The 114,579-nt window shown below is 54.6% G+C and carries 104 protein-coding genes and 2 pseudogenes (1 of these 106 only partly in view); 54 read left to right on the top strand and 52 right to left on the bottom strand.

The genetic code is table 11. The features are described from left to right. The 3 genes from DEU53_RS10970 to DEU53_RS10960 form a co-directional block, all read left to right on the top strand. Window positions 1-226: the 3' end of a CS1 type fimbrial major subunit gene (locus DEU53_RS10970; RefSeq protein WP_110867067.1), read on the top strand. It extends 278 nt beyond the left edge of the window; only the last 226 of its 504 coding nucleotides appear in the window; its start codon lies off the left edge, out of view; it ends in the stop codon at window positions 224-226. A gap of 77 nt (window positions 227-303) precedes the next feature. Beyond that, window positions 304-3,042, top strand: coding sequence for a TcfC E-set like domain-containing protein (locus DEU53_RS10965; RefSeq protein WP_110867066.1), 2,739 nt, complete (start codon window positions 304-306; stop codon window positions 3,040-3,042). Between the two features lie 9 nt (window positions 3,043-3,051). After that, a complete protein-coding gene (locus DEU53_RS10960; protein ID WP_110867065.1) occupies window positions 3,052-4,218 on the top strand; it encodes a CfaE/CblD family pilus tip adhesin in 1,167 nt (388 codons plus the stop codon). 151 nt (window positions 4,219-4,369) lie between these two features. On the opposite strand, the gene DEU53_RS10955 is transcribed toward DEU53_RS10960, so the two are convergent. Continuing rightward, complete coding sequence (locus DEU53_RS10955) at window positions 4,370-4,963, bottom strand: LuxR C-terminal-related transcriptional regulator (RefSeq protein WP_110867064.1); 594 nt, start codon at window positions 4,961-4,963, stop codon at window positions 4,370-4,372. A gap of 168 nt (window positions 4,964-5,131) precedes the next feature. Further along, window positions 5,132-7,228: an elongation factor G gene (gene fusA / locus DEU53_RS10950; RefSeq protein WP_110867063.1), complete on the bottom strand. Its 2,097-nt coding sequence runs from the start codon at window positions 7,226-7,228 to the stop codon at window positions 5,132-5,134. A gap of 211 nt (window positions 7,229-7,439) precedes the next feature. Here fusA and DEU53_RS10945 point away from each other — a divergent pair, with 211 nt between their 5' ends. Beyond that, complete coding sequence (locus tag DEU53_RS10945; protein WP_110867062.1) at window positions 7,440-8,351, top strand: ketopantoate reductase family protein; 912 nt, start codon at window positions 7,440-7,442, stop codon at window positions 8,349-8,351. A gap of 30 nt (window positions 8,352-8,381) precedes the next feature. On the opposite strand, the gene DEU53_RS10940 is transcribed toward DEU53_RS10945, so the two are convergent. Next, window positions 8,382-9,149: a YdcF family protein gene (locus DEU53_RS10940; RefSeq protein WP_110867061.1), complete on the bottom strand. Its 768-nt coding sequence runs from the start codon at window positions 9,147-9,149 to the stop codon at window positions 8,382-8,384. 99 nt (window positions 9,150-9,248) lie between these two features. On the opposite strand from DEU53_RS10940, the gene DEU53_RS10935 reads away from it, so the two are divergent. Beyond that, complete coding sequence (locus DEU53_RS10935) at window positions 9,249-10,316, top strand: LacI family DNA-binding transcriptional regulator (RefSeq protein ID WP_110867060.1); 1,068 nt, start codon at window positions 9,249-9,251, stop codon at window positions 10,314-10,316. Between the two features lie 38 nt (window positions 10,317-10,354). Here the strand turns inward: DEU53_RS10935 and DEU53_RS10930 are convergent, their stop codons facing one another. Next, the gene (locus DEU53_RS10930) at window positions 10,355-11,044 is read right to left on the bottom strand and encodes an aspartate/glutamate racemase family protein (protein WP_110867059.1); all 690 of its coding nucleotides are present in this window, start codon (window positions 11,042-11,044) and stop codon (window positions 10,355-10,357) included. Between the two features lie 15 nt (window positions 11,045-11,059). Further along, window positions 11,060-13,117, bottom strand: coding sequence for an FUSC family protein (locus tag DEU53_RS10925; RefSeq protein WP_110867058.1), 2,058 nt, complete (start codon window positions 13,115-13,117; stop codon window positions 11,060-11,062). A 254-nt stretch (window positions 13,118-13,371) separates the two neighbouring features. On the opposite strand from DEU53_RS10925, the gene DEU53_RS10920 reads away from it, so the two are divergent. Then, complete coding sequence (locus DEU53_RS10920) at window positions 13,372-14,319, top strand: sulfonate ABC transporter substrate-binding protein (protein WP_110867057.1); 948 nt, start codon at window positions 13,372-13,374, stop codon at window positions 14,317-14,319. A 75-nt stretch (window positions 14,320-14,394) separates the two neighbouring features. On the opposite strand, the gene DEU53_RS10915 is transcribed toward DEU53_RS10920, so the two are convergent. The 8 genes from DEU53_RS10915 to ssuD all read right to left on the bottom strand — a co-directional run bounded on the left by DEU53_RS10915 (window position 14,395) and on the right by ssuD (window position 23,862). Next, complete coding sequence (locus DEU53_RS10915) at window positions 14,395-15,609, bottom strand: acyl-CoA dehydrogenase family protein (protein ID WP_110867056.1); 1,215 nt, start codon at window positions 15,607-15,609, stop codon at window positions 14,395-14,397. Further along, on the bottom strand, window positions 15,606-17,045 hold the full coding sequence (locus DEU53_RS10910) for an MFS transporter (RefSeq protein WP_110867055.1): 1,440 nt from the start codon (window positions 17,043-17,045) through the stop codon (window positions 15,606-15,608). The genes DEU53_RS10915 and DEU53_RS10910 overlap by 4 nt, the downstream gene beginning before the upstream one ends. A gap of 177 nt (window positions 17,046-17,222) precedes the next feature. Beyond that, the gene (locus DEU53_RS10900) at window positions 17,223-18,098 is read right to left on the bottom strand and encodes a MetQ/NlpA family ABC transporter substrate-binding protein (RefSeq protein ID WP_110867053.1); all 876 of its coding nucleotides are present in this window, start codon (window positions 18,096-18,098) and stop codon (window positions 17,223-17,225) included. After that, complete coding sequence (locus DEU53_RS10895; RefSeq protein WP_110867052.1) at window positions 18,095-18,793, bottom strand: methionine ABC transporter permease; 699 nt, start codon at window positions 18,791-18,793, stop codon at window positions 18,095-18,097. The genes DEU53_RS10900 and DEU53_RS10895 overlap by 4 nt, the downstream gene beginning before the upstream one ends. Further along, window positions 18,790-19,809, bottom strand: a complete 1,020-nt coding sequence (locus DEU53_RS10890; RefSeq protein ID WP_110867051.1) for a methionine ABC transporter ATP-binding protein — start codon at window positions 19,807-19,809, stop codon at window positions 18,790-18,792. Before DEU53_RS10890 ends, DEU53_RS10895 begins: the two co-directional genes overlap by 4 nt. Beyond that, complete coding sequence (locus DEU53_RS10885; protein ID WP_110867050.1) at window positions 19,806-21,200, bottom strand: LLM class flavin-dependent oxidoreductase; 1,395 nt, start codon at window positions 21,198-21,200, stop codon at window positions 19,806-19,808. Before DEU53_RS10885 ends, DEU53_RS10890 begins: the two co-directional genes overlap by 4 nt. 74 nt (window positions 21,201-21,274) lie before the next feature. Continuing rightward, a complete protein-coding gene (locus DEU53_RS10880; RefSeq protein ID WP_370445561.1) occupies window positions 21,275-22,675 on the bottom strand; it encodes an FAD/NAD(P)-binding protein in 1,401 nt (466 codons plus the stop codon). 14 nt (window positions 22,676-22,689) lie between these two features. After that, window positions 22,690-23,862: an FMNH2-dependent alkanesulfonate monooxygenase gene (gene ssuD, locus DEU53_RS10875; RefSeq protein WP_101761167.1), complete on the bottom strand. Its 1,173-nt coding sequence runs from the start codon at window positions 23,860-23,862 to the stop codon at window positions 22,690-22,692. 273 nt (window positions 23,863-24,135) lie between these two features. Between ssuD and DEU53_RS10870 the strand changes: the two genes are divergently transcribed. Beyond that, complete coding sequence (locus tag DEU53_RS10870) at window positions 24,136-26,064, top strand: sigma-54-dependent Fis family transcriptional regulator (RefSeq protein ID WP_110867048.1); 1,929 nt, start codon at window positions 24,136-24,138, stop codon at window positions 26,062-26,064. A gap of 447 nt (window positions 26,065-26,511) precedes the next feature. Here the strand turns inward: DEU53_RS10870 and DEU53_RS10865 are convergent, their stop codons facing one another. The 3 genes from DEU53_RS10865 to DEU53_RS10855 all read right to left on the bottom strand — a co-directional run bounded on the left by DEU53_RS10865 (window position 26,512) and on the right by DEU53_RS10855 (window position 31,186). Further along, entirely contained in the window at window positions 26,512-27,483 is a 972-nt protein-coding gene (locus DEU53_RS10865) for a ParB family protein (RefSeq protein ID WP_110867047.1), read from the bottom strand. Between the two features lie 7 nt (window positions 27,484-27,490). Continuing rightward, entirely contained in the window at window positions 27,491-28,690 is a 1,200-nt protein-coding gene (locus DEU53_RS10860) for an AAA family ATPase (RefSeq protein ID WP_008109176.1), read from the bottom strand. A 1,566-nt stretch (window positions 28,691-30,256) separates the two neighbouring features. Beyond that, window positions 30,257-31,186 carry a RepB family plasmid replication initiator protein gene (locus DEU53_RS10855; RefSeq protein WP_007886110.1) on the bottom strand — a complete coding sequence of 310 codons (930 nt, stop codon included), beginning with the start codon at window positions 31,184-31,186 and terminating at the stop codon, window positions 30,257-30,259. A 481-nt stretch (window positions 31,187-31,667) separates the two neighbouring features. Between DEU53_RS10855 and DEU53_RS10850 the strand changes: the two genes are divergently transcribed. The 4 genes from DEU53_RS10850 to DEU53_RS10835 all read left to right on the top strand — a co-directional run bounded on the left by DEU53_RS10850 (window position 31,668) and on the right by DEU53_RS10835 (window position 36,509). Next, window positions 31,668-33,044 carry an aldehyde dehydrogenase family protein gene (locus tag DEU53_RS10850; RefSeq protein WP_110867046.1) on the top strand — a complete coding sequence of 459 codons (1,377 nt, stop codon included), beginning with the start codon at window positions 31,668-31,670 and terminating at the stop codon, window positions 33,042-33,044. A gap of 183 nt (window positions 33,045-33,227) precedes the next feature. Continuing rightward, window positions 33,228-34,502, top strand: a complete 1,275-nt coding sequence (locus tag DEU53_RS10845; RefSeq protein WP_110867045.1) for a nucleoside permease — start codon at window positions 33,228-33,230, stop codon at window positions 34,500-34,502. A gap of 11 nt (window positions 34,503-34,513) precedes the next feature. Beyond that, complete coding sequence (locus tag DEU53_RS10840; RefSeq protein ID WP_110867044.1) at window positions 34,514-35,542, top strand: ADP-ribosylglycohydrolase family protein; 1,029 nt, start codon at window positions 34,514-34,516, stop codon at window positions 35,540-35,542. Beyond that, the gene (locus DEU53_RS10835) at window positions 35,529-36,509 is read left to right on the top strand and encodes a PfkB family carbohydrate kinase (protein ID WP_110867043.1); all 981 of its coding nucleotides are present in this window, start codon (window positions 35,529-35,531) and stop codon (window positions 36,507-36,509) included. Before DEU53_RS10840 ends, DEU53_RS10835 begins: the two co-directional genes overlap by 14 nt. Here DEU53_RS10835 and DEU53_RS10830 read toward each other — a convergent pair. Next, window positions 36,496-37,236 (bottom strand): GntR family transcriptional regulator, encoded by a 741-nt coding sequence (locus DEU53_RS10830; protein ID WP_110867042.1) that lies wholly within the window; start codon window positions 37,234-37,236, stop codon window positions 36,496-36,498. The two genes, DEU53_RS10835 and DEU53_RS10830, sit on opposite strands and share 14 nt — an antisense overlap. Before the next feature lie 151 nt (window positions 37,237-37,387). Beyond that, on the bottom strand, window positions 37,388-37,642 hold the full coding sequence (locus DEU53_RS10825; protein ID WP_225614572.1) for a tautomerase family protein: 255 nt from the start codon (window positions 37,640-37,642) through the stop codon (window positions 37,388-37,390). A 98-nt stretch (window positions 37,643-37,740) separates the two neighbouring features. On the opposite strand from DEU53_RS10825, the gene DEU53_RS10820 reads away from it, so the two are divergent. Genes DEU53_RS10820 through DEU53_RS10805 form a run of 4 tightly spaced genes read left to right on the top strand, consistent with a single transcriptional unit; the run spans window position 37,741 to window position 42,384 of the window. Then, the gene (locus tag DEU53_RS10820; RefSeq protein ID WP_110867040.1) at window positions 37,741-39,267 is read left to right on the top strand and encodes an ABC transporter substrate-binding protein; all 1,527 of its coding nucleotides are present in this window, start codon (window positions 37,741-37,743) and stop codon (window positions 39,265-39,267) included. After that, entirely contained in the window at window positions 39,267-40,202 is a 936-nt protein-coding gene (locus DEU53_RS10815) for an ABC transporter permease (RefSeq protein WP_110867239.1), read from the top strand. The genes DEU53_RS10820 and DEU53_RS10815 overlap by 1 nt, the downstream gene beginning before the upstream one ends. After that, the gene (locus DEU53_RS10810) at window positions 40,199-40,984 is read left to right on the top strand and encodes an ABC transporter permease (RefSeq protein WP_101761154.1); all 786 of its coding nucleotides are present in this window, start codon (window positions 40,199-40,201) and stop codon (window positions 40,982-40,984) included. Before DEU53_RS10815 ends, DEU53_RS10810 begins: the two co-directional genes overlap by 4 nt. Next, window positions 40,981-42,384, top strand: coding sequence for an ABC transporter ATP-binding protein (locus tag DEU53_RS10805; protein ID WP_110867039.1), 1,404 nt, complete (start codon window positions 40,981-40,983; stop codon window positions 42,382-42,384). Before DEU53_RS10810 ends, DEU53_RS10805 begins: the two co-directional genes overlap by 4 nt. On the opposite strand, the gene DEU53_RS10800 is transcribed toward DEU53_RS10805, so the two are convergent. Both DEU53_RS10800 and DEU53_RS10795 read right to left on the bottom strand, forming a co-directional pair. Next, entirely contained in the window at window positions 42,381-42,902 is a 522-nt protein-coding gene (locus DEU53_RS10800) for a GNAT family N-acetyltransferase (RefSeq protein WP_101761152.1), read from the bottom strand. The two genes, DEU53_RS10805 and DEU53_RS10800, sit on opposite strands and share 4 nt — an antisense overlap. A 140-nt stretch (window positions 42,903-43,042) precedes the next feature. Then, window positions 43,043-43,591 (bottom strand): helix-turn-helix domain-containing protein, encoded by a 549-nt coding sequence (locus DEU53_RS10795; RefSeq protein ID WP_061719009.1) that lies wholly within the window; start codon window positions 43,589-43,591, stop codon window positions 43,043-43,045. 102 nt (window positions 43,592-43,693) lie between these two features. Here DEU53_RS10795 and DEU53_RS10790 point away from each other — a divergent pair, with 102 nt between their 5' ends. Together DEU53_RS10790 and DEU53_RS10785 are read left to right on the top strand one after the other, a co-directional pair. Next, window positions 43,694-44,368 carry an AzlC family ABC transporter permease gene (locus tag DEU53_RS10790; protein WP_110867038.1) on the top strand — a complete coding sequence of 225 codons (675 nt, stop codon included), beginning with the start codon at window positions 43,694-43,696 and terminating at the stop codon, window positions 44,366-44,368. Next, entirely contained in the window at window positions 44,358-44,678 is a 321-nt protein-coding gene (locus DEU53_RS10785) for an AzlD domain-containing protein (RefSeq protein ID WP_008109204.1), read from the top strand. Before DEU53_RS10790 ends, DEU53_RS10785 begins: the two co-directional genes overlap by 11 nt. Here DEU53_RS10785 and DEU53_RS10780 read toward each other — a convergent pair. Continuing rightward, complete coding sequence (locus tag DEU53_RS10780) at window positions 44,660-45,202, bottom strand: GNAT family N-acetyltransferase (protein WP_101761150.1); 543 nt, start codon at window positions 45,200-45,202, stop codon at window positions 44,660-44,662. The two genes, DEU53_RS10785 and DEU53_RS10780, sit on opposite strands and share 19 nt — an antisense overlap. A 93-nt stretch (window positions 45,203-45,295) precedes the next feature. Here DEU53_RS10780 and DEU53_RS10775 point away from each other — a divergent pair, with 93 nt between their 5' ends. From DEU53_RS10775 to DEU53_RS10765, 3 genes are read left to right on the top strand one after another with little or no spacing between them, the layout of a single operon-like run. Further along, the gene (locus DEU53_RS10775) at window positions 45,296-45,766 is read left to right on the top strand and encodes a GNAT family N-acetyltransferase (protein ID WP_110867037.1); all 471 of its coding nucleotides are present in this window, start codon (window positions 45,296-45,298) and stop codon (window positions 45,764-45,766) included. 43 nt (window positions 45,767-45,809) lie between these two features. Then, window positions 45,810-46,778: a magnesium/cobalt transporter CorA gene (gene corA, locus DEU53_RS10770; RefSeq protein WP_110867238.1), complete on the top strand. Its 969-nt coding sequence runs from the start codon at window positions 45,810-45,812 to the stop codon at window positions 46,776-46,778. Window positions 46,779-46,827: 49 nt separating this feature from the next. Next, window positions 46,828-47,517: a DJ-1/PfpI family protein gene (locus DEU53_RS10765; RefSeq protein ID WP_110867036.1), complete on the top strand. Its 690-nt coding sequence runs from the start codon at window positions 46,828-46,830 to the stop codon at window positions 47,515-47,517. A gap of 42 nt (window positions 47,518-47,559) precedes the next feature. Here the strand turns inward: DEU53_RS10765 and DEU53_RS10760 are convergent, their stop codons facing one another. Next, a complete protein-coding gene (locus tag DEU53_RS10760) occupies window positions 47,560-48,291 on the bottom strand; it encodes an SDR family oxidoreductase (RefSeq protein ID WP_110867035.1) in 732 nt (243 codons plus the stop codon). A gap of 159 nt (window positions 48,292-48,450) precedes the next feature. Here DEU53_RS10760 and DEU53_RS10755 point away from each other — a divergent pair, with 159 nt between their 5' ends. Beyond that, window positions 48,451-49,383, top strand: coding sequence for an AraC family transcriptional regulator (locus DEU53_RS10755; RefSeq protein ID WP_110867034.1), 933 nt, complete (start codon window positions 48,451-48,453; stop codon window positions 49,381-49,383). Between the two features lies 1 nt (window position 49,384). Here the strand turns inward: DEU53_RS10755 and DEU53_RS23270 are convergent, their stop codons facing one another. Together DEU53_RS23270 and DEU53_RS10750 are read right to left on the bottom strand one after the other, a co-directional pair. Beyond that, window positions 49,385-49,516, bottom strand: coding sequence for a hypothetical protein (locus DEU53_RS23270; RefSeq protein WP_255421535.1), 132 nt, complete (start codon window positions 49,514-49,516; stop codon window positions 49,385-49,387). A gap of 204 nt (window positions 49,517-49,720) precedes the next feature. Continuing rightward, complete coding sequence (locus DEU53_RS10750; RefSeq protein WP_110867237.1) at window positions 49,721-50,425, bottom strand: SDR family oxidoreductase; 705 nt, start codon at window positions 50,423-50,425, stop codon at window positions 49,721-49,723. Window positions 50,426-50,530: 105 nt separating this feature from the next. Between DEU53_RS10750 and DEU53_RS10745 the strand changes: the two genes are divergently transcribed. The 9 genes from DEU53_RS10745 to DEU53_RS10705 all read left to right on the top strand — a co-directional run bounded on the left by DEU53_RS10745 (window position 50,531) and on the right by DEU53_RS10705 (window position 58,706). Further along, window positions 50,531-51,421, top strand: a complete 891-nt coding sequence (locus DEU53_RS10745) for a LysR substrate-binding domain-containing protein (protein WP_110867033.1) — start codon at window positions 50,531-50,533, stop codon at window positions 51,419-51,421. Window positions 51,422-51,670: 249 nt separating this feature from the next. Next, window positions 51,671-52,861: a M20 family metallopeptidase gene (locus DEU53_RS10740; protein WP_110867032.1), complete on the top strand. Its 1,191-nt coding sequence runs from the start codon at window positions 51,671-51,673 to the stop codon at window positions 52,859-52,861. A gap of 16 nt (window positions 52,862-52,877) precedes the next feature. Beyond that, complete coding sequence (locus DEU53_RS10735) at window positions 52,878-53,726, top strand: transporter substrate-binding domain-containing protein (protein ID WP_199559703.1); 849 nt, start codon at window positions 52,878-52,880, stop codon at window positions 53,724-53,726. A gap of 12 nt (window positions 53,727-53,738) precedes the next feature. Next, window positions 53,739-54,458: an ABC transporter permease gene (locus tag DEU53_RS10730; RefSeq protein ID WP_008109228.1), complete on the top strand. Its 720-nt coding sequence runs from the start codon at window positions 53,739-53,741 to the stop codon at window positions 54,456-54,458. Window positions 54,459-54,467: 9 nt separating this feature from the next. After that, on the top strand, window positions 54,468-55,154 hold the full coding sequence (locus tag DEU53_RS10725; RefSeq protein ID WP_061719022.1) for an ABC transporter permease: 687 nt from the start codon (window positions 54,468-54,470) through the stop codon (window positions 55,152-55,154). Further along, window positions 55,151-55,927, top strand: a complete 777-nt coding sequence (locus tag DEU53_RS10720) for an ABC transporter ATP-binding protein (protein WP_064741357.1) — start codon at window positions 55,151-55,153, stop codon at window positions 55,925-55,927. Before DEU53_RS10725 ends, DEU53_RS10720 begins: the two co-directional genes overlap by 4 nt. Window positions 55,928-56,222: 295 nt before the next feature. After that, window positions 56,223-57,530 (top strand): sensor histidine kinase, encoded by a 1,308-nt coding sequence (locus DEU53_RS10715; protein WP_233501730.1) that lies wholly within the window; start codon window positions 56,223-56,225, stop codon window positions 57,528-57,530. Window positions 57,531-57,534: 4 nt separating this feature from the next. Then, a complete protein-coding gene (locus DEU53_RS10710) occupies window positions 57,535-58,146 on the top strand; it encodes a response regulator transcription factor (RefSeq protein WP_110867029.1) in 612 nt (203 codons plus the stop codon). Window positions 58,147-58,232: 86 nt separating this feature from the next. Continuing rightward, window positions 58,233-58,706, top strand: coding sequence for a heme-binding protein (locus DEU53_RS10705; RefSeq protein WP_101761138.1), 474 nt, complete (start codon window positions 58,233-58,235; stop codon window positions 58,704-58,706). Between the two features lie 232 nt (window positions 58,707-58,938). Here DEU53_RS10705 and DEU53_RS10700 read toward each other — a convergent pair whose 3' ends face one another. Next, a complete protein-coding gene (locus DEU53_RS10700; RefSeq protein ID WP_110867028.1) occupies window positions 58,939-59,499 on the bottom strand; it encodes a thioredoxin in 561 nt (186 codons plus the stop codon). 280 nt (window positions 59,500-59,779) lie between these two features. Here DEU53_RS10700 and DEU53_RS10695 point away from each other — a divergent pair, with 280 nt between their 5' ends. Together DEU53_RS10695 and DEU53_RS10690 are read left to right on the top strand one after the other, a co-directional pair. Beyond that, window positions 59,780-60,049, top strand: coding sequence for a hypothetical protein (locus DEU53_RS10695; RefSeq protein WP_101761136.1), 270 nt, complete (start codon window positions 59,780-59,782; stop codon window positions 60,047-60,049). 123 nt (window positions 60,050-60,172) lie between these two features. Beyond that, a complete protein-coding gene (locus DEU53_RS10690) occupies window positions 60,173-61,189 on the top strand; it encodes an NAD(P)-dependent alcohol dehydrogenase (protein WP_110867027.1) in 1,017 nt (338 codons plus the stop codon). A gap of 80 nt (window positions 61,190-61,269) precedes the next feature. On the opposite strand, the gene DEU53_RS10685 is transcribed toward DEU53_RS10690, so the two are convergent. Both DEU53_RS10685 and DEU53_RS10680 read right to left on the bottom strand, forming a co-directional pair. Further along, the gene (locus tag DEU53_RS10685) at window positions 61,270-63,006 is read right to left on the bottom strand and encodes a DUF2534 family protein (protein ID WP_110867026.1); all 1,737 of its coding nucleotides are present in this window, start codon (window positions 63,004-63,006) and stop codon (window positions 61,270-61,272) included. Between the two features lie 71 nt (window positions 63,007-63,077). Next, on the bottom strand, window positions 63,078-63,494 hold the full coding sequence (locus tag DEU53_RS10680) for a DUF2946 domain-containing protein (RefSeq protein WP_110867025.1): 417 nt from the start codon (window positions 63,492-63,494) through the stop codon (window positions 63,078-63,080). Between the two features lie 246 nt (window positions 63,495-63,740). On the opposite strand from DEU53_RS10680, the gene DEU53_RS10675 reads away from it, so the two are divergent. After that, complete coding sequence (locus DEU53_RS10675) at window positions 63,741-63,962, top strand: type II toxin-antitoxin system Phd/YefM family antitoxin (RefSeq protein WP_110867236.1); 222 nt, start codon at window positions 63,741-63,743, stop codon at window positions 63,960-63,962. Next, a pseudogene (locus DEU53_RS10670) lies at window positions 63,959-64,335 on the top strand (type II toxin-antitoxin system death-on-curing family toxin). Before DEU53_RS10675 ends, DEU53_RS10670 begins: the two are co-directional and overlap by 4 nt. A gap of 9 nt (window positions 64,336-64,344) precedes the next feature. Here DEU53_RS10670 and glsB read toward each other — a convergent pair. Beyond that, window positions 64,345-65,268: a glutaminase B gene (gene glsB, locus DEU53_RS10665; protein WP_110867024.1), complete on the bottom strand. Its 924-nt coding sequence runs from the start codon at window positions 65,266-65,268 to the stop codon at window positions 64,345-64,347. Window positions 65,269-65,413: 145 nt separating this feature from the next. Here glsB and DEU53_RS10660 point away from each other — a divergent pair, with 145 nt between their 5' ends. Next, window positions 65,414-65,764: a cupin domain-containing protein gene (locus tag DEU53_RS10660; RefSeq protein ID WP_110867235.1), complete on the top strand. Its 351-nt coding sequence runs from the start codon at window positions 65,414-65,416 to the stop codon at window positions 65,762-65,764. 82 nt (window positions 65,765-65,846) lie between these two features. Beyond that, on the top strand, window positions 65,847-66,311 hold the full coding sequence (locus DEU53_RS10655; RefSeq protein ID WP_110867023.1) for a heme-degrading domain-containing protein: 465 nt from the start codon (window positions 65,847-65,849) through the stop codon (window positions 66,309-66,311). A 261-nt stretch (window positions 66,312-66,572) separates the two neighbouring features. Here DEU53_RS10655 and DEU53_RS10650 read toward each other — a convergent pair whose 3' ends face one another. The 5 genes from DEU53_RS10650 to DEU53_RS10630 form a co-directional block, all read right to left on the bottom strand. Then, window positions 66,573-67,886, bottom strand: a complete 1,314-nt coding sequence (locus tag DEU53_RS10650) for a cytochrome c (protein WP_110867022.1) — start codon at window positions 67,884-67,886, stop codon at window positions 66,573-66,575. A 2-nt stretch (window positions 67,887-67,888) separates the two neighbouring features. After that, the gene (locus DEU53_RS10645) at window positions 67,889-69,658 is read right to left on the bottom strand and encodes a GMC family oxidoreductase (RefSeq protein WP_110867021.1); all 1,770 of its coding nucleotides are present in this window, start codon (window positions 69,656-69,658) and stop codon (window positions 67,889-67,891) included. A gap of 18 nt (window positions 69,659-69,676) precedes the next feature. Further along, window positions 69,677-70,405: a gluconate 2-dehydrogenase subunit 3 family protein gene (locus DEU53_RS10640; protein WP_110867020.1), complete on the bottom strand. Its 729-nt coding sequence runs from the start codon at window positions 70,403-70,405 to the stop codon at window positions 69,677-69,679. Window positions 70,406-70,613: 208 nt separating this feature from the next. Then, entirely contained in the window at window positions 70,614-71,438 is an 825-nt protein-coding gene (locus DEU53_RS10635) for a sugar phosphate isomerase/epimerase (RefSeq protein WP_101761125.1), read from the bottom strand. A 17-nt stretch (window positions 71,439-71,455) separates the two neighbouring features. Further along, window positions 71,456-72,469, bottom strand: coding sequence for a LacI family DNA-binding transcriptional regulator (locus DEU53_RS10630; protein ID WP_110867234.1), 1,014 nt, complete (start codon window positions 72,467-72,469; stop codon window positions 71,456-71,458). Between the two features lie 405 nt (window positions 72,470-72,874). Between DEU53_RS10630 and DEU53_RS10625 the strand changes: the two genes are divergently transcribed. The 3 genes from DEU53_RS10625 (at window position 72,875) to DEU53_RS10615 (ending at window position 75,444) form a co-directional block, all read left to right on the top strand. Further along, window positions 72,875-74,053 carry a Gfo/Idh/MocA family protein gene (locus tag DEU53_RS10625; protein WP_110867019.1) on the top strand — a complete coding sequence of 393 codons (1,179 nt, stop codon included), beginning with the start codon at window positions 72,875-72,877 and terminating at the stop codon, window positions 74,051-74,053. 8 nt (window positions 74,054-74,061) lie between these two features. Next, complete coding sequence (locus tag DEU53_RS10620) at window positions 74,062-75,003, top strand: sugar phosphate isomerase/epimerase (RefSeq protein ID WP_110867018.1); 942 nt, start codon at window positions 74,062-74,064, stop codon at window positions 75,001-75,003. Between the two features lie 96 nt (window positions 75,004-75,099). Beyond that, on the top strand, window positions 75,100-75,444 hold the full coding sequence (locus DEU53_RS10615) for a helix-turn-helix transcriptional regulator (RefSeq protein ID WP_110867017.1): 345 nt from the start codon (window positions 75,100-75,102) through the stop codon (window positions 75,442-75,444). Here the strand turns inward: DEU53_RS10615 and DEU53_RS10610 are convergent. Further along, the gene (locus DEU53_RS10610; protein ID WP_101761120.1) at window positions 75,437-76,627 is read right to left on the bottom strand and encodes an MFS transporter; all 1,191 of its coding nucleotides are present in this window, start codon (window positions 76,625-76,627) and stop codon (window positions 75,437-75,439) included. The two genes, DEU53_RS10615 and DEU53_RS10610, sit on opposite strands and share 8 nt — an antisense overlap. A gap of 229 nt (window positions 76,628-76,856) precedes the next feature. On the opposite strand from DEU53_RS10610, the gene DEU53_RS10605 reads away from it, so the two are divergent. Next, entirely contained in the window at window positions 76,857-77,390 is a 534-nt protein-coding gene (locus DEU53_RS10605) for a sterol desaturase family protein (RefSeq protein ID WP_101761117.1), read from the top strand. Here the strand turns inward: DEU53_RS10605 and crtB are convergent. Genes crtB through DEU53_RS10580 form a run of 5 tightly spaced genes read right to left on the bottom strand, consistent with a single transcriptional unit; the run spans window position 77,329 to window position 83,096 of the window. Beyond that, window positions 77,329-78,258, bottom strand: coding sequence for a 15-cis-phytoene synthase CrtB (gene crtB / locus DEU53_RS10600; protein ID WP_110867016.1), 930 nt, complete (start codon window positions 78,256-78,258; stop codon window positions 77,329-77,331). The two genes, DEU53_RS10605 and crtB, sit on opposite strands and share 62 nt — an antisense overlap. Then, window positions 78,255-79,736 carry a phytoene desaturase gene (locus DEU53_RS10595; protein WP_110867015.1) on the bottom strand — a complete coding sequence of 494 codons (1,482 nt, stop codon included), beginning with the start codon at window positions 79,734-79,736 and terminating at the stop codon, window positions 78,255-78,257. The genes crtB and DEU53_RS10595 overlap by 4 nt, the downstream gene beginning before the upstream one ends. Continuing rightward, window positions 79,733-80,899, bottom strand: coding sequence for a lycopene beta-cyclase CrtY (crtY, locus tag DEU53_RS10590; protein ID WP_110867014.1), 1,167 nt, complete (start codon window positions 80,897-80,899; stop codon window positions 79,733-79,735). Before crtY ends, DEU53_RS10595 begins: the two co-directional genes overlap by 4 nt. Continuing rightward, window positions 80,899-82,176, bottom strand: coding sequence for a glycosyltransferase (locus DEU53_RS10585; RefSeq protein ID WP_110867013.1), 1,278 nt, complete (start codon window positions 82,174-82,176; stop codon window positions 80,899-80,901). The genes crtY and DEU53_RS10585 overlap by 1 nt, the downstream gene beginning before the upstream one ends. A 14-nt stretch (window positions 82,177-82,190) precedes the next feature. After that, the gene (locus DEU53_RS10580; RefSeq protein ID WP_110867012.1) at window positions 82,191-83,096 is read right to left on the bottom strand and encodes a polyprenyl synthetase family protein; all 906 of its coding nucleotides are present in this window, start codon (window positions 83,094-83,096) and stop codon (window positions 82,191-82,193) included. A gap of 231 nt (window positions 83,097-83,327) precedes the next feature. Here DEU53_RS10580 and DEU53_RS10575 point away from each other — a divergent pair, with 231 nt between their 5' ends. Both DEU53_RS10575 and DEU53_RS10570 read left to right on the top strand, forming a co-directional pair. Next, window positions 83,328-84,269: a 2-hydroxyacid dehydrogenase gene (locus DEU53_RS10575; protein ID WP_110867011.1), complete on the top strand. Its 942-nt coding sequence runs from the start codon at window positions 83,328-83,330 to the stop codon at window positions 84,267-84,269. Window positions 84,270-84,387: 118 nt separating this feature from the next. Next, window positions 84,388-85,569, top strand: coding sequence for an FAD-binding oxidoreductase (locus tag DEU53_RS10570; protein WP_110867010.1), 1,182 nt, complete (start codon window positions 84,388-84,390; stop codon window positions 85,567-85,569). An 18-nt stretch (window positions 85,570-85,587) separates the two neighbouring features. On the opposite strand, the gene DEU53_RS10565 is transcribed toward DEU53_RS10570, so the two are convergent. Then, entirely contained in the window at window positions 85,588-86,922 is a 1,335-nt protein-coding gene (locus tag DEU53_RS10565) for a PLP-dependent aminotransferase family protein (RefSeq protein WP_110867009.1), read from the bottom strand. Window positions 86,923-87,065: 143 nt separating this feature from the next. On the opposite strand from DEU53_RS10565, the gene DEU53_RS10560 reads away from it, so the two are divergent. After that, a complete protein-coding gene (locus tag DEU53_RS10560) occupies window positions 87,066-87,917 on the top strand; it encodes a DMT family transporter (protein ID WP_110867008.1) in 852 nt (283 codons plus the stop codon). Window positions 87,918-87,934: 17 nt separating this feature from the next. Here DEU53_RS10560 and DEU53_RS10555 read toward each other — a convergent pair whose 3' ends face one another. After that, window positions 87,935-89,362, bottom strand: a complete 1,428-nt coding sequence (locus DEU53_RS10555) for a trehalose-6-phosphate synthase (RefSeq protein WP_110867233.1) — start codon at window positions 89,360-89,362, stop codon at window positions 87,935-87,937. 441 nt (window positions 89,363-89,803) lie between these two features. Between DEU53_RS10555 and DEU53_RS10550 the strand changes: the two genes are divergently transcribed. Further along, the gene (locus DEU53_RS10550) at window positions 89,804-90,295 is read left to right on the top strand and encodes a GNAT family N-acetyltransferase (protein ID WP_110867007.1); all 492 of its coding nucleotides are present in this window, start codon (window positions 89,804-89,806) and stop codon (window positions 90,293-90,295) included. A gap of 102 nt (window positions 90,296-90,397) precedes the next feature. On the opposite strand, the gene DEU53_RS10545 is transcribed toward DEU53_RS10550, so the two are convergent. Further along, a complete protein-coding gene (locus DEU53_RS10545) occupies window positions 90,398-91,105 on the bottom strand; it encodes a phage antirepressor KilAC domain-containing protein (protein WP_199559710.1) in 708 nt (235 codons plus the stop codon). A 337-nt stretch (window positions 91,106-91,442) separates the two neighbouring features. Between DEU53_RS10545 and DEU53_RS10540 the strand changes: the two genes are divergently transcribed. Next, a complete protein-coding gene (locus tag DEU53_RS10540; RefSeq protein WP_110867005.1) occupies window positions 91,443-92,435 on the top strand; it encodes a glycosyltransferase family 32 protein in 993 nt (330 codons plus the stop codon). Window positions 92,436-92,439: 4 nt separating this feature from the next. On the opposite strand, the gene DEU53_RS10535 is transcribed toward DEU53_RS10540, so the two are convergent. Beyond that, window positions 92,440-93,294: a helix-turn-helix transcriptional regulator gene (locus DEU53_RS10535; protein ID WP_110867004.1), complete on the bottom strand. Its 855-nt coding sequence runs from the start codon at window positions 93,292-93,294 to the stop codon at window positions 92,440-92,442. A gap of 115 nt (window positions 93,295-93,409) precedes the next feature. Here DEU53_RS10535 and DEU53_RS10530 point away from each other — a divergent pair, with 115 nt between their 5' ends. Then, on the top strand, window positions 93,410-94,819 hold the full coding sequence (locus DEU53_RS10530; protein WP_110867003.1) for an MFS transporter: 1,410 nt from the start codon (window positions 93,410-93,412) through the stop codon (window positions 94,817-94,819). Window positions 94,820-95,033: 214 nt separating this feature from the next. Continuing rightward, the gene (bamA, locus tag DEU53_RS10525; protein WP_110867002.1) at window positions 95,034-97,466 is read left to right on the top strand and encodes an outer membrane protein assembly factor BamA; all 2,433 of its coding nucleotides are present in this window, start codon (window positions 95,034-95,036) and stop codon (window positions 97,464-97,466) included. Window positions 97,467-97,671: 205 nt separating this feature from the next. On the opposite strand, the gene DEU53_RS10520 is transcribed toward bamA, so the two are convergent. The 6 genes from DEU53_RS10520 to DEU53_RS10495 all read right to left on the bottom strand — a co-directional run bounded on the left by DEU53_RS10520 (window position 97,672) and on the right by DEU53_RS10495 (window position 104,032). Then, window positions 97,672-98,748: a glycosyltransferase family 9 protein gene (locus tag DEU53_RS10520; protein WP_110867001.1), complete on the bottom strand. Its 1,077-nt coding sequence runs from the start codon at window positions 98,746-98,748 to the stop codon at window positions 97,672-97,674. Between the two features lie 256 nt (window positions 98,749-99,004). Next, window positions 99,005-100,090: an ABC transporter ATP-binding protein gene (locus DEU53_RS10515; RefSeq protein ID WP_110867000.1), complete on the bottom strand. Its 1,086-nt coding sequence runs from the start codon at window positions 100,088-100,090 to the stop codon at window positions 99,005-99,007. Window positions 100,091-100,093: 3 nt separating this feature from the next. Next, window positions 100,094-101,038 (bottom strand): carbohydrate kinase family protein, encoded by a 945-nt coding sequence (locus DEU53_RS10510; protein ID WP_110867232.1) that lies wholly within the window; start codon window positions 101,036-101,038, stop codon window positions 100,094-100,096. Continuing rightward, entirely contained in the window at window positions 101,038-101,877 is an 840-nt protein-coding gene (locus DEU53_RS10505) for a carbohydrate ABC transporter permease (protein WP_110866999.1), read from the bottom strand. The genes DEU53_RS10510 and DEU53_RS10505 overlap by 1 nt, the downstream gene beginning before the upstream one ends. Beyond that, a complete protein-coding gene (locus tag DEU53_RS10500; RefSeq protein ID WP_064739811.1) occupies window positions 101,867-102,775 on the bottom strand; it encodes a carbohydrate ABC transporter permease in 909 nt (302 codons plus the stop codon). The genes DEU53_RS10505 and DEU53_RS10500 overlap by 11 nt, the downstream gene beginning before the upstream one ends. A gap of 9 nt (window positions 102,776-102,784) precedes the next feature. Beyond that, window positions 102,785-104,032 (bottom strand): extracellular solute-binding protein, encoded by a 1,248-nt coding sequence (locus DEU53_RS10495; protein WP_110866998.1) that lies wholly within the window; start codon window positions 104,030-104,032, stop codon window positions 102,785-102,787. Window positions 104,033-104,830: 798 nt separating this feature from the next. On the opposite strand from DEU53_RS10495, the gene DEU53_RS10490 reads away from it, so the two are divergent. Continuing rightward, window positions 104,831-105,268: a VOC family protein gene (locus DEU53_RS10490; RefSeq protein WP_101761763.1), complete on the top strand. Its 438-nt coding sequence runs from the start codon at window positions 104,831-104,833 to the stop codon at window positions 105,266-105,268. Window positions 105,269-105,449: 181 nt separating this feature from the next. On the opposite strand, the pseudogene DEU53_RS10485 reads toward DEU53_RS10490, so the two are convergent. After that, window positions 105,450-106,466: pseudogene (locus DEU53_RS10485) on the bottom strand (CitMHS family transporter). A 604-nt stretch (window positions 106,467-107,070) separates the two neighbouring features. Between DEU53_RS10485 and DEU53_RS10475 the strand changes: the two are divergent. From DEU53_RS10475 to DEU53_RS10455, 5 genes are read left to right on the top strand one after another with little or no spacing between them, the layout of a single operon-like run. Continuing rightward, the gene (locus DEU53_RS10475; RefSeq protein ID WP_199559708.1) at window positions 107,071-108,312 is read left to right on the top strand and encodes an MFS transporter; all 1,242 of its coding nucleotides are present in this window, start codon (window positions 107,071-107,073) and stop codon (window positions 108,310-108,312) included. 17 nt (window positions 108,313-108,329) lie between these two features. Continuing rightward, on the top strand, window positions 108,330-109,493 hold the full coding sequence (locus tag DEU53_RS10470) for a mandelate racemase/muconate lactonizing enzyme family protein (RefSeq protein WP_110866997.1): 1,164 nt from the start codon (window positions 108,330-108,332) through the stop codon (window positions 109,491-109,493). Then, window positions 109,487-110,383, top strand: coding sequence for a dihydrodipicolinate synthase family protein (locus DEU53_RS10465; protein WP_110866996.1), 897 nt, complete (start codon window positions 109,487-109,489; stop codon window positions 110,381-110,383). Before DEU53_RS10470 ends, DEU53_RS10465 begins: the two co-directional genes overlap by 7 nt. Further along, entirely contained in the window at window positions 110,380-111,276 is an 897-nt protein-coding gene (locus DEU53_RS10460; protein WP_110866995.1) for a 2-dehydro-3-deoxygalactonokinase, read from the top strand. Before DEU53_RS10465 ends, DEU53_RS10460 begins: the two co-directional genes overlap by 4 nt. Beyond that, window positions 111,266-111,862, top strand: coding sequence for a 2-dehydro-3-deoxyphosphogluconate aldolase (locus DEU53_RS10455; protein ID WP_101761096.1), 597 nt, complete (start codon window positions 111,266-111,268; stop codon window positions 111,860-111,862). The genes DEU53_RS10460 and DEU53_RS10455 overlap by 11 nt, the downstream gene beginning before the upstream one ends. Here DEU53_RS10455 and DEU53_RS10450 read toward each other — a convergent pair. Beyond that, on the bottom strand, window positions 111,839-112,534 hold the full coding sequence (locus DEU53_RS10450) for a helix-turn-helix domain-containing protein (RefSeq protein ID WP_101761095.1): 696 nt from the start codon (window positions 112,532-112,534) through the stop codon (window positions 111,839-111,841). The two genes, DEU53_RS10455 and DEU53_RS10450, sit on opposite strands and share 24 nt — an antisense overlap. A gap of 522 nt (window positions 112,535-113,056) precedes the next feature. Next, window positions 113,057-113,713 carry a hypothetical protein gene (locus DEU53_RS10445; RefSeq protein ID WP_110866994.1) on the bottom strand — a complete coding sequence of 219 codons (657 nt, stop codon included), beginning with the start codon at window positions 113,711-113,713 and terminating at the stop codon, window positions 113,057-113,059. A gap of 298 nt (window positions 113,714-114,011) precedes the next feature. On the opposite strand from DEU53_RS10445, the gene DEU53_RS10435 reads away from it, so the two are divergent. Continuing rightward, window positions 114,012-114,452, top strand: a complete 441-nt coding sequence (locus tag DEU53_RS10435; RefSeq protein WP_101761092.1) for a GNAT family N-acetyltransferase — start codon at window positions 114,012-114,014, stop codon at window positions 114,450-114,452. Window positions 114,453-114,579 lie beyond the last annotated feature (127 nt).

Here is a 114,579-nt window from a genome sequence, read left to right as displayed (position 1 = left end):
TACCGGTACAGCGGTACCTTTGACCGTCACGCTGGGTGCGGATTTAAAACCGATCACCACCACGAACACGGCCCTGACTTACGCCTCGCTGTTCCCGGCGGGCACCGCAAACGGTTCGTCAATATTGCCACTGAAAATTTCGCAGACCACGCCGGGCGTGCTGGCAACCGGCACCTATTCCGGCGTTGTGAGCCTGTTAATTACGCAGGCCACCACGCAGAGCTAATTTGTCGGCATTGACTGATCAATTATTTCGGGGGGCCGCTCGGCCCCCTTATTATTCTTTTTCAGCAGGATGCTGTAATGAAGGTCAATATTCACGTCGCTTTAATAGCCTCTTTCATTACCCTGATCCCTTCTCTCGCTCCTCGTGCTGCCACGCAGGTTCCGCCTGGTTTCGAATCGCTGGTCACCGGCCAGACTCTGTGGGTCAACCTTTCTGTTTACGGGCAATCGCTTGGCTTGTTTGAAGCTTCTGTTTCGCTGGATAGCGTCAGGTTCTTTAAACCGCATCAGGTTGCGCGGGCGGTGATGCAGCATTATCAAAAGGATCCGCAGCAGGAAAAGCGCTTAGACCATCTCATCAGTGAACCTTTGGCACGCAACGGTAATAAGGCATGCAGCAGCAACGGCGGCGCAGCGGGCTGTGACTATCTGGAGACCGATTCCCTCGCGCTGATCTATGACGAAAATAATGCCAAAGTGGCGCTGTTTCTCGGCCCGGAATTTGTGCCGCTTGCGGCTGACAACGCATCGCCCTATTACCAGCAGACCGCCGAAACGGAAGCGGCGTTTATTCATCAGCAGAATATTAACTTCGTCACCAACCGCGATGACCAGACGTTATCGCTGCAGGGGGCGGGCGCGCTAGGATTCACTGAAAACAGCTATGCCGGAATTGACTGGGACTATCTGGCGCAAAAATACCAGCAGCAAAGTCATCAGGAAGTGCGTTTTAACAACGTGTTTCTGCGCCGCGATCTCGGCAAACGCTATTATGTGCAGGCCGGACGCATGGATTCGCGCGATATCTTCAGCAACGCCGGCGGCAACATTACCTTAAGCCAACTGCCGCTCAGCACCATCGAAGGTGCGCGCATCGGTTCGACGCTCGCCTGGATGAACCGCGCACAGGCGGCGCAAGGCACGCCGGTCACTGTCTTTATTACGCGCCCGTCGCGTATTGATGCTTATCGCGGGCAGCAACTGCTTGGCACCTTTTACCTCAATGCCGGCACGCAAAATCTTGATACCAGCGCCTTTCCCAATGGTAGCTACAGCGTGACGCTACGTATCTATGAAGATAATCAGTTGTCGCGTACCCAACAGGTTCCTTTTAGCCGCACCGGTAATGCCACCAGCCAGAACATTGAATGGTTTGTGCAAGGCGGCTCCATTCCCGATCGCGAGATGCAGGGCAACGGCGCTGCGTCGCAATCGGGTGCCGATCGCCGTGTGATGCAGGCGGGCATCAAAGTGCCTGTGATGCAAGACGTTGCGCTGACCGGCGGTGTCGCCGTGACCAACCGCAACCGCTTTATTGAAAGCGCAATCGACTGGAGCCACGGATTTGATAATCCGCTGCTCGACGGCATCCTCACTACCCGCTTTAGCTACCTGAAAGGCAGCGAAGGTTCGCGCGGCAATATCCAGCAGGTCGCTTATAACGACGGATTCTCCCTCAGTTTCTACCGCAGCGCCCTGTATGCGCAGGATTGCTACAGCAACAACGGTGGGCAATACGGTTTTAGCGGGTGTTATCAGAGCAGCAGCCTGATGTTCAGCGTGCCGGTGAAAAGCTGGTATCTGAATGCCGGTTACAGCGCCAGCAAGAACGAGGGCCGCAATGTACTTCCGGTGCAGTGGGATGATAACGGCGTCGTGCCGCAGTGGGCGCGCCGCAACATCTACAGTAAAACGCAGACCACCACCTGGCAGGCTGGCCTGGGGCGCGGCTTCAGCGTCAACGGACTCAATATTAATACCAGCGCCAATCTCTTTACCCGCACCAGCAGCAGCGGAACTCAGCGCGACAACGGTGGCTTCCTCTCCGTCTCACTCTCGCGCGTCAGCACGCCAACCATCGATTCACGTTCGAGCTACAGTTCGCTCGGCATGACCTACCAAACCGATCGCAACAACAAGGATCAGGTTGGCTATAACGTGGCGCAAAACTGGTATTTCGATGCGCAGAATCAGCAGGAGATCGGCGTGAACCTTAACGGTAATCAGGAAAATACTTTGAATGCTTCCGTTTACGGCAAAACTGCGGGTGAATACGGCAGCGGCAGCCTGGCATTCAGCTCTGCGTCGTCCGGTTCATCCGCTCAGCGCTTCAGCAGCAGCGGCAGCTACAACTCCTCATTGGCGGTAGCACGTTCCGGCCTCTATTGGGGCAAATGGGGCAACGGCCTGCCCGGGGCGGCGGTGGGCGTGCATGTGGCAAGCAGCGATGAAAGCCGCGACACACGCGTGGATGTCTCCGTTGATGGCGCGGGCAGCGCCAGCCTGCATGGCACCGGCCGCACTTTATTCAGCGTACCGGCTTACACCCAGAGCGCGATCAGCATCAACGATTCCATCGAATCCACCGACGGTATGCGCAGTGAAATCACCCAGGGTGCCGGACGACGCACGCTGTTTATCGCGCCGGGCCGCATGCTGGTGAGCAAAGTGAATATTGTTTCGCGCTACACCTGGCTTGGCAGGCTGATGATCAACCAACAGCTTCCACTGGAAGGCGCCACGCCGCTGAATGTCGCCAGCTGGTCCGGTTTAGGCCAGGGCGGATTCAGCGCTGAGACCGATCACCGCATAAAAAATCTGTACATGGTGCGCGGCATGCAGATGTACCGCTGTGAAATGAAGGTGAAAAGCACCCATGACGTAGTGCGCTATGTCGGCGACAGCGACTGCAAACCCATCGAGCTGGCTTCAGTGCCGCAGGATGTGCAGCAACGAGCAAAAATGCTGATTGTCACCCGCCAGGCGGATGAGGTTCCGCTGGCACGCACCGCGCCTTCTTCGCAGCAACAACAATAGGGATTTTGGATGAAAAGTAGATTTCTTAGCGCGCTGACGCTGTTGGCCCTCGTCGCGGGCATGCAGGTGCAGGCCGCCATGCTCACGCCTTCAGGGCGCAATACCAGCGTTGCCGTAACCTTTGACCGCATGTCAGTACCGGCGCAATTGCCGATCTGGACCAATGAAAATGGCGGTTACGATACCAATGACGCACCAAAATGGGGCCGCAATACGCTGGTTTGCCAGTCGCGCACCAGCAATCAATATGGTGCCTGCCTGACATTACCTGTCTGGCTGGAAGCGTCGCCGTCACCCTATCCCGTGCCGCTGTTGTTTACCGAAAGCAGCACCAAACAGACGTTGGTACTGAATGTCTATCTCACCAAAAGACGCTCGCTGAATAATGTGGTGGTGGCGACCAATCTGGTGCCGATGAATGCCTTTGGCGGGGCCGTCACGCCACGTGGCGATGGCACCGATTATTCGGCCTATCTTCCCTCTTCCGAGCTGAGTAAATTCCCATCGGCGGGCACCTGGAGCGCGACGCTGAAAATGTCGCTGATGCAGTGGCCAGTGACGTCCTGCACCGGAAATTCGCAAAACGTAAACGTGGGTTGTACCAATGTGACGAAAATGGGTGACTGGATCGCCAACATGACCTTTAAGGTGACAGATTACGGCAACCAGCAGATCTATCTGCCGGAGTTTGGCAATGCGGCCGCCACTGTGGATCTCGGTTTAAAAACCTTCCCCGGTGGGCGCGCCACTACCACCGTCAGCGGCAGCCGTTCGCTGGATATGTGCCTGTACGACGGCAATAATTCTGACAGCAACCGGGTTAGCCTATTGTTTCAGGACGAAGGTGCAGCCGCGCCCGGCCGGGGAACGGGGTTGTTTTCGCTATATCGCACAGGCGCGGATAAAACTCTGGCGCAAAATCGCCTCGATTATGCGATTGAAGTAATCAACCCGCTGACCAAAGCGCGTCAGGTAGTTGAGAACGGCAGTGAGATTATCTGGAGTGGCACCAACAGAGGTGTGTTGCGACGGGTTGTGTTACCGGGACAGAGCAATTCAGTGCTGTGCGTTCCTGCGCCGATGCAGCTTGTTACACCCGCCTTCACGTTATCGTCAAAAACAGCGGGCCGTTATCAGGGGACGTTGAGAATTATTTATACCCCGACGACGCAATAATGGCGCGGGCGGTGATGTTATAAAAACTGCAATTACCGAGCGCACACACTGTAGCGGCGCAATTTATTGCGCGATAAATCGCGCCGCTAAGGAATGTGCAATGATTTGATGCGATTATTATATTATCAGCATTAGGCAATCGATTGGTGGTTTAAAAGTTATTAGTAAAACGCTGGTAGAGATGCAGGCTGTTTTTCAGATTGAGTTTTTTAACGATTTTATTCTGATGGCTATAGAGCGTTTTTTTATTTATTCCGGTTATTTTCGCCACATCTTCAATCGATTCGTAAGTGAATAAGCATCGCAGAAAGTTAAACTCTTTCCTGGTTAAATGATTATTTAATCCGGGAGTCGTCATTAGCTGGTCGCTTTTGTGCTGGCACAGCATCATTGCCAGCTTAGTACTAATGGTACCGGTTGAAGATTTTTTATCGATAAAACAATCGGCTGCGATGGCATGGCTGCTGTAGTTAATCTTGTTTTTCACTGAATCCGAAAAGAAAATCAGCGTCGCGTTCAAGGTGATTTTCAGTCTGGTCAGATAATCTATCTGAGCCAGCGCCGTGCGGAAATTTTCTGGCAGATCAAAAATAATGATTGGTGAAAGAGTGGCGGTTTTTTCCCTGTCACGCATCAGCGTCTTCATTTCTCGAAGCGTATTACAGCAAGTGATACTTGAATGTTCCAGCAGCGCAATTAAGCCCTGCTGGTGGTAGCAAGACTGATCCAGATAAATGACATCCATGATTAATTTCCGATAAATATCCCTGATTCTGCGAATACTATCGGCTTCCTGGCGGAAATTAACTGTCCATTTTTGGTGCTAAATGACTCACGCGGTCGACAGGTCGATTTAAAAGTAGGCCGGGTACAAAGTGTTACCTCTGTGCCCGGTCTGATTTCATACTAAAGCTTAGGCGCGCGCGGCAATGATGCTCTCAGCCACGTTGCGGGGTGCTTCCGCATAGTGCGCAAACTCCATGCTGTAAGTGGCGCGGCCTTGCGACATCGATCGTAGCGTGGTGGCGTAGCCAAACATCTCGGACAGCGGCACTTCGGCGCGAATAATGCGCGCACCAAAGCGTTCATCCATGCCTTGCAGCGTACCGCGCCGCGCCGACAAATCGCCCATCACGCCACCGGCATACTCTTCCGGCGTTTCCACTTCCACCTGCATCAGCGGTTCGAGGATCACCGGATCGGCCAGTTTCGCGGCGGCTTTAAAGCCAAAGATCGCCGCCATACGGAATGCCATTTCCGATGAATCGACATCGTGGTACGAACCAAACGTCAGCGTGGCTTTGATGTCCACCACCGGATAACCGGCCAGCACGCCGCTGTTCAGCGCTTCACGAATCCCCTTCTCCACCGAAGGAATGAACTCGCGCGGTACTACGCCGCCTTTGGTGGCGTCTTCAAAGGCAAATCCGGCCCCCGCCTGCTGCGGTTCCAGCGTCAGCACCACATGGCCGTACTGACCTTTACCGCCCGACTGGCGCACAAACTTACCTTCCACTTCACGCACCGTTTTACGAATGGTTTCGCGATAGGTAACCTGCGGCCGACCGATGTTGGCTTCCACGCCAAACTCGCGCTTCATGCGATCCACGATAATCTCCAGATGCAGCTCGCCCATGCCGGAAATAATCGTCTGGCCCGATTCCTCATCGGTGTGCAGACGGAACGACGGATCTTCGGCCGCCAGCCGCTGCAGCGCCAGGCCCATTTTCTCCTGATCGCTCTTGGTTTTCGGCTCAATTGACAGCGAAATCACCGGATCGGGAAACTCCATGCGCTCCAGCGTGATCACCGCATGGGGATCGCACAGCGTTTCGCCGGTGGTGACCTCTTTCAAACCCACGCAGGCGGCGATATCACCGGCACGAATCTCTTCGATCTCAATACGGTCATTGGCCTGCATCTGTACGATGCGACCGATACGCTCTTTGCGTCCTTTCACCGCGTTCCACACGCTGTCGCCTTTACGCAGCACGCCGGAATAGACGCGCACAAAAGTCAGCTGGCCCACGTAAGGATCGCTCATCAGCTTGAACGCCAGCGCCGAGAACGGCTCGCTGTCATCCGCATGACGTTCATCGTGTTCGCCCTGCTCGTTGACGCCGCTCACCGCCGGTACGTCGAGCGGCGAAGGCATCAGCTCAATCACCGCGTCGAGCATGCGCTGTACGCCTTTGTTTTTGAACGCGCTGCCGCACAGCATCGGCTGGATTTCACCAAGCAAGGTGCGCTGACGCAATCCGGCAACCACCTCCTCTTCACAGAGATCGCCCTGCTCCAGATAGCGATCCATCAGTGCTTCGCTGGCTTCTGCCGCCGCTGCCACCATGTTCTCGCGCCACTCAGCAGCGAGTGCATGCAACTCAGCAGGAATCGGCGCATAGCTAAAGCTCATGCCCTGGCTGGCGTCGTCCCAGTAAATTGCGCGCATTTTATTAAGATCGACCACGCCGCTGAAGTGCTCTTCCGCGCCGATAGGAATGACAATCGGCACCGGATTGGCGTGCAGGCGATCTTTCATCATCTGCACCACGCGGAAGAAGTCTGCGCCCTGACGGTCCATTTTATTGACGAAGGCGATGCGCGGCACATGATATTTGTTGGCCTGGCGCCACACAGTTTCAGACTGCGGCTGCACGCCGCCAACCGCGTCATACACCATCACCGCGCCATCGAGTACGCGCATTGAGCGCTCAACTTCAATGGTGAAATCGACGTGTCCGGGCGTATCGATGATGTTGATACGGTGCGGCGTAAAGCTGCCGTCCATGCCCGGCCAGAAGCAGCTCACCGCCGCCGAGGTAATGGTGATCCCACGCTCCTGCTCCTGCGCCATCCAGTCAGTGGTTGCCGCGCCATCGTGCACTTCACCTAACTTATGGCTCATTCCGGTGTAAAACAGGATGCGCTCGGTGGTGGTGGTTTTACCGGCATCGATGTGCGCGGAGATGCCGATGTTGCGATAACGTTCGATGGGGAGGGTTCGGGGCATGATGCGTCCTTAGTCATTCGACTCGTTCTGCGGCGCGCACCATTGCCCGCCGCTGCGCAACAGCCTAAACCTATTGTACGAGTAAATACGAACAGTTTGAGCCTTTTTTAAACATCGTTAAAATCTTGTAGGTGATTCAGCATTTACGGGCTGGAAAGCCGTCGCCGGTCACTTTAAGGTAAGACTTTCACTCTCAACGGGAAAATTGACCATGCGTATTCTGGTAGTCGGCGCCGGCGCCACCGGCGGCTATTTTGGTGCGCGTCTGGCGCAAGCAGGACGTGATGTGACTTTTCTGGTGCGCGAGCGCCGTTTTCAACAGTTGCAGCAAACCGGTCTGGTGCTGAAAACGCCCGGCGGCAGCGAAGTGATTCAGCCGCAGCTGGCGCAGGCCGGTTCGCTTGATGGCCATTACGATCTGATTATTTTGACGGTGAAAAGCTTCGCGCTGGATCAGGCGATGAATGACATCGCGCCCGCCGTCGGTCCGGACACGCTGATCATGCCGATCCTCAACGGCATGCGGCATTTCGATACGCTGCGCGCGCGTTTTGGCGACAAGGTGATTGGCGGCTTGTGCAAAATCAACGCCACACTGGGAGAAAATGGCGAAGTGATGCAGATGACACCGCTGCATATTCTCTATTACGGCGCGCTGGACGGTCACAACGATGCGCGTTTGCAGCGCGTGGATGAAGCGCTGCGCGTGGCGCAGTTTGATACGGTGTTTGCCGACAACATCATCAGCGAGCTGTGGGAAAAATGGTTGCTGCTCAGTACGCTGGGTGCGGTGTGTTGTATCGCGCGTGGCAATACGCAACAGGTGCTGACGTCACAAGGTGGCGAAGCGCTGCTGCAAGGCGTTTTTGGCGAAGTGTTGGCGGTGCTGAGTGCGGAAGGTTATCAGCAGCGTCCGGCGGTGACGGCGAAGATTTATGAGACGCTGAACAATCCTCAAGCGGCGATGACCTCGTCGATGTACCGCGATTTAACCCAGGGCTTTGAGATTGAGGCCGATCAGGTGATTGGCGATCTGCTGGTGCGCGGCGCACGCAGCGGCGTAGTGACGCCGTTGCTGAACGCGGTGTATGTCAATTTGCAGGTGTATGTGCAGAACCGATAACGTTGGTCGCCATTCATGGCGACCGAAACATCACAACCGTGACTGCACGCCGGGCAACTGCTTCAGGCGTTGCCAGCCGGCTTCCACCGCTTCTGGCACCTCGACGTGGCCGATGAAACCTTTTCCGCGCGGCCCGTAGCCGTTTTCATCGTCGCGCAGGCGCTGGATTTCACCCATCAGCAGCGACAGAAAACGCTCCATCGACCACAATCCTTGCGGCGGCGCGCCGATGATGCGCAGCATGCCCGCGTCCATCATCACCTGCGGCACAAATACCGGCCAGCTGATAAATTCCGGTGCATCCGCACGATCGCGCCATTGATAGCGGAAGGTTTCCCAGGTGCGACGCTGCATCAGCGGATCCTGCACCAGCAGCACGCGCTGCGGCTGCCAGCTGTGCTCATCCAGTAGCTTTTGGCTGAAGGCGGCGTTTTCCCCGCAGTTGCGTGAGGCGGTTTCCAGCAGTAGCAAATCGTCCGGCAGCGCGGCAAATACGCGGGCGACATCGCCCAGCAACTCGGCTTCGCTTTTGCCTTTGCTGTCGATTTGGCGATACAGCGGATGTGCGGCAAGCATCTCCACCAGCAGCGAGGTTGAGTGACCGGTGCCGCCGCTGATCAATAACGGCAGCTGATACTTTTTCGCCACGGCAATCACCGCTTCCACGTTCGGCAGGACCGCGTGACCAGCGAGAATGGCTAAATCGATGTCGAGCGTGCCATCTTGTGGCATCTGATCCAGCGCCAGCCAGGCCGCCAGGGTGTTGATATCCTGAATCTGATGGTTATTGAGCTGCATCCGGTTCTCCTCTTTTTACCTTTGGCAGTGTAGCGGCTTAAGTGCGTGTCGGCAGGGAAAAATTTGCTACACTCGCAGCTTAATCTTCAGGAGAGATTCATGACTGCGCGCTCCGTAACCCTCGACGATGTTGCTCATCTGGCTGGGGTTTCTTATCAAACCGTTTCCCGCGTCCTCAACCATTCCGAGCAGGTTTCGCCGCGCACCCGCGCCAAAGTAGAAGCCGCGATGCAGCAGCTCAACTATGTGCCGAATCGCGTGGCGCAGCAGCTGGCGGGCAAAAACACCCGCACGCTGGGTCTCGCCACCAGCGATTTAGCCTTGATGGCGCCCGCGCAGATCGCTTCGGCGATTCAGCAACGGGCGGCGGCGCAGGGTTATCATCTGGTGATCGCCATGGCGAATCCCGATAATGCGCCGCAGGATACAGTGAATGAACTGCTGGCGCAGCGCGTGGATGCGCTACTAATCAACCTGCCGCTCGATGCGGCGCAGGCTGCGCAGATTCAGCAACAGTGCGACAACAAGCCGGTGCTGTTTCTCGATGTGGAGCGCAGCGCTGAAGTGGCGCAATGCCAGTATCAGAGCGAATCCGGTGCGCAGCAGGCGGTTGATCATCTGGTGGCGCTCGGCCATCGCCAGATTGGCGTGTTAAATGGACCGGCAAGTTCTGCCTCGGCGCGCGCGCGTTTCGCCGCGTGGCAACAGGCGCTGGCGGCGCACCAGCTCAGGCCATTCTGCGTGCTGAGCGGTGACTGGAGCGCGGCATCGGGTTATCAGGCGCTGCAGGCGCAGTTGCCCAATACTCTGCCGCAGGCGCTGCTGGTGGCTAACGATCAAATGGCGCTCGGCGCGATGCGCGCGCTGCATCAGCATGGTGTGAAGATCCCGGCGGAGATTTCGCTGATTGGCTACGACGATACCGCGGAAAGCGCGTGGTATCAGCCGCCATTAACCACCGTGCGTCAGGATTTGCAGCAGTTGGGCGCGGTAAGCGTTGATCGCTTGCTGGCGCAGCTGGAAGGCGACGATGTGGCAGAGAAGACGCTGGAAACCGAGTTAGTGTTGCGGGAAACCACCGCGACGCCGCAGCAAGATGAGGTGGATGTGGCGGAGATTGCGCAGCAGTTGCAGGTGTTGGCGCGCAAGTTAAAGCGCACCTCATAAATAAGTTTAGGTGCGCAAATTTGCGCACCTGGTCGTAATTACCCGAGTGCGAGTTTTACGGCATCTTCTGCGTGGATCAAGGTGGTATCGAACAGCGGCACGCTGGCATCTTCCGCTTTTACCAGCAAGGTGATTTCGGTGCAGCCGAGAATAATCGCTTCTACGCCCTGCTCCACCAGCTCAGCAATAATCTTGCGGTATTGCGCACGAGATTCATCGCGGATCACGCCAAGACAGAGTTCCTGATAAATGATGTCGTGCACCACTTTACGACCGGCTGCATCGGGAACCAAAACGTCGATTTCCGACTGATTAAGTCGGCCTTTGTAGAATTCCTGCTCCATGGTGAACGCCGTTGCCAGCAATCCGACTTTTTTTACGCCCGCCTGACGAATGCGCTGCGCGGTGGCATCGGCGATATGCAGCAGCGGAATGCTGACCGCATCAGTGATCTGCTGCGCGACTTTGTGCATGGTGTTGGTACAGAGCACAATAAAATCCGCGCCGCCCTTTTCCAGACTGAGCGCCGCTTCTGCCAGGATTTCGCCCGCTTTTTGCCACTCGCCAGCGGCCTGTAGCTTTTCAATTTCGTGGAAATCGACGCTGTACATCAGGCTGCGCGCGGAGTGCAACCCCCCCAGCTGCTGTTTCACCTGCTCATTGATAATTCGGTAATAGAGCGCGGTGGATTCCCAGCTCATTCCGCCAATCAAACCGATCATTTTCATCTGCTTAACTCCGTTTTAAACATGCTGCTCAGCACTGTAATGGTTTTCCGGCCAGCGCGCTGCAGGAAACAACGATAAGCGAATATTGAACAGGTGAAACATTGGCGCAAACAGCGTGTTCTCCTGCAACGCTGCCGCTTCCAGCCGCAGCAACAACGTATTCAATTCCGCTAACAATTCCGGCTGTGGCGTGGTTTGCAGCGATTTTAACCGACGCTTAAGAAACTGGCTCAGCTCATGGAACATCGCCGCGCTTTCGATGTGATGCGCCAGCAGCAGCTCACGATGACGCGTGTAATAGTCGTAGCAGTTTGCGCCCAGCCAGGCTTCGGCAATCAGATTGCCGCCGGAGACCAACTCTGGCACCGGATCGACACGCTTACGCGGCAGAATAATGTTGACCTTATCCAGCGTGCGCGAGACAAACTGCTGACGCGCGGTCAGCGTGACGCTGTTGAGCCGCACCGTGGCGATAAACTGCAGCAGCTCGCGGATACCTTTGCGCACCGCGCGTTTGGCGGTCCACGACGGGCGCTTGTTGCGGATCAGCGCCGTGATCACCACCGCGAAGGTAATGCCCACCAGCGTCGAAAGAATAGCGTTCACTATAAGCTGTAGATCGGGCTTGAAGTTGTGGCTCATGCCAATCAGCCCGGGAATCTGCGTGGCGACAATCAGGCCAATCAGGTTGGTTGACGGATTGGCGATAATCAATCCCAGCGCCAGCAAGCCCGGCGCAAGGCAAATCACCAGCGCTTCGAAGGTCACCGCCTGCGGAATCAGCAAGGTGATATATAGCAGGCTGATCACCACAGAAATCAGCACCCCTTTCAGGAACAGTTTCATCGGCGCAATCGGGCTGTCCATGCCGGCAAAGAAGGAGCACAGCACCGCCGCCATCATCGGTGCGGTGGCGCCATCTACCCAGCCGCTGCCGATCCAAAATACGCAGGTAACGAAGGTGGCAATAAACGCGGTAAACGACGACAGCAGCAACAAACCCTTATCGACGTGTTTGTGCGCGCGCGCCATTTTTCCGGCTTTAACCGCGGGCGTCCATTCACTGACGCGCTCGCTCACGCTTTGGTAGGCATCAACGATGCGCACAAAATTGAGTAAGCGCTCCAGCAATCCGCTCAGCAAAATGCTCTCTTCGCTGTTGAGTCTGCCCTGTTGCCACGCCCGTTTCAGCTGATCTTGCGCGTGGCTGAGCTGGTCGCGCACCGGCAGCTGATCTTCACCATTTAGCCATAGCAAAAATTGCTGAAACACCTCGGCGATAAAGTCGGGGAAACGGATTTGCTGCTGCGCCAGCAAATTGAGGCGCGATTCGATTGCCGTCAGCGTGGGGATGAAATAGGAGAGATGCTGATACTGCACGCTGACTAAGCGCACCAGACGCCGCGCGGCATCGCCTTCATACACGCAGTGCGTGATGAGCGTTTCGACGTTAAGCGGATAGTTGGCCATCTGAATCAGGATATCTTCGCGCTCCACCGACTTCTCAGCGGGCATCGCCGTGACCAGTTCGCTGCACAGCTTGCGCGCGTTCTGATACCACAGGTTCACGCCCTGCTCTAACAGATTGCGCATCGAGACCGGCCACAGCAGGCGATGCACCAGGCTGCTGCAGACGATGGCGACGGTGATCTCTTCAACACGCGAGATCACCGTGTAGGTGATGGCCGATGGCGACACCACATCGGGAAAACCCATGATCGCCGCGCTGTAGCCCGCCAGCATAAACACATAGCTCTTCGGCGTGCGGTCATGCAGCGAAAGATAGAGGCAAACCGCCACCCAAAGCGAAATGCACAGGCTGAACAGCAGCGGATCCTGCACCGTGGCGGGGTAGATCAGTAGCGTAAACAAGCCGCCCAGCAGGGTGCCGAAGAAACGGAAAACCGATTTCGATACCGTCGATCCCGAATAGAGCTGCGAGGCAACGTACACTGTAGTCAGTGACCAGGCCGGTTTATCGAGATTGAGTTCCAGAGCAATGTAAAAAGCCAGAAAGGCAGCAAGACAGGTTTTGGCAGAAAACAGCATTGCGCTTCGTGAAAACCACTTCATAGAACGGGTAAAACCTTATGCAGGCAGCGGAATGGCTTATCCTGACAGAAGCATTTGGCAATGGCATTTTGATTTGTTATACAAATTATTACCGTGCTAATTATATGGGCATCTATGGAAATGGCGGACGCGTTTGCTGATTACAGTGAATGATCCAGATCACATAGATAATAGTTATAAGCGATCGAAATTAGTTATTTATTGGTTATATAAGGGCTTTGCTAAGGTGGCAAAAAAACCACGTGAGAATCATCATGAAAGCAAAACTTCCTGTCCTGAGCGCTTTAGCTCTCAGCGTTGGCCTGATCTCCACGCACGCTTTCGCCGCTAACCCAGAAACCGTCACCATCGGCTATCAAAAAGCCAACATCTTTGCCCTGCTGAAATATCGCGGCACGCTGGATGAAACCTTTAAGAAGGAAGGTATCGCTATCCGCTGGGTGGAGTTCCCGGCGGGCCCGCAGATGCTGGAAGGCTTAAACGTTGGCAGCATTGATTTGGCGGCAACCGGCGATGCGCCACCGGCCTTCGCCCAGGCAGCGAAAGCCGATTTGATCTATCTCGGTCATTCACCGGCTAACCCAAAAACCGAAGCCATCGTGGTGCCAAAAGATTCTGCCATTAAGAGCGTGGCGGATTTGAAAGGTAAACGTGTCGGTCTGAACAAAGGCTCTGACGTTAACTATCTGCTGGTGAAAGCGCTGGAAGATGCGGGGCTTAACTACAAAGACGTGACGCCGGTGTATCTGCCGCCCGCCGATGCACGCGCGGCTTTCCAGAAAGGCGCGATTGATGCATGGGTGATTTGGGATCCATACCTTGCCGAAGTGGAAGCCAATGCCGGTGCGCGTGAAATCCGCAATGCGGAAGGATTAGTGCCACATTACACCTTCTATCTCGCCAGCCGTCCGTTCGCGGAAGGTCATCCTGATACTGCGAAACAGGTTGTCGATGAGTTGAGCAAACTCAGCGATTGGGCCAACAAGAACCCGGATGACGCGGCAGCGATTCTGTCGAAATCAACCGGCCTGGATAAATCCATCTGGCAAACCACCATTAAACGCCTGCCTTACGGCGCGTCACGCATGTCGCCGCAGGTGTTTGATGAGCAGCAGGCGTTAGCGGATACCTTTACGCGCGTGGGACTGTTGCCGGTGAAAGTGGATGTGCGCAGCGCGACCTGGTCGCTGGATAAGAAGTAAGTCATTACCATCAACCAGGTCGTCATGAATAGCGACCTTACATGCCCGGTGCGCATTTACGCGCACCGGGTTTTATTAGCCCTCGCCTCTGCCAATCTGCCAAATCCCCGTCGGTGCGGTGCCATTCACTTTCCAGTCGCCGATATCACGCGCTTTGTACACCACCGGATTATGTGACGACAGGGTGCGCGCGTTGCGCCAGTGTCGATCCAGCGCTTTGCTGACGCGCGTATCTGATGCGCCCAGTGCGTTAAACAGCTCGGTGGCGGCGCGTGTCACCCATTCGCTGGCAATCACTTGCGCCTGCCCCGCTTCGGCTTCGGCCAGCACATTCGCGGCGGCAATTTGCGCTTCATCGCTGCTGACGTGGGCAACATATGCTGATTGCAGTGAATGTGTCGCGCGGATCACCGTGGCTTCCACCGCAAACGCCAGGCTGGTAATTTCCCCGATCACCTGCAGAATCTGCGCATCCTGACGCGCAACACCGCCGTTGCCGTGACTGTAAACCCGATTTCGCGCCGCCACCGCCTGCGCACCGTCGCGCGCCACCGCACGGCCAATTCCCGCCAGCGTGGCCAGCAAGACATGCTGATAGAAAGCGGTTTGATAACGGAAGCGGGTGGCGAAATCGTAGACGTGTTCCTGCTCGACATGGGCGTTAGCGAAACGCGTGGTGCCGCTACCGGTTAAGCGCTGGCCAAAGCCGTCCCAGTCGTCCTCACGCGTCACTCCGGGTTGGTGAGTGTTCACCAGAGCGATAACGTCGCCCTGATTGTCATTGCGGCGCGCATAGACATCAATCCAGTCGGCGAACAGCGTGCCGGTGCTGTAAAACTTCTCACCGCTCAGCGTCCAGCCGCTTTCGTTTGGCGTAATACGCGTGATGACATCGCCGAGTTTTACCGTGCCAATTTCCGTCCAGCCGCTGCCCACCAGCTCGCCATCAATAAAACGGCCAAACCAGCGATCGCGTTCCGCGCTATCCGGCTGATTCAATCGATCTTCGACAAAAGCGAAATGCGCGCGCAGCGCCTGCGGCAGATTCGAGTCGGCTTCTGCCAGCTCGGTTAACAGCTGGAACAGCTGCGGCAGCGATGCGCCCCAACCGCCCTTCTCTTGCGGAATGCGCACCGTGCCGAATCCCGCCTCTTTCAGCCAGCTAATCGGTTGATGCGGCAAAGTACGTTCCCGCTCGCGTGCTACCGTTCCTTCAGCGATGCGCGCGAAAATCGGCCGGAAGTGCGCCGCCAGCGCCTCATAATCGGTGCCTGTTGCCAGTAAACTCATGGTGACTCCTGAGGTGAAAGATCGTCGATGTCATGCAGCGTGGGCTCGTGGCGCACCGCCAGCAGGAAGAAGATTGGGATGATCGCTGCCAGCGATACCACCCAAAACATATTGGTGCCGAGCGCGGCCTGCAGAATCGGCAGGATGAACAGCGCTAACGCGCTACCGATGCCAGAAAGTGCGCGGCTGAAGCCCACGCCGGTGGCGCGAATTGAGGTTGGATAGGAAAGCGCTGGATAGACCATCAGCTGCGCGCCCGGCCCGAAGCCTTCGGCAAACAGCCACAAGCCGAGCATCAATACTGCAAAGACGATTCCGGCGATGGCTTGCGGATGACCAATTAACGCCAGCGCGATCAGCGCAAAGAATTGCAGGGCAAAGCCAGCGATGGCGACGTGGCGCGACGGATATTTCCACGCCAGACGCATGCCAAGCAGGCCGCCGGTAAAGGCGAACAGCGCGTTGAGTCCCAGCGATGCCGAGATGGTTTCAAACACGCCCGCGCCGAGGAACTGCGCCAGAATCGACGGCAGGAAGAAGGCAATGGCGGTGTATTCAAACGAGATACAGATATTCATCACGCCCGCGACGATGGTGCGTTCGCGCCACGGCTTCTCAAACAGCACGCGGAAACTCACTTTCGGTGCCGCAGCAGCCGGTGGCGCTTCGTGTTCCGCTTCGTGGGCGTGAATGCCGTAGGAATCACGCAGGATGCGCACCGCGGATTTCAGATCGCCCTGATTCGCCGCCCACAGTGGCGATTCGTTCATGAATTTGCTGCGCACCGCGATGATCAGCAGCGCCGGTACCGCACCGAACAGCAGCGACGCGCGCCACAGCCAGTCAAGATGCTCTTTCGGCAGCAGGAAGTAGAGCGCGAAGATCAGCAGGAAGCACAGCGTTGAGGCGGCGTACCACATCGGGCACCAGGCTGCGAGTCGGGATGCCTTGTTGCCTTTACCAGCGAATTTGGAGAACTCCGCCAGATATGACATCGCCACCGGCAAATCGATGCCGACGCCCACGCCCATCAGGAAGCGCGCGCCAATCAGCACCCAGACGTTCGGCGCTAACCCCGCCGCAATCGCTGAAACCACAAAGAACAGCATGTCGGCCATGAACACCGAATAGCGGCCATATTTATCCGTCAGCCACCCGCCCACCAGATTGCCGACGATGGTGCCAACCATAATTGAGGAAGTGACTAAGCCGGTGAGCAGCGGCGAGAGCTGAAACTCGCGCACCACATCATCGATGCCGTACGACAGCGTGGTGAGATCGTAGGCGTCGAGGAACACGCCGCCGAGCGCGAGGAACACAATCATGCGCGCGTAGTTGTCATTTTTGGTGCGAGTGTTGATCAGCCTTGCCACATCACTGACCGAACGTACCGGTTCGGAAACCGGAATGGTGTTTTCTAAAGGAAGAGAACTCATAACGCCTCACGTTGTTGTTTTGTAGTGCAGGTGAGGTTGTTATAAGCGTTTTTCTGGCTGCGCCAAAACAACAATTCTTTATATAAATTTACATTAAAATCAATTAGATAAATGGTTTTTAGCCAACACAAAAACCCGGACACGCCTGACGCGTCCGGGTGTTCAAACAGCAACACTTTATTCGGCTGAGACCGGCACCAACACGCCTTTTACCAGCGGATCGTCGGTGGTCTTCAACCACTGCTGGACGCGCGGATCGGAGAAGGCTTTTTTCAGCTTCTCGATGTTTTCCTGGTCCAGATAAGGCGTGCCAATCACCAGCTGTGAGGCGAAAGTGCGCGGCGCAGGCGGGAAGAGAATGCCTTTTTCGCGCGGCACTTTACCGGCATCAAATTGCGAGACGTAACCAATCGCCGCATCCACCGAGTTGAGCGCACGCGGCATGGTCAGCAAATCGAGCTCTTTAAACACGAAACCGTGCGGATTGCCGACAATGTTCTTCAGTTTGGCCGTGCGCGGCTCGACGTTGGGATCGAGCGTGATTAAACCCTGACGCGCCAGCAACCATAATGCCTGGCCCTGATTGGCGCCATCATCCGGCACCACGATGGTCGCGCCCTGCGGCAGATCCGCTACCGATGTGTAGCGATCGGAGTAGATGCCAAACGCCCACTGGAACAGCGGCAGCGTTGAGGTGAGCGCAAAACCGTTGGCATCCACCACTTGCTTTAGCCACCACTGATGCTGATATATGGTGGCGGCATACTGCCCTTCCGCTACCGCGCGGTCGGCTTGCACCGGATCCTGCACGCCAACCGCCTCCAGCTTCAGGCCGTAATCGGGCGCGATGTGCTCGCCAACGTATTCAATCAGCTTCTGCTCGCCCGCCATCGCCGGTTCAAAATGCACCTTCAGCGTGGTGCCAAAGACCACCGCCTGCGCCTGTTGGCTGCGCCAGAACCAGCCGCCTGCTGCAAGTAAAACGACCACTATAATCAGTAGCAGCCACGGCCAGCGGCGGGTTTTACGCAGCTCGAAATCTTGTGTTGTCATAACGATGTCCCCTGAGGATGGCGTAATGCGGTGACCAAACGGTCGCCGAGAAATTGAATGGTTTGAATTAAGGCGATCAGCACCACGATGGTGGCGATCATGATGTGATTATCGAAGCGCTGATAACCGTACACCACCGCCAGATAGCCGATACCGCCCGCGCCGATGGTGCCGGCAATGGCGGAGTACTCAATCATTGAGATCAGGTTGAGCGTCACTGCCGCCACAATCGCCGGCAGCGCTTCGCTAAGTTGTGCCGAGCGGATGATCTGCCAGCGCGAACCGCCGCACACCAAGCCCACCGCCGTGACTTCACCGGGCAGCTCACGCAGCGCGTTGTCCACCAAACGGCCAAAGAACGGAATACCCGCGGCGATCATCGGCACAACGGCGGCAGGAATGCCGATGGTGGTGCCGGTTAGCCAGAAGGTGAACGGAATGATGGCCGCCATCAGCACCAGAAACGGCAGCGAACGCCCCATGTTGACAATCCAACTCAGCACCCGATTGATACCGCGATGGGGAAACAGGCCGCGCACCGAGGTGTTGAACAGCACCACGCCGACGATGCCGCCGAAGGTGACCACGAACAGCATCACGATCGCCACCATCAACGCGGTTTCGCCCAGAGCGGGCAGCATCAGCGCCGGGATGTCTGGCCACGGCGTATCCTGACTCATCACTGATACGCTCATACCGCCTCCCGCAATAGCCGCACGCTGCCGGAAACGCTGGCAACTAAGCCCAGCTGTTCCAGCTGCGATAGCAAACGCGCCAGCGGCACGCGTTCCTGTTGATAGTGAATGCCCACCTTGAGGCGGCCAGCTTGCAGACCATTCACCTGCTCAACGTGCGCGCCGAGCAGATCAATACGCAGACCAAACTGCTGGCTGAGGCGCGAAATCCAGTCGCTGGCGACTGGCACATCGGTGCGATAACTCAGCTGCAACACCAGTTCGGCATCGCCTGCCTGCGCCGCCAGCGGGAACAGGCGCTGTCCCAATAGCGAATCGGGTTGCGCCAGCAGCTCTTTCACCACCCCGTACTGCACGATTTGGCCGTCGCGAATTTCCGCTACCGCATCTGCCGCCTGACGCACCGCGTCCATTTCATGGGTGATCAGCACAATCGCCAGCTTGTAGTCATCACGCAGTTTTTTCAGCAGGTCGAGCACGGTGACGGTGGCTTCGGGATCGAGCCCTGAAGTGGCTTCATCTGCCAGCAAAACCGACGGGCGCAATGCCAGCGCACGCGCGATACCAATACGCTGCCGCTGACCACCGGAAAGTTGGCCAGGATAGGCTTTGGCTTTGTGGCTGAGGCCGACGCTATCGAGCAATTCGCCCACGCGCGCGGCGATATCGCGATCCACTACGCCAAGATAGTGCAGCGGCAAGGCGATATTCTCCCACGCGGTTTTGCGTTGCAGCAGCGCGGAAGACTGGAACACGGTACCAATTGAGCGACGCGCCTGACGCAGCGCTTCGCCATCCAGACGAGAAAGATCGTTGCCGTTAACGCGGATGCTGCCGGCGCTCGGTTGCTCTAGCAGGCTAATGCACTTCGCCAGCGTCGATTTACCCGCGCCGCTCGGCCCAACTACCGCGGTGATGTTGGCTTGTGGCACTTGCAGGCTGATGGATTTCAGCACCTCGGTGATGCGGCCGTCGGGCGCGCGATAGTGTTTGCTGAGCTGTTCTATTTCGATCATGAGACCTCCTGCGGCGTGGAGGATTTAACGCGATAGCCCGCGCCCGGATGCGGTGCTTGCAGCTGCGGGCCGGCGGAGAATAACTTCTCGCGCAACGTGCCCTGCGCGTACTCTTTTTTGTAGACGCCGCGCTTTTGCAGCTCCGGGATCAGCAGCTCCACCACATCTTCAAAGGTTTCATGGGTCAGTGCGTAGGCGAAGTTGAAGCCATCTACGTCGGTCTCTTCAACCCAGCTTTGCAACTCATCCGCGACGGTTTCCGCGCTGCCAACAATCAGCGGACCAAAACCGCCGATACCGACCCAATCCGCCAGTGCTTTTACCGTCCACTGACGATCGGGATCGGCGGTGGAGAAAGTTTCGACCGCCGATTGAATGGCATTGGTGTGGATATATTTCAGCACCTGATCCGGCTGATACTGGCCGAAGTCGATACCGGTCCAGCCTGATACCAGTGCCAGCGCGCCTTCGTAGCTGACCCAACTGGTGTACTCTTTCCATTTCGCCTGCGCCGCCAGATCGGTTTCGCCAACAATCACGGTTTGCAGATTGAAGATTTTGATGCTGTAAGGATCGCGCCCCGCTTCCGCCGCGCGGCGGCGAATATCGGCGACGGTTTTCTTCAGCAGCACTTTCGACGGCGCGGCAACAAATACGCATTCGGCATGTTCTGCGGCAAACTGTTTACCACGACTCGATGCACCCGCCTGATACAGTACCGGCGTGCGCTGCGGTGACGGTTCGCACAGGTGAATGCCCGGCACGTTGAAGAAGGTGCCCTGATGATTGATGGGATGGATTTTACGCGGGTCGCTGAAGATACGGCGTTCGCGGTCACGCAATACTGCATCCTGCTCCCAGCTGCCTTCCAGCAGCTTGTACACCACTTGCAGATACTCGTCGGCGTAATCGTAGCGGCTATCGTGATCGGTCTGGGTTTTGTGCCCAATGTTGCGCGCCCCGCTCTCCAGATACGAGGTGACGATGTTCCAGCCGATGCGGCCTTTGGTCAGGTGATCGAGCGTCGATAAGCGGCGCGCAAACGGATACGGATGTTCAAACGACAGCGACGCCGTGAGACCAAAGCCGAGGTGTTCGGTGACCAGCGCCATTGGCGTAATCAGCGCTAACGGATCGTTGACCGGCACCTGCGTCGCCTGGCGGATCGCCGCATCGCCGTTGCCGTTGAGTACGTCGTAAACGCCGAGCACGTCGGCGATAAACAGGCCGTCAAATTTGCCGCGCTCCAGCAGGCGCGCCAAATCGACCCAATACTCCAGTTCTTTATATTGCCAGGAACGGTCACGCGGATGCGCCCACAGGCCCGGCGACTGGTGTCCGACACAGTTCATATCAAATGCGTTCAAGCGAATTTCACGTTGCGATGGCATAGCAATCTCCATAGCGAGGCCGTGATCGTGTTACGACCCGGCGTTCGTCAGTTAATTTTTAGGATGTTGAGAGATTAAAGCGCTGAAGGGGGACATCGCTCGGCGGGAGCGATTTGCAGTTCTTGTAAAATATGTTTCGCCACAGCGGCGGCGTGATCTGCAACCTGCGGCAAACCCATCAGTTCACCGAAGCGCGCACGCGCAGCGGGACCGACGACAAACAGGCGCGCATTGGGCTGGCCGGTAATATTGAGCGTGTGCGACTGGCTGTCGACATCAATACCAAAACCGAGCAGGTCAGCGCGGATTAGCCCTTGCTGGCTGAGCGACTGCAGCAGCGGCTGGCTGGCGGTTAAGGCTTCATGGCCGGGACCGGTGGTGACAATCAGATGATTGAGGCGGTGGGTTTCGCTGGCGCCCTCGCGCGTGCGTAGCGTGATTTGCAGTTGGTTGCCGACATCGGAGATGTCGCTAAGGCGCGCGGCCAGCACCTTCAGACTGCCCTGCTGGCGACGTGCGCTGATCACCGCTGACACCTGCGGCGCGATGCGATAGCGATGCACATCCCACCACGAGCGCAAATGACGGACAAAGCGTTGCTGCTCGCGCAGGGGCAGCGATTGCCAGATATCCTGGCCTTGCACGCGTACCTGATCGAGCACGCGCTGCCAAGGCAAATCCTGTTCCGCGGCACGCGCGACTTCGGCACGAATATGTCGCAGCCACAGACGTGCGCTGGACGCTTGCTGCGGGGCTAGTGTCCATTCAGGCCATTCACCACTCAGGTTATCGCGTGAGAGCTGTCCACGGCGCGAGAAGGCGATTAACGGGCCACGATGCTGTCTGGTGCTCAACGAAGCCACCACGTCCGCCATGCTCAAGCCGGTACCGATAATCGCCACCGAGGATTGAGGATCGATGGCGTCTAATACGCCGTGCTGCCACGGATTGGCAATCAGCGCCGGATGCGCCGAGAACGGTTGCAGCGCACGCGGCAACGATGGTGGCGGATGACTGATCGCTAACGCCAGTACATCACCCCGCAACGTTTCGCCGTTGCTGAGCAACAGCTGCTCGCCTTCCCAGGCCACGGCGCTGGCCTGAACATGGCGCAGCGTGACGTGCGGATACGCCTGCGCAGCTTGCGCAAACTGGTCTGCCAGATAGCGACCGAACAGGCTGCGCTGCGGATAAACCGCGCCGTCTTCACAGTGCGCTACTGAGTCCAGTGAACATTCCGGCTGTTGGCGATACCAGCGGTCAAACGCGCCCTGCTCTTCACCGCTTAACTGCATGCGCGAAGCGGGTACGTTGATGCGGTGCGCAGGCTCCTGCGTGGAATAGGCAACGCCGCCGCCGAGGTTGGCGCGCGGTTCGACCACTGTAATCAGTAATCTGCTCGATGAGGTTCGTGCGAGATGAATCGCCAACGCTGTGCCGCTAAAGCCACCGCCAACAATGATTACCCGTGCCATTGCCTTCTCCTGCATTAGCTGGCGCTCGTCTGTTTTGACGGACGCTTATCGCCGCCAATAGTTTCACCAAACGGGCCGGTGTTAATGGTGCGTTCACGCTGCTGCTGTGCGTTAGCCAGCGGTAGCAGCGGCAACAGTAATTCGGCCACGCGATGCGCTTCTTCCAGATGCGGATAACCGGACAGAATGAAGTTGGTGACGCCCAGCGCCTGATATTCGCGGATACGCTCAGCCACCTGCTCCGGGCTGCCGACCAGCGCAGTGCCCGCGCCACCGCGCACCAGACCCACGCCCGCCCACAGATTCGGCGAGATATAGAGGTTGTCGCGCGAGCCGTTGTGCAACGCGCTCATTCGTGCCTGACCGGCGGAATCCATACGCGCAAAGATTTTCTGCGCCTGCGCGATGGTCTCTTCATCAAGATGACCAATCAACTTATCTGCCGCCGCTTTGGCTTCTTCTTCGGTCTCGCGCACGATCACGTGCAAACGAATGCCGTATTCCAGCTTACGTCCGCGCTGCTCTGCACGTGCACGCACCACTTCCAGCTTCTCGGCAACCTGCGCTGGTGGCTCGCCCCAGGTGAGATAGGTATCGATCTGTTCAGCTGCTACATCAATCGCCGCCTCAGATGAACCACCAAAATAGAGCGGCGGCCCCTTTTCCTGCACCGGCGGAAACAGCACTTCCGCGCCTTCGACGTGAATGTGTTTGCCTTCGTAATCCACTTTCTCACCGCGCATCAGGCGGCTGTAGACGTCGAGGAACTCTTTGGTGACTTCATAACGTTCACTGTGGTTGAGGAAAATGCCGTCGCCTTTGTTCTCAATCGGATCGCCGCCGGTCACCACGTTAATCAGTAAACGCCCTTCAGATAGACGATCAAGCGTGGTCGCCATGCGGGCTGCCAGCGTTGGCGGCTGCAGGCCAGGACGCACCGCCACTAAATAGCGCAGACGTTTGGTGATCGGCGCTAACGCCGAGGCCACCAGCCAGGAATCTTCACAGCTTTTGCCGGTAGGAATTAATACGCCGTAGAAGCCAAGATTGTCGGCGGCGAGCGCCACTTGCTGCAAGTAGGGTAAATCGACCGGGCGTCCGCCTTGCGTGGTGCCGAGATAGCGTCCATCACCGTGCGTCGGTAAAAACCAGAAGACATTAATTTTATCGTTCGCGGAATCGGCCATTATGCTTTTCCTATATAACTTTATTAAAAAATGATCATTTTGAACTGCTTATTTGGTTATATAGCTGTTAGCAGAAAGCGTGCCAGGTTGTTAACGGGCGCGAATCCCGTATTTCAGGCGGTTAGCCTTGTCGCCGTCAACCAAAACAGTTGCATTTGCGACTCTGGCGCAACAGCAATTGCTGCATATGCAACTGCTTATGCTTTTTACATGGTGTTAATAGTCAGCGTGAGCATTTAGGTTAACGATATGCTCGCTACAGGATTCAATGCCATGTTAACCACCTATAATCCCACCGATTCACCGCGCTTAGTCGATCCCGCTTCTCTGGCGTTTCAATCGCTGCTGGATAAGTTCGCGCCCACAGATGCCACCGTGCTGATTGTCGGCGAAACCGGCACAGGTAAAGAAGTGGTGGCGCGCTATCTGCATCATCACAGCCAGCGACGTCACGGCCCTTTCCTCGCGGTTAACTGCGGCGCACTGACGGAAAGCCTGGCTGAAGCCGAGTTGTTTGGCCATGAGAAAGGCGCTTTTACCGGCGCGACGCAGTCACATCCCGGCTGGTTTGAATCAGCGCAAGGCGGCACCTTGCTGCTGGATGAGATTGGCGAGCTGAGCCCTTCACTGCAGGTTAAATTGCTGCGTGTGCTGCAGGAGCGTGAGATTACGCGCGTAGGCTCGCGTAAAGCTATCAAAGTAGATGTGCGAGTTATCGCGGCTACGCATGTGGATTTGGCACAGGCGATTCGCGAGCGACGCTTTCGCGAAGATCTGTTCTATCGCCTGAATATTGCGGTGGTGCCATTACCGCCGTTGCGTCAGCGCCGTGAAGACATTCCGCTGCTGGCACAGCACTTCCTCGCCCTCTACGCACGACGTTTAGGGCGCCCGGCACGGCGTCTTTCTGCTGATGCGCTTGAAGCGCTGCGCGAATACAGCTGGCCCGGCAATATCCGTGAACTGGAGAACACGCTGCATAACGCCGTATTGCTGAGTCGCGAAGAGACGCTGACGCCCGCACAGTTGCGACTTGCTGGTTACAGTGAACATGGCTTTAACGAGTCAAACGATTCAACGCTCGACAGTTTTCTTCAGCAGCAGCTAACCAGTCAGCCGCAACAACTGTTTGATCGCGTTATCAGCAGCCTTATTAGCAATGCGCTATCGATGACAGATCACAATCAAACCCAGGCTGCGGCGCTATTAGGTATCAGCCGCCACACATTGCGCACGCATCTGGCGAATCAGGGAATGATTAAAGGACGGCGAAAAGCGCCGGTAACTACGTCGACATCTCATACACACGGGACGCAGGAGCGTGAGCTGCGCATTGGCTATCAGAAGTTTGGCAATCTCGGGGTGTTAAAAGCCCGTCAGAGCCTCGAACACTGTTTCGCTCAGAAAGGCATTAGCGTGTTGTGGAGTGAGTTTCCCGCCGGGCCACAGCTGCTGTATGCACTGCAAAACAACGAAATCGATTTTGGTACTACCGGCGAAGTACCGCCAATCTTCGCTCAGGCGAGCGGCAATGCGGTGACTTATATTGCGTGGGAGCCACCGGCGCCGAGCAGCGTTGGCATCGTGGTACCGCATGACAGCGATATTCGCACCATCAACGATCTACGCGGTAAGCGCATATCGGTTAATAAAGGCTCGAACGTTCACTGGCTACTGCTGCAGATACTGGAGGAAGCGGGCATTGGTCTGGATGAACTCAAAGTGGTGTATACGCCGCCGAAATATCCGCTCACCGCCAGTGATTATCTTTCGGTTGATGCATGGATGATGTGGGATCCGTTGCTCAGCGCTGCGGAGAGCAATCCCGAACTGCGGGTTTTGGTTAATGGTGAAGGGCGCGTACGTAATCATCAGTTCTATCTGGCGCGGCGTGATTACGTTGAACAGCACGATGACATCCTCAGACAGCTGGTGGAGAGTTTGCAACAAACGGGTTTGTTCATCGATAGCCATCGCCACGAAGCATCAATGTTATTGGCTCAGGAGCTTGGATTGGAAATCGCATCAGTTGAACGTGCCTTGACTCGTCGCAGCCACAAAACGCGTGCGATGGCCTTCGAAGTGATCAAAGAGCAGCAGACCATCGCCGATCGCTTTTATGCGTTGGGGCTGATTAACAAACCGGTGCGCGTGCGCGATGCGGTCTGGCAATTTTCATCAGCTTTAACGTTAATTGAGTAAGGTGAATCTTGAAAGTTATCCACGTTTTCTGTGGATAAATCATTGAATATCATCTGGCTAATCTCGCTTAGGTATTTTTGATGATGGCTGAAACTAAAAGTTAATTGGCGATTTCAGCCTGAAATTTTAGCTAAAAATCCTTAAATTTCATAACAATAGAGACGAAATCGATTAGGCGAGCAGATGACATTTCACTCGCTGGCTGGACGGCAATTCTGCTGTTGCTGGCTGTTGTCGCTTTCGCGCACAGCTGGTTAAATTGGCTGCAGTCAGTTAATCGGTATTGGTGATTTATTAATGGATACCTTGAGCTGCTGGCTAAAACAGTGGCGATTTCAGGCTGAAATTTCCGCGTCGATAAGCTATATTTCATACAGTTAGCGATGAAATTGCGCTGGCGAGGCATTGAGAAGGGCATAAAAAAACCGCCCGGAGGCGGCATTTCAATTACTGATTAAGATACTTATTGAGCGTCTCGTTAATCACTTTATCCAACTCTTCCTGCAACTCTTTTGACTGGCGATTAAACTCGTAGCTGAACATGCGTCCGCGCGTTTTCTTACGCGCAAAGCGGTCTTTATCGGCGAAACTCCACAATGGCGTCGCCACGGTTTTATCTTTTGCCGGTGACTGAATCAGCGTCTGGCTACCATTACGCACTAAACGCAGAATGCCATTCTTCACTTCGTCTTCGGCCAATCCATCGCGCGCGCATACGGTATCAACATCCATGCCGATAGTATCGATCAGGGCATCAACCGTTTGTCCGGTTTCCTGCAGCTTCTCATACGCCTGCAGCAGCGATTTATAATCAGGATAGGTCAGCTCTGAATGATTCGGGAACAGCGTTACCAGCTCAAGCGGCACGCTTGCCGCTTGCAATGCACGCGTTACCTTGGCCTGCGATAAGCCTTCGCTTTGCGCAATCTCTTTCTGCGACAATCCACTCTCTTTAAGCGATAGCAGACGCATGCCCACTTCACGCAGATTGTGCTCGCGCGCGGTCTGAATATCCTGGGCTAAACGACGCGCTTCTTCCGCCGAGATAGCCACGTCTGTGACCAACACATCAAGCCCAGTTTTGCAGTGCAGAGCCGCTGCACGACGACGTGAACCATCGAGAATCTCAATGCGGTCGTCACGCTTTACACCAATCGCCGGGAAAAACTGCTGTAATTTGATGGTGCGAATGATGTCGCGCAGCGATTCTGGCGTCAGGCCAGACTGATCGCGGCCGTTGGTTTCCATCTTAACGAAGGTTTTCTCTTCGATTTCCTTAGCCGGGATGTGCTCCAGCGTGAACAGGGCGCGTTTACCCGTCGCCAGAATAAATGTCTGAGAATGGCCATCGGCGCTTTCCTCAGTCTGCAATGGTGTCTGGCTGAAGGTTCGGCCAATAGTGATTCTTTTTGCGCTCATAGTAACCTCAGTTCAGGCGGATGAATTCAATACGGTCAAATACGGCTTTCGCGAAATCTTCCGCCGCTGAACGCGCATTCTTTAAGGCTTCGGTGCTGCCCACGTAGGTTGATGGATTGGCTGAGATAACCGTATCAAACGACTCTCCGCAGCGCTCAAAGCCATCCAGACGCGGCAATGCAGCATCAAGCATATCGCCGCCAAAAATCTCTTTCGCCAGGCTGTGACACAGCTTGTGGTCCGCTTTATTCGACAGTTTAGACATAAAGCCAATGTTGCCCTGCAAACGGCAGGCTGCGCCCGATTCTTCAATGATGCCAATCAACTCCGGCAAACGCGTTAAGTACTTCAGCGTGGAGTGGAAATCCACCTGCGCGGGCGGCACTGGCGTCATTAGTAAGTCTGAAGCAGCAATGGCGTTCTTCAGGAAGGCATCAAGATGCGGGCCGCTGTCGATAAAGATAAAGTCGTAATCTTTCTTCAGCTTGGCCACTACATTGTCATACAGCACCGCGTGGATGTTTTGATCGGGCAGGTGAGCAGCACACAGTTCTTCCCAACGCGAGGCAATAAAGGCGTCATCAATTGACGCCGGCAGCACATCGACGCCTGGAATAATCGATGAAACGATAAACTCGTTGAGCAACTCTTCGCGGCTGACGTTCTGCAGCATCGCCTGGGCGGCGGTCGCTTCCACTAATCCCACTGAACGTTGATGGTTCAGGAACATGGTGGCGGAAGATTGCGGGTCCAGATCGATGACCAGAATACGCAGATCTTCAAACAGCAGATGCGGATGCGCACGTAATGCGTGTGCCAGCGAAACTGTAGAGACCGTTTTCGAAACGCCGCCTTTGAGGTTGCCAACAAAAATGCTAAAGGCTTCATGGTGGCGATCGCGGTACTTGGGCACACCGCGATGGTGATAGATATCGATGATATTCTGGATCGACATCGCATACTTGGTTGAGCTGCCAGCTGCACGCTTATCGAACGGATAACCATTTTCTTCCATTTCGTTGACAGCGTAATCCACGCTCGCACGCGTCAATTTGGGCAGTTTGGCTAACGCCGCTTTAGCGTAAACCTGATAGAACGTGTTTTCCCGCAATTCTTCTTTCTGCGCCTGAATCTGTTCAGTCAGGCTCATCAGCATTCTTTCTGAACGTTGCGCGACCTTCAGAACTTGCTTCTCATCGTTAGCCATACTTGCTCCACACATGTAGGATTTACGACTTTATACATAAATCCAGCACACGAGGCAAATATATCTCTTCTGCACAGGAAGAATAAGTTATGTGAAAACACCTTGATTAAGAGCACGTTAACGAAAATATTCACTGTAATCAGTGATGGTAATTTAGCCATATTGGTTTTTTCTACGATTTTGAACCGCTGATTTATCGTTGATTGGGGCAAAGATTCATTGTAGTCAGTAGCTGATTTCTACCCTGTATGCTTTAAGTAGAGAAAGGAGAAGGGTTGTGGCGGCTGAAATTGCTGGAACGTTCACTGTAATCAGCTAGCAAAAATGCGCCGATGCCCAACGTTCACTGCAATCAGTAAAAGGTTCACTGTGATCAGCGAGCGGTGGGTGAAGATTCACTGTAATCAGTAAATGATGCGTGGAAATAAAAAGCAGGTGAGAGAACAACGATAAGTGTCATGCTGGTGAGATGTTCACTGTAATCAGCAAATCCTGAAGGCGTTTTCACATAACGCTAAACGTTCACTGTAATCAGTAAAAGCCTTGTACTCGTCATCGGCAAAGATTCACTGTAATCAGTAGACGTTGTCGTACTGCGATAAACCGTTCACTGTAATCAGTAAGTCAATTTGGCCAGACCGAGATAACATTCACTGTAATCAGTAAAAGTTATGACGCTGAACAGAACGTTCACTGTAATCAGTACAGCCAGACAAGCATGATGAGACGAACGTTCACTGTAATCAGTAGAGTGTTATTTGCCGACAAGCTGATATGCCTGGAAGCGCCATATGCGTTACAGCGAAATACCCAGAATGTCGTCAACAACATTCACTGTAATCAGTAAAAGTGCGCTGTTGATTTAAACGCCCAACGTTCACTGTATTCAGTAAAAAAACTACGCGCTGAGCGAGTTTGTTTCATGCTGCAAACCTGGCAGGGCAGGGGACGAGTTGGTAACGTTCACTGTAATCAGTGACAGCGTGACATGTTATTCAAGCGGCATATGAGCGTCAGTACGAACGTCTCTCGTTACAGTTCACTGTAGTGAGAAGACAGACCAAACGTTCACTGTAATCAGCATAGTGACCAACCCTGTCACTTTTACTGGCTGTATTCACAGTCAAACTGCTGATTACAGTGAATTACGTTAGAACAGGTTTTGTTAATAATTATAAATCATGAAGTTGCATTTGATCGTTCACTGTATTCAGCATGCAGCGCTGTGATTAGCATTCACTGTAATCAGTGAAAGCGAGCGCTCGAACAAACGTTCACTACGATCAGTAGAAAGGCAGTGAAAAAAGGAATTTGAGTACTGCATCACCGCCCTTGTAAGTACTCACTATCTTTAAAAGTAGCTTAGAAAGGGCACAACGCCGTTGAAGACATCTCAGAAGACATGGCAAAAGCAGAAGGCTTCTGATTACAGTGAACGTTGCTGATTACAGTGAATGACGCGAGGACAGCTGATTGCAGTAAATGTTAGCGGAGGGGCATGTGTCACTTTTGCTCAAAAAGTGACACAGCTTGAAGGGGATTACTTATTACAGTGAACGGGCAAGATCACTCTTCAAACTCGATATCTTCCAGCGAATCGATACTTTCAAGATTGCTGATGCCGTCGAGTTTTGGCGTCCTGCTGTGGATGATGAAGAACACTGAGCGGCCGCGTTTCACTTCCGAATAGTCGAGATAGCCGATCTCTTTGAGCTGCTCCATCGCACGTCGCACCACGTGGTTTTGCGTGGTGGTTTTCGAGCCCAGGTTTAATCGCATGCGCAAACGCGCCAGAGAGATGGGCGCCGGATTCGTTGGCAAACTTTCGAGATAGGTATACAGCGCCTGAGCCGATTCTTTACGCTTCAAACGTGAAATGGCTCGCAGCTGCAGTAACACTTTATGGTCGAAGTTGTAGAGCTCGAACAACTTTGGATCGGCCTGGATACGCACCAGATCCTTTTCACGATCGTAATACGCCGATTGAACAAGGTGAGTGTGATAGGCTTTGCCATTACCTTCAAAGGACAACGTATTGGTAGCAATGCGTCGCAGAGAGGCATCTAAGCGCTTACGTAGCGCAGCCGAAGAGTTTGCCGATGGGATCCCGCACATCTTGACGAAATCGATAAATGGCAGCGTCACGGTGTCGCCCTTAGAAGGATAACGCGAGAAAGACTGAATAATACCGGCCCAGGTTTTGAAATCATTATCCATGTCCAGCCTTGCGCCGGTAATGGTAATCTTTTCATAACCTTCCGATTTCACTAAAGAAAGGTTCTTTAGCTCTTTCGTTGCATCGGTGGATGCCATTGCGCCTGATTTACCGCGCGCGGTGGACTTCAATGTAGGAACAAACAGACCCAGGCGCATTAAAGCGACCGGTTGTACGGTGTTATTTTTATTGGGATGGAGTTGAATAACTTCACCGCTATTTTTTGTCACCGACAGAAAAGGCTCGAGTAACGCCTTGTTTTCACTCTCTTTATCTGCCATAGCCTGAGATCTTCATTCTGTGGATGAAAAGGGTCGTTTTCTGATTACAGTGAACATTAACACTGTTTATAGTGAACATTCTACTCTCTATAGTGAATAAACTACTGACTCCAGTGAACACTTTACTCATTATAGTGAACGCGATCACCTTCTGAGCCCTTGTGGGGTGCGGCCTGCGACGATCGGGGATCTCTTAGGATCTCTTTAAGATCTCTATATGATCTTTCTTTAAGATCTATTCACTGTATAACTTAATAACGCCAGGACTGAAGCGGCTTTAGACCGGCAAAATGTTTAAAACCGCCCCATTGCAATAACATCCCCTTTGATCCCACCAAATCATCAGTTATGTGCGATCAGGATCCGTCTGCTTCTTCATAAATGAACAACTTCCTCATTATTATTCATTTTTAAGAAACTATATCCCGGCGTAAAGTGAACTTCATCAAACATCACATCACTTATGACGAGGACATCTTTCATGACTGACAACGTTATCTCCCGCAACCCTACTACCGGCGACATCCTCGCAAGCTATCCGCTACAGAGCGCAGCCGAGTTGGAAGCCGCATTGCAGCAAAGTGCTGATGCCTATGCAGAGTGGCGCTATACCTCAATGCCACAGCGAGTGAGAGTGCTGCATCAACTGGCAGAACAGATCCGCCAACGTCAGGATGAGCTGGCAACCATGGCCACACTGGAAATGGGCAAACCGATCGCTCAGGCACGTGCTGAAGTACTAAAATGCGCCAATCTGTGTGACTGGTATGCAGAGAACGGTCCGGCGATCCTTGCCGACAAACCAACATTGGTGGAAAACCAGCAAGCGTGGCAGTCATTTCGCCCGCTTGGTGTGATCCTTGCTGTAATGCCATGGAACTTCCCTTACTGGCAGGTTCTGCGCGGCGCAGTCAGCATGTTGCTGGCGGGCAATACCTACGTGCTCAAGCACGCGCCGAGCGTAATGGGATCCGCCAACCTCATGAAGTCGCTATTTGACGCCACTGAACTGCCTAAAGGCGGCTTTACCGTGATCAACGTCGATAACGATGGCGTTTCGGCCGCGATCAAAGATCCACGTATTGCCGCTGTAGCGGTAACCGGCAGCGTGCGTGCAGGCGGCGCAATTGCAGCACAAGCCGGTGCGGTACTGAAGAAAACCGTGCTGGAACTGGGCGGCGCTGATCCTTTTATTGTGCTGGCGGATGCAGACCTGGATGCTGCAGTAGCCTCAGCGGTCACAGGACGCTATCAGAACACCGGACAGGTCTGCATGGCAGCCAAGCGCTTCATCATTGAAGAAAGCGTCGCAGAAGCGTTTGAGGCGCGTTTCAGCGCAGCGGTACAGGCATTGAAGATCGGCGATCCTTTGGCAGAAGATACCTACATCGGACCAATGGCGCGTTACGATCTGCGTGACGAGCTGGATAATCAGGTGCAGCAGACCATCAAGGAAGGCGCACGTCTGGTATTAGGCGGCCATAAAATTGACGGCCCAGGCAATTATTACGCCCCGACGATCCTCGCCGATGTCACGCCAGCCATGACAGCTTTCCAGCAGGAAATCTTTGGCCCGGTCGCAGCAATTAGTGTCGCTCGTGATGCACAACATGCCCTTGAGCTGGCTAATGACAGCGAATTTGGGCTGAGTGCAACAGTGTGGAGCGGCAACGAAGCGCTGGCCAACGAACTGGCGGAAAAACTGGAGACCGGCGCGGTATTTATCAATGGCAATGGTGCGTCAGATCCGCGAGTTGCGATTGGAGGCGTGAAGAAGAGCGGCTATGGTCGTGAACTATCGAGCTTTGGCGTCCACGAATTCTGCAATATTCAGACGGTCTGGAAAAACCGCCGCTAAGCATCACAGGGCGCGTCAGGCGCGTCCTTATTCCCATCCTCCGCCCCCAGATATCTCGCATCTCATACCGTTGCCCATCATTTAAAATGTTGTGGACCAGTTCAAAAAATCCACCAGTGGTATTACAAAGGTATTATATCCGGTGTTAGATTTGCCTCCACCTACACCGGGGAGTCCTTTTAAATGAAAACAACAATCCCAAAACTGTCGTTCATGATGTTTCTTGAGTGGTTTATCTGGGGCGCATGGTTTGTACCGCTCTGGGCATTTCTCAGCAAAAACGGCTTCTCGCCGGTTGAGATCGCCTGGTGTTACGCCTGTACTTCGATAGCCGCCATCCTGTCGCCGATCCTTGTCGGATCGCTGGCCGATCGCTTCTTCCAGGCGCAGAAAGTGTTGTCGCTGCTAACAATCGTCGGATCGATTCTGATGTTCTTCGCAGCTCAGCAAACGCATTTCGGCGGTTTCTTCCCGTTGCTATTGCTGTATGCGCTCACTTACATGCCCACCATCGCCTTAACCAATAGCATCGCGTTTTCGCACGTCGCGGATGTGGAGCGTTATTACCCGCGCATTCGCGTCATGGGCACACTTGGCTGGATCGCGTCTGGCATCGTTTGTGGTTTCCTGCCGCCGCTGCTGGGCTATGGCGATATCTCAGCCAGCAACGTGCCGTTATTGATCACCGCCGCAAGCTCGCTATTACTGGGCATTTTTGCCCTGACGTTGCCCGCCACCGAGCCGAAAAGCACCGGCAAATTCAGCCTGCGCGTCGCGCTTGGTCTGGATGCGCTGCATCTGCTGAAGGATCGCAGCTTTCTTGTGTTCTTCGTCTGCTCCTTCCTGTTCAGCATGCCGCTGGCGTTTTACTACATCTTTGCCGAAGGCTATCTGACGGAAGTCGGCTTGCCGCACGCCACCGGTTGGATGACGCTCGGCCAGGTTTCGGAAATCTTCTTCCTGCTGGCGCTACCGTTCTTCATCAAACGCTTTGGCATCGGCAAAGTGCTGCTGCTGGGATTAACCACCGCCGCACTGCGCTACGTGTTCTTCGTGTTCGGTGGCGATCAAAACATGCTGACTTACGGCTTGCTGTTCATGGGCATTCTGCTGCACGGCGTCAGCTACGATTTCTACTTCATCACCGCTTACATCTATGTTGATAAGAAAGCGCCAGTGGCGATGCGTAATGCTGCGCAAGGGCTGATCACGCTGGCTTGTCAGGGCATCGGCAGCCTGCTCGGTTATCGCTTTGGCGGCTATCTGATGCAGGAAATGTTCGCCTACGACCAACCCCGCAACGGGCAGACTTTCAACTGGGCCGGCATGTGGATGTTTGGCAGCGTGATGATCGTAATGATCACCATCGCCTTTATCGTCCTGTTCCGCGACGGCAAAAAACGCAGCGATGAACTTACCGCTTTCGAAAATTCAGCAACCGCTGACAGCCATAAATAAGGGATTTCACCATGACGATGACAACGCAAGAAAAACGGATTTTAGGCGCGTTTTACGGCCAGGCGCTGGGCGATGCGATGGGCATGCCATCGGAATTGTGGCCGCGCTCACGCGTGAAGCAGCACTTTGGCTGGATCGATCGCTTCCTGCCCGGTCCGGCTGAGAACAACGCCGCCTGCTACTTTGGCCGGGCGGCCTTTACCGACGACACTTCGATGGCGCTGGCATTGGCTGATGCAATCGTCACTCACGACGGCGAGATCAACGCCCAAACCATTGGTGCGAATATTTTGCAGTGGGCCGAGTCGTTTGATGCCTTTAACAAGAATGTGCTTGGACCGACCTCAAAAATCGCGCTCAAAGCTATGAAAGCCGGCACACCGGTGTCGCAGTTGGAAAATAACGGCACGACTAACGGCGCAGCGATGCGTGTGTCACCGCTCGGCTGTCTGCTGCCAGCACGCGATTTACCGGCATTCATCGATGCCGTCGCACTGGCGTCGAGTCCTACGCACAAATCGGATGTCGCAATTTCCGGCGCGACGGTGATTGCGTGGGCAGTTTCACGCGCCATTGACGGTGCCAGCTGGGCAACGATCCGCGATGAACTGCCCGCGATCGCTCGCGCGGCGCAGGAAAAGCGTGTCACCACCTTTAGCGCGTCGATGCCGGCACGCATCGAACTGGCGTTAAGCGTGGTCGTGCAGGGCAGGGGCGTGGAATCCACCATGCAGCAGATTTACGATCTGGTAGGCACCGGCACCAGCACAATTGAATCGGTACCGGCTGCGATTGCGATGGTGGAATTGGCCGAGACCGATCCTAATCGCTGCGCGATCCTTTGCGCTAACCTCGGCGGCGATACCGATACCATCGGCGCGATGGCGGTGGCCATTTGCGGCGCGCTGCACGGCATCGACAGCATCGACGTTGCCTTGAAAGCCGAGCTGGATGCCGCTAACGCGCTGGATTTTACTCGTTATAGCGCTGCCTTCACGCGTTTCCGCCAGCAGCGCGAGGCCGCTTATGTTGACGCCTGATGATCTGCAGAGACTTGAAAGCCGTCTGCCAGTGCTTGTGATTGGTGCGGCGGTAGTGGATGTGATTGCTGACGCTTATTCGTTGCCCCATCGTGGCAGCGATATTGAGCTCCACCAGCAGGGCGTCAACGTGGGCGGCTGTGCGCTGAATGTGGCGATTGCGCTGCACCGGCTTGGCATCCCGTCCATCAATGCGCTGCCGCTCGGCAACGGCACTTGGGCCAGCATTGTGCGGCAGAAGCTGACGGAATATGGCATTCACAGCGTGCTGGAAACGGCGAAAGGCGATAACGGCTGGTGTTTAGCGTTAGTGGAGCCCGACGGTGAGCGCACCTTTCTGTCAGTCAGCGGCGTGGAAAATCAGTGGGATGCAGCGCTGCTGAACACGTTGCCGCAGCCGGCCAATCGCTGGATCTACCTTTCCGGCTATCAGCTCACCAGCAAAAGCGGTGATGTGCTGATCGCCTGGCTGGAGCAGCAAAGCCAGCCGTATCAGCTGCTGGTGGATTTCGGTCCGCGTCTGGCGGATATCGGTGATGCGCAGTTCGAACGCGTTATGGCGTGCCATCCACTGATTACAGTGAACAGACAGGAAGCCGAACTGCTGTGGCATGAACGTTTGAATCAAACAGAACCCATTGATGCGCATCAGTTAATGACGTGCTGGCAGCAGCGATTCGGCGGCGCGATGGTGGTGCGACTTGATAGCGAAGGCGCCGGTTTCGTTAACGCGGAAACACAGGGCTGGATGCCGGCGCTGCCGACAAAAGTGGTCGATACCATCGGCGCAGGCGACAGCCACGCGGGAGGATTACTGGCGGGATTAGCGTCGGGTTGGTCACTGGCAGAAAGCGTCGCGCTGGGCAACGCGGTGGCATCTTATGTGGTGTCACAACGCGGCGGGGATTGCGCGCCCGATCGCGCCACGTTAACAGCTTACTGGCAACAGCGCCTTACTCCGCAATAAACACATACATATCGCTACGACAGTAGCTAATGCTGTACTCCAGCGGATTGCCCTGCGCATCTAACGCCAGCTGCTTGATCACCAAAACAGGCACGTTGTCGGGCAGGGCGATCTGCTGCTGCAGCGCCTCATCAGGCATGCGAGCACTCACTCTGCTTTGCGATTTTACCGGCAGAATTTGTTGCTGGTGGAAATAGTCGTAAAGCGAAATGCCAATCTCATCCGCATTAGCGATATAGCGCGCCGGTACCCAGGATTCTTCCACCGACACCGCTTGCTGATCGACATAACGAATGCGTTTCAGCAGATACACTTCGCTGCCTTTGTCCAGCCCCAATTTCTCTGCGATTGCTGCATCGCAATGGATTTTGCTTTTGTTAATCCACACGGTGTCGGGCTTTTTACCACGCAATACCGCTTGCTGCGACAAGCCTTTCGGCTCTATCAGTGAGTACTCTAACTGGCTGCAGATTTGCGTACCGTAGCCTCGAGAGCGCAATACCACGCCCTCTTTTTCCAGCGCATCCATGGCTTTACGCACGGTAATGCGCGAAATGTTCAGCGACTGGCTGAAGTCACGCTCACTCGGCAGGATCTCTTCATGCACTAACAAACCATCACGCACCGCATCTTTGATCGCAGTGGCAAAGCGTCTGTACAGCGGCGTGCGGCTGTCATCAGCAAGGGTAGAAGTAAGCCGCGAAAATAGTGGAGTTTGGTCGGTCATAGTGGGCGGATTCACTTATCCTGGTAAGCGGCAGAACGTCTATGATACTGATATTTCGACGTTCGCGAAGCACTCGATGAGTATGAATATCACGAATAATCACTTTAAAAACAATAAAAGCCCCATTGGGGCTTTTAGGCATACACCCGACTCAACGCTCATCAAACGGCACGCCGCCTTTCGACTTATGATGTTTTGGCGTTTCGATGATGGAAACCGTTACTGAATTAGCATCGATCTCAAACGAATCAGCCACCGCCGCGGTGACGGCTTTTAACAACTTCTTTTTCTGCTCAATCGTGCGACCTTCTGCCGCATACACAACGATTTCTGGCATCTCTGCTGCTCCATAAAGTAAACGTTCGTTTTCAGCATAGCGCAACAAAAGCACTGCGCGCAGTGTCAATCACCCGTCTTTGCCAGCAATCTGTGTTGAAATGTGTATTGTTATGTTATAACGTAATTAACTCATATAATTTATAGCGGCTTTAGTCGGAAATCTTAATGAAATCAATGAAAAATTTGCTTATCGCTTCGGCGTTAGGCCTGGCTTCTTACGCCTCAATGGCGGCTGAACATCAGGATAAAACGGTGCGCATTGCGGCACCGTTTGAAATCAAAGGCGCCGATCCCGCACTCTCCGGCGACATTTTGTTGCGGATGGATGTGGTGGAAACGCTGGTGGAAGTGAACGAACGCGCCGAGCCCATTCCGGCGCTGGCGCAAAGCTGGCAGGTATCGGCAGATCGACTGCAATGGCAATTGAATTTACGTCCCAACGTGCGCTTCCATGATGGATCGCCATTGGATGCGGCCGCGGTGGTGAAATCACTCAACACCGCGCGCAGCAAAGCGGGTCTGCTGGATAAAACGCCGATCACCGCTATCAGCGGGGAAGGGCAACGCGTCACCATCACCTTGAGCGAACCATTTACGCCGCTGCTTTCGGTTTTAGCAGAGAGCCGTTCCCAGATTCTGGCGTTGGCTAGCTGGGATGCGCAGGGCAACATCACCCGCATCATCGGCAGCGGCCCGTTTATGCTGACGTCATTCCAGCCACCGCAATCGCTGGCAGTAAAACGTTTTGACGATTACTGGGGCGAAAAGCCGGCGATTGCGGCCGCCAGCTATCTCTCTTCCGGACGCGCCGAAACCCGCGCCTTGCTGGCGGAAAGCGGGGACGCGGATTACGTATTCAACCTGGATGCTGCCAGCCGTCAGCGTTTAGCACGCAAGCCAGCGCTGCAGCTGCCCGCCATTCCGGTGCCGCGCACACTGATGCTAAAACTGAATGCGGGCGATCCGCTGTTAGCCGAACAGCCGGTGCGTGCAGCGATCAGCATGGCGATTGACCGTAACGCGCTGGCGATGGCGGTATTGCGTTATCCAGGCGCGGCCAGTCAGTTATTCCCGCCGAATATGGGTGAATGGCACAACAACGCATTGCAACCGTTGCAATTCAATCCGCAGCAGGCGGCACAGCAACTGCAGGCGGCGGGGTGGAAAATGGGTGCAGATGGCGTGTTAGCACGTAACGGCCAGCGCTTTAGTGTGACGCTGCTGACCTTCCCCGATCGTCCCGAACTGCCGCTGATGGCGATGGTTATCCAGCAGCAGCTGCGCAAAGTCGGCATTGAAGTGAAGATCAACTCCACCAACGCCAGCGAAATTCCGGCGCAGCATCACAGCAATCGTCTACAACTGGCGCTGTTTTCCCGCAACTTTGCACTCACGCCTGATCCCACCGGCACGTTACTGCAGGATTATGCAGAAAAGGGCGGCGACTGGGGCGCGATGAACTGGCATCCGGCCGGTTTTAGCGCGGCGTTGCACAGCTTAACGCAATCCACTGACTCGGCAGAACGTGCGCAGGCGCGTAACCTGATCACTGCCTCGTTACAGCAGGATCTGCCAGTGATCCCGATTGCCTGGTATCAGCAATCGGCCGCGATTAACAGCAAGCTGAAAAACGTCACGCTCGATCCGTTTGAACGCCACTTTGGTCTGCGTCAGATGCAGTGGGAGCAATGATGTTTAAACTACTTGGCTGGCGCGTAGCGCAGGCGGCTTTTGTGGTGTTGGCGGTGGGACTACTCACCTGGTTTTTGGTGCAGTCCTTGCCCGGCGATATGGCATGGCGCATTGCCAGCGGTCGTTATGGCTACGATCGTGTGGATGCCAGCGCGGTGGCGCGGGTGCAGCAGGAGCTAAGTGACTCGCTGCAGCAGGGCAGCGCGTTGCTGCACTGGCTATTCGATCTGCTGCAGTTCAACTTTGGTCGTTCGCTGGTCTCCGGCGAACCGGTGATGGATGAACTGCGCTGGCAGCTGAGTCAAACGCTGGCGCTGGCAGGTTCATCGCTTTTCCTGACGATACTGTTCACCTTGCCGCTGGGTATATGGGCGGGATGCCATGCCAATGGCAAGCTCGACCGCGCATTATTCTGGCTGAGCGCACTGCTGAAATCGGTGCCGCATTTTGCGCTGGGCATGCTGCTGATTGTCCTGCTGGCGCTGCAGCTCGATTGGCTGCCCAGCGCCGGCCACGGCAAGCTGCGTCATTTTCTGTTGCCATCGTTGACGCTGGCATTGTCGTTAACCGCGGTGGGCGTGCGCGTGGTGCGTGAAGCCACGTATCAGGTTGTCAACTCGGGCTATTACCGCTGGGGCGCGCAGAAAGGATTAGCGCCCGCAACGTTATTGCGTCGTCATGGATTGCGCAACCTCGCATCGCCGGTATTGACCTGGTTCGGCATGCAGTTTGTCTGGCTGGTGGAAGGCGTGGTGGTGGTAGAAACGCTGTTTGCCTGGCCTGGCATTGGTCACGCGCTGGTGCATGCCATCTTCGCCCGCGATGTGCCGGTGATTCAGGCCAGCGCCATGACGCTCGGACTGCTGTTCGTGCTGCTGAATATGCTGGTGGATGCGGGTTGTCATCTGCTTGATCCCAGAGGAACGCGCGCATGACAATTTCATTTTCGCGTCTTATCGGCCTGCTGCTGTTGTGCTTGCTGCTTGGTTTCGCCTTCCTGCTGCCCCTGATTCATCACGGCGATCCGCTGGAACAGGATCTGCTGCAGATGCTGCACGCGCCGAGCGGCGCCAATCTTCTCGGGTTTGATCATCTTGGTCGCGACATGCTGCCGCGCCTCAGTGCCGCGTTGCGCCTTTCGCTGGGTCTCGCGGCGCTCTGTGTGATGAGCGCACTGCTTGCGGGCGTGCTGGCTGGCGTATTCAGCGCACTGTATGGCGGCTGGCTGGATCGTCTGCTCAGCATGCTCGGCGATATGTGTCTGGCGCTGCCGGGATTGCTGCTGGTACTGCTGTTAGCGGCGATTGCGCCGGATTCTCCCGGCATGTTGTGGCTGGGGATTTCGCTGGTGCTGTGGGTGGAGTTCTTCCGCGTCACGCGCGCAACCCTGCGCCCGATTGTGCAGGCACCCGGCATGCAGGCCTCAAAGTTGCTCGGTTTTTCGGCGTTCTACCGTTTCCGCCGACACCTGTGGCCAGCGTTAGCGCCGGTATTAACCACGTTGACTCTGTTCTCGTTCAGCAGCGCCATCATGGCGGTCTCCGCGCTTGGCTTTATCAGCGTCGGCGTACGTCCGCCGACGCCAGAACTGGGTTTGATGATGACCGAACTGCTGCCGTTTGCCTGGGAAGCACCGTGGCTGCTAATGCAGCCGGTAATCGCGCTGTTTCTGCTGTTGATCAGCCTGAATCTGTTAATGAAAGAGGAGCGTAAATGAAAGGATTACAGGTTACCGGCATCAGCGTCACAACCGCCAGCGCTACGCTGGTGGAACCGGTTGATTTCACCCTGCAGCCCGGACAACCGCTGACCTTGCTGGGTGAAACCGGTTCAGGTAAAAGCCTGCTGGCACAAGCGGTCATGGGCATTTTGCCTGACGATTTACAGTCCAGCGGTACGCTAATCATCAACGAACAGCGTTTTACCCTGCCGCAGGATGCCGGATTGTTGCGTGAATTATGGGGCCGCACATTAGCGTCGCTGCCGCAGGAGCCTTGGCTGTCGCTGGATCCCACCATGTCAGTGCTGCAGCAGGTTGCGGAAGGCTACCGTTATGTACGCGGACAGGCGAAATCCACCAGCGCACTGTCGGCCCAGCGCGATTTACAACAGCTTGGTTTACAGGATGCGGCGCCGCGTTTTCCGTGGCAACTCTCCGGCGGGATGGCGCAGCGCGCCGCCTTTGCCGCCGCACGGGCAGGTGGCGCGGAGATACTGATTGCCGATGAACCCACCAAAGGGCTGGATGTGGCACGTCGTGATGAAGTAGCCGCTTTGCTGCGCCGGGAAGTGGCCGACGGCGGCACACTGCTCACCATCACTCACGACATCGCGCTGGCACGCCAGTTGGGTGGTGTGGTGATCGTGATGCATAAAGGCAAGGTGATTGAGCAGGGCAGGGCGGAACAGGTGTTACATGAACCGCAGCAGCGCTATACGCGTGAATTACTCGCCGCCGATCCCACCGCCTGGCCTGCACGGCAACAAACCGTTATGGGCAGTAAACCGGTGGTGAGCGCTGAGGGCATCCGCTTGCAGCGCGGCGGTAAATCGCTCGGCGTGCCGCAAGACTTCAGGCTGCACGCCGGGGAAATCGTTGGATTACACGGTGCCAGCGGCAGCGGTAAAAGTAGCTTTGGCGATGTGCTGCTCGGCCTGCTAACGCCGCAGCAAGGCAAGGTGACGCGGCATGCGGCGGTCGATGGGCTGAAATACCAGAAGATTTATCAGGATCCGTCTGCGCTGTTCCCACCGACACGCACGCTGGCGCAAAGCCTGGACGATGTGTTGCGCCGTCATCGCATCGCCTCCACGCGGCGGGATGCGCTGATGGAGCAATTGGCGCTGACGCCGGAACTGCTGACGCGTCGTCCCGATTCACTGTCGGGCGGCGAGCTGCAGCGCTTCTCGCTGTTACGCGTGATGCTGCTGGATCCGGTATTTCTGTTTGCCGATGAACCTACATCGCGTCTGGATCCGCTGGTGCAGCAGCAAACCATCCAGCTCATCACCTCGCTGGCGCGCGAGCAACAGTGCGCGGTGTTACTGGTGAGCCACGATCGCGATCTGCTGGAAAAGGGCACGCATCGTATGATCACGATGGAGGCGGTCGCTTAACGTTCTGGCGGCTGGCTGTCGCCGTGACCGAGTGAACGCTGCATCACTACGGTATCCAGCCAGCGGCCATGTTTGAATCCCACCGATTTCATTACACCGGTGTGCTCAAAACCGAGCGCCCGGTGTAATCCCAGCGATCCGGCATTCGCGCTATCGCCAACAATCGCGATAATTTGGCGAAATCCCGCCGCTTCTGCCAGCGCAATGGCTTTTTGCAACAGTGCGCGACCAATGCCTCTGCCGGTTTGCTGCTGATCGAGGTAAATCGAATCCTCCAGCGTAAAGCGATAGGCATAGCGCGGGCGATACGGCGCCAGATAGCAGTAACCCAACACCTGATCATCCTCCTGCGCCACCAGCCAAAAACCGCCGCGCTGCTGCACATCCTGCACGCGATTCTGCATTTCGCTCGCCGAAGGTGGTTCAGTTTCAAAGGTCGCGGTGCCGTGCAGCACATGCCAGGCGTAGATTTTCTGAATGGCAGCGGCGTGATGAGGTCGGGCGGGAATAATGTCCATATGTTCCTGATTCTTAGCGGCGAAAACCACAGCATGCCACCGCGCCGCACGCGAATCATCGGATTTAATAATAGGAAATTCTGATGGTCACTCTGCAATTCCATAGTGGCGCCATTTATGGCGACCTGACCCACCGACACTCAATTCTGCTCCGACAACTGCACCGCCATGGTATCCGCCTCTAAGGCTTCGAACACATGCGGTTCGTCAGCGGGATAGCAAATGTAGTCGCCGGGATGCAGTTCGACCGGCGCATCGCGCGGCCCAACCAGCGCCCGGCCACGCGCGATAATCACATGCTCCACCGAGCCCGGCGGATGCGGTTTTGAATCGCGCGGCGCGCCCGGTTGGCTGGTGACCAGATAGAGATCGCGGCGTCCGCCGGGCGGGCAACTTGCCAGCAATGCTGCCTGATAATCCGCCATCTCCGCCGAGACGATCATGCCTTCGCCACGGCGAATTACCTGCAATCGCTTCACTTCCGGCTCCATCAAACGCGCGAAAGGAATGTTCAGCGCCACACACAGCGCCCACAACGTTTCAAGGCTGGGATTGCCATTGCCCGCTTCGAGCTGCGACAGCGTAGATTTGGCGATGCCGGCACGACGCGCCACCTCTGTCAGTGAAAGCCCCGCGCGCTGACGTTCGCGCAGTAATCCGACAGCAATAATATCAATTGGCGTGGTCAAACCCTCTCCTGTTCTTTATATCGAACGATTTGTTCGTCTTGTAAAACGATTCTTGCGCGTTCATTATAACGGCTTTCCTGTTCGATATGAGATCAAATTGTGATGCGTCTGGGTGCAGTACCGCTTGATCGCGGAGTAATAAAAGCCATTTTCCTGGTTTGTCTTGCCGACGGCATTGTCGGGCTCTCTTACGGTTCGCTGGCGGCAGCGGAAGGGTTTCCGCTGTGGGTGCCGATTGCACTATCAACGCTGGTGCTGGCGGGCGCGTCGGAATTCCTGTTTATCGGCATCGTGGCTGGCGGCGGCAGTCCGTTAACGGCGGCGGCGGCGGGTTTGCTGGTCAACGCGCGTCATCTGCCGTTTGGCATTGCGGTGAAAGATCTGGTTGGTAAAGGCAGCCGCAGTTTGTTGGGATGCCACATCATGAATGATGAAAGCGTGGTGTTTGGTATTTCCCAGCCAAAACTGGCGCAACGTCGCGCCGCGTACTGGATTTGCGGATTAGGTATTTTCACCATCTGGCCGCTGTCGGTAATTGGCGGTGCGGTGATCGGGCGCTTTATTCCCGACGTATCGGCCATTGGTCTGGATGCGGTGTTCCCAGCGATCCTGATTGCCCTGATATTCCCGGCGCTGCGTCAGCGTCGTACGCTGATCCCCGCTACGCTCGGCACCACGCTGTCTGTGCTGGCGACACCGTTTGTGCCAGCGGGCATGCCGGTGCTGTTTTCACTGCTGGGATTACTGAGCTGGCGGGAGCGTAAAAATGCAAAATAATCTGATCATTGGCGGCATCGCGCTGCTGGCGGTAGGCACTTATGCGATTCGTTTCGCCGGTTATCGTCTGGGCAGCCGCATGCAGATGTCGGATCGCGCACGCAATATGCTATCCGATGCTGCCACCGTTTTGCTGCTGGCGGTGGCCGTTACCACCGCGCTGTTTGAAGGCACGCATTTTGCCGGCGTGGCGCGCATCGCCGGCGTGCTGTTTGCGGTGTTTTTGGCCTGGCGGCGCACACCGCTAATCCTGGTGATTATCGGTGCCGCACTAATGACCGCGTTGCTACGTTACTTCGGCGTGCCCTGATCGCGCCAGGTTTGCGCGCGTAATTCATATACCAAACTGGCGGGCGCGCCCGGGACATCGTGAACCTGGCCGTAACAGCGCAGTCCCGCCTTTTCCAGTACCTGCTGTGATGCTATATGGTCCTGACGCACCGCCGCATCAATAACCGGAAGCTGGCATTCATCGAAGCCATAAGCGATAACCCTTCGTGCAAACTCCGTGGCGAAACCTTTTCCCCACGCCTCTTTCGCCAGACGATAGCCAAGATTGTTTACCGGCTTGCCAGCAAACTCGCGCACCGATAAACCACCAAATCCGATAACCTCATCCGGCTGTTCCCGCAGGCAAATTGCCCAGTTACCAAAGGGAAAGGATTGCCAGTGCGCCAGCCAGCGATTTAACACCTCCTCTGCAAAGGCTAAATCGGGAAACGGACCCGCCGGATTGAACATATTGGTAGCGGGATCGCCATAGATGGCAAACAGGCGCTGAACATCGGTGGGTTCAACCGGACGAAGAAACAAACGTGATGAAGTGAGTTGCATTGTCGTAACCTTTTGTAGCCGGAACCGGCGTTATCTTCCTGATGAGTTTTGTTACTGTGATACTCCACGGATTACTAGCATAGAGGAAAACGTATGAAACCGCGTTTAGCCCGCTGTGATGAAGCGGCCACGTTGTGGCGCATCCGCAACCTTGCCATTCGCCACGGTTGCCGGGGCGTTTATCCCGCTGATGTTATCAGTGCATGGACACCCGATGCGTTACCGTCCGGCTATTTCGAGGCGGTCAGAAGCCATCCGTTTTATGTGGTTGAGGATGCTGAATATGGCATGGCCGCGACCGGATTTCTTGACTTACACAACGGCAGCGTTGAAGCGATCTTCACGCTGCCCGCCTGCAACGGCAAAGGTTATGCCAGCGCCATCATGCAGGCAATCATCAATGAAGCGCGTCAGCGGGGTTTTGATAAACTGACGCTCGCCGCCACGCCCAATGCGAGCGGCTTTTATCTGCGCCACGGTTTTCGTGTGGTGTGTGAGACGCTTTATCCCTCGGCGCTGGCGCAAGCCGATCTTCCCTGCTTCGAAATGGTACGCGAGCTTTAAGGCTAAAATGAAAAAAAGTGAAAACAACAAGGACGGCGCGAATATGGTCATTAATTGCGTAGCGTATCGCCACGGTAAGCGTGAAGAGCATGTCGACATCGCTGATATTAGTGAAGTATTAAAAGAAGAGAAATCCTTCGTCTGGATGGGTTTGTACCAACCCGAACCGGCCTTTATGCAGACGCTGCAGCAGGAGTTCAGCCTGCACGAACTGGCAATTGAAGATGCGCTGGTAGCGCATCAGCGACCAAAGATTGAGCAGTACGGCGATTCGGTATTTATTGTGGTAAAAACCGCGCACATGGACGATTTGCAGCGCATCACCTTCGGCGAAACCCACTTCTTCCTTGGCAAAAACTTCCTGATCACCGTGCGTCACGGTTCATCGGAAGGTTATGCCGACATCCGCACCAAAGCCGAAAAGAACCACGCATTACTGTGTGAAGGTCCGGGTTATGCGCTCTATTGCATCCTCGATTTCATCGTCGATAACTACAGCAAAATCACCGAATCACTTAACGATCGCATTGGCGGGCTGGAACAGGGCATGTTTACTACGCGTTTTAACAGCGACGCGTTGCAAAACGTCTATCACCTGCGCCGTGAACTGCTGGCGCTACGCAATGCGGCGCTGCCGGTGACGGAAATCTGCCAGCAGCTGGTGCGCTTCCACGAAGATATCATCCCGAAAAATCTGCGCGCCTATCTGCGTGACGTACAGGACCACGCGCATCACGTGATGATCGATGCGGAAGACATGCGCGAAATGCTCACCAGCGCGATGCAGGTGAATCTGGCGCTGGTGTCGGTGCAGCAAAGCGAAGTAAACAAAAAGCTCGCCGGTTGGGGGGCGATCCTGATTGTACCCACCATCATTTTCAGTATGTACGGCATGAACTTCCCCGATATGCCGGAGTTGCACACGCACTTTGGCTATCCCGCCGTGGTGGGCATTACTGTTGTTATCTGCTGCGTGATGTGGTGGCGGCTGAAAAAGGCCGGTTGGCTTTAACCGCTGAATGCCTGCATTTTTTACAACTTCCTGCGATCTGGAGCGAAAGATGTCCTTTAATATTGGTCTGCTGCTGTTCCCCAACCTCACGCAGCTCGATCTCACCGGTCCGTGGGAAGTGTTTGCCCGCATGCCCAACGCTAACAATTATCTGATTTGGAAAGATCGCCAGCCGGTGATGTCGGATCGCGGTCTGGCGATCGTACCCACCGTAACTTTTAACGATTGCCCACAACTCGATTTGATCTGCATTCCCGGCGGTCCCGGACAAATTGCGCTGATGGACGATGACGAAACGCTGGATTTTGTCCGTCGTATGGCGGAGAACGCAAAGTGGATAACTTCAGTGTGTACCGGTTCGCTGGTGTTAGGTGCTGCGGGATTGTTGCAGGGATATCGCGCGACGTCGCATTGGGGTTCGCTTGATCAACTGAGCTTGCTCGGTGCCACGCCGGTAGCCGAACGTGTGGTGCGCGATCGCAACCGCATCACTGGCGCGGGCGTCACCTCGGGCATTGATTTTGCGTTAACCGTAGCGGAAGAGCTGCTTGGACGTGAAATCGCAGAAAATATCCAGCTGCAGATGGAGTACGATCCGGCGCCGCCATTCCATTCAGGTTCACCGCGCAGCGCCTCGCCGCAACGTTTGGCCGAGGCAAAAAGCCAGATGCAGGATTTTATTGCTCGCCGGCGTGCGGCGACAGAAAGTGCCGCTGCGCGGCTCAAGCGCGAGGAGTGAAAGCTGGCGATTTCAGCCTGAAATCGCCACGGTTGTTACTGCTTAATGTGCGCTGGCAGTAGGGCGCACGGTGATTTCACTGGTATCCACTTCGCCAGGTTGATCGATGGCCCAACTCACCGCTTTGGCAATCGCTGCTGGCTGAAGCGCGATCTGGCGATAGCTTTTCATCGCTTCACGCGCGGTGCTATCGGTGATGCTATCCGCCAGTTCAGATTCGACTACGCCGGGATTGATCACCGTAACCCGCAGATGTTGCGACTCCTGACGCAGGCCATCGGAAATCGCGCGTACGGCGAATTTAGTCGCGCAGTAAACGGCGGCGGTCGGCGAAACGGTTAGCGCGCCAACCGAGGCGATATTAATAATGTGACCAAACTGCTGCGCTTGCATGGTCGGCAGCACCGCCGCAATGCCATACAGCACGCCGCGAATATTGACGTCGAGCATCAAGTCCCATTCATCGACTTTCATTGAACTCATGGGTGACAGCGGCATGACGCCGGCATTGTTGATCATCACATCAATACGGCCATATTTTTCCCGTGCAAAATCGGCCAGCTGCTGGATATCAGCGCGTTGGGTGACGTCGGTGGCGAGATAATCCACGTTCGCGCCGCCAAAACGCAGCGCTTCACTTAACGCTTGCAGACGATCGGTGCGGCGCGCGCCAAGCACCAGTTGATGGCCTTGCTGCGCCAGATAACGTGCAATGCCTTCGCCTATGCCGCTGCTGGCACCTGTCAAAATAATCACTTTCTTCGCTGTGTTCATGATGCATTCCTCGTTGAATTGACGAGGCTATTGTTGATAAATCACGCAATGCGCAACAGACCGGATTGTGGCGCATCTTTGCCTGATCCTCTCGCGTGTATTGTGCAAACAGCAGCTTGATGGCTATGCTTTGCCTGAATATCTCAGTGGAAATTATTTATGTCGCAATCCGTGCAACAGCGCACCTGCGCTTTACTAAGCCAGCTGGCGCGTCAGGAAGGCTATACCGAATCACTGCTTGATAGCGTGCGCTTTATGCGGGCCGATCGGCAGTGGGCGCGCACGCCGGTACTGTATGAGCCGAGCATCATTATTATTTGCCAGGGATCAAAACGAGCTTTCCTCGCCGACAAGATGTATCGCTATGATGCGCAGCACTATCTGGTGCTGTCAGTGCCGCTGCCGTTTTCTGCCGAGACGGAAGCCACATCAGAAGAGCCGCTGCTGGGCATCGCGATTCGTCTGGATGTTGCCACGGTGGCGAGGTTGGTGGCACAGCTGGCCAGCAGTGAATCGGCGGTAACCGCTGCGCCGGCGGGCATCATCTCCACACCAATCAATGAAATCCTGGCGCAGAGCACACTGCGTTTATTGGAAGCGTTGAGCGATCCGCTTGAAGCCAAAGTGTTGGGACCCGCGCGGGTCGAAGAGATCTGTTTTCGCGTATTAATGGGCGAGCAGGGTGGCGCGGTGCGTGCAGCGTTAACTTATCAAGGCCATTTTGGTCGTATCGCGCGGGCTTTGCAGCGTATACATGCCGACTGGCGTCAGCCGCTGGATGTACCGCATCTGGCGAATGAAGCCGGGATGAGCGTGCCGCGCTTCCATCTGCATTTCAAAACGGTGACGCAAACCTCGCCGATTCAATATCTAAAATCGCTGCGATTGCATCAGGCGCGTCTGATGATGATCCGCGACAATCTTACCGCCGCAGGTGCCGCAGCGCGCGTCGGCTATGAAAGTGATTCGCAGTTTAATCGTGAGTTCAAAAGGCTGTTTGGTCGCAGTCCGGCAGAAGAGGCGCGGGAGATGAAGCGGGCGTTTGAGTTGTTACCGCCGGAGCAGCTGTCCGGCCGATTACAGGCGCATTAGCTTAGCGAATGCTCATGATGGCGACGACCATCAAAATCCAGAATACCGCGCAGCCGGTAAACATCATTTGCCAAACTACACGGCGTTCAACTGTCAGAAAAGAAGAGAAACGTGAACGTAAAATCGATTGCATTGCGACCTCAAATCAGAATTTAAGAAGAAAGTTCGTTGGCTGAAGTAAGAAATCCCTGTCAGCGAATCAGACTATTCTGTCTTTTATGAGGTAATGAAATCGACGAGACCAGTCTTGTTTTTGGTCTGGAATGTAAACCATAAATAAAAGAAAAGCCGCGCAGGGCGCTGATCCCTGAGCGGCTGAACACTACGCATTTACTCGCTAAACGTTGCGCGTCACGCCACCATCAACACGAATATTCTGAGCGGTAATATAGGCTGCGCCAGGCGAAGCCAGGAAGGCGATGGTCGCCGCCACTTCTTCAGACGTACCGTAACGCTGTAATGGCACACTATCCCGACGTTCATCGGTTTTCGGCAAGCTGTCGATCCAGCCAGGCAGCACATTGTTGATGCGGATGTTATCGGCCGCGTAGGCATCAGCAAAGATTTTGGTGAAGGATGCCAGGCCGGCGCGGAACACCGCCGAGGTCGGGAACATATCGGTTGGCTCAAAAGTCCACGCGGAGGAGATGTTGATAATGCTGCCGCCGCCTTGTTTCTGCATGATTGGCGTGACCAGACGCGTGGCGCGTACCACATTTAAAAAATAGGTTTCCATGCCAAGCTGCCACTGCTCATCGGTTAACGCCAAAATCGGCGCGCGCGGACCATGACCGGCGCTGTTCACCAGCACATCTATTCGGCCCCAGCGCGCCAGCGTTTGATCCACCAGCTTCTGCAGATCCGCTACCGACTGATTAGAACCGGTCACGCCCAAACCGCCCAGACGCTCCGCCAGCGCTTCACCTTTGCCGGAGGAGGAGAGGATTGCCACTTTATAGCCATCGCTTGCCAGTTTCTCAGCTGCTGCTGCTCCCATTCCGCTGCCACCGGCGACGATTATTGCAACTTTTTCTACTGTCATCATTGATCTTCCTGTTAATTAAAAATCGATTAAAACCAGTATAAAAGGTAATTTTGGCAGCAGAGAGTCAGTCTGTTTGCCAATTGACGATAGGAAAACTACAGGATGAGTCAGGGATTCAGCGAACTACCGCCGCTCAATGCGTTGAAAGTGTTTGAAGCGGTGACGCGCCATCTTAACTTTCGCCTGGCGGCGGAAGAGTTAGGCGTCACACAGGGCGCGGTGGCGCAGCAAATTCGTGCTCTGGAAGCCAGCCTTGGACTGAAATTGTTTGATCGATTGCCGCGCACGCTGGCGCTGACCGGCGCGGGTGCGGGCTATGCGGTCAGCATTCGTCAGGCATTTGAATTGATCGATGAAGCCACGCGCACGCTGCGACCAGAACCGAATCGCTTAACGCTGAGCGTTACACCCACCTTTGCCAGCCGCTGGATGCTGCCGCGTTTACCGGGCTTTACCACCGCATGGCCGGATATCGATCTGCGCGTGTTGGCTTCTGAGCGGCTGGTGCAGTTTCATCATGAAGGCGTCGATTTAGCGGTGCGTTATGGCAGGCCACCGTTTGGCGCGGGTCTTGATGCCACTTTGCTGTTTAGCCAAACGGTATTAGCGGTGGTGAGTCCTGCGCTGTTAGCCGAGCTTGGCGATCCGGCAGCGAGCGACAACTTTCAGTGCTACGCCTTGTTGCACGATGGTCACCATCTGTGGCCTGCATTTCTCGCGTTTACCTTCCCGAATTTATCGCTGCATCATCAGCATCACCTGCGTTTCAATCAAACCGCGCTGGCGCTGGAAGCGGCGATCAGCGGGCAGGGCATTGCGCTCACCAGCCCGCATTTCGTGCAGAACGATCTCGCCAGCGGACGGTTGGTGCCCGCGTTTACGCAGCAAATGACCCTGGATGCCGGTTGGTATCTGGTGTGGCCGCGCCGTCCGCGCCAGCAGGCGCCGGTGATGGCGGTGCGCGATTGGCTTTTAGCGCAGGTTAGCGGCTGATATTTGTTCAATAACGAAATCAGTAAAACTGATGATCCACGCAGGATCATGAATGTTATAACTGCTTAATGATGCAGACATGGGGTTTTATCCTGTCAAGGCAGTGAATTAGCAAAATATCGCGAAAATTCAGCAAGTAAAGCAACGGATTGCGCGTTGCATTCTGCCGGGGGCTGTGAATAAATACGGAGTCAATTTTAATAAAAATGCCATAAAGGCCAGGTTTACGCCTGAAAAAGATCTTTGCATATGACCGATCATAAAGATGTTTTAGCCAGGGACATCAGCGCCAAAAGTGAAAGCATGCAGGCGCATCTCATCGCCATCCGCCGTGATATACACGCGCATCCGGAGCTGGGTTTCGACACCGTCCGCACTGCACACATCGTTGAGCAGGAACTGCTGCGCCTGGGTCTGACGCCGCAAACCGGCGTTGGCAGAAGTGGCGTGATGGTTGATATTGTCGGCGCGCATCCCGGTAAAACCGTGCTGTTACGCGCGGATATGGATGCGTTGCCAATCCACGAACAAACCGGCTTACCTTTCAGCAGCCACTATCCCGGCAAAATGCACGCCTGTGGCCACGATATTCACACCGCGACGATGCTCGGCGTGGCGGCGATAGTGCCGCACTATCGCGCGCAGCTGCATGGCACGTTACGTTTGATTTTCCAGCCAGCAGAAGAGACGCCCGATAGCGGGGCCGAAGCGATGATCGCTGATGGCGCCGCAGATGGCGTCGATCTGGCCATCACGCTGCACAACAAACCGGAACTGGCCGCCGGTGAAATCGGCCTAACGCGCGGCGCCAGCACCGCTTCCAGCGATGAGTTTGATGTGGTAGTGCACGGTAAATCAACGCACGCGGCCCGTCCGCACATGGGAACCGATCCGATCATTGCTGCCGTCAATCTGGTGAGCCAGCTGCAAACCATTATTTCGCGCGAACTCGATCCCGCCAATTCAGCGGTGCTGACCATCGGCCATATTCATGGCGGCACCACTCACAACATTATTTCCGATAGCTGCCTGATTCAGGGCACAGTGCGCGCCAAATCACCGGCGGCGCGTGCGCACATTGAAGAGGCGTTCAAACGTATCTGCGCGGGCGTCGCGCTGTCGCTGAATGTGCGCGTTGAGGTCAATTATCAGCGCGGCGTACCGCCGTTGATGAACGATGATGCGCTGATTGATGCGCTGGAACCGATTTTGTCGCATCAGTTTGGTAAAGCGATTATCGCCAAACCGAGCGCCAGCTTTGGTGCCGAAGATTTCTCGCTGTTTACCGAGCGCGCGCCAGGTTGCCAGATCCACATTGGATCCGGCGCACCGGGACGCGACGACCATCTGCACAATTCGGATTACCAACCCGACGAGCGCAGTATCCATGCCGGCACGCAGGCATTAGCCCGTTTAGCCATTGATTTACTCTCAAAATAACGAACTTCGAGGTTTTATGATGATGCGTAAAGGACTGTTTACCGCTTCTGTGGGCATGCTGCTGCTTGCCTCTTCTGCTCTGGTGCAGGCAAAAGATTTTGGCACGCTGAAATTCGCCACTGAGGCCGCTTATCCGCCGTTTAACCAATCGACGCCGAACGGCAAAATCGTCGGTTATGAGCCGGATATGGTGGCTGAAATCGCTAAACGAGCCGGTTTCAAATACGAAATCGTGGCACAGAAATGGTCCGGTATGATTCCGGGTTTAATCGATGGCAAATATGACGCGGTAATCGATGCCGTGACCGTCACGCCGAAGCGTGAAGAAGTGGTAGATTTCTCCCGCCAGTACACCGTCAGTGTTTCAGGTTTCGTCACCCTGAAGGGCAGCGCGGTTGATACCTTGCCAGGCAATGGCGAAGTGGTGCTGGCGGATGACGAAGCCGCGATGACCAAATCTATCGATGCGCTGAAAGCCAAATTCAAAGGCAAAACCATTGCGGTGCAGGTTGCTACCATTCAGGCAGACTTCCTCAACAAATATCTGGCGGATGTGGCGACGATTCGCACGTATCAGGCCGGCCCGGAAACCTTCGCCGATCTGCTGAATGGCCGCGTTGATGCGGTCATGGCATCACGCACTAACCTGAATGCCTATGTGAAAAAGCATGCCGATACGGTGAACAGCACCGGTTACGGTTTCTCGGGCGGCGTGTTGGGCCAGGGTTCCGCTATCGCGATTCAGAAAAACAATCCGGAGCTGAAAGCGGCGCTGGATTCGGCGTTAAATTCCATGATCAAAGATGGCACGCTGAAGCAGCTGTCTGAAAAGTGGTTCGGCGAAAACGTCGCACCTAAAGAGTAATTCCAGGCGCTTATGGCTATTGATTGGCAAATCTTAGGTTTTGGTGACGAAGGTTGGGGCGGCGTGTTGCTTAACGCCGCCACGGTGACCGTCACCGTTTCATTATGTGCATGGCTGCTGGGCGCAATCCTTGGCAGCCTGCTGTGCTGGATGCAGATTGGTGGCGGCCGCTGGCAGCAGCGGCTCGCCAACGGCTACATCACGCTGTTTCGTGGTGTGCCGGAGCTGCTGGTGATCTACCTGTTCTATTTTGGTGGACGTCAGGTGGTGTCGTTTGTCGGGGAAAGTCTCGGCTTGCAAGGTCCGTTCGACGTGAATGGCTTTGTCGCCGGCGCGATTGCCATCGGCCTGATCTCCGGCGCATATCAAAGTAGCGTGTTCCGCGGTGCGTTCTACGCAATCCCGAAAGGGACGCTGGAAGCCGCAACGGTTACGGGCATGGGCCGATTGATGCTGTTCCGCCGCATGATTGTGCCGCAGGCGCTGAAAACCGCGCTGCCGGGCATGGGCAATCAGTGGCAATCGGTGATCAAGGAGTCGGCGCTGGTTTCGGTCACTGGTTTGGTGGAAACCATGAACCAGATCTCCACCGCCTCCAACTCGACGCAAATGCCGTTCTTCTTTTACAGCGTTGGTGCGGTGATCTACCTGATCATCACCACCTGTTCCGATTTTGTTTTCCGCTATGTGGAAAAAGTGGCCATGCGCGGGCAACAACGCGCGCGGTTGTAAGGAGCCACGATGGATGTCACTTTCCTGCAGCACACCTTAGCTGCACTGCTGCGCGGCCTGCCGCTGACGCTGAATCTGGCGCTGCTGTCGCTGTTAGGCGGCGGCGTATTGGCGCTGCTGCTCAATCTACTGCGGCAGAACCGCTTTGGTAGCTACGTTACGCGCTTTTATGTCTGGGTGTTTCGCGGCACGCCGCTGCTGATTCAGATCTTCATGATCTATTACGGCCTTGGTAGCTTGCCGGCGGTGCGTGAAAGCGTGCTGTGGCCGCTGCTGCGCGATCCTTATTGGTGCGGTTTGATTGCATTAATTCTTAACGATGCGGCTTACACCTCGGAGATTCTGCGCGGCGGGCTAAACGCAGTGAGCGTGCAGTCGCTGGAAGCCGCCAAAGTGAGCGGCATGTCGCGCTTCACCACGCTGCGCCGCATTACGCTGCCGCTGGCGGTGCGTCAGGCATTACCGGCTTACAGCAATGAAATTATCTCGATGATCAAATCGACCTCGCTGGTCAGCACCATCAGTTTGATGGAGATGACCGGCATCGCTGATTCAATCGTCTCTGAGACCTTCCGCGCGCTGGAGGTGTTTATCAGCGCGGCGATTATCTATCTGCTACTGACCGTGCTGGTGAGTAAAGCGGTGGCGCTGCTGGAGCGCCGTTTGTCCCCTTATCACGTTGGAGCACGTCCATGAGTAAACCCACTATCGCCCTGAGTCATCTCAGAAAAAGTTATAGCGGGCACGAAGTGCTGCATGATATTAGCCTGACGGCCCAGGATGGCGACGTGATTTCGCTGATTGGTGCCAGCGGCTCTGGCAAAAGTACCTTATTGCGCTGCATTCCATTTTTAGAAGTGCCGCAGGGTGGGGAAATCGCGGTGGGTGACGAAGTGGTCACTATCGATAATCCCGATGAGAAGCTGAGCCGCGAGCAGCAGCGCCGTATCAAGCTGATGCGTATGCAGCTCGGTTTTGTCTTCCAGGGTTTCAACCTGTGGCCACACAAAACCGTGCTGCAGAACATCATCGAAGCGCCAATTCATGTGCAGAAGCGCAGCAGTAAAGAGGCGATTGAAGAGGCCGAAGCGCTGCTGCAAAAAGTGGGATTGTACGAGAAGCGTAACGCGTGGCCATCGCAGCTTTCGGGTGGTCAGCAACAGCGCGTGGCGATTGCCCGTGCGCTGGCGCAGCAGCCGAAAGCCATTCTGTTTGATGAGCCAACCTCCGCGCTTGATCCTGAGCTGGTAGGCGAAGTGTTGCGCGTGATTCGTAGCCTGGCGGAAGAGGGGCGCACCATGATCATCGTCACACACGAAATGGGCTTTGCACGCGATGTCTCGAACAAAGCGGTGTTCCTGCATCAGGGCAAGATTGAGGAAGCCGGTTCGCCGCAGCAGGTGTTCAGCGATCCCCTCTCCGCGCGCTGTCGCGCATTTGTGAGTAGTCACTTACAGCGCAATAGTTAACAACAGTTTCATTTCCCTTCGCACCAGCAACGAGAGTGAGCTGGTGCATTTCTTCTGCGTCTCATGTTTTACCTAAATTTCTTCCTAATTGAAGCCATTGCTCTAGCAACGGGTGGTCCGGATAGCAGCAACCACGCGCCAGGCACACTTCTGAAAACACGCGACGACCGGGAAAAGTCGTTGAATCCCTCTACGGCACGGGTTAAAACGTTTGACTTTAGTCAGGCCTCCTTTACTGGAGTACTTCTTTACTGCATAACCACGGAACTCTATGCCGCACACTTACCGACCATGGATGAAAAGGTATTGGCTGGTCTGGCTGCTGTTAACGCTGATCACCTTGATAGCGTTATTTACCGATCAAATTTTGCAGCAGCAGCGTGTCGGCGAGGCGCGATTTAATCAGCAGTTTAACCGTCTCGCCGCCTATCAAACGCAGAATGAAACGCTGTTGCCGCTGCTGAATGGCGATGAGGAACTCGCCTCTTTGCAGAGCAAATTCCCCCAGCTTGTCCTGTTGGAACACACCGTAAATCGTCCGTTAACCGCGCCGCGTTTTGAAGAAGTGAGCGGTGGTCGCTATTGGCTCTACAATCCTTACCGCCAGATTCGCATGCTGATCGATTTGCATTTTGCCCTGCAAACCTCGGATGTGGCGCTGGCTCTGGCTTTTCATATCCACGCACCGCCCGCCATGCAAACGGTGAACTATTCGGACACCGCGCGCTGGCAATGGCAGCGGCCGTTCATCAATCACTATCAGCCATTCTTGCTGAAAGGCAGCGCCAATCCCGACTGGCGTGCGCTGCATGCGCTGCCATTTATGCTGGCGCTGCTGGCATGGCTGGTAATTGGCGGTTTAGGCTGGTGGCTGCTGCGTCACTGGCGTCAGCACGTGGAGATGCGCCTGCGCGCGGACTATTTCCAGCGGACGCGACGTGAAGCATTGGGCGAGTTTACCGCTGGCATCATTCATGAAATTAATCAGCCGCTGACAGCCATCAACACCTGGCTGCACAGCAGTGAGCTGCTGCTGAAACAGGGCAAGTACGAGAATCTGCCGCAGGCGCTCAACGCGATGAACCTGCAAACCGAGCGCCTCGCGGCGTTGCTGCAACGCTTTCGCGACATCGTGAGCGAACGTCCGGTGGCGATGACCGCCGTGAATCCGGAAGCCATCTGGCGGCGCGTGACGGTGCTGCTGCAACAGGAACTGGATGACGGCGATGTCACGCTGCGTCAGCAGTGGCAGCACGGTCAGGCAAAAGTATTGAGCGATCCCCAATGGCTGGAACAGGTGTTCCATAACCTGTTGCAGAACGCCATTCACATGCAGCAAGGACATCCCGATGCATGGGTGAACATGGCATCTGAACCTATTCCTCACGGCATCAAAATCATCATTAGCGATAACGGTCCCGGCTTCTCGGCGGAAGCATTAGCGCAGGCTTGCATGCCGTTTTACAGCTCGCGCGCTAACAGCATGGGATTAGGCATGACGCTGGTCGAGAGTTTGATGTTACGCATGAACGGCCAGCTGCGGCTGGCAAATCGCGCTGCAGGCGGCGCGGAGATTACCTTAATTTTCCAACTGGCGGAGTAACGGAATGGTCGCAAAGGTTTGGTTAGTGGATGATGATTTATCCGTGCGTGAATCGCTCGGTTTTCTGCTTAAGACGCTGGATTACGACGTGGCCGATTTTGCCGATTTGGCCGCTTTTGAAGCGGCTACGCAGGCGCAGCAACCGCTGCGCGGCTGTTTGCTGTTGGATGTGCGCATGCCGGGCATTAGCGGTCTGAGTTGGCTGGCGGAGCAGGGCGATCGCCATCCGCTGCTACCAGTGATCATTATGACCGGTCACGGCACCATTGATGCCTGTCGCCGCGCATTTCGTCAGGGCGCGTTTGAGTTTTACACCAAGCCGCTGGAGATAGAACCGCTGTTGGAGACCATTCATCTGGCATTCAGCGAAAGTGAGCAGCGTGCCGATCGCTGGCAGTCGCAGCAGGGTTTGCAGGCGCGGTTTGCGCTGTTATCGGCGCGTGAAAGTGAAGTGATGCAGTTGATGATTGCCGGGCAAACCAGCAAAGAGATCGCGCGTGATTTATCGCTATCACCGCGCACCGTGGAAGCGCATCGCGCGGCGGTGTTTGCCAAGCTGGAACTCAATAATCTCGCGCAGTTGATTCACGCCTGGCAGCAGTTGAACCAGGTATAACTACCAGGCCGAACGGGTAATCGCCCGCATATTTCTTTTGCCCGCCGCGCTTTACAGTGTCACTCACTATTAAACAGGAGTGACACATGAACATCCGCCTTTCTCTGATTGCCGCTGCGGCGGCCCTGGTATCCTTCGGCAGCCACGCTGCATTAACCGAATCCAATCTGTCTCTGGCTGACGCACAGAAGCTGGCGAGCGCCGCGGTTCAATCGTGTGCGGCGAAAAACTACAACGTCACGGTGACCGTGGTGGATCGTGCTGGTTTGGTGAAAGCGGTGCAGCGCATGGATAACGCCGGTCCGCACACCGTTGAAGCCAGCCAGATGAAAGCCTACACCGCGCTGAGCACCAAAAACCCAAGCGGTAAAGTGATGGAAGCCGCACAGAATAATGCTGGTGCGCAGAACATGCGTGATATTCCAGGCTTCCTGCTGCTGGCGGGCGGTGTGCCGGTGAAAAGCGGCGATCAGGTGATTGGCGCAATCGGCATCGGCGGCGCACCGGGCGGCCATCTGGATGAAGCCTGCGCGGTGGATGCGTTGAAAGTCATTCAGTAATACGCACCAGGTCGTCATTGATGGCGACCTGGTTAGTTACGGCGCGACAGTGCAAAACAGACTAACGGCATCGGCAAGGTAAACAGCAGCAGTTCGACGGGCAACCGTGCCCGACCGCGTGCCTGTGACAGCATAATTAGAGAGATAGCGATTGTCGGAGTTAAGGCAAGCAGTGCAAGCGAAAATCTATCGCGAAATCATACTAAAGGCCCGCCGCAACGGGCCAAAGGCGTTAAGCGAAGATGCGTTTAGCCCAGGATTCAATCTCGTCACCGCTGCCGATATCCAGCTGCACCAAACCGTTGGTGATGAAGGTTGGTGAAACGTGGATACCGTTTTGCCGCGAGTATTTGCTGTGCCATTTGATCTCATTCTGCAGCTCGGCACGCAGAAAAGGTTCGCGCGCGTTAACGCCGCTGTATTGCTCCAGACGATCGAGAATCTGATTCGGCGTGGCATCCATATTCGGGCCGTGGCTATGATCGGTAAACTCGAACTCTTCACGATGATCCGCCACCGCCTGCAGCACCTTTTTGGCGGCTGCTTTGCCCTCCGGCAAGGTTGAGGCGGCAAGGATGTAGCGCACAATCACGCCGGAATACATATGCCACGGCTGTGATTGCAAACGAATTTTTAATGTCATCTTCTCTTCGCCTACCCGTTGCAGCAACGCGTCCAGCTTGTTGAATGCGCGCACGGAGAACGGGCAGGTGGGTTCCAGAAATACTTCGAACACTTTCGGGCCGTGGCCCCAAACCAGCGGATCGGCGTGTAATGCGGTGGATTGGCTCATGGTCATTCCCTGTTGCAGCGATAAAAGTTGTCTTACTTTGGCAAAGCGCGGCGCGAACAGCCAGCATGGGCTTGTGCTTTTTTGTTACAAAGCCATTCGATTGCTGCAAATGTGGCGAAAGAAAAATCGTTTTATAGATCCGCGAGCTACAAGAAACTCAGCCTGCAACCGCCTTGCACAGAAAATAAGCGGCTATAGTTAATCCTGTTTCAATCTTCTTACTTGTAGCATTTTTGATTCATTTGCCTGGAGCCAAACGTTAAGAGCATCGAGGTTCAATGTGTTTGCCAATCTCTCCTGGAAAATCATTCATCAGGTTCTTAATGAAACCATTGCCGAGTTAATGGATGAACACCAAACGCTGGACGTTCCCACTTTGCGCGAGCGGCTACTGGAGATGGCGGAAAGCGAATCCGATGAACTTATGGTGTTGTGTTACTGGCAAGCGAGCAAAGTGCTGACGCGCTTGCCGCCCACGGTGACCGCCAGCCAACTGATTGAAGAGGCGCGCGTCGCGTACCGCACGCCGCTAAATCACGATCCGCTTTAACCCTTGATGCTTTTCAGCGTTTTAATCGCGTTAAAGCGGCTAAGTGACGGATTAATGGTCAAGAGCGGGAAACACGCTCTGCTAGACTTGCCCTGTCAAAAAACGTGGATACAGAGGACAGTAATGAAAATCAAAAGTTATGCCGCCTTGAACGCGGGTGAAGCGCTGGTGCCTCATGAGTATGAAGCCGGTGAACTGGCTGCTGAAGAGGTGCAGGTTGAGGTCGATTACTGCGGTGTTTGTCACTCAGATTTGTCGATGATTGATAACGAGTGGGGCATCTCCTCGTTCCCGGTGATTGCCGGCCACGAAGTGATTGGCCGCATCAGCGCGTTAGGCAATGCGGCGCAGAATAAAGGCTTGAAAGTGGGCCAGCGCGTGGGCATCGGCTGGACGGCGAAAAGCTGCCAGCACTGTAATGCCTGTATCAATGGCGAGCACGTTAACTGTGAGAACGGTTCGGTGCCAACCATCATGAACAAAGGCGGTTTTGCCAGCCATCTGCGCGCCGACTGGCAATGGGTGATCCCGCTGCCAGAAGCGATGGATTACACCTCGGCGGGTCCGCTGCTATGTGGCGGCATCACCGTGTTCAAACCGCTGTTGATGCATCATGTCACCGCCACCAGCCGCGTCGGCGTGATCGGCATCGGCGGCCTGGGCCACATGGCGATTAAATTGCTGCGTGCAATGGGTGCAGAAGTGACGGCATTCAGCTCCAACGCCAGCAAAACCGAATCAATCAAAGCGATGGGTGCGGACCGCGTGGTAAATAGCCGCGACCCGCAGGCGCTGAATGCGCTGGCCGGTCAGTTTGATTTGATCATCAGCACGGTGGCGGTGGATCTTGACTGGGCACCGTACTTCCAGGCGCTGGCTCCGCACGGTAAATTCCACACCGTCGGCGCAGTGATGAAGCCGTTCGAAGTGCCGGCGTTCAGCCTGATTATGGGCGATCGCGCGGTGACCGGTTCCTCTACCGGTTCGCCAGGCCAGCTACGTTCACTGATGAAACTGGCGTCGCGTGCGGATATCGCACCGCAGGTGGAAGAGTTCCCGATGTCTAAAATCAATGAAGCGCTGGATCACGTACGCGCGGGCAAAGCCAATTACCGCGTAGTGTTGAAAGCCGATTTTTAAATCTCAATGACCAGATCGCCATAAATGGCGATCTCAGGCCGTACGGTGCGCATTCCTGCGCACCGTTTAACTCCACGCACTTATCCCCGCTCATCCTTTTCGCCGAGGAAGAAATACCACAGCGGAATCGACGTCAGCGCGGTAAATACCGTGGTGTACAACGCAATCATAAAGCCCTGCGTGATGTACATGGTCAGCGACCAATGGCTGAACGGAATGCCATATTGATCGATAACGCCGCCGATAATCGCATTGCTCATCACCGTGCCGACAATCAGCGCCAGGATAAACAAACCGCGCAGGAAGTAGCGCATCTCTTTACGCTTCACGGCAAATCGCGCGCGAATAATGCCCAGCGGAGATTGCTGTGAAGCCAACAGCGCAGCTTCATCGAGCGGTGCGCGTTGCTGTTTGCGCCAGCGCAGAATGTCCAGCAGCAGGAACGCCAGCAAACTCGCGCCCATCACCGGCAGCGCATAACCCAGCGCCAGCGCCACCATTAACCAGGCGACTTTGGCGTAATGCGGTAACGCCATCCAGGTTTCGGTTAGGGTCTGTGCCGGATTCGCGTCGACATCTTTTGGCCGACGAATCCACCACATACGATAGCCGAACACGATCATGCTGCATAAACCGAGGCCAAAGAACGCCAGCAGCAGCTGATTGGGTAAACCAAACAGCACGCCCATATGCGCATCAACGCCCCAGCGCGTCAGCTTCGCCACCAGCGGGAAACGGGCAAAGTAGACGTGATCCACCACGCTAAAATCCTGCGGATTCACCGACACCGCATCAACTCGCGTAGGCCAGCTGCGATCGATCTCCGTCACCGCCCACGCTTTATCTGCGCTTTTCGGCTGACGCAGTTCGAGCTTCGCCGCGCTCAGTCCATCCTGACGCGCCGTATTCAGCACGCGATCCCAGTCGGCATCAGCGGCGTTATTGCGCGCCGGTTTGGCGGGCGCTGCCGTTGGTTTGGTCATCGACGACATCGGCATACTCATGCCCGGCATATCCCTATCCGGCATGTGATCGGCGTGCGGATTGGCCGGTGCAGCAGGCGCATCGCTGTTGAGCGAGGTATTCACCTGTGGCGTCAGCCAGTTCAGTTCGGTACGCATGCGATCGATATTACCGCCCGCCCACTGCGACCACGTCAGGCCGGTCACCGAGAAGAACACCAAACCGACCGCCAGCATCAGACCGAGCGTAATGTGCCAGTGGCGGCTTAAGGCGAAACCGCTGCGCGGTTGCTTCAGCTTACGTTTCGGACGCGTTCCCAGCCACAGCACCACGCCGCCGAGAGCGGCCACCCACAGCCAGGACGCCGCCAGTTCGCTGTAGTTACGACCGAAATCGCCAAGCAGCAGGCTGCTGTGCAGTAAGTCGATGGTGGTGCGCAGCGGCAACACACCGCTGGTGCCGTAAACCGGCATATCGCCTTTCACTTTCAGGCTGTAGGGATCGATAAACACCGCGCGCGACAGTGATGCGCCGAGCGTGGCGTCGCTGAACTGCACGCGCGTGGTATCCGTTGTGCCCGGCGCAGGACGCACGGCGTAGATGTGCTGATTTTCGCCCGCATAGGCACGGGCCGCGCTGATTTGTGCCGACAGCGGCTGCGCGTTGCCTTGAGGTTCAGCGGTTAGCGCATCGGCATAAATCAGGTTTTCCAGCTGGGGCGTCAACACATAAAGCGTGCCGCTGAGCGCCGCAACAAAGATGAACGGGGCGACAAACAGACCAATATAAAAATGTAAGCGACGTAGCAAATTAAGCACCGCGCCGCGCGGTGCTGCAGAGTGAGCAGCAGACAAAGCCGTCTTCCTTCCAAAAGAAATTGTCTTAGCACATCGCTCAAGCTGAGCGTGCACTGCAATAAATGAGGTCAGCAGGAAAGCGGTGCAGGCGGGGCGCGCGGACGATGAATGCTGCTAACGCGACGCACAATCGGCGCAACCACGTGGGGCAGCGGCGGGGCGCGCGAGATCACCATGATCAGCCAGATAAACGGAATAAACACCCACATCAGGAGCGGGACATGCACCAGCAGATCACAATAGCCGCAGGCAAACTCGCCGTCGTCCATCATGTGATGGCTCATGCCGGGCATCGGCATATCCGCCATCATCATTTCATGATGGCTCATTGAGCTATCCATCATGCTGTGCTGCGGCATCGCCAGCAGCTGGCTTTGACGCTCCATCAACGTTTTCGACACAATCGGCGCGACGAACAGCAGCAGCACCGCCACAATGGCGACGCAGGCAGTCAAACGCTGGCGGAAGGGATGTGTAAACGTCATGGTTGCTAGTGGATGATTCCGTAAATGAGGCGGAAGTGTAACGCGATTGACGTTGATGGGTTAAAAAAATAGAGGCTATTTAAGAAAAAATTCGCACCTTTTGAAAATAGTCACTTAAAGAGATGCGGCTGTTAACGTTAATGCAACCTGATAAAAACAGAGCGGAAACATAACATCGCGTCAGGAAATACCATTGATGACAAAGGTCAAGAGATGTACCATTCACCTGTACATGTTGGAGATATTATGAACAAGTTTACTTATACCAGCGCCAGAGAGAATTTATCTCAGGTTTTGGACCAGGCGATTGCAGGCGAGGCCGTTGAAATTACTCGACGCAGCGGTGACTCAGCGGTTGTCATCAGCAAAGCCAGTTTCGAGGCGTATCGAAAAGCCGTACTGGATGCTGAATTCGCAGAGTTAATGGGTGAGTTTGATGCATCTAATAAAGCGTTAACAGATAGATGATTCACGTTTCTGCCGAGGAGGTTATCGCACTTCACGATTACCTTTTAAGCGTTATGCCGGTGTTGCAGGAATGTCCGATCCCGGAAGAGCAGAAGCTATTGTTGCCCGCGTTATTAATCGTGAATATTACGAAGGGATTCAGGATATTTTTGAGCTTGCAGCAACCTATTGGGTGGCAATCTCACGCGGGCATATTTTTGCCGATGCGAATAAGAGAACCTCGCTTAACGTAACCATGTTGTTTTTAAAGCGTAATGGAATACGCGTACATGACCGGCCTGAATTAGTCGAATTGACGGTCATGGCAGCAACTGGCGAAGCCGGAGTGCCTTATCTGGCAAACCAATTGCGCGCATTCTTCGGATCGCACTAACCACATTGTCTAAAAAATCGATCTTCCCAATCGCTCGGAAAGTTTCTCCAGCAGTGCGGTGCCCGCTAAAGAGTTGCCCGAATGATCCAGCGCTGGCGACCAGACGGCGATACTCATGTCACCGGGGATCACCGCGACAATGCCGCCGCCGACGCCCGACTTCGCCGGCATGCCCACGCGCCAGGCGAATTCCCCGGCACCATCGTACATGCCGCTGGTCATCATCAGCGCGTTCACCTGACGTGCCTGGCGCGGTGAGATTACCGCCGATTCATCATCCTGCGTGCGGCCATGATTGGCGAGATAGAGAAAGGTGCGCGCCAGTTCTTCGCAACTCATCGCCAGCGAGCAGTAGTGAAAATAGGTTTCCATCACTTTGCTGACATCGTTATGGAAGTTGCCGAAGGATTTCATCAGCCAGGCGATCGCAGCGTTGCGCGCCGAATGTTCGTATTCGGAGCGCGCGACGACGCGGTCGTAATGGATGTCATTTTGCTGCGCCAGACGGCGCACAATTTCCAGCATGCGCTGGCGTGGTGCTGTCAGGCGGCTTTCCAGCAGATCGCACATCACCAACGCACCGGCATTGATAAACGGATTACGCGGTTTGCCCTGTTCCAGCTCCAGCTGCACCAGCGAGTTAAATGCCTGTCCCGACGGCTCTTTGCCGACGCGTTGCCAGATTTCACCCTCTTCATACAAGGTAAGCGCCACGCTGAGCGACAGCACTTTGGAGATCGACTGAATGGAGAAGCGCGTCGCGGCATCGCCCGCCTGAAAACAGCGTCCGTCGGGCGTGCAAATGGCGATGCCGAGCTGATCGGCATCCACGTCGGCCAGCGCCGGAATGTAATCCGCCACCTTTCCCTGCTGGGTGAGCGGACGAACTTCGCTGACAATCTCTTCTAGCAATGCATTACTGAGTTCCGACACCTTCACACTCCGTGTAACCAATATTGGCCAGGATGATGGTGATTTGCGCGCAGCGCGTCAATCGGCGGCGCAAAATTCTGTGAGCCTTCTGGGTGAAGCCTGCGTTACAGTGCGGGCTGATTTCATTAAATGTCGAGCCCGCGCGATGATAACTAACCTGTTTCGCGATTTCCCCGCCGCCGCACAGAACGGCAACGCAGAGACGTTTGAAGCGCTGCTGACGCAGCCCAATCTGCATATTGAACGCATCGTTTCTACCGGACAAGCCAGTCCGCCCGATTTCTGGTACTGCCAGACGCAAGGGGAATGGGTGCTGGTGTTACAAGGATCGGCAGGATTGCAGCTGGAAGGGGAAACGCAGGAGCGTCACTTGCAGGTCGGCGATTTTGTCGAGATCCCAGCTGGCTGCCGCCATCGCGTCAACTGGACCGACAGCAAGGGCCCAACGGTGTGGCTCGCGGTGCATTACGGTGCGATTCAGGTTAGCACAATCTGAAGTGAGAACCTCATCACATGCGAAAAATTCATTCCATGATATAAGATATGGAAAATTTATTTCAAATTGAGAGGATTCTATCATGTCATCGCTGCCGTCCTTAGAAACCTTGCAGCAGCAGGAAGCCGAGCATCGTTTACCGCAGTTTGATTTCGATTTAGCGTGGCAAATCGGCCAAAGCATCCAGCAGCGCGCGCGTGAAGACAATGCGCCTGTGGCTATCGAAGTCTATGCGTTTGGTCAGGTGCTGTTTCTGGCGGCGTTGCCAGGATCCGCCCCAGAAAATCTGGAATGGATGCGTCGTAAGCGTAATACCGTGCTGTTGACCGGCCACTCTTCGATGTATGTGGGGCTTATGAATGAACAGAAGGGCGAGCGTATGGCGCAGCAGCGTAATATTCGCCAGGAAGAATACACCGATCACGGTGGTTCTTTCCCGCTGCTCACTGCTCAGGGCGCGATTATTGGTGCAGTCACCATCAGCGGTTTACCGTCTGCAGACGATCATGCGTTAGCGCTGTGGGGGATTACTCAGCTGCTGCGCTGATGGATTTATAAAAAAGATCGCCATAAATGGCGTAATGCCTGGCTGTTAAGCGCCATATCACATTACCGCACCTTCCGTAGCGTCGCGATTTATCGCGCAATGAATTGCGCCGCTACAGTGTGTGCTCTCGGTAATGAGGGTTTTTCATGTCTTAACTGACGAACATTACGCCATAAATGGCAACCCTTGTATCCTGAAAATGTTGCTGGTTAGCGACCAGCAACGACTCTGAAAGGTAACCAGAAGCTCGGTGAAGAAACGCTATTTCATCACCGGTACTTTCAGCTTAGCGCCTGCGCCGGTGGCTTTGCGCAGATCGGCGACCTGGCTGGCTTTCACCTCGGCAGCCTGATTACCCCACGAATTCCTTACGTAGTTCAGCACATCGGCCATTTCCTGATCGTTAAGCTTCCAGGAGAATGCCGGCATGCCTGCGGACGTTGGGCGGCCTGCGGTGTGCGGCGCGCGGGCACCGTCCAGCAGTGCGTGGATCATGTTGGTGGGATCGTTCTGCATCGCGCCATTGCCCGCAAAGGCGGGCACCATGCCGGTGATGCCTTCACCCGACAACCCGTGACACGCCGAGCAATCCACTTCATAGCGCAGTGCGGCCCGATCGTGACGCGTTTTATCCATCACGAATCCGGCGGCTTGCGGCGTGGAAGAAGCTGGTAAGCTGCGCAGATAAGTGGCGATAGCGTGCAAATCACGATCGTTAAAATATTGCGTCGAGTGCTCGACCGCTTCGGCCATTGGACCCGCCGCCACGCTTGCACCGTTCGAACCGGTTTTCAGGTAGTCAGTGATCTGCGCGTCGCTCCATTTGCCAATGCCAGCATGAGGATTCGGCGTGATATCCGGCGCGTACCAGCTTCCCAGATTGCCACCTTGCAGATAGTGGCTACTGATTTCGCCGCCCAGCGCATTGCGCGCGGTGTGACAGACGCTGCAATGCGCTGGACCATCCACAATATACTTACCGCGATTCCACTCATTATTCTGCGCGGTTTGCGGCTTGAACGCGCTGTTATCGAAGAACAACAGGTTCCAGCCAGCCATTGCCAGGCGAATGTTGTAGGGGAAATTCATGCCCGCATTTTCATCGATGGCGTTGTGCACCGGTTTTTGTGCCGAAAAGTAGGCCCAAAGATCGTGCATATCATCATCGCTCATCTGTGTATAAGCGGTGTACGGCATCGCCGGATAGAGGAAGCCGTGTTCGCCGCGTCCCTGACGCACCGCGTTAAAGAAATCGCGCTCGGTCATGTTGCCGATGCCGGTTTCACGGTCTGGTGAAATGTTCGAGGTCTGCAGCGTGCCAAAAGGCGTATCGATTGTGTAGCCGCCGGAGAAGTCCGCATTGTGACAGGCGGCGCAGTCGGCGAGGCGCATCACGTACTCACCGCGTTTAATAGCGGCATCGTCATTGCTGTTGAAATCGGCCAACTGCACGTTGTCGTCGGCAACGTTTGAGCGCGCGCTGTCTAACACCACCCACAAACGGCCCGACGCCGCGATGCCCGCAATCACCGCCAGTGCGGCGAGCGTGTAGGTAATTTTCTTTGCTTTCGCCATGATTACGCCCCCACCAGCGGTGCCGGATTATGGATGTACTTCTGGTGGATCGCCTGCGCAGCACGCACCGCCAGCGCACCAATGGTGATGGTCGGGTTATAACCGCCGTTGTTCGGGAAGGCGGATGCGCCGACCACGAACAGGTTGTGCGCATCCCAGCTTTGCAGATAGGGATTGAGTGCGGAGGTGCTGGGATCGCTGCCCATCACCGCGCCACCAATGGTGTGCGAGCTGTGCTGCTGGTACGGATTCCAGCTCTTCTCCGCCTGGTTATCCACCACGATATGCTGGCCGCCGGTCTCTTTCATGATGTCGATGGCGCGATCGGTAACGAATTTCGCCATGCGCACATCGTTCTGGTTCCAGTCGAATGTGGTGCGGATCAGCGGCTGGCCGTGACGATCTTTGTAGTTGGGATCGAGATCGAGATAGGCTTCGCGCATCGGCATCGAGGTGCCCTGACAGAAGATGGTACCGGCGGTTTGGTAATCGCGCTTGTAGCCCGCTTTCCACTCGCTGCCCCAGCGTTTGGTGCCGGGACGCAGGCCGTTCATGTTCTGAATTGGACGACCGTTGGTGGAGAAGCCCATGATGCCCGCGCCGCCGATGAAATCGAGATCGCTGTGGTCGAAGTTATCGCCGTTGAAGTCATCAATCTGCACCGCCAATGCGCCGCCGCCGATGAACGGGTTCATGTATTCGTTATCGAAGAAGCCGGTGACGCTGGAGCAGGTTTGATAGTTGTAGTTACGGCCAATGGTGCCGCGACCGGTCAGCGGATCGTATTGTTCACCCACGCCGGAGAGCAGCATCAGACGCACGTTATCCATCTGATAAGCGGTGATACAGACGATATCCGCCGGCTGGAAGCCTTCGACGCCATCCTGGGTGATAAATTTCACACCTTTCACCGTTTTACCGTCGTCATGCTTTACGGCGTGCAACACTTCCGTTTCGGTCAGCAGCGTGAAATTTGGACGGCGCATCAGCACCGGCAAAATGCACGCTTGTGGCGATGACTTGGAGAAGTTGCCGCAGCCGTGGAAGTCGCAGAAGCCGCAATAGGTGCACGGACCCATGCTGACGCCGAGCGGATTGACATAAGCTTGCGACAGATTACCGGCCGGCACCGTGAACGGGTGATACCCCATGCTTTCGGTTGTTTTGCGATACTTGCTCATCCAGTGCGTATCTTTCAGCGGCGGGGTTGGATAGTCGCGTGAACGCGGGCCTTCGAAGATATTGCCGCCTTTTTGTGGCTGGCCGTTGAGATTGCCCGCGATACCGGAAGTGCCCGCAATACGCTCGAAGCGATCGTAGAACGGCGCCATTTCGTCGTAGGTCACGCCCCAATCCTGCAGCTGCAAACCCTGCATCTTTTTCGCGCCGTAACGTTCGCGGGTTTGCTTCGCCACTTCAAAATCCCACGGCGTAAAGCGCCATGACATGCCGGCCCAGTGTGTGCCTGCACCGCCAACGTTCCAGCCAAACTGAAACGCTGACCAGTTACGCACCGGTGCCGCCAGCTGATCGCTGCGGTTGCGGAAGGTGGTGGTTTCCACGCTCATCGGCTGCAGGATTTTGCGGCGCGTGTGGAAACGCAGTTCATCGGCATCAATGGCGACCGGGAAATCGGTCGAAGTATCGCGCCAGGCACCGCGTTCAATGGCGACCACGTTAAGTCCGGCGCGGGTAAGCTCTTCCGCCATCACCGAACCGGCCCAACCTAAGCCGACGATGACCACGTCAGTTTTATTTTTTACTAATGACATTGACTCAGCTCCGGCTATTTAATCGTTAGGAATGAGGCTGACGGGAATAAGCGCCAGATTTTCGTTGCGGCGTTCGATATAAGGGCAATAGTCATAGCGTGCGCCGGGAAAACCGATCATCTTCCAACCCACCATATTTTTATTTCCGCCATAAATCGGATCCGCTAAATAGCTTTCGCGCGCGTTTTGCAGCATTAATTCAAACAGCGCCTGGCTATTCACGTCTTTTCCTAAATCGATCTTGCCGTCTTCCATTGCTGTCAGGAATGTATCGATCTGTTCAGCTGATAAGGTATGTAATGAAGCCTGATGCTGTTGCTGCGCCCACTTTTCCAGCGCGGCTAAGCCGGTTAAATAGCGCGCTTTTGGCGGGGTAAGAAATTGCGGGCTGCCCATCAATGCCGCTTCATTTTCCGGATGCAGCGGCGCCTGCAAATAGAGCGCCGCGCCAGAGCCATAATCACCGGCTAACTGGTTATCGAGGAACTCAATCGCGCCCGCTTCACTGGCGGACGGGCCAAGGTCATCGGCGGGGATTAGGCGGTCAAAGATGGCTGCCAGATTCTGGCGATCCAGCGGATTGGTGAGCACCTGATAACCGTCTTGCCATGCCGGTTGCGGCAGGTGATCGGTGCTGAGTTGGGTTTCCAGCGGGACATTGTGCAGCTCTTTCGCCCGTAGCTGCGGCGCGACAGCGAGGGATGCCACAATTCCACTGAGCGAAAAGAGCGCTTCTCTTCGGTTCATACTTTTTATCCCTTAAACTTCAACAGATGAATATTGACAGAGCACGACGTTCAGATATTTCAGACGCAATGACCGTGCGCAAATAGCGCGCAGGCGCTAGCGACGAATCTGCGTTCGTAATTGTTTTTTTCAGAGGTAGGGTAAATATACGGTCGCCATTTATGGTGACCGTATTTACGGGAAACCCGTTTATCGGGCTCCCTTTATGTTAATGAATATATTTATTCATATCTTCATAGCAGTGACGGGAAATATCCCACAAATCGTCTTCCCAGTTTTGCGGGCTTAATAGTTCCGGTGACCAAACACCGTCGTAGCCGGTAGCTTTTACCGCCGCCACCCAGGCGGCAATATCCACATCGCCCTGGCCTGGTGCGTAGTCGCGCTGTACCCACTCATCCCAGGCTTCACCCGGCTTGGCCGCGCGGCCATCGCAGAAATGCACGCCGTAAATCAGATCTTTATCCATGCGCGCCACTTCAGCAGGCGTGGTGCCGCCGCCGGCATGCAGGTGCCAGAAATCCACCACCACGCCAAGATTGTCTTTGCCGCTCTGTTTAATCAGATCCAGTGCGTGTTGCAGCGAATTGAACGCGGTGAAGGCGACGACTTCAATCTGGAATTTGATGCCGTGCGGTGCGCCGATATCGGCGATGGCGGAGATATTCTCCAGCAGGATGGCATCACGCTCGGCGGCGGAAAGATGATCGAGTTCGGTCAGCGCCATGATTTGCACCACCGGACAACGCAGTTCCACCGCGGCCTGGCAGATTTTTTCCGCTTCGCGCAGCAGCTCAGCTCGCGCTTCCGGCTCATGGCGGCCAATACGTTTCAGCGCATTGATGCAGGTAATATCGACGCTGTATTTCGCCATCAGATCGCGGTAGGCAGCATAGCTGCCACCGTTATCCAGATAGCGATACAGATGTTCTGGCAGGATCTCCAGCCCGCTAAAGCCAGTCTCATGGGCGATGCGTAACTGAGTGACGGCATTGCTGTACCAAACAGACACGCCATGCAACGACAACTTCATCTCTCCTCCTTGTTACCTCACGGCTTCAGGTGAGAGCGTCGAATACGCAATTCTCCCTGAGACCAAACGCCACCCGGAGTGGCACGTTCATCAATCAGCCGGTTCAGGGCTTCAGTGATGATCAAATCAATACGCTGGCTGAAGGTGGTGAGCTGCCAGCTGGGCAAGCTGGCTTCATCGATGTCATCGAAACCCACCACCGCCATGAATTTGTTGCCTGCACCTTCGCGTAAGGCCGCCAGCGCGCCGAGCGCCAGCACATCGTTTTCGCAAAACAGCGCTTCAACCCGCTGATCGGGCGCGTGCGCGTTGAGATACTCAGTCAACGCCGCGTAGCTGCGTTCGCGGGCGTATTCACCGGCGGTGAGCAGCACTTCCAGCGCCAGGCCAGCTTGGTTCAGCGCAAGTTGCAGACCTTCCAAACGCAGCGTGTGATGGCTGCTGGTGGCCGGGCCCATCATGTACCCGATGCGCGTATAACCTTGCGCCAGCAGCAGTTCGCCCAGCTGTTTGCCCGCCTGCAAGCCATCGATATTGACCACTTCAATATCCGGCTCGTCATTGTTACGGCACACCTGCACCAGCGGAATGTGGTGCATTTCACGCGCCACGGCGACCAGCTCATCACTCAGCACCGTGCCGAGAAACAGCATGCCATCGACCTGCAGCTGATCGGCCAGCGACAGCACCGCGCGGTAGTTTTCACCGCTACCAATATTCAGCAGCAGCGCCATGTAGCCGCGCTGCTGTAGCTGGCGGGTGACGGTGTCGAGCATCAGCATCGAGTGCGGATTTTTCAGCTCGTCGATCACCACGCCAATAATCTGTGTCTTCTTCTGCGACAGACTGCGGGCCAGCAGGTTAGGGCGATAACCCAGCTCGGTGGCAATCGCGATTACGCGTTCGCGCGCTTTCTCGGAAATTGACGCGCCGGGCGTAAAGGCACGCGATACCGTCCATTTTGAGACGCCAGCCAGTCTTGCCACATCGCTGGCGGTGGCTTTGTGGGATTTTGCGGTTGGTTTACTCATAGCACCTGCATAGGGGAAAAAGCGGAGACCCACAGCATTGAACGTGAAACCCAACGGAAAATAAACACCTAAGCGCACGCAATTGGCGTAAAGCGCGACAAATAACCCTGTTTTTAGGATGTTGCGATTATGTTTGATCTTTGCACCCGATTGCAACGTTTTTTGCAATCGGGTGCATTTCATTAACTTTTTGTGATCGATTTCGCTGATTTGCACTTTGCCAGATTGACTAAAAAGTCGTCTTAGCTGACATTTTGCTCACCACTACCAAGCAAATCTCGTTTTTACCTGTCGTGTGCAGCTTATTTTGCACCCGGTAGCAAAACAGTAAAACGCTAAAAATTAATCTCTGATCTCTTACCTCAAACCATTTTGCACCCGAGTGCAAAATAAACAGGAGTTGTTATGCTCATCGGTGAAAAGAGTATTCCACGCCCACTGCGCTGGGCCATGATCGGTGGCGGCCGTCTCAGCCAGGTGGGTTATAAACACCGTTGCGGTGCGCTGCGTGATAACACGGCGTATCAGATGGTGGCCAGCGCCTTTGATATCGATGCCGAGCGTGGTCGCGATTTCGGTGTCAACTTAGGGCTCGATGCGGATCGCTGCTACGCCACTTATCAGCAGCTGCTGGCCGAAGAGGCGAAGCGTGAAGATGGCGTTGAAGTGGTGTCCATCGCCACGCCAAACGGCACCCATTTTGAGATCACCAAAGCGGCATTGAATGCCGGTATTCACGTCATTTGTGAAAAGCCGCTGTTCTTCACTACCGCCGAAGCGCTGGAAATTAAAGCATTAGCGGCGGAAAAAGGGCTGATCGTTGGCGTGACCTACGGTTTCTCCGGCCATCCGCTGCTGATGCAGATGCGGGCGATGATCGCCAACGGCGAAATTGGTGATGTGCGCATGGTGGAGCTGCAATACACCCACGGCTTCAGCGCTAATGACAGCGCCGACAAATTTAGCGAAGCGCAAAAATGGCGCGTCGATCCGAAGATTGCCGGTCCGTCTTTTGTGCTCGGCGATATCTCCACGCACACTTTCTACATCTCCCAGCTGGTGTTGCCAGAACTGAAAGTGAAATCGCTGCTGTGCGATCGCCAAAGCTTCATTCCCTCGCGCGCGCCGTTGGAAGATAACGCCATGGTGCTGATGCATTACGACAACGGCGCGGTAGGGCGCATGTGGGCCTCATCGATTAATGCCGGTTCGATGGACAGCCAAAGTATTCGTGTGATTGGTTCGCGTGCAAGCCTAGAGTGGAGCGACTACAACCCAGGCGAGCTGAAATATGAAGTGCAGGGCCAGCCGAATCAGATTATGCATCACGGCATGCCGTACCTGCATGAAAGCGCCCTGGCCGATGAACGTTTGGGCGCGCTGCACACTGAAGGTCTGGCGGAATCCTGGGCCAATATCTATCTGAAATTTGCTATCGCCATCCACGCCACCCAACAGGGCGACCAAACCACGCTTGATAACCTGATCTATCCCGATATTAACGCCGGAATTGAAGGTGTGCGCTGGATTGAAAACTGCGTGCGTTCTGCGGACAACGGCGCGAGCTGGGTTAACTACGAATAAGGACTGCCATGAAACTTTCGTTTTGTACCGATAGCCTGGGTCATCTGCCGTTTGAACAGATGCTGGATAAGTTGCTGGAGCTGGGTGTTTACGGCGTTGAGATGACGACCGGCGGCTGGTCACCAGCGCCGCATCTGCGTACCGAAGAGTTGCTCGGCAGCGCCACGCAGCGTCAACAATTGTTGCAGGCGCTGGAGAGCCGCGGCATGTCGATTGCGGCGCTGAATGTGTCGGGTAATCCGCTCGATCCAGGCGAATTAGGTAACAAACATAAGCGCGATACGGAAAACGCGCTGGCGCTGGCCGGAGAACTGGGGGTGAAGAAAATCGTCATGATGAGCGGCTTGCCGCCCGCCAGCCCGCACGACACCATTCCAAACTGGATCACTTACACCGTAAGCTGGCCGCCAACGCTGAAAAACTGCCTCGATTATCAGTGGAATGAAGTGGCGATCCCTTACTGGCAAGGGCTGGTACAGAGCGCTAAAGAGAGCGGCGTGGAGAAATTCGCGCTGGAGAATTTCAGTTCGATGCTGGTGTGGAATCCGGAAACCTTGTTCCGTCTGCGCGGCGCGGTGGGTGAGATGGTGGGACTTAACCTCGATCCCAGCCATCTGCTGTGGATGGGCGCGGACCCGATTGCAGCAGCACGCGCGCTCGGCCCGGCAATTCATCACTGTCACGGCAAAGATGTGCGTCTGGAGCGCGGGCTGGTGGATATCAATGGTCTGTTGGAAACCAAACCGGTAGAAGATGTCGCCAATCGCGCCTGGAACTATGTTGCCGTTGGTTGCGGCCAGGATCTGCAGTGGTGGAAAGAGTTCTTCTCGGTGGTACGCATGATGGGCTACAACGACTGGGTATCGCTGGAAATGGAAGATCTCACCATGTCGGTGGAAGCGGGCGTAACCTCCTCAATTGCGGCACTCAAGCAAACCCTTAGCCAGTAATGTCAAATTCACGGCGGGCAACCGCTCGCCGTGTTCTGTACATCGAGCCTTGCCTGCCTGATAATCCGTGGTTCACCCACTATTAAGAGGCACGCCATGCTGGAAAACCATCCACAGCGCGACGAAATCAGGCTGGAGAATGTGCTGGCGGCGTTGGGCAACCCGATGCGCATGACGGTAATCAGCATTCTGGCGGACGGCGGCGAACATACTTGCGGATCGCTGCTGAAAGGCGTCTCCAAATCCACGTTGACCCATCACTGGCGCGTGCTGCGCGAAGGCGGCATTATCTGGCAGAAACCCTCTGGACGTGAAAACCTGCTGTCGTTGCGGCGCGACGATCTCGATGCCCGTTTCCCGGGTCTGCTTGATTCACTGCTAAGCGCCACCCAGCAAGATCCCCTGACCCGCACCACGCTGGATGATTTCCAGGTTAAATAACCCGCGCACGCCCAGCTAGCGTAGCCACAATCATCTGCAACCCCGCAATCACCAACAGCAGCATCAGCGGCCACTGCCAGTTGCCGCTGACATCATGCAGCAGGCCAAAACAGAGCGGGCCCAGCGCCGCTAATCCGTAACCGACGCACTGTGCCATGCCCGACAATTTCGAAGCCTGCAAATGATCATGGGTGCGCAGATTAAACAGCGACAGGCAAATCACCATTGATGCACCGGCGCCCAGTCCCGCCAGAATCAGCCACGGCAGCGCGTATTGCGGTGCCATTAACAGTCCCGCGACGGCGATAAAAATCGATAGCGATGCGAGAAAACCAATCATCCGCTGGTCGTGCATTTTTTTCAGTGCGCTCATGCAGGCCAGGTTCGAAACGATGGCCACAATCTGATAGACAAACAGCATGCCACCCGCTTCCAGCTGGCTAATGCCGCTGTCTTGCGCAAAAGGCGTAAACCAGCCGATCAAGGTGTAGAACACCAACGACTGGCAGGCCATAAACAGCGAAACCTGCCAGCCTAAGGCCGCGCGCCACGGTGAGCGCGTTGATGCGCCGTTGGCGCTGTTTTTGGTCTGAGGCGCAGGTTTTTTCAGGTACGGCAGCCAGGCCAACAGAGCGATAATCGCCGGAATCAGCCACACCGCTAATGAGAGTCGCCAACCCGCGCGACTCAGCTCTGCCAGCGGCACCACCACGCCCGATGCAATGCTGGCGGTGATCGCCATGGTCATCGCGTACAAGCCAACATATCGCGCGGTGTGTTCGGTGAAATCACGCTTAATCAGCGGCGGCAGCAGCACGTTGGCCGCCGCAATCCCCGAGCTCAGGATGATCGTTCCCACCCACAACGCATTTTCACTGCCGCTGATACGCAGAATCGATCCCAGCGTGATGAGCAGCAATGCGCCCCATAAACTGCGCTCAAGACCAAAACGGTTGCCGAACCATGCTGCGGGTGGCGCTAAGGTAGCGAACATCAATAGCGGCAAGAAGTTGATCACGCCCGCCGCACTGGCGCTCAAGCCAAACGTCAGACGGATGTTTTCCAGCACCGGGCCAACCGCGGTAATAGGCGTGCGCAAGTTGGCCGCTGTCAGCAGCAGTAAGAACAGGAAAAAACCAGAACGACGCAGAGCAGGATTCGCAGATAAAACGGTATGGGTCATATTTTCGCACCATAGCAATGAGGCAGAGCGAGTCTGCTTATGGTGCGTTGGTTGACGTTAACGCTTACGCAGCGGCGATTAACTGCTGAAAGGAGGGCAATACTAACGAGTGAGTGGGGAGATGTAAAGTCGACGGATTATCGAGTGCGGTCATATTAAATTTGTCGCTTGCGCCATCGCTCATCCGCGTCCACCTTTAGTATTTCCCTTTTCCACAAATGGACGAACAATGATCTGGTTATGGAACGTGCTTATCTTGCTGGCAACCGTGGTGGTGATGGAAATCGTCGCGGCGCTGTCGCATAAATACATCATGCACGGTTGGGGTTGGGGCTGGCATTTGTCGCACCACGAACCGCACAGCGGCAAGTTTGAACTTAACGATCTGTATGCGGTGGTGTTTGCGGTGCTGGCGATCGTGCTGATCTATGTCGGCGTGCAAGGCATGTGGCCGCTGCAGTGGATTGGTGCCGGGATGACGACCTACGGCGCGCTTTACTTCATGGTGCACGATGGCCTGGTGCATCAACGCTGGCCGTTTCGCTATATCCCGCGCAAAGGCTATCTCAAGCGCTTATACATGGCGCACCGCATGCATCATGCAGTGCGCGGGCGTGAAGGCTGCGTGTCGTTTGGTTTCCTCTACGCGCCACCGCTCAATAAGCTGCAAGCCACGCTGCGTCAGCGCCACGGGAGAAAAATCAACGAGGACGCTGCCACAGACCAGCCGGACGTGGCGCCGGACGAGCCACACGCGAAGTGATCGCCAGGCCGGCCCCTTTCACCAGCAGCGCCAGTTTTTCGCCGCGGCTGGTGCGCTGTCGTGAATCCCAGGCGTGAACACCGGCGTGCTGAACTTTCACCCCGATTTCGCGATAAACACCGCGTGCCGTCGCGATGGCCCACGCCGAGCGCAGCGGCAAACCCGGCAAGCCGAACCGCGCCGAGTGATAATAGGGTTCCGCTTCCGACACTAAACGCGCAGCCAGCGTGGCCAGCGCCGCACGATGTTGCGGTGCTGTCAGCGTATCGGCGCGTAATCCCGCCTGATCGAGCCAGGCTTGCGGCAGATAGCAGCGACCATTTTCGGCATCTTCGACGATATCGCGCGCAATGTTAGTAAGCTGGAACGCCAGCCCTAAATCGCAGGCGTGATCGAGCACCGCTTCGTCGCGCACGCCCATTACGCGCGCCATCATCAAACCGACTACGCCCGCGACGTGATAGCAGTAACGCAGCGTGTCGTCGAAACTCGTATAGTGTTCGTCGCGCGCATCCATGGCGAAGCCTTCCAGATGATCAAACGCCAGCTGTTGCGGCAGTTGATGAATAAGCGCCACTTCCTGAAACGCCCTAAACGCCGGTTCATCCATGTGCGCGCCGCTGTAGGCGCGGCGGGTTTCAATCTGCAGATGCTGCATGCGTGCCTGTGCATCTTCGACCGCATGCTGCGTGCCGCCTTCGCCCAGCGTTTGCCCATCAATCACATCGTCACAATGACGACACCATGCATACAGCATCAGCGTGCTGCGGCGTGTCGGTGCATCAAACAGCCTGGCGGCGGTGGCGAAACTCTTCGAGCCCACCGCCATGGTTTGTGTCACTTGCTCGAGTAAAGGCTGTCGATTCATTCAGCGCGATCCTCCAGCATCAGCTGAGCGGTGGCCTTGGCGGAACCAATTACGCCGGGCACGCCCGCGCCCGGATGCGTACCCGCACCCACCAGATAGAGATTGCTGATATCGGCATCGCGGTTATGCGGTCGGAACCAGGCGCTTTGCGTCAAAATTGGCTCCAGCGAAAATGCCGAGCCGTGATGGGCATGCAGCGTGTCGCGAAAATCAAACGGCGTAAACATTCTGTGTGTCACTAATTGCTGACGTAATCCCGGCATGTAGTGCTGCTCCAGATAAGCAAAAATTCGATCGCGCAAGCGCGGTCCTTCCTGTTGCCAGTCGATGTCAGCGGTGCCGAGATGCGGCACCGGCGCTAACACATAAAAGCTGCCGCAGCCGGGTGGTGCCAGCGACGGATCGCTGCTGCAGGGCGCGTGCAGGTAGAGTGAAAAATCCTCTGCCAGTTGGCTGCTATTAAAAATCTCATCAATCAATTCGCGATAGCGCGGACCAAAACAGACGGTGTGATGCGCGAGCTGTTCATGCGGCTGATTGAGGCCAAAATAGAGCACAAACAGCGAGTTGCTCATGCGCTTACGCTTGAGCGATGTCGCACGTTTCTTAGCTTTCGGATGATGGCGTAGCAGCTTGTCGTAGGTATGCACCACGTCGGCATTGGAGGCTACGGCTGCGGCATCGAAGCGTCGTCCATCCTTTAACTGGACGCCGCTAATACGATTTTCATTGGTTTCCAGCTGGCTCACTTCGGCATTCAGTAACAGCTCGCCACCCAGATCCTCAAACAGTCGCGCCATGCCCTTCACCAGCGCGCCGGTGCCACCGCGCGGAAACCACACGCCCCATTCACGTTCCAGTGCATGAATTAAGGTATAGATTGATGACGTTGCAAAAGGATTACCGCCCACCAGCAATGAGTGGAATGAAAACGCCTGCCGCAGGTGATCGTCCTGAATAAATTTCGCCACCATGCTGTAGACGCTGCGCCACGCCTGCAAACGTCCCAGCTGCGGTGCAACACGCAGCATGTCACGCACCTGCAGAAACGGCACCGTGCCGAGTTTCAGATAACCCTCTTTGAATACCTCGCGCGAATAGGCGAGGAACTGACGATAACCGGCGACATCCTGTGGATTGAAGGTAGCGATCTGCTGCTCCAGCAACGGCTGATTGTTGTCATAGTCGAGCTGTTTGCCATCTTCCCAGCACAGGCGATAGAAGGGCGTGACCGGCATCAGTTCGACGTAATCGCTTAGCGATTTTCCCGACAGCGTGAACAACTCTTCGATAGCGCTGGGATCGGTGATCACCGTGGGCCCGGCATCAAAGGTAAAGCCGCTATCTTCAAACACATAGGCGCGTCCGCCCGGTTTGTCGCGCTGCTCGAGTAAGGTGGTTGGTATGCCCGCCGCTTGAAGGCGAATCGCCAGCGCCAGGCCGCCAAAGCCTGCGCCAATCACATAAGTGCGTTTCATTTTTTCTTCCCTGGTTCGACAGAATTCAACAGCGCGTGCAGCGCTTCACCGATGGGCACCGGCGGCTTGCCGCACAGAATCCGCGCTTTATCATGCAGACGAAGTTGTCCGGCGTAAAAGCGGCTAATTAACCCGGCATTGAGCCGGTAAAAACGTTGCATTACACGCCAGCGCTGCTGCGGCTTACCGGCCAAAAACAGCATGCGGTTCAGCAGGCGGAAAAATCGCTGCTCGCGCCACTGCTGACGGGCAAAGCGTTCGATGTGTTGACTGAGCGTGCGGGCATCGGTGGGCAACAGCGTGGCTATCAACTCCGCCAGCGCCACGGCGGACGGTAAAGAATAACCGGTTGTCGCGTGAAACAGTCCGGCGCGCAGGCCGCTGCATGGCTGGCCGCGCTGCTGTTGCCAGAATCGATCAATATCGCCGCTCAGGGTAATCGGTAATATGCCATGCTCTTCACGCAGCAGCGTGCCAGGCCGCCAACCTTGCTGTTTGGCATAGTCAGCGATGTGCTGACGAGCGGAGTTCTCCGCCAGCGTAGGTTGATTAACGTAATGCGTATCTTCAATCAGTAACCGATCGGCGCTGAGCGGCAGCGTGTAAACAAAACGATAGCCCGCTTGCTGATCGACGGTGGCATCCATCAGGATCGGCTGCTGCAGGCCGTGCGGCTGCGCCAGCTGCCACTCTTGTCCAAGAAACACCTGATAACCCAGCTGCAGATGCGGCGTTGGCTGCAGGCCGCGGCCATCAATCACCACCTGCGCATCAAGTTCACGGCCATCCGCCAGCGTCACCTGTGTGGGTTTTACCTCTTTAACGGCAGCATCTGTCCACAGATCGTCACCCATCGCCGCGAGTAGATGCCGGGCAAAATCGCCTGACGCGATGGAACAATAATCCCCGTCCAGGTTGCGGCGCAATGCGGGAAAACGCACCTGATAGCCAGGCCAACGCGCCGTGATCAGCGGCTGCAGCCAGCGCAGCTGATCGGCGCTAAGATCGCTCTGATGAAATGACCAGGTATGATTGCCTGCCGGATGTGCGTCGCTCTCCAGCAACAGGCATTTGAGCTGCGGCTGCAGTTGCCGCAGACGCAGCGCAATCAAACCGTTTGCCAGTCCGGCACCGACCAGAATCACATCGTAGTGCGCACGCATCAGGTTGCCTCCGCCAGCACAACTTGTTGCTGGCACAGTGCTTGTTCGACGATGTCGGCCGCACGCTGGCAACCGCCTGCGCGCTGCAACTGTGCCTGTATCGCTGACATCCGTAACGCGTAGCGATCGTCGGTAAGTAATTGTCGCAGATGCTGCTCCAGTTGATGAACGCGGTTAAAGCGCGATGCGCGCCGTCCAACGCCTTGCCACTCAATGCGCGCGGCCACGCCGGGTTGATCAAAGGCAATGGGCAGCGCCAGCATCGGCGTACCGCATTCCAGCGCTTCCAGCGCGCTGTTTAATCCGGCATGAGTAATAAAAAGCTGCGCGTGTTGCAGGGCGGCACGTTGATCGACAAAATCCGTCACCCACGCTGCACCAGCCAGTTGCAACTTGTGCACCTGATCGGCGTTCAATCCCCCACAATGAGCGATCACCAGCGAAAGTTGCTGGCGGCGGCACGCCTGTGCCAGATGCAAAAACAGGCGGAAGCGATGGCCTTGCAGCGTACCCAGCGAGGCGTAAACCACCGGCTGGCGCAGCGCCGGCCAGGGCGCATTGAGCGGCGCTGCCGCAAGCGGCGCGCGCAGTTGTCCGACGGCGTGATAGCAGGCCGGCAGTTGCTGACGCGGAAAATCAAAGGCGGGCACCATCTGGCTGATTTGTGCCAGCGGCGAAAGGCACTGATGCAATCCGCGCCGCGCCGTCAAATTGAACGCCCGCGCGTGTTTGAGGATGACGTCGCCGTGACGACGCATGATGCGATCATAGATATCGCTGCTGGCCTGAAAACGTTTCAGCGCTTTTTCATCCTGAGCATAACGGAAGGGCATCACCGCCAGCGGAATGCCGGCTTCACGGTTGACCGGCAAGGCGCAGGCCACCGAAACAAACGGCAGATGCAGCGCTTCTGCGACCAATCCGCCTGCTGCTTCCATTTCATCAGCGATCACACCATCAATGTTCAACGATTTCAGTACCGCTGGCAGTTCTCGGCACAGCATATCGGTGCAGGAGGCGAGATCGTTGATTACGCGAAACAGCGACAGGCCGCCCGGCGAAGCCAGCCGATGCAGCACGGGCGCCAGCGAACCGGCCGGATGCGTTTGCTGGCCTACTGCAACGAAATTAATGCGTTCGTCGCTGAGCAAAGTGCGGGCGTCGGCTTGCTGGATGAAGGTGATGCGATGGCCACGCGCCAGCAGCGTTTGTGCTAACGCCTGCAACGCGTGAAAGTGGCTATAAAGCGGCGGCGCGATCACCGCAAAGTGGCCCAACGGCTTAGCCGCGCTCAGTTGAACATCGCTAGCTGTTGATTAAACAGCGCGTGCATGTATTGGCGAGTGGCGATGCCGCGATGGCAGGCGCAGGCAAGGTGTGCATCGGCACTGCGCAGATGATCGCGCAGACGACGTTCTGCGCCGTCAGCCCCGAGCATCTGTACCAGCGTGGATTTACCCTGATCCTGATGCACATCTTTGCCGGTGTGTTTGCAGCCGTCGGCGAGGTCGTCGAGCAGCTGAAACGCCTGCCCCAGATCCTGAGCAAAGAAGCTAAGACGTTGCCGCACCTGCGGTGAAGCGTCAGCGGCAATCGCCGCCATTTGCAGCGTGGCGCGAAACAGCACGCTGGTTTTCAGTTCATTGGTCAAGGCGATCGCTTCCGGACTGCGGCTCTGGGTGCCGTCGTGCAGATCCTGAAACTGCCCTTGCACTAATCCCTGCAGGCCCACGGCGGCGGAGAGTTCGGCAATCGCTTCAGATTTGTGCACCGCAGGCAAATCGGGTGCGATGGCAATCACTTCAAATGCGCGGCTCAGCAGCGCGACGGCGGCGAGAATCGCCACGGTTTCACCAAACTCGCGATGCACGGTTGGGCGACCACGGCGCATCTGCGCGTTATCCATTGACGGGATGTCATCCAAAATCAGCGATGCCGCGTGCACCATTTCCACGGCACAGGCGAGATCGAGAATGCCATTTTGCGTCAGCTCGCAACCCATATCGCGCGCTGCCAGCATCAGTAATAAAGGACGGATGCGCTTGCCCTGCGCCAGCGTACCGGCACGCATCGCGGCACGCACGCGATCGCTTTGCTGTCCTGCAGGCAGTAAATGTTCGAGATGCGCCTGTAAAATTTGCTGCAGCTGAAGCAGTTCGCTTGTCTGATGCGCTGTGCTATCGACATGGGTGGTCATAATGGCTATCCATGGTTGATGAAATTATTATGCTTTTTGATTAACCGTAGACTGCGTAAGGTAAGTTTGCCAGCGAGGGCCTTGACTTTGTAGCGTGCGCCTTCATACGCACCAGGTAAACATCGTAATAATACTATGCGTGATCTTATCAGCGAAAAAAGTAACAGCAACGCCGTAACATAAATAACTCCGTTAGGCTGGTGGTCAATAAATACCGCTTACGGAAATAAAATGACGAATACCAAACCTGCCTTGCTGATTATTCAGCCGCTAATGCCGCAGTTAGATGAAAAGCTCACGCAACATTTCCATTGCCATCGTTTATATGAGCAGCATGACGCAATGCTATTTATCCAGCAGCATGGCAAAGCGATCAATGCCATTGTTACGCGCGGCGATGTCGGGGTGGAAACGGCACTGCTGGAGCAACTGCCGGAGTGTAAAGTCATTGCTGTATTCGGTGTCGGCACCGATCGTATTGACCTGAAATACACTGCCGAAAACGATATTCAGGTCAGCATCACCCGCGACATTCTGACTGACGATGTTGCCGATTTGGCAATGACAATGACGCTGGCGTTCTCGCGTAATTTGGTCGCTTACCATCAGTTTGCGAAATCCGGGGCATGGGAAAATAACGGCGTCGAACTCTCCAGCCGCGCCAGCGGAAAAAAAATTGGCATCGCCGGGTTGGGCGCGATTGGCTTAGCCATCGCGCGCCGTGCCGAAGCCTTTGGTATGGAAGTGGCGTATACCGCGCGTTCGGCGAAAGACGTCAGCTATAAGCGCTGTGATACGATCGAACAACTCGCCACCTTTAGCGATTTTCTGGTGCTGGCACTGCCGGGCAGCAAAGAGAATGTGCAACTGGTCAACGCGAAGGTGCTGGCGGCGCTCGGCAAAGAGGGCGTAGTGATCAATATTGCGCGTGGCACAGTAATCAATGAACCCGATCTGATCGCTGCACTGCAGCAGGGAATCATTAAAGGGGCTGCGCTGGATGTGTATCCGGATGAGCCAAAAATTAATCCCGCGCTGCGTGAACTAAATAATGTGCTGTTAACGCCGCATATTGCCAGCGCAACTCACGAAACGCGTGCGCAAATGACCAATAATGTGCTGGAGAATTTACGGGCCTATTTTGCAGATGGGAAGATTCTGACATCGGTATAATTTAAGCATCCGAATTAAGACGAAATTCTTATATCCTGCGTAATAATCCCTATTTAGCGATAGCAATTTTCGTTCAGCCAGGCTGTTATGATATCGGCACTTAATTCAGGAGCCCATTATGACAGCACAGAAAATTGCAATTATTGGCGGCGGCGTTATCGGATTAGCGGTGGCGCGCGCCTTAGCGTTGCAGGGCGTTGAAGTCACCGTTTTTGAACAGCAGCACATTGGTGCGGGCACCAGCAGCACGACGTTTGCCTGGGTGAACTCCAATGGCAAACAGCCGCGCAGTTATCACCTGCTTAATGCGCTCTCGATGGAAGAGCACCTCAAACTGCAGCAAGCGCAGCCGAACGGATTGCGCTGGCTGGAAACTGGCGGTACATGGGAGTGGGCCGCCGTGGGCGATGCGCAGCAACGTTTGCTGCAGCGTGCCACGTCGCTGCAATCAGCAGGTTATGCGGCGCGTGAAGTGTCGCCAGCAGATGTGCTGCGCGATATTCCGGAGCTGCGGGCGCAGGCCATCAGCGGCAGTGTGTGGCATTTCCCGACAGAATCGGTGCTGCATCCGGCGCTCTATCTGGCGCGCTTATGGTCAGAAGCCAAAGCGCGCGGTGCGGTGCTGTACCAGCATCAGCGCATCAATAGCATCAGTGAAAGTGCCGATCGGGTTACGCTGCAGCTGGAAAATGGCGAGCAGTGGCAGGGCGATCGTATTGTGTTAGCCACCGGACGCTGGGCCAATCAGCTGCTAAATTCACTGGGACTCAATCTGGCGTTGCTGGATACCAGCAAACCGAACGCGGTGGCTTGTAGTTTCCTGGTGCGCACCGCGCCGCAGCCGTTATCGCTCAATGCCAATCTCATCTCTCCGCAACTTAACGTACGCCCGGACGGCGGCGGACGTTTGCTGCTGCAAGCCTTAGAGTTGGATCATCTAGCCGATTCTGCTGCGCCACCCTTAATCACCAGCGATATCGCCGCGCAATTCCGCGCGCGTTATCACGCGCTGTTTGCGGATGCGGGCGAGTTGCAGATTGAACAAATTGTTGTGGGGCAACGTGCAAGACCTGCCGATGGTTTACCGGCGCTGGGCTATGTCACCGCGCATCAGCGCGTGTATGTGGCGGTGACACACAGCGGTATCACCCTTTCGCCATTGATTGGCAAGCTGGTGGCTGAAGAGCTGATCGGCGATGCGGCAAGTGAGCTGCTGAGCGATTTCCGTCCGCAGCGTCTGCTGGGGAAAAGCGTGGAAGCGTTTGCGCCCATCAAGCGTAATTTCCCGGCGGCGCAATAACGCGATGAGACTGTGTTTTTATAGGTCTCTTTCATAATCGATGGTCTCTTTCACCGCCGCCACGGCAAGCCGCAGTTTATCCTTGCTGACCGATCCCAACGCAAGACGAATGGCATGCGGCACATTGATTGAGGTACTGAACGGTTCAGCTGAAGATACCGAGATCTGCTGGTGGATTAAACGCTGTACCACCCGTTCAGCCCTGACTTCGCATGGCAACGGTAGCCAGAGAAAATAAGAGTTGGGATGGCTGATAAAATCCTCGGGCGCAAGAATCTGGCGGGCGATCGACTGGCGCTCACGAGCATCCCGTCTTTTCAGTGTTTCCAGACGTTTGATCGTCCCATCCTTAATCCAGCCACACACTAACGAGACCATCAGAGAAGGGGTATTCCACGTAGTGGCACGAATAGCGCGCTCAAGCGCTGCACGCATGCCAGCAGGGCAGACGACGGCGCCGACGCGCAACCCGGTAGCGATATTTTTCGCAAAGCCGGTTACATAAAGGGTCCTTTCAGGGGCATAAAAAGCCATTGGCGGCGGCGGACGAGGCACCAGATAAGCATAGGCGGCATCCTCAATTACCAGAAGATCAAATGTTCGGGCAATCAGGGCGATCTCTCTGCGCTGAGCAGCACTCAGAACCCAGCCAAGCGGGTTGTGCAACGTAGGCATGGTATAAATCGCACGGACGCGTCTGCGCTGACAAATCTGTTTTAATGCATTGAAATCAGGACCGTCTGGCCCAGCAGGTATGGCGGCAAGTTCAAGATGATAAAGCGCCGCCAGCGCCTTAAAGCCGGGATAAATCAACGCGTCTACTGCCACAACATCCCCTGGTTTCAGCAATCCCATCACCGCTATGGTAAGGCCGTGCTGTGCGCCATTGACAATCAAAATGTCATCAGCCGAAGGCGTGATCCCGGTTGAGCTAAGCCATGATGCAATGGTATGCCGGTCGCTCTCTTTCCCGGCATGCGGCTGATAGCGTAGCAGCGATTCAATATCGCCAGCATTGGAGAGATTGCGCAGGGCATCGCGCAGGCGATCGGCCTGATCGGGCAATGCGGGATAATTGAAATTGAGGTCCACCACATCGGTTGCGACCACATGTTGATCGACACCAAGGCCATGAGGCAAAGAAATTTCCCTGACAAAAGTCCCGCGTCCGGTTTCACCGCTGACCAGACCGATTGCTTCAAGTTCAGCGTAGACGCGTGTAGCGGTTGCTAATGAGATCCGTCTTTCCGTAGCCAACGCGCGATGCGTAGGCAGGCGCGTGCCTGCAGACAATCCTCCACTGCGTATAGCCGCAGCATATTCGTCAACCACATCCTTATAACGTGCTTTCATCTATTGTATCCATGACAATATTTTGATTGTTCTGGATCATGGCGTTTATCCTCCGCAGCGTCAATTCATGAAGGAAATAGTCACCTTCACTCAGCTACTGAAAGAGGTTTAACGTGGTGATACAAAAGACGCGTCCTGAGGCGATGTCAGGCTGGCTGAACGGCCTGGCGGGCGTGATTATTTTCAGCGGATCGCTGCCGGCAACGCGCATTGCCGTTCAGGACATCGACCCGTTTTTCCTGACTTTCATCCGTGCATCGATAGCGGGTGTGCTGGCGCTCATGTTGATCTGCTTGTTTAAGGTCAAAAGACCTGATCCCACCCAACTATACTCGCTCTTCATCGTCGCTATGGGCGTGGTGATCGGTTTTCCATTGCTGACCGCCATGGCTTTGCAGCACGTAACTTCGTCACATTCAATCGTTTTCCTCGGGTTGCTTCCGCTAGCAACCGCCATCTTTGGCGTCATTCGTGGTGGTGAACGTCCGCGGCGCGCTTTCTGGCTCTTTTCCCTCTGCGGCAGCTTGCTGGTTATGGGCTTTGCGCTTTCTCATCTCGCTGTTATATCACTCAAAGGTGATCTGCTTATGCTCGCGTCAGTGATCGTCTGCGGCCTGGGCTATGCCGAGGGGGCAAAACTTTCGCGTGAGCTGGGAGGCTGGCAAGTGATTAGTTGGGCGCTGATTATTTCACTGCCTTTCATGTTGATCGCGTCATATTTGACCTTGCCTGAATCCCTAAACCACATCAGCACTTCAGCCTGGCTTGCGCTGGGCTATGTCTCGCTTTTTAGCATGCTGATAGGTTTTATCTTTTGGTACAAAGGGCTCGCTATCGGTGGAATTGCAGCTGTCGGGCAACTGCAGTTGCTTCAGCCATTTTTTGGGCTGGGCCTGTCGGCTTCGTTGCTGCACGAGAGCGTCAACCCGCTGATGATAGCTGTCACGCTTGGCGTCATTCTCTGCGTCATTGGTTCGCGAAAATTTGCGTGTTAATGTTCATGCATATTGGATTAATAACGCAGTCGCCTGCTAGAGCCATTCGAAATTATCGCACCTGATTTCAGGGTTAAATCGCATTCCTGTTCTCGCGGCTGCAGCGCGTTAATGAAGCTATCGGCCCATTTGTGGCAATCATGCAGATGCAGGTTTTTTAGCAGGCTGGCGTGACGTTCGCGACGCACCGAAAGCGGCATGATAAGCGCGGTATGAATGGCATCGGCGATGGCATCGGGATCGTAGGGATTGACCAACAGTGCGCCCTGCATCTGTTCGGCGGCGCCGGCAAACTGCGACAGAATCAGCACGCCGGGATTAGCGTGATCCTGCACCGCCACATAGGTTTTCGCCATCAAACTCATCCCGGCTATCAGCGGTGTGACCAACGCCACACGCGCTGCACGGTAAAATCCGCACAGTTCTTCATGTGAATAATGGTTGCTCAAATAACGCACCGGATACCAGTTCAGCTCGCCATGCACGCCGTTCATTTCGCCACAGCGGGTTTCCAAATCGCGCGATAACTCTTTAATGCGATGGCTGTAACCTGACGCCGCTGAAGCCAGCTGCACCATGGAAAACTTGTGGTGATACTCCTCGTGTTGACGCAGTAAAACTTCTATTGCGCTGATGCGGTAGGGCGTGCCGGTGCTGTCGTCAAAATGGCCGCCGCTGAGGATCAGATTCTCCGGTAAGGTTGCGCGACATTGCTGCTCCATATACTGGCAGCTGTTGCTTTCAGCTAGCGCGCTGGTTTCCACGGTATCAATGCCTACCGGGAATACGCCTACGCGAATCTGACGGCCGTGGATACGCAGCGTGTAAGGCGTTAGACGCTCGCAACGGAAGCGGGATTCAATCCAGGCGGTGAAATTGTTCATGTCTTGGGTGGTCTGAAAGCCAATTAAGTCGGCGCACAATAATGCATCGGCCAGATAGCGCCAGTTCGGCACCGATTCAAAAGATTGTCCTGCTGGGAAAGGCTGATGGAAAAAGAAGCCGATACGATTTATCAGGCCGGCATCGCGCAGCATTTTAATGCTGGGAATCAGGTGATAATCCTGCAACCAAATATCATCATCGGGCATGGCATATTCACTGATGGCGCGCGTATAGGTTTCATTCAGTTTCATATAACCGATTTGGCTGCTGGTGGAAAAACGCGCCATGTCGGGGCGCTGATGAAATACCGGCCACAATCCCTGATGAATATATTGATGATAACCTTCTTCATATTCTGCTTTGGTTAAGCGAAATGTCAGCGTGTCGAATGCTTTGCCGCTAGTAAAATTCAGCTCACGATGAGGTTCAGTGGTAAATGATTCAAACTCGCCACTCCATTTCACCCTCATGCCACCGCGACGCGTCAATATGCTTTCATAAATGTTAGAAAGCGTTGAGTGATTATTTTGATTGTGTGATACCAAAATCAAGCCTGACATAGTTTTGACCCGTTGCTTAATCTGCCCATGAATCATTGGCAGAGAATTTAAAAAAGGTTGGCGCAGTATAAATTGCAGCATGCCGCTCATGATTTACGCTCACAGGCGTTAATGGACCGGTGCGTGTTGACCGCTGACGTTATGCGGATGAACCGCTATTAGTGAGTTCGATACTTTTCATCTCGCGCTACCTCTCCGAATCCTTCAGGGCTGTCGATGAAATTAATCTAACCGACCAACCCGTAAAAATGTCGTAAAAAAGACGCTGAGAGTTATAAAAATTTAATAGATTTTATTTACAACCAGGATAAATGTTGGCGTTAATTTTTTTGATCACTTTAGATGGCGACTTTAATGGTTTGAGGGGAGTACTTATGCGCAAAGACACATTCGGCCTGTTAGAATGACCGCCGTTCATAGAGGAATCTAAGAGGTTTAATCGTGTCAACGTTAGTATTTAGAGAAGCCAGGCTGGCAGATGTGGATCGCTGTTACGCGATTGAAATTGAGGCTTACGAAGGTGATGAAGCCGCCACGCGTGAAAAAATTGCTACCCGCATTGCGCAGTATCCACAGGGATTTTTATGTCTGGAAACCGATGGCAAGGTGATTGGTTTTATCAACGCCGGTTGTGCGTGGGAGGTGGTAATGTCGGATGAAGCGTTCAAAGAGTTAATCGGCCACGATCCGGCAGCACCCAACGCCGTCATTATGTCAGTGGTGCTTGATCCCGCTTATCAGGGCAAAGGTTATGCGTCGCTGCTGATGCGCCAGTTTATCGAGCTGATGAAGAAAATGGACAAGCGAACCATTCATCTGATGTGCAAAACCCAGCACGTTGAGCTGTATAAAAAATGGGGCTATCAGTACATCAAACCGTCTGAGTCAGACCACGGTGGCATGGCGTGGCATGAGATGCTGATGAAACTGTAATTCAACAGGTAAATATAACGCTAAGCATTCAATGATCGCACATTCCCTGGCGGCGCGATTTATCGCGCAATAAATTACGCCGCTACGACACCTGCGCACACTTTATGCAGCCACACCTTTCGGCTGAGCCGACAGATGTCCCGCCCATAAACTGGCCACCCATTTCACGCCTTTGGCGGTGAAACGCGCTTGGGAGAAAGCATGCTGATTCTCGCCACGTCCGGAGCGCAGGGTGAAATATCCCGCCTGTATATGGTGCTGCTGCGGTGCCAGCGTGCCTTTTTCGCGATACATGATGTTGCGTTCTAACAAAAACTCACGAAACTCAGTTTCCTTTACCTTCAACATCTTGCACAGCTGACGAAAGCCGAGCGAATCTTCGATCTCGACAAAGCGATCAAAAAATTCAGCCTTAGGGGCCGACAACGCAAGTTGCTGCTCAGCCGCACGGCGCTGCTCAAATTGCTCCGCCCAGGCGCGGGCCGCTTCCGCCGGATTGGTGAAATCAGGCAGATAGGTAAACTGTTCACGCTGCTGCCAGAGATCGAGTAATTCCGCAGTGAAGCCAGGCGAAAGCCGGGCAACGGCAAGTAATGAATCGCGCTTGTTAAGATGAAACTCCTGACGCACTTCACCCCGATGCTCATAGAGATTCACCGTCAAAGGCTGGGAAAGACGCTGTGCAGTTTCCAGGCTTTTCACCAGGCGCTTCACTTCGCCGTGCGTAATGCCCGTGAAATGGGCAATTTCGCGGCTGCTCATCATCATTGATGCATTCAAAGCAGACAGACTTTCCGTTGAGATCATCATCATTATCACCTCTTGCAGACTTACTCAGCCTCGTGGCTGTTGAATAAGTATACACAATACTGTTTATATATCCAGTATTATTTTTAACCGTTCACTTAAGATGTTCGGCTTTGCGTAACGTTTCACAAAGCCAGATCCCGCACACCCGGCGTTCTACGTATTCTCTTAAAGTGAGGTTTTAGCGGTTTATTAAATTGTCGCGCTGAGTGCTGTTTGATAATTTTGAGCCAATTTTCCGGGCTTTTGTCGGCTTTCTGCAGCATTAGGTGCAGGGCTGATGTGTGCCTTTTTTAACAGCAATAAGTAGTTAACTGGCGGCTGTGCTGCTGGAGAAACGATGAAAAAGAATAAATTTAAAACCCATTTGGTTTCGTTAGGTTTACTGGCGGAAAAAAAACTGACCAAACGCAGAACGCTGCCCGATTACAATCCTGCCGCAGAGCAGGATATCAATTTAGTTGCACGCCAGACCGCGCCTGCTGCCATTCCGCGTCAGATTTGGATGTACTGGGAAAGTGAAACGCTACCGGAAGAAGTGCAGATTTTTGTCGATAAAATCGTGCGCGAAAATCCCGGCTATCTCGTAACCGTCATCAATAACCTGAATATTCAGCACTATCTGCCCGATCTGCACTTCGTGCATCAGGATATGCGCCCTTCACATAAAAGTGACGTAATCCGGCTGGAACTGCTGTATCGCTATGGCGGAATCTGGATGGATGCCACCATCATTCTCAACCGCACGATGGACGAATTGTTGGCGGTGAATGTTGACGATGGTTATGACCTGATCGCCTTTTATCGCGACAGTTCGACGCTGGATAAAGACTATCCGGTGATTGAATCCTGGTTCCTGGCCGCCCCGAGAAATAACGCCTTTATTGCGCGCTGGCTGCACTTTTTCCGCCCGATTGTTGAAGTGGGCGCCGACGAGTTTTTCCGTCGTTTGCTCGCGCTGCCCAATTACGAAACCATTGTTCAGGGCATCACGCCACCGGATTATTTGGTGGTATATATCGCGCAGCAGCAGGCGCTGCGTGAGAACAATCAGTACAACTTCTATCTGCGTAAATGCGAAGCCAGCGCGTTGCTGTATCAAAGCCTGGTGGAGTGGCGTCCGGTGAAGCTGAGCCGCATGCTGATGGTCGATCGTCTGCCGGCCGTCTTGCCGCCGCTGACCAAACTGACGGGATTTGATCGTAAATATCTCGACACCAACCTGAAATATGGCGTGGTGAACAAAGACAGCTTATTGGGTCAGATTCTGTTAAACAGCCAGAAGGGCGCCCACCCGCAAACACCGGTTCCGGCACTGACGAGCAAGGCATAACGCATCACGGATTGATCAACTGCTGGAGTGCTGCGGCGCTGATTTCATCGTCCGGCACATATACCAGCAGGCGATCGCCGTTGCGTGACGCGGACCACCAGTTATTTTGCCGCAGCGTCATTTCACCCACTTCGTCGCGGTAAAAACGTTTAACGCGATTCTCCACCTGGCCCAATTCATAGCGCTGCCAGGTGTGCGCAAACTCATCTGAACTGTTCAGCAAGCGAGCTAGAAAGCTTTCCCAGTGCGGATCGCCAAGGTGCTCGCCCATCTGCCCGCGAAACATCGCCACCATCTGCGGCATCACTTCATCCCAGTCATTCAGTGCTTTGCGCCAGGTTGGGTGATTGAAGGCCAGCCAGATGCAGTTGCGATCTTCTGGCGCGATTTCGGCTAAATCCACGCCCATCAAGGCACACCACGCGGCGTTGTAACCGATAATATCAAAGCGCGGCGTCTCAATAATCGCCGGTAACTGGATCGCATCGAGCATCTGCTGATTGTGCGCGGCAATTTTGCAGCAGGCGGCTACCACGCGCACCGAGGGCAATGCGTGCCCGGCGAGCGAAAACAGGTGCTGCGTTTCCACATCGTTGCACTGCAACGCGCTAGCAATCGCCGTCAGAGTTTTCGGCGAGGCTTTGATATCGCGTCCCTGTTCCAGCCACGTATACCAGGTCACGCCAACATCCGCTAACTGCGCGACTTCTTCGCGGCGTAAACCCGGCGTGCGGCGATGGCGCATGCGGGGTAAACCGAGCCGGTTAGGATCGAGATTTTCCCGGCGCGTGCGCAGAAAGGTGCCGAGTAATTTGCGGTTGTTTTGTTCGGTGGTAACAGGCGCGGATGCCAGGCTCATAAGCAGATCCTTCGACAAGACGGGTAGTGTTTATACCATGATAATCAAGAACTGGTACCCGTTTAACGGTTAGGTGATGCTATGCCGTACTGACAGCAAAAACAAGGTAAAACCGATGCAGACATCGCAACTTCAACGCACAGGATTGATGGTCCTGCTTGCCGGGCAACTGCTGCCCATGATTGATTTTTCTATCGTTAACGTAGCGTTAGACGCGATGGCCCACACGCTGCAGGCCACGGCGATTGAGCTGGCGCTGATCGTCGCGGTCTACGGCATCGCCTTTGCCATCTGCCTGGCGATGGGCGGACGGCTCGGCGATAACTACGGTCGCCGTCGCGTGTTCCTTGCCGGAGTAGGGATCTTCGGTATTGCATCTTTATTATGCGGCATCGCCAACAGCGTTGGCCTGTTGATGTTTGCCCGCGCGCTGCAAGGCGTGGGCGCGGCCTTTATCGTGCCGCAAATCCTCGCCACGCTGCACATCACGCTGAAGGGCAGAGCGCATGCGCGCGCCATCGGTTTGTATGGCGGCATTGGCGGGCTGGCCTTTATCATCGGTCAGGTGTTGGGCGGATTTCTCATCAAAGCGGATATCGGCGGCTACGGCTGGCGCAGCGTTTTCCTGATTAACCTGCCAATTTGCCTGTTTGTGCTGATCACCGCGCGCCGCTTTGTGCCGGAGACGCAGAACACGCAGCGCGTACCGGTGGATATTAGCGGAACCTTGCTGCTGGCGGGCGCGATTGGTTGCCTGATGCTGGCACTGGCGCTTGGTCCGCTGCTGCATTGGTCGTGGCCGTGCATCTTGCTGCTGGTGCTGTTCCCGCTGTTTCTGCATCGTCTGCGCCAGAGTTCGCTGCGTTTGGAAGCGGCCAACGGCGCGCCGCTGTTGCCGCCTTCACTACTGCGTCTGCCGAGCGTGCGTTTTGGCCTGACGCTGGCGGTGCTGTTCTTCTCCTGCTGGAGCGGCTTTATGTTCTCTGTGGCACTGACGCTGCAGGCCGGTTTAGGGCTGACGGCGTTTCAATCCGGGAATGCGTTTATCGCGCTTGGCGTGGCCTATTTTATCGGGGCGATGCAATCCACGCGCATCGTCGAGCGTTTAGGTAAGCGCGGCGCCTTATTGATGGGCTGCGGTATTCAGATGGTTGGATTGGTGGCCCTTATCGCCACGCTGCAACTCGCCTGGCCGCAGGTCGGTATTTTCACCCTAATTCCCGCCACGGTGCTGATTGGCTTTGGTCAGTCGTTTATCGTCAGCACCTTCTACCGCATTGGCATGAGCGGCGTGCCGCATCATCAGGCGGGCGCGGGCAGCGCGGTGCTGTCGACGGTGCAGCAATCGGCGTTAGGTTTAGGCCCGATGCTGCTGGGCGGTGTATTCACGCAGATTTATACGCACGGCAATCATCTGGCGGCGATCACCGGTACGCTCGGCGTTGAGCTTGTAATGATGGCATTACTGGTGATCTTCACCAGCCTCAATCGCCGTACGTTTCAGCCGGTAACGGCAGAAGGGTAATTCTTATGCGGAGATTTTGGCAGGAGCGATGCAGCTTATTGTAAAACAAACGAAAATCCGCGAGTCGCGCTGAATTTACCTTTGGCTCAGCGGTCTTTTTTCCGGAACATATCGCCGCAGTTAACGGGCTGAACCGCGTGTTCAGCCCGTTTTTATGTGGTGCGGAAGCAAGGCGCTTGAATCAGGCACAGGAAAAACGGCAGGCTCACAACAGATGAAGAAGATGTTAACCGGGTTACTTTTAATGGTAACCACCACTGCCTTTGGTGCAGATGATTTCACCCTAAAGGATATTCACTTTGCTGGGCTTCAGCGCGTCGCACCCGGCGCGGCGTTGCTGCATATGCCGCTGCGTGTTGGCGATCGCGTCAATGATGATGATATTCGCAACAGCATCCGCGCGCTGTTCGCCACCGGCAATTTTGACGATGTGCAGGTGCTGCGTGACGGAGATGCGCTGCTGATCAAAGTCAAAGAGCGCCCGGCGATTGCCAGCATCTCATTCTCTGGTAACAAAGCGATTAAAGAAGATCAGCTCAAGCAGAACCTTGATGCCTCGGGCGTGCGCGTAGGTGAAGCGCTGGACCGCACCACGCTATCGGATATGGAAAAAGGGCTGGAAGATTTCTACTACAGCGCCGGGAAATATACTGCCAGCGTCAAAGCGGTCGTTACGCCGCTGCCGCGCAACCGTGTCGATCTGAAGTTTATTTTCACCGAAGGCGTGTCGGCGAAAATTCAGCAGATCAACATTGTCGGGAACCACGCTTTTTCCGCTGATGAACTGATTTCGCATTTCCAGCTGCGCGACGATGTGCCGTGGTGGAATTTGATCGCCGATCAGAAATACCAGAAACAGAAACTCTCGGGCGATTTAGAGACGCTACGCAGTTATTATCTCGATCGCGGTTACGCACGCTTTAACCTCGATTCCACACAAGTCAGTTTAACGCCGGATAAAAAGCATATTTACGTCACGATAAATATTCATGAAGGCGATGTTTATCATGTTAGCGGCGTAACGCTGAGCGGAAATATGGCCGGCTATTCCGCCGAAATTGAAAAACTGGCGCACATGCCGGCGGGCAGCTTATACAGCGGGGCAAAAATCAGCCAAAACGAAGAGGCGATTAAAAGCCTGCTCGGTCGTTACGGCTATGCGTTCCCGCAGGTGAATACGCAATCGGAAATAGACGACAGCGATAAAACCGTGCAGCTACACGTGAATGTCGATGCCGGGCGGCGCTTCTCAGTGCGACAGGTGCGTTTCTCGGGCAATGACACCTCGAAAGATGCGGTGCTGCGTCGTGAAATGCGTCAGATGGAAGGCGCATGGCTGGCGAGCAATCAGGTGGAGCAGGGCAAGGCGCGCCTTAATCGTACCGGTTATTTCGAAAGCGTAGATGTTGATACGCAGCGCGTGCCGGGCAGCCCGGATCAGGTGGACGTGGTGTACAAAGTGAAGGAGCGCAATACCGGCACCTTCAACGTTGGACTGGGTTACGGCACCGACAGCGGCATCAGTTATCAGCTTGGTGTCAGCCAGGATAACTGGATGGGTACCGGTAATACCGTGAGTTTTAGCGGCACGAAAAACAGCTATCAAACTTATGTCGAAATCGCTGCCACCGATCCCTATTTCACCGTGGATGGCGTGAGTCTTGGCGGCAAACTGTTCTACAACGATTACAGCGCGGAAGATAACGATCTTTCCGAATACACACTGAAGAGCTTCGGCGCGAGTAGCACGTTGAGTTTCCCAATCGGCGAAAACAGCAGCGTGAACAGCGGGCTGGATTACGTCTATAACCGCGTCAGCAATATGGCGCCGCAGGTAGCAATGTGGCGCTATCTGGGTTCGCAGGGCATTCATCCAAAAGTCATCACCAGCAATGACGACGATGACGATGCCACCGTGGCGGACAAATTTACCGCCAACGATTTCTTCTGGAACATTGGCTGGAGCTACAACTCGCTGGATCGCGGCTTCTTCCCCACCTCGGGCGTGAGCGCCGGTTTCAACACCAAAGTGACCATTCCAGGTTCCACCAACAGCTATTACAAAAGCACGCTGACCGCCAATGGCTACTTGCCGCTGAGCAGCGACCATCGCTGGGTGCTAATGGGCCGCAGTAAAGCCGGTTACGCCGACGGTTTAGGCGGCAAAGAAGTGCCGTTCTACGATAACTTCTATGCCGGCGGCTCCAGTTCGGTACGCGGATTCTCCTCCAACACCATCGGGCCAAAAGCCGCCTATTACCGCTGCAGCGGCAGCGAAAGCAGTTACGGTGCTTGCCCGGTGGAGAAATCGGATGATGCGGTGGGCGGTAATGCGATGGCGATGGTGAGCGCGGAGCTGATTGTCCCTACGCCGTTTATCAGCGAGCGCTATGCCGATGCGCTGCGCACTTCATTGTTTGTTGATGCCGGCACCGTGTGGGATACCGGCTGGCAGAATACCGCAGCCACCAAAGCGGCGGGAATTCCTGATTACGGCGATCCCAGCCAGATTCGCGTGTCGAGCGGCGTGGCCTTGCAATGGCAGTCGCCGCTGGGTCCGCTGGTGTTTTCGTATGCATTGCCGATTAAAAAATATGAGGGCGATAAGTCGGAGCAGTTCCAGTTTAATATCGGAAAAACCTGGTAGATGTATTTAATCCGTTAAAGGTTGAGAGGAGTTTTACATTATCTTTAAACGGTGAAGACAGAATAAAATAGCCAGTAGGGTAAAATAGTAGTCGTGAAATGCTTAAGGAATGAGTGTTCGCCAATATCGTTGTTATGCATGTGATTAACTATATTTCGCCACCCAATGTTGGGTGGCTTTTTTTCATTAGAGATGATGAAAGTGTTTACGGGAGCTTAAGCATACTTGCTGCCCGGATTGCAGTCTCAACTGCCGGAAAAATTGTGTTGATTGAACAATGACTAATGTAATCATTTTCAACCACTATCTGATTACCCTGAGGATAATTTGGTGCCCAGGTTTTATAGCCGATCAAGCCGGTATCCTTGAGCTTCCTCTTATTATAAAGTGCCACTAGTGGACGATTTAGCGCGTTAGCAATGTGGACGATGGAAGTATCCGTACTCACCACCGCATCGGATATGCGAACAATTTCAACTGCGGTATTTATGGTACTTTCTGACACAATTAAAGCACCATGCGCACTGAATGAACGTACTTTGTTGCTCTGCCCGATTACCACAACTTTTATCTCCGGATTAATCGAGTGAATAAAGTAGATGAGAGAGATGACCTGTTCTTCGGAGAAATCTTTATCCGTGGCGCCAGAGAAAGGATTCACAGAAACGACAATATCGCTATGTGTAATTCGAAGGGCATTCTTGACTCTGTTTTGTTCTTTAACACAGCGCCCGAGTTGATAATGAAATGAGGTTTCGTGGATATTGAACAGTGCCAGCACCCGCTTATGGCGTTCAGTGATATGCTTCTCGGCATCAAGATAACGGATGGATGCATTATAAATACCCGGAAGATTTTTATTAAAGCCAACATGGTGGCTACGTCTCATCAGCCATGCCAACTTCAGACGTTCATAATCCTGGACATCGTCAAAATCGATGACAACATCAAATTTCTGAGAGTGTAACAGGTCAAGTGACATCCGATTTTTATATTGAATAACCTGATCAAGATAGTCGCAATTTTTTAGCAGTTGTCCGCATACCGGGCCGGTAAGCACTGAAACTCTGTAGCCTTTCTCTGCTAGTTTGAATGCCGTTCCCGTAGTTACGACCATGTCACCAATTTTGTCGTCGAGGCGAAGAATCAATATCTTACGCGCTTTAACAGGTTCAAAAGCATCTCGGGTTCGTATAGTTCGGATAAGGCACAACAACACTGTTTTTTTTATTTTTCTAAGCAGGTTGTTTTTATTTCTATTAATCGTTTTCAGGAACCGCATAACAATACCCGCACATATGAAAAGGCCACATTGAAAAATTTAAAAGATGAAACGATGCGGCAAGGATGATCATTGGATACCTATGTTACCGTTTTCAGTGATTAAAAAAAATCTTTCTGACAGCTCACGAGAACATCCTATTCAGCGCAATGTACGCACTCCAATACGGAAACTAACGATTGGGCGAATAGGATGCTCATGCGCCCCCTAAACAGCAATGACAATCTTAAGGGCCTTTTCTGGCCTGAGCACCGACTTAAAGCGACTCAACCAACCTTAATCCCGTCTCCGCATCAAACAGATGAATCTTCTCGGGGTTGAAGCCGAGCATAATGCTCTCGCCGCTCAGCGCCGTGTGGCGACCGGCAATCTGCATATGCAACGGCTGACCGTGCCATTCGAGATGCAACAATGTGGATTCGCCGGTGATCTCCACCACTCTCACGAACGCTGCGGCGTTGTTGCTGGCTTCTAGCAGATCGTGCGGGCGCACCCCGAGCGTCACGGCTGCGCCAGCACGTTCGCGCGCCGCCGCTTGCCAACGCGCGGGCAACGGCTGCCACAGATCCTGGCACTGCACGCCGGGCACGCCATCGCGGGCGATCAGCTGTGCCGGTAACAGGTTCATCGGCGGTGAGCCGATAAAGCGTGCGACAAAGGTATCCGCCGGACGGTCGTAAATCGCCAGCGGCGCGCCTTGCTGCACGATGCGGCCATCCTTCATCACCACAATTTGATCGGCCAGCGTCATCGCCTCAACCTGATCGTGCGTCACATAAACCATGGTGGTTTTGAAACGCTGATGCAGCGATTTGATCTCGGCGCGTAGCTCCATACGCAGCTGCGCATCGAGGTTCGACAGCGGCTCATCGAACAGGAACACTTTGGGATTTCGCACCATCGCGCGGCCCATCGCCACGCGTTGACGCTGTCCGCCTGACAGTGCACGCGGATAGCGTTGCAGCAGCTTATCGATGCCAAGAATTCCGGCGATACGCGCAATTTTAGTGTGCTGCTCCTCGCGCTTCACCTTCTTCACCTGCATGTGGAACGCCAGATTCTCCGCCACGGTTAAGTGCGGATAGAGCGCATAGCTCTGAAACACCATGGCGATATCGCGATCGGCTGGATCGCGGTCGTTGATTTGCACTTTGTCCATCAGGATCGCGCCATCTGACAAGCTCTCCAACCCGGCCAGCAAGCGCAACAGCGTCGATTTTCCGCAGCCGGATGGGCCAACCAGCACGGTAAAACTGCCGTCAGGAATGGTGAGATCGAGCGGATGCAGCACCGACTGTTTTGCGTAGCGTTTGGCCACTTTTACGAGTTCAACACTGGCCATAATTTAAAACTCCTGGGAAAGTTGCAGTTGATGCCAGTCGGGATAACGACGCGGCAAGGTGCTAATAGCCAGTGACGCCACCGAAATCCCCCATTGCAAAGCCGTGGTGAGATCTTGCTGATGCAGCAGGGCGGTGAGAAATCCGGCGTTGAAACTGTCGCCCGCGCCGATGGTATCCACCACCGTGACAGGACGTGCAGGCTGACTTACTGAGTTATCTGCCTGCCAGCAGCGCGCGCCATGCGGGCCACATTTCACCACGCAGCCGCCGCGTCCGCTCAGCTGTTGCGCCAGCATTTGCGCGCTGGCGGGCAAGTCGTCTGACGCCGCCAATCCCAGCGTTTCCACTTCATTGAGCAGCAGCCAGTCGCACAGCGGCAGCCAATGCGTGACCTGCTGACGCACTTCGTTTGTCCAGCCCTGCGGCGGCCAGCCGGTATCGACGGCGGTGACAAAGCCGCGCTGCTGTAACTCGGCGAGCAGCGCCGGATAATCGTCATACAGATGCAGACACAAAAAGGTGCCGCACAGCAGCACGATATCGCCGTCAGACGCGGTAGCCGGCAGTTGATCCAGCACATCCTGCGCGGTGAGTTGCACGATATGGCCGAGATTACTCAGGAAAGAGCGTTCGTGATCCGAATGCGTCACGCCAACGGTAAGCGAGGTTTCGCAGCTGTAGCGCGTCCAGTGCGCAGCGCTGTGCGGAAAATGACTCGCCAGCCAGGCGCTCAGGCCATCATTGCCCTGATTGGCGACCGCGCGATGGCGCACCTGCATCGCTTCCAGCGCCAGCGCGCAGTTGCCCGCCGAGCCGCCAGGACGCAATTCGCTGTGATTCAGCATCACTTCAGTACCGCGCTGCGGCCAGTTATCCAGCGTGCCCATGATCAAATCGACATTAATGTTACCCACCACATACAGCGTGGCGGTGAGTTTCTGCTCCATCATCCTTTGCTCCCGCCACTGGCAAGGCCGCTAACCAGCGTCTTCTGCAGCCAGATGGCAATAAACAGCGGTGGCACCGACGCCAGAATGCCAACGGCAGCGATTAAGCCATCATCGGTGGCGCGTCCGGCGGTAAATCCGGCAATGGTGACCGGTAAGGTTTGTGCGGCGATATTGCTGGTAAACAGCAGCGCATAGAAAAATTCGTCCCACGCCAGCAGCCAGCCAAACAGTGCGGCGGCCCCCAACACCGGCTTCGCCAGCGGCAGCGTAATGCGTAACAGCACTTGCCAGACGCGCAGGCCGTCAAGCCGCGCCGCCTGCTCAATATCCTGCGGCAGCGTATCGAACTGGTTTTTCAGCATCCAGGTAAGGAACGGCAGAATCAGCGAGCAGTAAACAATGATCAATCCGGGCCGCGTGTTGAGCAGATCGAACTGCTGCAACAGGAAGTAGAGCGGCAACACGAATGCCACCGGCGGCACCATATAGATGGCAAGCGAGGCAAACAGCCAGCCGTCGCGCCCGCGGTAGCGCGAGAAGCTGAACGCTGCCGGAATGGCCAGCAGTAAGCAGATGATTGTCGCGCCGGTGGCGACTAAAAGGCTGTTGCCGAGTGCATGCAGAAACAGTACGCCCGGCTGGCCCGGCGCCAGCGACAGCAGCTTGCCGTAGCGGGTGAAATCCCACTGGCGCGGCAGCCACTCCAGCGGTACGCGGGTGAGATCGCTGGCGGCGCTGACGCTCATCAAAAACAGCCAGCCCATCGGCGCTAACACTGAGAACGCCACCAGCAGCGCGGCGGCGTATTTACCGACATGGCGCAATTTAACCTTCATGAGCGCTTCCTTTGCGGCGCTGGCGCCACAGTAACAACATGTAAAGCGTGATCAGCACCGCGCACAGCAAGGTCATCAACATCGCGTAGGCCGCGCCACTGCCGGCACGCAGGTAGCTAAACGACTCCTGATACACGTAGAAACTCAGGGTTTTGGTGCTATCGACCGGACCGCCGCGTGTCATTACGTAGATAATGTCGAAAATTTTGAAGGCGTCGATGGTGCGCAGCACCAGCGCCACGCTGAGCGGGCCAACAATCGCCGGGAAGGTGATAGCACGAAAACGCCGCCACGCCGATGCGCCATCCAGCCGTGCGGCTTCGAACAGATCGTCGGGGATCGATTGCAGCGCCGCCAGCACCAGTAAGGTCACCAGCGGATAGTTTTTCCAGATATCGGCGAACATCACCGCGTTGAGCGCCGAATCCGGCGAACCCAGCCAGCTGCGATAGCCATCAATGATCCCTAACTGCGTCAGCAGGGCGTTGATGCTGCCGTAATCCGGGTTGAAATTCAGACGCCACATCATGGCGTTAACGATGGTCGGCAGCGCCCATGGCAAAATCACCAGCACGCGCAGCACGTTGCGACCGGCGAATTTCTGGTTCAGCAACAGCGCTACCAGCACGCCGATCACGCCTTCAATTGCCACCGACACCACGGTGAAATAGAGCGTGCGCCACAGCGAACTGCGGAAATCCGCATCGGTGATGGCGAACAGATAATTTTCAAAGCCAATCCAGCCCGGCGCTTCACCGCTGCCGATCAGGGCGGCATCGGTGAAACTCAGCCAGATGGTGCGTAACAGCGGCCATGCGGTGAGCAACAGCATCACCAACAACATGGGTGCCAGCAGCACCCATGCCTGCCGTTGTTCGCGTTGACGCAAACTCAGCATTGTTGCCCCTTAGCGCAGACGCGCCGCACTCTTATCTACCGCTTGCAGCGCGGCATCTGGCGTTGCACTGCCCACCAGCACCTGCTGCAACTGCTGCTGCAGCGTGTTGGAGAGACGCGAATAGTCAGCCGTTTCCGGACGCGACAGCATCACGTTAAGCGACTTATCCGCCGCCGCGATCAGGCTTTCCTGGTTTTTCAGCACCGCCGGATCCTGATACGAGCTTTTCCAGATCGGCAGACTCAGCGTGGCGTATTGGTTCTGTACCGGCTGTGAAGTCATGTAGCGGATGTATTGCCATGCCTGATCCGCATGCGTGCTGCCTTTAGTGATGCCAAGGCCCATCGAACCGTTTACCGCACCGAATTTGCCCGGCGCATCGCCTGGCGCGGGAACGATGCCCACCTGGCCGGCGACCTTACTTTGTTTAGGATCGTTGGCCATGTTGTACATGTAGGTCCAGTTGAGCGCGAAAGCCGCATCGCCATTGGAGAAGGCTTTACGCACATCCTCTTCCAGATATTCGCGTGAAGCCGGATTGCTCAAGCCTTCATCCAGCGAGCTTTTCATCAGCTTCACCGCTTGCAACGAGGCCGGGGAGGAGAAATCGAGTTTGTCGTTGTTATAGAACTTGCCACCGAAACCTGATACCAGCGTGGTGTAATCGCACACCAGCGCTTCCGCCTGCGACCAGCTCCACACCAGCGGATATTTCACGATGTTTTTCTGCTTGATGATGCGCGCGTCATCCATCACCTGCTGCCAGGTTTGCGGCGGGGTGGTGATACCGGCTTTTTCCAGCATCGCTTTGTTGTAATAGAGATATTTGGTATCGAGGATCCACGGCATGCCGAGGGTTTTGCCTTTGAACTCAACGGTGTTCATTGCGCCGGGGAAAATCTGTCCTTTTTCATCAGCGCTGATGCGGCTGCTGACGTCCTGCAACAGATCGAACTTAGTGAATTCTGCCGGCCAGATGGCATCGAACAGCACCACATCGTAGCCGTTACCGCCCGCGCCACGCGCCGCAACAATTTTGTCATGCAGCGCTTCGTACGGCACAAACTCAAGATTAACCTGCACCTCTGGGTGCGTTTTCTGAAATGCCTGCGTCATGGCGCGGATATCATTTTCGCTATAAGCCGCCTGCGTCATAAACAATGCATTCAACGTGGTTGCCGCTGCCGCGCTGCCTACGCTGGCTAACAGAACCGCTGCAGAACATCCTTTTATGACTGGGTTGAATCGGATTTTCATGGTGTTTTCCGCCTTGATGCAAAAAGAGGGTGTTTTATTAAATCAATTTGATGGATTTAATAACGCGCACAGGTTGTCAGGTTGCTGCGGCTGACATTGGTTAGCTGAAGCAATTGACGTGCCAGGGCATAAATCTCGTTTGCCGCTGGACACTACTTTGCACAGATTTTCGCCGCTGTCAGGTAAACAGATTGTAAAATGTGTGGCCGATCATAGATATTCATGTGGTTTTAAAAAGGAGGACAGTTGTGAAAAGTGCCGATCAGCTTTTTGCCGAATGCATTGTTTAGGTGCAGTTGCGTTGGGGCTTGCTGCATGAAAGCGCATCTCTTAACGGCGAAATGCCGTTATCAGTAGCTGGTTAGGATGAGATTTTCGGCTGATAATACAGCCAGAAGCGGACGTCAAAATGATGACGGCTTAGGTAGTTCTGTCACATCAAGCATAACACCGCATCTTGAACCTAAGCACCATGTGCTGCTGGCGTTCCCTGGTGAAAAACCAGATTTCACTGTCCTTCCTCCGAACTTAAAGCAACCTGAGCTTTTCCAGTAGCATTCTGCTTATCCTCAAATGTTCCTACCGTATGCTCTCTTTCAACATAAAAGTGCTTCACTGAATCGCTGCAGCCCCTTTGCGCGATTGGAAATTAGAGACCGCTTTGAGCGAAAGAGGATATTCGCAATTTATCGATAAAGGATGCAGGCTTGTAAAACGTTCACGCATTTATGGTGTAGAAATAAAGCATTCTTTTTATATAGTTGGCTGATGGACTTTCAAAACTCAGTAGGTAATCACATGATCTTAAGTGTCAATCACGTTGGTTTTTCAGTTAAAAATATTGAAGACTCATTATTATTCTGGACTCAGATTCTTGGCGGTAAATTATTACGTGAAGGAAAAATGTCTGGGCCTATAATCGATGAGGTTACAGGTGCAAGGGGAGCTGATGTACGGATGGCTTTGCTTGAACTGGCTGATATCCAAATTGAATTACTCCAATACAATAACATTGAGCAGCCAGAAGAACCTTCAGCGCCCTATATCCCAGGCTACGCTCACCTTGCTTTTATGGTTGAGGATCTTGATACGCTCTTAGGCAAAGTATCGGACTACGGTTGGAAGACGCCGGGTAAACCTCAAACAGTGTCGTCAGGACCCATGCAGGGTACCAGAGTAATATATTTACAAAGTCCTGATGGTCAGACGCTTGAATTGATGGAACGCAGCCAATGAGACCCACATATTATTAGCTGTTATCCTTTAATTAAACCGTGATGTTTGCAAAGCCCGCTTAGGGAAAAGAGTGGACGACGCCAGGCCAATTTCTGTTTTTAGCGAAAAGCGTACATTAACGCTGCCCTTATAATTAATAAGGGCAGCGTTAAATCACAGCGAATTAATTAACGTGTATAGATCAGTTGTGTAGCGGTAATGTGCCAAGCACGATGGCGCCTGACAGCATGCACAATACTGTCCCCACCGCCCATTTAAGGCTTGCGCGCTGATTCAGCCCGTAATCCAGATTAAGAATGCCGACAAGAAGGTAAGTTGACGCAACAAGCGGGCTGAGAAGATGAACAGGTTGTCCAATCAGTGAAGCAACGGCCATCTGCATAGGCGAGATTCCGTAGCTTGTCGCTGTCTGCGCAAGAATGGGTAAAACGCCAAAATAGAACGCATCGTTTGTCATGAAGAAGGTGAACGGCATGCTGATCAGCGCCGTGAGGATGCCGAGCCAGGGGCCGGCTGAGGCTGGCAGTGAATTTACAAGACTGTTAGACATGGCATCTACCATACCTGTTCCGGACAGGATGCCGGTAAAAATTCCTGCTGCAAAAATGAGAGAAACAATGGCAAGCACGTTCTCTGCATGTTTGGCAAGGAGCTCCTTCTGATGCTTCAGGTTAGGGAAATTCACTAGCATCGCCACTGCAAAGGCGATCATAAACAGTGTTGCCATAGGAAGCATGCCCAGAATTAACATAACCAGTAGGGCAATGGTCAGCGCTGAATTAAAGAGATAACGATAATTAGTTACAGATGTAAGCTGCCCGGTCTCTTCACTCAGATCGATTTTAATCACCCCAAGCCGGCGACGTTCGCGCAGTCCAAAAATAACGGCAACCAGCACTACCCAGGCAAGGCCACAGATCATAATGGGCAGAAGCAGCATAAAGAGCTCTCCAACGTCTACCTTCATGGCGCTGGCAGCGCGCGCTGTTGGTCCTCCCTACGGGAGCATGTTCATTACGCCGATTGAAAGCAGCAGTACGGTGGCCATGTACTGAAGCTTTATTCCCAGCCGACGATACAGTTGAAGAAGTGCTGCCGTACAGATGAGATAGGTGGTGGCACCATCGCCGTCGAGCGCCACGCTGATACCAAGGATAGCAGTGCCGATCATCACTTTAAGCGGATCGCCTTTTACAATACGAACAATGAGACGGATAAAAGGATCAAAAAGCCCGGCCTCCCGATAGGTTCAGGATCATGGATGTAGTCACCATCAGCTACACTAAGGGCATCAAAATAGGTATCTCTGTTCTGGAACTGTGTGAATCTTCCGCACATAGGTTGTTCCTCCTTATGGAAGGATAGCTCGTTTAGCGCTGTTTCAATGACGAGGAGATATGTGCTGACACCATATGTTTCGATTCGGTTTTTTGGTGGACTGACATGAAATATACGCATTGAATAAAACCACCGGCAGCATAGGCAAAGCTTTGGGATTATACGTAATGGCTTGGTCTGATAACTATAAACCCGGCTTACATTAGGCGCTTTGTAAGGGATCTCTTCTCTGCTTCACTATGTGAAGCAATTGCCGGATTTGTTCTTTGATTGGCTTCACGCTATCTCTCATCGCCGGCGCAATATCTCATCAAAATTCATACGCTAACTTCCAAGACATGACGCGCCTTCCTATGGCGCGACATTTACCCTCTGGAGGTCGTATGGAGAATTCAACCCGTCAGTATGGCGGTGAGTACGTGGCGACAAAAACCAATAATCCGCCAAAGCGTACTGCCAAAATCATGATGGCGGCCGGGATTGGTCATTTTATCGAGTGGTTCGATTTTGGCTTATACGGCACCCTGGCGGCGATTATTGCTAGCAACTTCTTTGTCAGTTCTGACCCTGCTACCGCACTTCTGAAATCTTTTGCTGTATTTGGATCCGGCTTTTTAATGCGTCCGCTGGGCGGCTTCTTTTTCGGTTCCATGGGCGATCGTCTGGGACGACGCAAAGTGTTGGTGACGGTAATTGTCATCACCTCAATATCTACATTTGTGATGGGCATTCTGCCGACCTGGCATCAGGTGGGAATTGTCGCACCGGTGCTGTTGGTGATGACTCGATTAGTACAAGGATTCGCCGCAGGTGGTGAGAGTTCCGGCGTAATTACCTATCTGGCAGAAAGCGCTGAGCCGCATCGTCGCGCCACGCTTACCTGCTGGAGTGAGAACTTCAGTTTCATGGCGTTTGTTTGCGGCTCTGGACTGGTGCTGCTGTTGACCTATTGGTTGGGTGAGACGGCAATGAATGACTGGGGATGGCGCATTCCTTTCCTGCTCGCAGCACCGCTCGGATTGGGTGGGTTATATATGCGCCGCAACATGGAAGATTCGGCTGAATTTCACAAGTTAAAAGCCACCGGCAAAATCGAAAAATCGCCACTGCGCACTGCCTTGAAAACCTCATTGTCGGCGTTGCTGTTTTGTACCGGTTTCGTCGTGATCAAAGCGGTCAGCAGCTGGGTGCTGCAATCCTTTATGCCCGGCTATTTGTCTACGCATCTGCACTACAGCCGTACTGATTCTTATCTCATCACCACGCTGGGCTTACTGAGCGTCGCTATTTGCATGCCAATCACGGGCTACTTGTCTGATAGATGGGGACGACGGCCGCTGATGCTGGTGGCATGCGCTGGTTTCATCCTGTTGACCTATCCCGCCATGCTGCTAATGACACAGGGATCGGTGGGCAGCTCTATCGCGGCAATGAGTGTATTGGGTGTGTGTGTTGCGTTGTTTAACGGTGGCTGTGGCGCAGCAATGGTCGAACTGTTCCCCACAGCGATTCGCTATGGCGGCATCGCGATGTCCTACAACCTGACTGTGGCGGTGTTTGGCGGTGTAACACCCCTGGCATCCGCCAGCCTGATCTCCTTAACGGGAGATCCGCTGTCACCCGCCTGGTACGTGATGATCACCGCGCTAATTTCATTCATTGCAGTGTGGTTTGCAAAAGAAACTGCCGGAAAAGTGTTGAATTAACGGAAACTGGAGCCTTTATGCACATAACGAAAGTGGAATGTTTCCCACTCAAAATCACCCCGGAGCATGCCTACCTCGGCGGTAAGCCGGACGGAACCGGCCCGGATTATTACTATCGTCCAGAATACCGCTGCGTCTACTCACGCAAGATGGAAACCTGCCTGGTGAAAATTACCAGTAGCGAAGGGCATGTAGGGTGGGGAGAAGCCCTGGCGCCCGTGGTGCCTCAGGTGATCGCAGAACTGATTAAGCAGCTGTTCGCGCCATTGTTGATAGGGGAATCGCCATTCTCTGGCGGCGTGCTCAACTCAAGGATGTATGACTCCATGCGCGATCGTGGACATACCGGTGGTTATCATATCGACGCTATTGCAGGTGTGGATATCGCATTGTGGGATCTCAAGGGAAAAATTCTTGGTCTTCCGGTCCATCAACTACTCGGCGGTGCCTTTCGCGATGTGATCCCTTGCTATGTCTCGGGTTTACCTGAGCCTGATATTGAAAGCCGCAGCCGCCTCGCCAGGCAATGGCAGGAGAAAGGCTTTAATGCCGTTAAGTTAGCTCTGGGCTACGGCGTGCGAGAAGACATTAAAAATATTCGAGCCATTCGTGAAACGCTCGGCGATGAGGCGCAAGTCTTCATTGATGCGCACTGGAATTACGGTGTGGCAGACGCTACTGATTTAGCAGCGCAACTGCACGCGCTGGGCGTCGGCTTTCTCGAAGCACCACTGCTGCCAGAAGATATCGTCGGCCACTGCGAATTGCGTGCCAAAAGTGCGGTCAGCATTGCGTTAGGTGAAACCGAGCGTACGCGTTATCAATTCAAAGCGGTGATTGAACAGCGCGCTGCAGATATCCTTCAGCCCGATGTCGGCAGAACCGGCATTAGCGAGCTGATGCATATCGCGTCGCTGGCCGAGACATGGAATTTACGTGTGGCACCGCATTTAAGCGTGGGTCTAGGTCCTTGCATCGCCGCGTCGATCCATGTTGCCGCCGCCATACCCAACCTGTTTATGCTCGAATATCAGCCGCCAGTTTTTGCCCTCGCTAATCAACTGCTCAAGCAGCCACTGATTTGCGAACGCGGTGAGTATCACCTGCCGCAGGGCGCAGGGTTAGGCATTGAAATTGATGAAGATCGCGTGCGCGACGTGATGATGGAGGCTGCATGTTAAAAGGTAACATACCCATTCTCGCCACGGCATTTGATGAGCAGGGCCAGCTGGATTTGGCATCCATTGAACGTCTGGTGAAATTTCTGCTGCAACAAGGCATTGATGGTCTTGCATTGTTTGGCAATGCTTCCGAAGGCTACGCCTTAACGCAGGATGAAAAGCAGATCCTGTTCTTTTGCGTCAAAAAGCTGGTGGGGGATTTACCGCTGGTGGCTGCTGCTGGCGGTGCTTCATCCGCTGTTGCCATTGAAGACATCAACAGGGTGCATCGCTGGGGAGCTCAGGTGGCGATGGTCAATCCGCCTTCGGTGGTTAAGCCCGATCCGGAGGAGATCTATCACTTCTGGCGAGACATATGCCAGGCCTGCGAAATCGATATCATGATCCAGGACGCGCCTCTGATGACGGGCGTTAACATTCCCGTATCAACGCTGGTGCGTTTGTGTCAGGACTTTCCTGCCATCAGGTATATCAAAGTGGAACAACCGCCGACGACGTTGAAAATCACTGCGTTAAAACAGGCGATTGGAGATAGCGTAGGCCTGTTTGGCGGCTTGAACGCAGGTTTCCTCTTTGAGGAGTTATGCCGTGGTGTAACGGGCACCATGCCTGCTTGCGAATTCCCGGACGTGATTAATGCCATCCTGGCGGCATGGCAGCAAGATCGTCAGGAAGCGCAAGCGCTGTTTTATCGCTATCTACCTTTCCTGCGCTATGGAGTGCAACCGGGGATCGGGGTAGCCATACATAAAACAGTGCTGCATCAGGCAGGGATTTTTGCCAGCGATTATGTACGTGAGCCGGCGAAAAGTCTGGATGACGCCACGCGTCGGGAATTGAAAGAGATCACGGATTTCCTGCCTCTCGCCGTGTTAGGAGGACTTCCATGAACTATATCGCGGTGGATTGGGGTACCAGCAACTTTCGCGCCCTCAGCGTGCGCGATGGCGTAGTGATTAAATCTGTGCAAGACAGCTGCGGCGTCGGCAAGTGCCAGCGCTCAGCGTTGCATGAGATTTTAAAGCAGCAGCTGCATCGGCTAGAGGATGCTTACGATGAACAAATACCCGTGCTGCTCTGCGGCATGATTGGCAGCAATATCGGTATTGCTGACGCCGGTTACCTCAATATGCCACTTAGTTTTTCGCAACTGCTGGGTAAAGGCCTGGAACTGCCGGGTATTCTGCCAAATCCGCTGACCATACGGCCCGGTATTTGCGATAAACGAGTGAATGAGATCTGCCGTGGTGAAGAGATGCAACTGGCGGGTGCGCTCACGCTTTCTGATGCCTCCACATTCGCCGCCGTCGGCACTCACAGCAAATGGCTGTGGGTTGAACGCTCGCAGCAGCAGGTCACTGAGATGCAGACCTTGATGACTGGCGAACTTTATCATTTGTTACTCAATCAATCCGTGGTGGGTAAAGGGTTGCCGGAGCAAGTTCACTCACCGGCCGCTTTTCAGGCGGGTGTCGAAACCGCGCTATCAGTGGTGCATGATAAAGTTGAACTGGTGACGGAACTGTTTCGCTGCCGGGGCCGTTATATTCTTGGTGCTTTGGCTCAGGAACAGGCCGCTTCCTGGCTTTCCGGATTGCTCATTGGATACGAAGTTGCATGCGGACACCCTGGCGGCAATAAAACGGTATGCTTTATTGGTAGTGAAATGCTTTTGCCACATTACCAGTTGGCATGTGAGGTTTTGCATCGTCGTTATGAACTCTTAGCTGCTGAAGACGCAATCATTGCCGGATTAAATGGGGTATTTAGTTATGGTGGATAATCAGCAAATCATCGCTATCCTCCGCGGGATAACGCCAGAAGACGCAGTGCCGCATATTGCCTGCCTGGTTGAGCAGGGCATTCATCGTATAGAAATCACTACCAATTCACCTAACTGGGAAATCAGCCTGCGACAAGTCCGCCATCGCTTTGGGAATGATATCCAGCTTGGCGTGGGAACTGTCACCACAGAAGATCAGGTGCAGCGCAGTTTTGCAGCCGCTGCGGATTTTATTCTGACTCCTAATTTAAACCCGGCTGTGATTGCGCAGGCTAAACTATATGGACTTGTAGTGTACGCGGGGGTGTTTTCGCCGAGTGAAATATTCACTGCAATCGATCTGGGAGTGGATGTGATGAAAGTTTTTCCGGCCTGTTCGCTACCGAAAAATTACCCTCAACTGGTGAAAGGTCCACTCTCTCAGCCCGTAAGCTTTTCAGCCGTGGGCGGGGTAGGGGTGGAGAATGCAGCTGAGTTCCTGCGTTATTACGACAGTGTGGGACTGGGTTCTACGCTATATAAAACCGGGCAGCTCGTGTCTGAGACAGCTGCTCGTTGCGAGTTACTGCTGCAGCATCGGCAGTGATTCTCCGCTAATTTTCTTCGCTGCCGACGTAAGGTACAAACGTAAGCTCTCAATATCCATTTTTTCACTGCTGATATTCGATAGTGCGATCGCTGCCTGCATGCCGGGAATATTACATGCCAGACGGTAATCTCCCGCACCAAAATTTTTGGCAAACACCTGATGCCGACGCGACTCGTCAATATCATTTCTCAGCAGTTGATAATCGTGGATACCAATCTGGCTGATAATCTCTTCGTCGCTCATCGCTGATAGAAGCTTAATGCCGATCACCGAATCATGGACCGGATAGGACTCATAATTGCCTATGGCACGCGCAATACTCTTTCCGCCGCGGGTATGAATCAAATAGACCACCTTATTTCCACTTAGAACACCGATCACGATGGAGATGGCGTGATTCCCGCTCTCTTCAAGTAAGTCCATTACCGCATTGTAAAATGCTGAATTGTGAATCGCGTGAGCCGACAAGCGGTGGATACCGATACCTAAACTGTATTTGCGGTTGGCATCGCGCTGTACCATATCCAATGTCAGCAAGGTCTGTATCAATCGCGTAACCTTAGCTGAATCCAGTCCAAGCTCCCGTCCCATTTCACGAATTCCATGCGGACGAGTCGCTGTCGCAAGTAAGTTCAGGCAGCGGAAAGCATCGTATACTGTGCTGTTCATAGATGGCCTCATTGATAACTATGGTTTGAAAATGATAAATCCTATTGTTTCAGCGTGATATGAATTCATAAAGAGATTGTGATACACGTAAGAAGAAAGCATTAAGAGGGATAACCAGGTTAACAACCCCGGCTCATCAATATTAGTTAGAACCGTATAGCAAATGGTGAATAATGCTCCATTCGAAAGCCCGCTACATGCCATAAAATGACACTGATCAAAAATAATAATTTAACTGGCATGTGACGTATTAATCCTCTTGTTATTTTTTGAGCTATGCCATAAAACCGAATAGGAGGGCAGCCCCTCTTAAATTAGAAGGATAAATATCGTGGGTCTTAAACCTGGTCCAAAACCAATAGCTAAATCGACAGGAAAGCCTGATCAGCGTCGGCGTGACAACAAAGATACTCCCGGAAATACTCCAGGATTAAAACCTAGTAAATCCACTGGGAAATAATAATATGGGAGGGTGATAAAGATTAACTCCCTCTTATTACCTAATTAATGGACACCCGCATCTTAAATCCTCCCACTTATAAATCGCTGTCCCCTAGGCACGCCACTCACTCTTTTCAAAAAATCCCCAATCGCCGCCTCAATAACTGGCACACTCAGCGCCTCAGCATCAACAACCATCCGTAGCCCATGTCCATATGCGAACCCCGGCAGAAATTGATAACTACAACATACATCCTGCTGTTCATCTTGTCCTATTTCCTGCTCACGCTTCTCAACAAACTGCCAAAATGTCAGCCCACCAAAAATCGCATAAGCCTGTTTTTCTCGGTGCAGAAAGGTACGGCTAACGATTTTGCCTTTGCTATTCACATTGGGAGTTGTTTCATATCGCGCCTCTTCTTCTTGTTCCTGCTGACTGAGCATCGCCCAGGTTTCATTGAATGCGCGATCATGTACCGCATCTTGAAACGCCAACTTAGCCGTGATGATTTCAGCATTCCAGAGATCGGCGGGATCGCGGCCGACAAAATAGATATCACTCCATGCCCAAGTATGGTCAGGGTTATCTTTGTAGTATTGAATATCGCAATCATCATAGAACAACCCGCCACAACGCTGACGTTCACGATAGATACGGTTTTTAAGCTCGATGACTTTTTTACGACGCTGACGACGAGAAAGGGAAATGAAGGGGCGGTGTTTGTTGAAAGGCGACATGGAAACTCCTCAACCGGTAACGCTAATGCGGCTGGAAGCAGTCCAGCCGCATAGGCTAGCAAAAGGCGAGGTTGAGGAACAGTCGTCACGGAAAGAAAATTTAACTGTACACCACCACGGTAATCCCTTCATCCGCATGCAGTTAGACAAAGTATCGGCTGCGCATAGGTCGCTGCAACCTCGGGAAATCCGCTATGAGCGAACAGCGGACATAATTAGCTACCTTAAACTTTATATTCCGTTGATTTTATTTTGACATTATTATGAAAATTATTTTGTCATACATGGAGTTAGACTAATGAGTATCTACGTAAGAACAGCTCAACTCTCTGATATCGAGGGTATGTTCGACGTCAGAACATCGGTAATGGAGAATCACCTGAGTCGTGAAGAGATGCGGCAGATGGGTATTACCGAAGGCGTCGTAGGCGATATGATTGAAAAAAGTCTTTGCGCATGGGTTGCGACTGAAAATAACAAAATTATTGGCTTCTCCATGATTTTGCCGGATGAAGGCTGTCTGTTTGCAGCCTTTGTTCTGCCTGAATATGAAGGCAAAGGAATAGGTCGCAGGCTTGTTAGGCTAGCTGAGCAGGAGTTATTCCAACATCATGAGATTGCCTGGTTGGAAACCGATAAAAATAGTCGAGCGGCGAAATTTTATATGCAGCTCGGTTGGGGTAATGAAACAGATCTCAATGGCACTGACATCAAATTAGAGAAATCTCGTGGCGTTTAATTCACAGCAATTTTAATCGATGTCCGCTTCTGGCTGTGAGTTCAACTGATGGATGCAACACATTGGTTAAAACGCTCTGCGGGTGATTCATAGTCTAACGTTTTTCTCGGTCTTTCGTTGAGCTGTC

It is taken from the genome of Pantoea sp. AG1095, from assembly GCF_003208415.1.
GTDB classification, from domain to species: domain Bacteria; phylum Pseudomonadota; class Gammaproteobacteria; order Enterobacterales; family Enterobacteriaceae; genus Pantoea; species Pantoea leporis.
The sequence above is the reverse complement of the archived record's forward strand: the minus strand, read 5'-3'. Positions and strand labels throughout refer to the sequence as shown.

Coding starts and splice junctions, on each gene's coding strand:
- DEU53_RS10965 (WP_110867066.1), top strand. CDS start 304: ATGAAGGTCAATATTCACGTCGCTTTAATAGCCTCTTTCATTACCCTG.
- DEU53_RS10960 (WP_110867065.1), top strand. CDS start 3,052: ATGAAAAGTAGATTTCTTAGCGCGCTGACGCTGTTGGCCCTCGTCGCG.
- DEU53_RS10955 (WP_110867064.1), bottom strand. CDS start 4,963: ATGGATGTCATTTATCTGGATCAGTCTTGCTACCACCAGCAGGGCTTA.
- fusA (WP_110867063.1), bottom strand. CDS start 7,228: ATGCCCCGAACCCTCCCCATCGAACGTTATCGCAACATCGGCATCTCC.
- DEU53_RS10945 (WP_110867062.1), top strand. CDS start 7,440: ATGCGTATTCTGGTAGTCGGCGCCGGCGCCACCGGCGGCTATTTTGGT.
- DEU53_RS10940 (WP_110867061.1), bottom strand. CDS start 9,149: ATGCAGCTCAATAACCATCAGATTCAGGATATCAACACCCTGGCGGCC.
- DEU53_RS10935 (WP_110867060.1), top strand. CDS start 9,249: ATGACTGCGCGCTCCGTAACCCTCGACGATGTTGCTCATCTGGCTGGG.
- DEU53_RS10930 (WP_110867059.1), bottom strand. CDS start 11,044: ATGAAAATGATCGGTTTGATTGGCGGAATGAGCTGGGAATCCACCGCG.
- DEU53_RS10925 (WP_110867058.1), bottom strand. CDS start 13,117: ATGAAGTGGTTTTCACGAAGCGCAATGCTGTTTTCTGCCAAAACCTGT.
- DEU53_RS10920 (WP_110867057.1), top strand. CDS start 13,372: ATGAAAGCAAAACTTCCTGTCCTGAGCGCTTTAGCTCTCAGCGTTGGC.
- DEU53_RS10915 (WP_110867056.1), bottom strand. CDS start 15,609: ATGAGTTTACTGGCAACAGGCACCGATTATGAGGCGCTGGCGGCGCAC.
- DEU53_RS10910 (WP_110867055.1), bottom strand. CDS start 17,045: ATGAGTTCTCTTCCTTTAGAAAACACCATTCCGGTTTCCGAACCGGTA.
- DEU53_RS10900 (WP_110867053.1), bottom strand. CDS start 18,098: ATGACAACACAAGATTTCGAGCTGCGTAAAACCCGCCGCTGGCCGTGG.
- DEU53_RS10895 (WP_110867052.1), bottom strand. CDS start 18,793: ATGAGCGTATCAGTGATGAGTCAGGATACGCCGTGGCCAGACATCCCG.
- DEU53_RS10890 (WP_110867051.1), bottom strand. CDS start 19,809: ATGATCGAAATAGAACAGCTCAGCAAACACTATCGCGCGCCCGACGGC.
- DEU53_RS10885 (WP_110867050.1), bottom strand. CDS start 21,200: ATGCCATCGCAACGTGAAATTCGCTTGAACGCATTTGATATGAACTGT.
- DEU53_RS10880 (WP_370445561.1), bottom strand. CDS start 22,675: ATGGCACGGGTAATCATTGTTGGCGGTGGCTTTAGCGGCACAGCGTTG.
- ssuD (WP_101761167.1), bottom strand. CDS start 23,862: ATGGCCGATTCCGCGAACGATAAAATTAATGTCTTCTGGTTTTTACCG.
- DEU53_RS10870 (WP_110867048.1), top strand. CDS start 24,136: ATGTTAACCACCTATAATCCCACCGATTCACCGCGCTTAGTCGATCCC.
- DEU53_RS10865 (WP_110867047.1), bottom strand. CDS start 27,483: ATGAGCGCAAAAAGAATCACTATTGGCCGAACCTTCAGCCAGACACCA.
- DEU53_RS10860 (WP_008109176.1), bottom strand. CDS start 28,690: ATGGCTAACGATGAGAAGCAAGTTCTGAAGGTCGCGCAACGTTCAGAA.
- DEU53_RS10855 (WP_007886110.1), bottom strand. CDS start 31,186: ATGGCAGATAAAGAGAGTGAAAACAAGGCGTTACTCGAGCCTTTTCTG.
- DEU53_RS10850 (WP_110867046.1), top strand. CDS start 31,668: ATGACTGACAACGTTATCTCCCGCAACCCTACTACCGGCGACATCCTC.
- DEU53_RS10845 (WP_110867045.1), top strand. CDS start 33,228: ATGAAAACAACAATCCCAAAACTGTCGTTCATGATGTTTCTTGAGTGG.
- DEU53_RS10840 (WP_110867044.1), top strand. CDS start 34,514: ATGACGATGACAACGCAAGAAAAACGGATTTTAGGCGCGTTTTACGGC.
- DEU53_RS10835 (WP_110867043.1), top strand. CDS start 35,529: ATGTTGACGCCTGATGATCTGCAGAGACTTGAAAGCCGTCTGCCAGTG.
- DEU53_RS10830 (WP_110867042.1), bottom strand. CDS start 37,236: ATGACCGACCAAACTCCACTATTTTCGCGGCTTACTTCTACCCTTGCT.
- DEU53_RS10820 (WP_110867040.1), top strand. CDS start 37,741: ATGAAATCAATGAAAAATTTGCTTATCGCTTCGGCGTTAGGCCTGGCT.
- DEU53_RS10815 (WP_110867239.1), top strand. CDS start 39,267: ATGTTTAAACTACTTGGCTGGCGCGTAGCGCAGGCGGCTTTTGTGGTG.
- DEU53_RS10810 (WP_101761154.1), top strand. CDS start 40,199: ATGACAATTTCATTTTCGCGTCTTATCGGCCTGCTGCTGTTGTGCTTG.
- DEU53_RS10805 (WP_110867039.1), top strand. CDS start 40,981: ATGAAAGGATTACAGGTTACCGGCATCAGCGTCACAACCGCCAGCGCT.
- DEU53_RS10800 (WP_101761152.1), bottom strand. CDS start 42,902: ATGGACATTATTCCCGCCCGACCTCATCACGCCGCTGCCATTCAGAAA.
- DEU53_RS10790 (WP_110867038.1), top strand. CDS start 43,694: ATGCGTCTGGGTGCAGTACCGCTTGATCGCGGAGTAATAAAAGCCATT.
- DEU53_RS10785 (WP_008109204.1), top strand. CDS start 44,358: ATGCAAAATAATCTGATCATTGGCGGCATCGCGCTGCTGGCGGTAGGC.
- DEU53_RS10780 (WP_101761150.1), bottom strand. CDS start 45,202: ATGCAACTCACTTCATCACGTTTGTTTCTTCGTCCGGTTGAACCCACC.
- DEU53_RS10775 (WP_110867037.1), top strand. CDS start 45,296: ATGAAACCGCGTTTAGCCCGCTGTGATGAAGCGGCCACGTTGTGGCGC.
- corA (WP_110867238.1), top strand. CDS start 45,810: ATGGTCATTAATTGCGTAGCGTATCGCCACGGTAAGCGTGAAGAGCAT.
- DEU53_RS10765 (WP_110867036.1), top strand. CDS start 46,828: ATGTCCTTTAATATTGGTCTGCTGCTGTTCCCCAACCTCACGCAGCTC.
- DEU53_RS10760 (WP_110867035.1), bottom strand. CDS start 48,291: ATGAACACAGCGAAGAAAGTGATTATTTTGACAGGTGCCAGCAGCGGC.
- DEU53_RS10755 (WP_110867034.1), top strand. CDS start 48,451: ATGTCGCAATCCGTGCAACAGCGCACCTGCGCTTTACTAAGCCAGCTG.
- DEU53_RS23270 (WP_255421535.1), bottom strand. CDS start 49,516: ATGCAATCGATTTTACGTTCACGTTTCTCTTCTTTTCTGACAGTTGAA.
- DEU53_RS10750 (WP_110867237.1), bottom strand. CDS start 50,425: ATGACAGTAGAAAAAGTTGCAATAATCGTCGCCGGTGGCAGCGGAATG.
- DEU53_RS10745 (WP_110867033.1), top strand. CDS start 50,531: ATGAGTCAGGGATTCAGCGAACTACCGCCGCTCAATGCGTTGAAAGTG.
- DEU53_RS10740 (WP_110867032.1), top strand. CDS start 51,671: ATGACCGATCATAAAGATGTTTTAGCCAGGGACATCAGCGCCAAAAGT.
- DEU53_RS10735 (WP_199559703.1), top strand. CDS start 52,878: ATGATGATGCGTAAAGGACTGTTTACCGCTTCTGTGGGCATGCTGCTG.
- DEU53_RS10730 (WP_008109228.1), top strand. CDS start 53,739: ATGGCTATTGATTGGCAAATCTTAGGTTTTGGTGACGAAGGTTGGGGC.
- DEU53_RS10725 (WP_061719022.1), top strand. CDS start 54,468: ATGGATGTCACTTTCCTGCAGCACACCTTAGCTGCACTGCTGCGCGGC.
- DEU53_RS10720 (WP_064741357.1), top strand. CDS start 55,151: ATGAGTAAACCCACTATCGCCCTGAGTCATCTCAGAAAAAGTTATAGC.
- DEU53_RS10715 (WP_233501730.1), top strand. CDS start 56,223: ATGAAAAGGTATTGGCTGGTCTGGCTGCTGTTAACGCTGATCACCTTG.
- DEU53_RS10710 (WP_110867029.1), top strand. CDS start 57,535: ATGGTCGCAAAGGTTTGGTTAGTGGATGATGATTTATCCGTGCGTGAA.
- DEU53_RS10705 (WP_101761138.1), top strand. CDS start 58,233: ATGAACATCCGCCTTTCTCTGATTGCCGCTGCGGCGGCCCTGGTATCC.
- DEU53_RS10700 (WP_110867028.1), bottom strand. CDS start 59,499: ATGAGCCAATCCACCGCATTACACGCCGATCCGCTGGTTTGGGGCCAC.
- DEU53_RS10690 (WP_110867027.1), top strand. CDS start 60,173: ATGAAAATCAAAAGTTATGCCGCCTTGAACGCGGGTGAAGCGCTGGTG.
- DEU53_RS10680 (WP_110867025.1), bottom strand. CDS start 63,494: ATGACGTTTACACATCCCTTCCGCCAGCGTTTGACTGCCTGCGTCGCC.
- DEU53_RS10675 (WP_110867236.1), top strand. CDS start 63,741: ATGAACAAGTTTACTTATACCAGCGCCAGAGAGAATTTATCTCAGGTT.
- DEU53_RS10660 (WP_110867235.1), top strand. CDS start 65,414: ATGATAACTAACCTGTTTCGCGATTTCCCCGCCGCCGCACAGAACGGC.
- DEU53_RS10655 (WP_110867023.1), top strand. CDS start 65,847: ATGTCATCGCTGCCGTCCTTAGAAACCTTGCAGCAGCAGGAAGCCGAG.
- DEU53_RS10650 (WP_110867022.1), bottom strand. CDS start 67,886: ATGGCGAAAGCAAAGAAAATTACCTACACGCTCGCCGCACTGGCGGTG.
- DEU53_RS10645 (WP_110867021.1), bottom strand. CDS start 69,658: ATGTCATTAGTAAAAAATAAAACTGACGTGGTCATCGTCGGCTTAGGT.
- DEU53_RS10640 (WP_110867020.1), bottom strand. CDS start 70,405: ATGAACCGAAGAGAAGCGCTCTTTTCGCTCAGTGGAATTGTGGCATCC.
- DEU53_RS10635 (WP_101761125.1), bottom strand. CDS start 71,438: ATGAAGTTGTCGTTGCATGGCGTGTCTGTTTGGTACAGCAATGCCGTC.
- DEU53_RS10630 (WP_110867234.1), bottom strand. CDS start 72,469: ATGAGTAAACCAACCGCAAAATCCCACAAAGCCACCGCCAGCGATGTG.
- DEU53_RS10625 (WP_110867019.1), top strand. CDS start 72,875: ATGCTCATCGGTGAAAAGAGTATTCCACGCCCACTGCGCTGGGCCATG.
- DEU53_RS10620 (WP_110867018.1), top strand. CDS start 74,062: ATGAAACTTTCGTTTTGTACCGATAGCCTGGGTCATCTGCCGTTTGAA.
- DEU53_RS10615 (WP_110867017.1), top strand. CDS start 75,100: ATGCTGGAAAACCATCCACAGCGCGACGAAATCAGGCTGGAGAATGTG.
- DEU53_RS10610 (WP_101761120.1), bottom strand. CDS start 76,627: ATGACCCATACCGTTTTATCTGCGAATCCTGCTCTGCGTCGTTCTGGT.
- DEU53_RS10605 (WP_101761117.1), top strand. CDS start 76,857: ATGATCTGGTTATGGAACGTGCTTATCTTGCTGGCAACCGTGGTGGTG.
- crtB (WP_110867016.1), bottom strand. CDS start 78,258: ATGAATCGACAGCCTTTACTCGAGCAAGTGACACAAACCATGGCGGTG.
- DEU53_RS10595 (WP_110867015.1), bottom strand. CDS start 79,736: ATGAAACGCACTTATGTGATTGGCGCAGGCTTTGGCGGCCTGGCGCTG.
- crtY (WP_110867014.1), bottom strand. CDS start 80,899: ATGCGTGCGCACTACGATGTGATTCTGGTCGGTGCCGGACTGGCAAAC.
- DEU53_RS10580 (WP_110867012.1), bottom strand. CDS start 83,096: ATGACCACCCATGTCGATAGCACAGCGCATCAGACAAGCGAACTGCTT.
- DEU53_RS10575 (WP_110867011.1), top strand. CDS start 83,328: ATGACGAATACCAAACCTGCCTTGCTGATTATTCAGCCGCTAATGCCG.
- DEU53_RS10570 (WP_110867010.1), top strand. CDS start 84,388: ATGACAGCACAGAAAATTGCAATTATTGGCGGCGGCGTTATCGGATTA.
- DEU53_RS10565 (WP_110867009.1), bottom strand. CDS start 86,922: ATGAAAGCACGTTATAAGGATGTGGTTGACGAATATGCTGCGGCTATA.
- DEU53_RS10560 (WP_110867008.1), top strand. CDS start 87,066: ATGTCAGGCTGGCTGAACGGCCTGGCGGGCGTGATTATTTTCAGCGGA.
- DEU53_RS10555 (WP_110867233.1), bottom strand. CDS start 89,362: ATGTCAGGCTTGATTTTGGTATCACACAATCAAAATAATCACTCAACG.
- DEU53_RS10545 (WP_199559710.1), bottom strand. CDS start 91,105: ATGATGATCTCAACGGAAAGTCTGTCTGCTTTGAATGCATCAATGATG.
- DEU53_RS10540 (WP_110867005.1), top strand. CDS start 91,443: ATGAAAAAGAATAAATTTAAAACCCATTTGGTTTCGTTAGGTTTACTG.
- DEU53_RS10535 (WP_110867004.1), bottom strand. CDS start 93,294: ATGAGCCTGGCATCCGCGCCTGTTACCACCGAACAAAACAACCGCAAA.
- DEU53_RS10530 (WP_110867003.1), top strand. CDS start 93,410: ATGCAGACATCGCAACTTCAACGCACAGGATTGATGGTCCTGCTTGCC.
- bamA (WP_110867002.1), top strand. CDS start 95,034: ATGAAGAAGATGTTAACCGGGTTACTTTTAATGGTAACCACCACTGCC.
- DEU53_RS10520 (WP_110867001.1), bottom strand. CDS start 98,748: ATGCGGTTCCTGAAAACGATTAATAGAAATAAAAACAACCTGCTTAGA.
- DEU53_RS10515 (WP_110867000.1), bottom strand. CDS start 100,090: ATGGCCAGTGTTGAACTCGTAAAAGTGGCCAAACGCTACGCAAAACAG.
- DEU53_RS10510 (WP_110867232.1), bottom strand. CDS start 101,038: ATGGAGCAGAAACTCACCGCCACGCTGTATGTGGTGGGTAACATTAAT.
- DEU53_RS10505 (WP_110866999.1), bottom strand. CDS start 101,877: ATGAAGGTTAAATTGCGCCATGTCGGTAAATACGCCGCCGCGCTGCTG.
- DEU53_RS10500 (WP_064739811.1), bottom strand. CDS start 102,775: ATGCTGAGTTTGCGTCAACGCGAACAACGGCAGGCATGGGTGCTGCTG.
- DEU53_RS10495 (WP_110866998.1), bottom strand. CDS start 104,032: ATGAAAATCCGATTCAACCCAGTCATAAAAGGATGTTCTGCAGCGGTT.
- DEU53_RS10490 (WP_101761763.1), top strand. CDS start 104,831: ATGATCTTAAGTGTCAATCACGTTGGTTTTTCAGTTAAAAATATTGAA.
- DEU53_RS10475 (WP_199559708.1), top strand. CDS start 107,071: ATGATGGCGGCCGGGATTGGTCATTTTATCGAGTGGTTCGATTTTGGC.
- DEU53_RS10470 (WP_110866997.1), top strand. CDS start 108,330: ATGCACATAACGAAAGTGGAATGTTTCCCACTCAAAATCACCCCGGAG.
- DEU53_RS10465 (WP_110866996.1), top strand. CDS start 109,487: ATGTTAAAAGGTAACATACCCATTCTCGCCACGGCATTTGATGAGCAG.
- DEU53_RS10460 (WP_110866995.1), top strand. CDS start 110,380: ATGAACTATATCGCGGTGGATTGGGGTACCAGCAACTTTCGCGCCCTC.
- DEU53_RS10455 (WP_101761096.1), top strand. CDS start 111,266: ATGGTGGATAATCAGCAAATCATCGCTATCCTCCGCGGGATAACGCCA.
- DEU53_RS10450 (WP_101761095.1), bottom strand. CDS start 112,534: ATGAACAGCACAGTATACGATGCTTTCCGCTGCCTGAACTTACTTGCG.
- DEU53_RS10445 (WP_110866994.1), bottom strand. CDS start 113,713: ATGTCGCCTTTCAACAAACACCGCCCCTTCATTTCCCTTTCTCGTCGT.
- DEU53_RS10435 (WP_101761092.1), top strand. CDS start 114,012: ATGAGTATCTACGTAAGAACAGCTCAACTCTCTGATATCGAGGGTATG.